Source organism: Streptomyces sp. NPDC003247, from assembly GCF_042888135.1.
Classification (GTDB): Bacteria; Actinomycetota; Actinomycetes; order Streptomycetales; family Streptomycetaceae; genus Streptomyces.
The window spans coordinates 1-112,764 of sequence record NZ_JBIAPF010000010.1; the positions used below are offsets into that span (position 1 = coordinate 1).

Annotated in this window: 93 protein-coding genes and 11 pseudogenes (1 of these 104 only partly in view); 51 read left to right on the forward strand and 53 right to left on the reverse strand. The window is 71.0% G+C overall.

Features of this window, described 5'->3' with window-relative positions:
* Window positions 1-310 precede the first annotated feature (310 nt).
* The 3 genes from ACFYWQ_RS29845 to ACFYWQ_RS29855 are packed head-to-tail and all read left to right on the forward strand — an operon-like array spanning window position 311 to window position 2,740.
* A complete protein-coding gene (locus ACFYWQ_RS29845) occupies window positions 311-1,477 on the forward strand; it encodes a 3-deoxy-7-phosphoheptulonate synthase (protein WP_389520583.1) in 1,167 nt (388 codons plus the stop codon).
* 16 nt (window positions 1,478-1,493) lie between these two features.
* The gene (locus ACFYWQ_RS29850) at window positions 1,494-2,231 is read left to right on the forward strand and encodes a chorismate synthase (protein ID WP_389520585.1); all 738 of its coding nucleotides are present in this window, start codon (window positions 1,494-1,496) and stop codon (window positions 2,229-2,231) included.
* The gene (locus ACFYWQ_RS29855) at window positions 2,228-2,740 is read left to right on the forward strand and encodes a shikimate kinase (RefSeq protein ID WP_389520587.1); all 513 of its coding nucleotides are present in this window, start codon (window positions 2,228-2,230) and stop codon (window positions 2,738-2,740) included. Before ACFYWQ_RS29850 ends, ACFYWQ_RS29855 begins: the two co-directional genes overlap by 4 nt.
* A 1,771-nt stretch (window positions 2,741-4,511) precedes the next feature.
* Here the strand turns inward: ACFYWQ_RS29855 and ACFYWQ_RS29860 are convergent.
* On the reverse strand, window positions 4,512-4,793 hold the full coding sequence (locus tag ACFYWQ_RS29860; RefSeq protein ID WP_389520589.1) for a peptidase inhibitor family I36 protein: 282 nt from the start codon (window positions 4,791-4,793) through the stop codon (window positions 4,512-4,514).
* 46 nt (window positions 4,794-4,839) lie between these two features.
* On the opposite strand from ACFYWQ_RS29860, the gene ACFYWQ_RS29865 reads away from it, so the two are divergent.
* The 6 genes and pseudogenes from ACFYWQ_RS29865 (at window position 4,840) to ACFYWQ_RS29890 (ending at window position 9,272) form a co-directional block, all read left to right on the forward strand.
* On the forward strand, window positions 4,840-5,028 hold the full coding sequence (locus tag ACFYWQ_RS29865) for a hypothetical protein (RefSeq protein WP_389520591.1): 189 nt from the start codon (window positions 4,840-4,842) through the stop codon (window positions 5,026-5,028).
* Entirely contained in the window at window positions 5,025-5,369 is a 345-nt protein-coding gene (locus ACFYWQ_RS29870; RefSeq protein WP_389520593.1) for a PCC domain-containing protein, read from the forward strand. Before ACFYWQ_RS29865 ends, ACFYWQ_RS29870 begins: the two co-directional genes overlap by 4 nt.
* Before the next feature lie 355 nt (window positions 5,370-5,724).
* On the forward strand, window positions 5,725-5,928 hold the full coding sequence (locus tag ACFYWQ_RS29875) for a transposase family protein (protein WP_389521070.1): 204 nt from the start codon (window positions 5,725-5,727) through the stop codon (window positions 5,926-5,928).
* Window positions 5,855-6,073: pseudogene (locus tag ACFYWQ_RS29880) on the forward strand (transposase); the annotation flags it as partial. The gene ACFYWQ_RS29875 and the pseudogene ACFYWQ_RS29880, both read left to right, overlap by 74 nt.
* A gap of 185 nt (window positions 6,074-6,258) precedes the next feature.
* Window positions 6,259-8,310: a TerD family protein gene (locus ACFYWQ_RS29885; RefSeq protein ID WP_389520595.1), complete on the forward strand. Its 2,052-nt coding sequence runs from the start codon at window positions 6,259-6,261 to the stop codon at window positions 8,308-8,310.
* Between the two features lie 233 nt (window positions 8,311-8,543).
* On the forward strand, window positions 8,544-9,272 hold the full coding sequence (locus tag ACFYWQ_RS29890) for a vWA domain-containing protein (protein WP_389521072.1): 729 nt from the start codon (window positions 8,544-8,546) through the stop codon (window positions 9,270-9,272).
* 42 nt (window positions 9,273-9,314) lie between these two features.
* Here the strand turns inward: ACFYWQ_RS29890 and ACFYWQ_RS29895 are convergent, their stop codons facing one another.
* From ACFYWQ_RS29895 to ACFYWQ_RS29925, 7 genes and pseudogenes are all read right to left on the reverse strand, one after another.
* Window positions 9,315-10,208 (reverse strand): DUF721 domain-containing protein, encoded by an 894-nt coding sequence (locus ACFYWQ_RS29895; RefSeq protein WP_389520596.1) that lies wholly within the window; start codon window positions 10,206-10,208, stop codon window positions 9,315-9,317.
* Window positions 10,205-10,417: pseudogene (locus tag ACFYWQ_RS29900) on the reverse strand (hypothetical protein); the annotation flags it as partial. The gene ACFYWQ_RS29895 and the pseudogene ACFYWQ_RS29900, both read right to left, overlap by 4 nt.
* Window positions 10,418-10,660: 243 nt before the next feature.
* Window positions 10,661-11,836, reverse strand: a complete 1,176-nt coding sequence (locus tag ACFYWQ_RS29905; RefSeq protein ID WP_389520597.1) for a zinc-dependent alcohol dehydrogenase — start codon at window positions 11,834-11,836, stop codon at window positions 10,661-10,663.
* Window positions 11,833-12,771 (reverse strand): SRPBCC family protein, encoded by a 939-nt coding sequence (locus ACFYWQ_RS29910; protein WP_389520598.1) that lies wholly within the window; start codon window positions 12,769-12,771, stop codon window positions 11,833-11,835. Before ACFYWQ_RS29910 ends, ACFYWQ_RS29905 begins: the two co-directional genes overlap by 4 nt.
* 363 nt (window positions 12,772-13,134) lie before the next feature.
* Window positions 13,135-14,310, reverse strand: coding sequence for a glutathione-independent formaldehyde dehydrogenase (locus tag ACFYWQ_RS29915; protein ID WP_389520600.1), 1,176 nt, complete (start codon window positions 14,308-14,310; stop codon window positions 13,135-13,137).
* 312 nt (window positions 14,311-14,622) lie between these two features.
* The gene (locus tag ACFYWQ_RS29920) at window positions 14,623-15,741 is read right to left on the reverse strand and encodes a hypothetical protein (RefSeq protein ID WP_389520601.1); all 1,119 of its coding nucleotides are present in this window, start codon (window positions 15,739-15,741) and stop codon (window positions 14,623-14,625) included.
* A gap of 707 nt (window positions 15,742-16,448) precedes the next feature.
* The gene (locus ACFYWQ_RS29925) at window positions 16,449-16,688 is read right to left on the reverse strand and encodes a hypothetical protein (protein WP_389520603.1); all 240 of its coding nucleotides are present in this window, start codon (window positions 16,686-16,688) and stop codon (window positions 16,449-16,451) included.
* A gap of 964 nt (window positions 16,689-17,652) precedes the next feature.
* On the opposite strand from ACFYWQ_RS29925, the gene ACFYWQ_RS29930 reads away from it, so the two are divergent.
* On the forward strand, window positions 17,653-17,955 hold the full coding sequence (locus tag ACFYWQ_RS29930; protein ID WP_389520604.1) for a hypothetical protein: 303 nt from the start codon (window positions 17,653-17,655) through the stop codon (window positions 17,953-17,955).
* A gap of 25 nt (window positions 17,956-17,980) precedes the next feature.
* Window positions 17,981-18,844 carry an aminoglycoside phosphotransferase family protein gene (locus tag ACFYWQ_RS29935; RefSeq protein WP_389520606.1) on the forward strand — a complete coding sequence of 288 codons (864 nt, stop codon included), beginning with the start codon at window positions 17,981-17,983 and terminating at the stop codon, window positions 18,842-18,844.
* 195 nt (window positions 18,845-19,039) lie between these two features.
* Here ACFYWQ_RS29935 and ACFYWQ_RS29940 read toward each other — a convergent pair.
* The 6 genes and pseudogenes from ACFYWQ_RS29940 to ACFYWQ_RS29965 form a co-directional block, all read right to left on the reverse strand.
* Window positions 19,040-19,394 (reverse strand): annotated as a pseudogene (locus ACFYWQ_RS29940) (transposase); the annotation flags it as partial.
* 29 nt (window positions 19,395-19,423) lie between these two features.
* Window positions 19,424-19,528 (reverse strand): annotated as a pseudogene (locus ACFYWQ_RS29945) (RacP protein); the annotation flags it as partial.
* A 7-nt stretch (window positions 19,529-19,535) separates the two neighbouring features.
* Window positions 19,536-20,452: pseudogene (locus ACFYWQ_RS29950) on the reverse strand (DUF6192 family protein); the annotation flags it as partial.
* A gap of 156 nt (window positions 20,453-20,608) precedes the next feature.
* A complete protein-coding gene (dmpG, locus tag ACFYWQ_RS29955) occupies window positions 20,609-21,631 on the reverse strand; it encodes a 4-hydroxy-2-oxovalerate aldolase (RefSeq protein WP_389520608.1) in 1,023 nt (340 codons plus the stop codon).
* Window positions 21,628-22,569 (reverse strand): acetaldehyde dehydrogenase (acetylating), encoded by a 942-nt coding sequence (locus ACFYWQ_RS29960; RefSeq protein WP_389520610.1) that lies wholly within the window; start codon window positions 22,567-22,569, stop codon window positions 21,628-21,630. The genes dmpG and ACFYWQ_RS29960 overlap by 4 nt, the downstream gene beginning before the upstream one ends.
* Complete coding sequence (locus tag ACFYWQ_RS29965) at window positions 22,566-23,384, reverse strand: 2-keto-4-pentenoate hydratase (protein ID WP_389520612.1); 819 nt, start codon at window positions 23,382-23,384, stop codon at window positions 22,566-22,568. The genes ACFYWQ_RS29960 and ACFYWQ_RS29965 overlap by 4 nt, the downstream gene beginning before the upstream one ends.
* 180 nt (window positions 23,385-23,564) lie before the next feature.
* Between ACFYWQ_RS29965 and ACFYWQ_RS29970 the strand changes: the two genes are divergently transcribed.
* Both ACFYWQ_RS29970 and ACFYWQ_RS29975 read left to right on the forward strand, forming a co-directional pair.
* On the forward strand, window positions 23,565-24,311 hold the full coding sequence (locus ACFYWQ_RS29970) for an IclR family transcriptional regulator (RefSeq protein ID WP_389521074.1): 747 nt from the start codon (window positions 23,565-23,567) through the stop codon (window positions 24,309-24,311).
* A gap of 430 nt (window positions 24,312-24,741) precedes the next feature.
* Window positions 24,742-25,890 (forward strand): amidohydrolase family protein, encoded by a 1,149-nt coding sequence (locus ACFYWQ_RS29975; protein WP_389520614.1) that lies wholly within the window; start codon window positions 24,742-24,744, stop codon window positions 25,888-25,890.
* 88 nt (window positions 25,891-25,978) lie between these two features.
* Here ACFYWQ_RS29975 and ACFYWQ_RS29980 read toward each other — a convergent pair whose 3' ends face one another.
* From ACFYWQ_RS29980 to ACFYWQ_RS29990, 3 genes are read right to left on the reverse strand one after another with little or no spacing between them, the layout of a single operon-like run.
* Window positions 25,979-26,995, reverse strand: coding sequence for a VOC family protein (locus ACFYWQ_RS29980; protein ID WP_389520616.1), 1,017 nt, complete (start codon window positions 26,993-26,995; stop codon window positions 25,979-25,981).
* Window positions 26,992-27,867 carry an alpha/beta fold hydrolase gene (locus ACFYWQ_RS29985; protein WP_389520618.1) on the reverse strand — a complete coding sequence of 292 codons (876 nt, stop codon included), beginning with the start codon at window positions 27,865-27,867 and terminating at the stop codon, window positions 26,992-26,994. The genes ACFYWQ_RS29980 and ACFYWQ_RS29985 overlap by 4 nt, the downstream gene beginning before the upstream one ends.
* A 13-nt stretch (window positions 27,868-27,880) precedes the next feature.
* The gene (locus tag ACFYWQ_RS29990; protein WP_389520620.1) at window positions 27,881-29,488 is read right to left on the reverse strand and encodes a bifunctional 3-(3-hydroxy-phenyl)propionate/3-hydroxycinnamic acid hydroxylase; all 1,608 of its coding nucleotides are present in this window, start codon (window positions 29,486-29,488) and stop codon (window positions 27,881-27,883) included.
* 130 nt (window positions 29,489-29,618) lie between these two features.
* Here ACFYWQ_RS29990 and ACFYWQ_RS29995 point away from each other — a divergent pair, with 130 nt between their 5' ends.
* The 3 genes from ACFYWQ_RS29995 to ACFYWQ_RS30005 all read left to right on the forward strand — a co-directional run bounded on the left by ACFYWQ_RS29995 (window position 29,619) and on the right by ACFYWQ_RS30005 (window position 32,644).
* Window positions 29,619-30,251: a TetR family transcriptional regulator gene (locus ACFYWQ_RS29995; protein WP_389520622.1), complete on the forward strand. Its 633-nt coding sequence runs from the start codon at window positions 29,619-29,621 to the stop codon at window positions 30,249-30,251.
* A 791-nt stretch (window positions 30,252-31,042) separates the two neighbouring features.
* Window positions 31,043-32,092, forward strand: coding sequence for an amidohydrolase family protein (locus tag ACFYWQ_RS30000; RefSeq protein WP_389520624.1), 1,050 nt, complete (start codon window positions 31,043-31,045; stop codon window positions 32,090-32,092).
* A 12-nt stretch (window positions 32,093-32,104) separates the two neighbouring features.
* Window positions 32,105-32,644, forward strand: a complete 540-nt coding sequence (locus ACFYWQ_RS30005) for an acyl-CoA dehydrogenase family protein (protein ID WP_389520625.1) — start codon at window positions 32,105-32,107, stop codon at window positions 32,642-32,644.
* A gap of 142 nt (window positions 32,645-32,786) precedes the next feature.
* Here the strand turns inward: ACFYWQ_RS30005 and ACFYWQ_RS30010 are convergent, their stop codons facing one another.
* The 10 genes from ACFYWQ_RS30010 to ACFYWQ_RS30055 form a co-directional block, all read right to left on the reverse strand.
* Window positions 32,787-34,154, reverse strand: a complete 1,368-nt coding sequence (locus ACFYWQ_RS30010) for an MFS transporter (RefSeq protein ID WP_389520627.1) — start codon at window positions 34,152-34,154, stop codon at window positions 32,787-32,789.
* 281 nt (window positions 34,155-34,435) lie between these two features.
* Window positions 34,436-35,308 (reverse strand): alpha/beta fold hydrolase, encoded by an 873-nt coding sequence (locus tag ACFYWQ_RS30015; RefSeq protein ID WP_389520629.1) that lies wholly within the window; start codon window positions 35,306-35,308, stop codon window positions 34,436-34,438.
* A 45-nt stretch (window positions 35,309-35,353) separates the two neighbouring features.
* Window positions 35,354-36,298, reverse strand: coding sequence for a 3-carboxyethylcatechol 2,3-dioxygenase (locus ACFYWQ_RS30020; protein ID WP_389520630.1), 945 nt, complete (start codon window positions 36,296-36,298; stop codon window positions 35,354-35,356).
* Entirely contained in the window at window positions 36,234-37,934 is a 1,701-nt protein-coding gene (locus tag ACFYWQ_RS30025) for a bifunctional 3-(3-hydroxy-phenyl)propionate/3-hydroxycinnamic acid hydroxylase (protein ID WP_389520632.1), read from the reverse strand. The genes ACFYWQ_RS30020 and ACFYWQ_RS30025 overlap by 65 nt, the downstream gene beginning before the upstream one ends.
* 459 nt (window positions 37,935-38,393) lie before the next feature.
* Window positions 38,394-38,528 carry a hypothetical protein gene (locus tag ACFYWQ_RS30030; RefSeq protein WP_389520633.1) on the reverse strand — a complete coding sequence of 45 codons (135 nt, stop codon included), beginning with the start codon at window positions 38,526-38,528 and terminating at the stop codon, window positions 38,394-38,396.
* Window positions 38,529-38,613: 85 nt separating this feature from the next.
* Window positions 38,614-39,294 (reverse strand): IclR family transcriptional regulator, encoded by a 681-nt coding sequence (locus ACFYWQ_RS30035; protein WP_389520635.1) that lies wholly within the window; start codon window positions 39,292-39,294, stop codon window positions 38,614-38,616.
* Window positions 39,295-39,637: 343 nt separating this feature from the next.
* A complete protein-coding gene (dctA, locus tag ACFYWQ_RS30040; protein WP_389520637.1) occupies window positions 39,638-41,014 on the reverse strand; it encodes a C4-dicarboxylate transporter DctA in 1,377 nt (458 codons plus the stop codon).
* Window positions 41,015-41,204: 190 nt separating this feature from the next.
* The gene (locus ACFYWQ_RS30045; protein ID WP_389520638.1) at window positions 41,205-42,263 is read right to left on the reverse strand and encodes a tartrate dehydrogenase; all 1,059 of its coding nucleotides are present in this window, start codon (window positions 42,261-42,263) and stop codon (window positions 41,205-41,207) included.
* A 57-nt stretch (window positions 42,264-42,320) separates the two neighbouring features.
* Window positions 42,321-43,223 (reverse strand): LysR family transcriptional regulator, encoded by a 903-nt coding sequence (locus tag ACFYWQ_RS30050; protein WP_389520640.1) that lies wholly within the window; start codon window positions 43,221-43,223, stop codon window positions 42,321-42,323.
* Between the two features lie 7 nt (window positions 43,224-43,230).
* Window positions 43,231-43,914, reverse strand: coding sequence for a GntR family transcriptional regulator (locus ACFYWQ_RS30055; protein WP_389520642.1), 684 nt, complete (start codon window positions 43,912-43,914; stop codon window positions 43,231-43,233).
* A 647-nt stretch (window positions 43,915-44,561) separates the two neighbouring features.
* Here ACFYWQ_RS30055 and ACFYWQ_RS30060 point away from each other — a divergent pair.
* The 3 genes and pseudogenes from ACFYWQ_RS30060 to ACFYWQ_RS30070 all read left to right on the forward strand — a co-directional run.
* Window positions 44,562-45,187 (forward strand): annotated as a pseudogene (locus tag ACFYWQ_RS30060) (enolase C-terminal domain-like protein).
* 142 nt (window positions 45,188-45,329) lie between these two features.
* Window positions 45,330-46,706 carry a cation:dicarboxylate symporter family transporter gene (locus tag ACFYWQ_RS30065; RefSeq protein WP_389520644.1) on the forward strand — a complete coding sequence of 459 codons (1,377 nt, stop codon included), beginning with the start codon at window positions 45,330-45,332 and terminating at the stop codon, window positions 46,704-46,706.
* A 99-nt stretch (window positions 46,707-46,805) separates the two neighbouring features.
* Window positions 46,806-46,997: pseudogene (locus ACFYWQ_RS30070) on the forward strand (NAD-dependent malic enzyme); the annotation flags it as partial.
* A 540-nt stretch (window positions 46,998-47,537) separates the two neighbouring features.
* Here ACFYWQ_RS30070 and ACFYWQ_RS30075 read toward each other — a convergent pair.
* Window positions 47,538-48,488 (reverse strand): RNA-binding protein, encoded by a 951-nt coding sequence (locus tag ACFYWQ_RS30075; RefSeq protein ID WP_389520646.1) that lies wholly within the window; start codon window positions 48,486-48,488, stop codon window positions 47,538-47,540.
* A 240-nt stretch (window positions 48,489-48,728) separates the two neighbouring features.
* Between ACFYWQ_RS30075 and ACFYWQ_RS30080 the strand changes: the two genes are divergently transcribed.
* Entirely contained in the window at window positions 48,729-49,157 is a 429-nt protein-coding gene (locus tag ACFYWQ_RS30080; protein ID WP_389520647.1) for a transposase, read from the forward strand.
* A gap of 78 nt (window positions 49,158-49,235) precedes the next feature.
* Here the strand turns inward: ACFYWQ_RS30080 and ACFYWQ_RS30085 are convergent, their stop codons facing one another.
* On the reverse strand, window positions 49,236-49,667 hold the full coding sequence (locus tag ACFYWQ_RS30085) for a putative quinol monooxygenase (RefSeq protein ID WP_389520649.1): 432 nt from the start codon (window positions 49,665-49,667) through the stop codon (window positions 49,236-49,238).
* A gap of 132 nt (window positions 49,668-49,799) precedes the next feature.
* Between ACFYWQ_RS30085 and ACFYWQ_RS30090 the strand changes: the two genes are divergently transcribed.
* Window positions 49,800-50,543 (forward strand): hypothetical protein, encoded by a 744-nt coding sequence (locus tag ACFYWQ_RS30090; protein WP_389520651.1) that lies wholly within the window; start codon window positions 49,800-49,802, stop codon window positions 50,541-50,543.
* A gap of 113 nt (window positions 50,544-50,656) precedes the next feature.
* Entirely contained in the window at window positions 50,657-51,787 is a 1,131-nt protein-coding gene (locus ACFYWQ_RS30095) for a glycosyltransferase (RefSeq protein ID WP_389520653.1), read from the forward strand.
* An 87-nt stretch (window positions 51,788-51,874) separates the two neighbouring features.
* Here the strand turns inward: ACFYWQ_RS30095 and ACFYWQ_RS30100 are convergent, their stop codons facing one another.
* The 3 genes from ACFYWQ_RS30100 to sigJ form a co-directional block, all read right to left on the reverse strand.
* Complete coding sequence (locus ACFYWQ_RS30100; protein ID WP_389520654.1) at window positions 51,875-52,540, reverse strand: TetR/AcrR family transcriptional regulator; 666 nt, start codon at window positions 52,538-52,540, stop codon at window positions 51,875-51,877.
* A gap of 116 nt (window positions 52,541-52,656) precedes the next feature.
* On the reverse strand, window positions 52,657-52,854 hold the full coding sequence (locus tag ACFYWQ_RS30105; RefSeq protein WP_389520656.1) for a hypothetical protein: 198 nt from the start codon (window positions 52,852-52,854) through the stop codon (window positions 52,657-52,659).
* 229 nt (window positions 52,855-53,083) lie between these two features.
* Window positions 53,084-54,031, reverse strand: a complete 948-nt coding sequence (gene sigJ, locus ACFYWQ_RS30110; RefSeq protein WP_389520658.1) for an RNA polymerase sigma factor SigJ — start codon at window positions 54,029-54,031, stop codon at window positions 53,084-53,086.
* 168 nt (window positions 54,032-54,199) lie between these two features.
* Between sigJ and ACFYWQ_RS30115 the strand changes: the two genes are divergently transcribed.
* Window positions 54,200-55,198 (forward strand): NAD(P)H-dependent oxidoreductase, encoded by a 999-nt coding sequence (locus tag ACFYWQ_RS30115; RefSeq protein WP_389520659.1) that lies wholly within the window; start codon window positions 54,200-54,202, stop codon window positions 55,196-55,198.
* A gap of 370 nt (window positions 55,199-55,568) precedes the next feature.
* Window positions 55,569-56,270 (forward strand): lysophospholipid acyltransferase family protein, encoded by a 702-nt coding sequence (locus ACFYWQ_RS30120; RefSeq protein WP_389520661.1) that lies wholly within the window; start codon window positions 55,569-55,571, stop codon window positions 56,268-56,270.
* A 39-nt stretch (window positions 56,271-56,309) separates the two neighbouring features.
* On the opposite strand, the gene ACFYWQ_RS30125 is transcribed toward ACFYWQ_RS30120, so the two are convergent.
* From ACFYWQ_RS30125 to ACFYWQ_RS30135, 3 genes are all read right to left on the reverse strand, one after another.
* Window positions 56,310-56,783: an SRPBCC family protein gene (locus tag ACFYWQ_RS30125; RefSeq protein WP_389520663.1), complete on the reverse strand. Its 474-nt coding sequence runs from the start codon at window positions 56,781-56,783 to the stop codon at window positions 56,310-56,312.
* A gap of 189 nt (window positions 56,784-56,972) precedes the next feature.
* Entirely contained in the window at window positions 56,973-59,756 is a 2,784-nt protein-coding gene (locus ACFYWQ_RS30130; protein ID WP_389520665.1) for an AAA family ATPase, read from the reverse strand.
* A 186-nt stretch (window positions 59,757-59,942) separates the two neighbouring features.
* Window positions 59,943-60,116 (reverse strand): hypothetical protein, encoded by a 174-nt coding sequence (locus tag ACFYWQ_RS30135; RefSeq protein ID WP_389520667.1) that lies wholly within the window; start codon window positions 60,114-60,116, stop codon window positions 59,943-59,945.
* Between the two features lie 311 nt (window positions 60,117-60,427).
* Here ACFYWQ_RS30135 and ACFYWQ_RS30140 point away from each other — a divergent pair, with 311 nt between their 5' ends.
* Complete coding sequence (locus ACFYWQ_RS30140) at window positions 60,428-60,790, forward strand: hypothetical protein (RefSeq protein WP_389520669.1); 363 nt, start codon at window positions 60,428-60,430, stop codon at window positions 60,788-60,790.
* Between the two features lie 190 nt (window positions 60,791-60,980).
* On the opposite strand, the gene ACFYWQ_RS30145 is transcribed toward ACFYWQ_RS30140, so the two are convergent.
* The gene (locus tag ACFYWQ_RS30145) at window positions 60,981-62,423 is read right to left on the reverse strand and encodes an aldehyde dehydrogenase (protein ID WP_389520671.1); all 1,443 of its coding nucleotides are present in this window, start codon (window positions 62,421-62,423) and stop codon (window positions 60,981-60,983) included.
* A 333-nt stretch (window positions 62,424-62,756) separates the two neighbouring features.
* On the opposite strand from ACFYWQ_RS30145, the gene ACFYWQ_RS30150 reads away from it, so the two are divergent.
* The 5 genes from ACFYWQ_RS30150 to ACFYWQ_RS30170 all read left to right on the forward strand — a co-directional run bounded on the left by ACFYWQ_RS30150 (window position 62,757) and on the right by ACFYWQ_RS30170 (window position 67,180).
* Window positions 62,757-63,275, forward strand: coding sequence for an ATP-binding protein (locus ACFYWQ_RS30150; RefSeq protein WP_389520673.1), 519 nt, complete (start codon window positions 62,757-62,759; stop codon window positions 63,273-63,275).
* Window positions 63,276-63,668: 393 nt separating this feature from the next.
* Window positions 63,669-64,754 carry an alpha/beta fold hydrolase gene (locus ACFYWQ_RS30155; RefSeq protein WP_389520674.1) on the forward strand — a complete coding sequence of 362 codons (1,086 nt, stop codon included), beginning with the start codon at window positions 63,669-63,671 and terminating at the stop codon, window positions 64,752-64,754.
* A 170-nt stretch (window positions 64,755-64,924) separates the two neighbouring features.
* Window positions 64,925-65,785 carry an alpha/beta fold hydrolase gene (locus tag ACFYWQ_RS30160; RefSeq protein ID WP_389520675.1) on the forward strand — a complete coding sequence of 287 codons (861 nt, stop codon included), beginning with the start codon at window positions 64,925-64,927 and terminating at the stop codon, window positions 65,783-65,785.
* A 109-nt stretch (window positions 65,786-65,894) separates the two neighbouring features.
* Window positions 65,895-66,878 carry a helix-turn-helix domain-containing protein gene (locus ACFYWQ_RS30165; RefSeq protein ID WP_389520676.1) on the forward strand — a complete coding sequence of 328 codons (984 nt, stop codon included), beginning with the start codon at window positions 65,895-65,897 and terminating at the stop codon, window positions 66,876-66,878.
* Window positions 66,875-67,180, forward strand: coding sequence for an alpha/beta fold hydrolase (locus tag ACFYWQ_RS30170; RefSeq protein WP_389520678.1), 306 nt, complete (start codon window positions 66,875-66,877; stop codon window positions 67,178-67,180). The genes ACFYWQ_RS30165 and ACFYWQ_RS30170 overlap by 4 nt, the downstream gene beginning before the upstream one ends.
* Before the next feature lie 181 nt (window positions 67,181-67,361).
* Here the strand turns inward: ACFYWQ_RS30170 and ACFYWQ_RS30175 are convergent, their stop codons facing one another.
* Window positions 67,362-67,844 (reverse strand): hypothetical protein, encoded by a 483-nt coding sequence (locus ACFYWQ_RS30175; RefSeq protein ID WP_389520680.1) that lies wholly within the window; start codon window positions 67,842-67,844, stop codon window positions 67,362-67,364.
* 172 nt (window positions 67,845-68,016) lie between these two features.
* Here ACFYWQ_RS30175 and ACFYWQ_RS30180 point away from each other — a divergent pair, with 172 nt between their 5' ends.
* Window positions 68,017-68,610 carry a TetR/AcrR family transcriptional regulator gene (locus ACFYWQ_RS30180; RefSeq protein WP_389520682.1) on the forward strand — a complete coding sequence of 198 codons (594 nt, stop codon included), beginning with the start codon at window positions 68,017-68,019 and terminating at the stop codon, window positions 68,608-68,610.
* Between the two features lie 95 nt (window positions 68,611-68,705).
* Here the strand turns inward: ACFYWQ_RS30180 and ACFYWQ_RS30185 are convergent, their stop codons facing one another.
* Complete coding sequence (locus ACFYWQ_RS30185; protein WP_389520683.1) at window positions 68,706-70,109, reverse strand: FAD-binding protein; 1,404 nt, start codon at window positions 70,107-70,109, stop codon at window positions 68,706-68,708.
* Between the two features lie 447 nt (window positions 70,110-70,556).
* Here ACFYWQ_RS30185 and ACFYWQ_RS30190 point away from each other — a divergent pair, with 447 nt between their 5' ends.
* Entirely contained in the window at window positions 70,557-73,346 is a 2,790-nt protein-coding gene (locus ACFYWQ_RS30190) for an AAA family ATPase (RefSeq protein WP_389520685.1), read from the forward strand.
* 585 nt (window positions 73,347-73,931) lie between these two features.
* On the opposite strand, the gene ACFYWQ_RS30195 is transcribed toward ACFYWQ_RS30190, so the two are convergent.
* A complete protein-coding gene (locus tag ACFYWQ_RS30195) occupies window positions 73,932-75,362 on the reverse strand; it encodes an MDR family MFS transporter (RefSeq protein ID WP_389521076.1) in 1,431 nt (476 codons plus the stop codon).
* A gap of 340 nt (window positions 75,363-75,702) precedes the next feature.
* On the opposite strand from ACFYWQ_RS30195, the gene ACFYWQ_RS30200 reads away from it, so the two are divergent.
* The gene (locus ACFYWQ_RS30200; protein ID WP_389521078.1) at window positions 75,703-76,191 is read left to right on the forward strand and encodes a TetR/AcrR family transcriptional regulator; all 489 of its coding nucleotides are present in this window, start codon (window positions 75,703-75,705) and stop codon (window positions 76,189-76,191) included.
* A gap of 240 nt (window positions 76,192-76,431) precedes the next feature.
* Here ACFYWQ_RS30200 and ACFYWQ_RS30205 read toward each other — a convergent pair whose 3' ends face one another.
* The 3 genes from ACFYWQ_RS30205 to ACFYWQ_RS30215 all read right to left on the reverse strand — a co-directional run bounded on the left by ACFYWQ_RS30205 (window position 76,432) and on the right by ACFYWQ_RS30215 (window position 79,156).
* The gene (locus ACFYWQ_RS30205) at window positions 76,432-77,349 is read right to left on the reverse strand and encodes a TIGR03619 family F420-dependent LLM class oxidoreductase (protein ID WP_389520687.1); all 918 of its coding nucleotides are present in this window, start codon (window positions 77,347-77,349) and stop codon (window positions 76,432-76,434) included.
* 10 nt (window positions 77,350-77,359) lie between these two features.
* Window positions 77,360-78,010, reverse strand: coding sequence for an HAD-IA family hydrolase (locus ACFYWQ_RS30210; RefSeq protein WP_389521080.1), 651 nt, complete (start codon window positions 78,008-78,010; stop codon window positions 77,360-77,362).
* 162 nt (window positions 78,011-78,172) lie between these two features.
* Window positions 78,173-79,156: an NAD(P)-dependent oxidoreductase gene (locus ACFYWQ_RS30215; RefSeq protein ID WP_389520688.1), complete on the reverse strand. Its 984-nt coding sequence runs from the start codon at window positions 79,154-79,156 to the stop codon at window positions 78,173-78,175.
* A 590-nt stretch (window positions 79,157-79,746) separates the two neighbouring features.
* Between ACFYWQ_RS30215 and ACFYWQ_RS30220 the strand changes: the two genes are divergently transcribed.
* Window positions 79,747-82,491, forward strand: coding sequence for an AAA family ATPase (locus ACFYWQ_RS30220; RefSeq protein ID WP_389521082.1), 2,745 nt, complete (start codon window positions 79,747-79,749; stop codon window positions 82,489-82,491).
* Here the strand turns inward: ACFYWQ_RS30220 and ACFYWQ_RS30225 are convergent.
* Entirely contained in the window at window positions 82,435-83,334 is a 900-nt protein-coding gene (locus ACFYWQ_RS30225) for an alpha/beta hydrolase (RefSeq protein ID WP_389520689.1), read from the reverse strand. The genes ACFYWQ_RS30220 and ACFYWQ_RS30225 overlap by 57 nt on opposite strands.
* 259 nt (window positions 83,335-83,593) lie before the next feature.
* On the opposite strand from ACFYWQ_RS30225, the gene ACFYWQ_RS30230 reads away from it, so the two are divergent.
* The 3 genes from ACFYWQ_RS30230 to ACFYWQ_RS30240 all read left to right on the forward strand — a co-directional run bounded on the left by ACFYWQ_RS30230 (window position 83,594) and on the right by ACFYWQ_RS30240 (window position 86,489).
* On the forward strand, window positions 83,594-84,064 hold the full coding sequence (locus ACFYWQ_RS30230; protein ID WP_389520691.1) for an SsgA family sporulation/cell division regulator: 471 nt from the start codon (window positions 83,594-83,596) through the stop codon (window positions 84,062-84,064).
* A 438-nt stretch (window positions 84,065-84,502) separates the two neighbouring features.
* A complete protein-coding gene (locus tag ACFYWQ_RS30235; RefSeq protein ID WP_389520693.1) occupies window positions 84,503-85,498 on the forward strand; it encodes an RNA polymerase sigma factor in 996 nt (331 codons plus the stop codon).
* Between the two features lie 88 nt (window positions 85,499-85,586).
* Window positions 85,587-86,489, forward strand: a complete 903-nt coding sequence (locus ACFYWQ_RS30240) for an alpha/beta fold hydrolase (protein ID WP_389520694.1) — start codon at window positions 85,587-85,589, stop codon at window positions 86,487-86,489.
* 110 nt (window positions 86,490-86,599) lie between these two features.
* Here ACFYWQ_RS30240 and ACFYWQ_RS30245 read toward each other — a convergent pair whose 3' ends face one another.
* From ACFYWQ_RS30245 to ACFYWQ_RS30255, 3 genes are all read right to left on the reverse strand, one after another.
* The gene (locus tag ACFYWQ_RS30245; protein ID WP_389520695.1) at window positions 86,600-86,983 is read right to left on the reverse strand and encodes a DUF6009 family protein; all 384 of its coding nucleotides are present in this window, start codon (window positions 86,981-86,983) and stop codon (window positions 86,600-86,602) included.
* Window positions 86,984-87,185: 202 nt separating this feature from the next.
* The gene (locus ACFYWQ_RS30250; RefSeq protein ID WP_389520697.1) at window positions 87,186-88,736 is read right to left on the reverse strand and encodes a phage/plasmid primase, P4 family; all 1,551 of its coding nucleotides are present in this window, start codon (window positions 88,734-88,736) and stop codon (window positions 87,186-87,188) included.
* A complete protein-coding gene (locus ACFYWQ_RS30255) occupies window positions 88,733-89,794 on the reverse strand; it encodes a bifunctional DNA primase/polymerase (protein WP_389521084.1) in 1,062 nt (353 codons plus the stop codon). The genes ACFYWQ_RS30250 and ACFYWQ_RS30255 overlap by 4 nt, the downstream gene beginning before the upstream one ends.
* 957 nt (window positions 89,795-90,751) lie before the next feature.
* Here ACFYWQ_RS30255 and ACFYWQ_RS30260 point away from each other — a divergent pair.
* The 3 genes and pseudogenes from ACFYWQ_RS30260 to ACFYWQ_RS30270 all read left to right on the forward strand — a co-directional run.
* Window positions 90,752-91,174: pseudogene (locus ACFYWQ_RS30260) on the forward strand (DUF4158 domain-containing protein); the annotation flags it as partial.
* Between the two features lie 14 nt (window positions 91,175-91,188).
* The gene (locus ACFYWQ_RS30265) at window positions 91,189-91,887 is read left to right on the forward strand and encodes a hypothetical protein (RefSeq protein ID WP_389520698.1); all 699 of its coding nucleotides are present in this window, start codon (window positions 91,189-91,191) and stop codon (window positions 91,885-91,887) included.
* A 778-nt stretch (window positions 91,888-92,665) separates the two neighbouring features.
* Window positions 92,666-93,493 carry a hypothetical protein gene (locus tag ACFYWQ_RS30270; RefSeq protein ID WP_389520700.1) on the forward strand — a complete coding sequence of 276 codons (828 nt, stop codon included), beginning with the start codon at window positions 92,666-92,668 and terminating at the stop codon, window positions 93,491-93,493.
* Window positions 93,494-93,586: 93 nt separating this feature from the next.
* Here ACFYWQ_RS30270 and ACFYWQ_RS30275 read toward each other — a convergent pair.
* A pseudogene (locus ACFYWQ_RS30275) lies at window positions 93,587-93,827 on the reverse strand (transposase); the annotation flags it as partial.
* Between the two features lie 303 nt (window positions 93,828-94,130).
* Here ACFYWQ_RS30275 and ACFYWQ_RS30280 point away from each other — a divergent pair.
* From ACFYWQ_RS30280 to ACFYWQ_RS30295, 4 genes are all read left to right on the forward strand, one after another.
* On the forward strand, window positions 94,131-95,396 hold the full coding sequence (locus ACFYWQ_RS30280) for a ParA family protein (protein WP_389520702.1): 1,266 nt from the start codon (window positions 94,131-94,133) through the stop codon (window positions 95,394-95,396).
* Window positions 95,393-96,631, forward strand: coding sequence for a ParB/RepB/Spo0J family partition protein (locus ACFYWQ_RS30285; protein WP_389520703.1), 1,239 nt, complete (start codon window positions 95,393-95,395; stop codon window positions 96,629-96,631). The genes ACFYWQ_RS30280 and ACFYWQ_RS30285 overlap by 4 nt, the downstream gene beginning before the upstream one ends.
* A gap of 515 nt (window positions 96,632-97,146) precedes the next feature.
* Complete coding sequence (locus tag ACFYWQ_RS30290; RefSeq protein WP_389520704.1) at window positions 97,147-97,575, forward strand: organic hydroperoxide resistance protein; 429 nt, start codon at window positions 97,147-97,149, stop codon at window positions 97,573-97,575.
* A 121-nt stretch (window positions 97,576-97,696) separates the two neighbouring features.
* On the forward strand, window positions 97,697-97,897 hold the full coding sequence (locus ACFYWQ_RS30295) for a hypothetical protein (RefSeq protein WP_389520706.1): 201 nt from the start codon (window positions 97,697-97,699) through the stop codon (window positions 97,895-97,897).
* Between the two features lie 107 nt (window positions 97,898-98,004).
* Here the strand turns inward: ACFYWQ_RS30295 and ACFYWQ_RS30300 are convergent, their stop codons facing one another.
* Window positions 98,005-98,916: an SGNH/GDSL hydrolase family protein gene (locus ACFYWQ_RS30300; protein WP_389520708.1), complete on the reverse strand. Its 912-nt coding sequence runs from the start codon at window positions 98,914-98,916 to the stop codon at window positions 98,005-98,007.
* Window positions 98,917-99,106: 190 nt separating this feature from the next.
* On the opposite strand from ACFYWQ_RS30300, the pseudogene ACFYWQ_RS30305 reads away from it, so the two are divergent.
* A pseudogene (locus tag ACFYWQ_RS30305) lies at window positions 99,107-99,419 on the forward strand (FAD-dependent oxidoreductase); the annotation flags it as partial.
* A gap of 688 nt (window positions 99,420-100,107) precedes the next feature.
* Here ACFYWQ_RS30305 and ACFYWQ_RS30310 read toward each other — a convergent pair.
* Window positions 100,108-100,674, reverse strand: coding sequence for a hypothetical protein (locus ACFYWQ_RS30310; protein ID WP_389520709.1), 567 nt, complete (start codon window positions 100,672-100,674; stop codon window positions 100,108-100,110).
* A 368-nt stretch (window positions 100,675-101,042) separates the two neighbouring features.
* On the opposite strand from ACFYWQ_RS30310, the gene ACFYWQ_RS30315 reads away from it, so the two are divergent.
* On the forward strand, window positions 101,043-101,441 hold the full coding sequence (locus ACFYWQ_RS30315; protein ID WP_389520711.1) for a 6-pyruvoyl tetrahydropterin synthase family protein: 399 nt from the start codon (window positions 101,043-101,045) through the stop codon (window positions 101,439-101,441).
* 444 nt (window positions 101,442-101,885) lie between these two features.
* Window positions 101,886-102,386, forward strand: coding sequence for a sigma-70 family RNA polymerase sigma factor (locus ACFYWQ_RS30320; RefSeq protein ID WP_389520713.1), 501 nt, complete (start codon window positions 101,886-101,888; stop codon window positions 102,384-102,386).
* 10 nt (window positions 102,387-102,396) lie between these two features.
* On the opposite strand, the gene ACFYWQ_RS30325 is transcribed toward ACFYWQ_RS30320, so the two are convergent.
* Entirely contained in the window at window positions 102,397-104,307 is a 1,911-nt protein-coding gene (locus tag ACFYWQ_RS30325) for a BTAD domain-containing putative transcriptional regulator (protein ID WP_389520715.1), read from the reverse strand.
* A gap of 396 nt (window positions 104,308-104,703) precedes the next feature.
* On the opposite strand from ACFYWQ_RS30325, the gene ACFYWQ_RS30330 reads away from it, so the two are divergent.
* Window positions 104,704-105,333 carry a hypothetical protein gene (locus ACFYWQ_RS30330; protein WP_389520717.1) on the forward strand — a complete coding sequence of 210 codons (630 nt, stop codon included), beginning with the start codon at window positions 104,704-104,706 and terminating at the stop codon, window positions 105,331-105,333.
* A 177-nt stretch (window positions 105,334-105,510) separates the two neighbouring features.
* Here ACFYWQ_RS30330 and ACFYWQ_RS30335 read toward each other — a convergent pair whose 3' ends face one another.
* From ACFYWQ_RS30335 to ACFYWQ_RS30345, 3 genes are read right to left on the reverse strand one after another with little or no spacing between them, the layout of a single operon-like run.
* Complete coding sequence (locus tag ACFYWQ_RS30335) at window positions 105,511-106,074, reverse strand: CGNR zinc finger domain-containing protein (protein ID WP_389520719.1); 564 nt, start codon at window positions 106,072-106,074, stop codon at window positions 105,511-105,513.
* Between the two features lie 42 nt (window positions 106,075-106,116).
* Window positions 106,117-107,832 carry an ABC-F family ATP-binding cassette domain-containing protein gene (locus ACFYWQ_RS30340; RefSeq protein WP_389521086.1) on the reverse strand — a complete coding sequence of 572 codons (1,716 nt, stop codon included), beginning with the start codon at window positions 107,830-107,832 and terminating at the stop codon, window positions 106,117-106,119.
* Between the two features lie 35 nt (window positions 107,833-107,867).
* The gene (locus tag ACFYWQ_RS30345) at window positions 107,868-109,502 is read right to left on the reverse strand and encodes an ABC-F family ATP-binding cassette domain-containing protein (RefSeq protein WP_389520721.1); all 1,635 of its coding nucleotides are present in this window, start codon (window positions 109,500-109,502) and stop codon (window positions 107,868-107,870) included.
* Between the two features lie 451 nt (window positions 109,503-109,953).
* Between ACFYWQ_RS30345 and ACFYWQ_RS30350 the strand changes: the two are divergent.
* From ACFYWQ_RS30350 to ACFYWQ_RS30360, 3 genes and pseudogenes are all read left to right on the forward strand, one after another.
* Window positions 109,954-110,622 (forward strand): annotated as a pseudogene (locus ACFYWQ_RS30350) (molybdopterin-dependent oxidoreductase).
* Window positions 110,570-111,262 (forward strand): cytochrome b/b6 domain-containing protein, encoded by a 693-nt coding sequence (locus ACFYWQ_RS30355; RefSeq protein ID WP_389520723.1) that lies wholly within the window; start codon window positions 110,570-110,572, stop codon window positions 111,260-111,262. Before ACFYWQ_RS30350 ends, ACFYWQ_RS30355 begins: the two are co-directional and overlap by 53 nt.
* Window positions 111,263-111,490: 228 nt before the next feature.
* A protein-coding gene (locus ACFYWQ_RS30360) for a tannase/feruloyl esterase family alpha/beta hydrolase (RefSeq protein WP_389520725.1) crosses the window boundary here: on the forward strand, window positions 111,491-112,764 show its 5' portion. The gene runs 328 nt beyond the window's last position; 1,274 of the gene's 1,602 nt are visible here — the first part of the coding sequence; the start codon lies at window positions 111,491-111,493; its stop codon lies beyond the right edge, outside the window.

The window sequence follows — 112,764 nt, forward strand, 5'->3', positions numbered from 1 at the left end:
TTTTTGGGGGCGGGGGTGGTGGGGGTGGAACCCTTTGTGTGGTGTTTGGTCGTGGTACCCGCCCTCGTGGGCGCGGGGGGCGACACCCGCTCACCCCCCCCCCCCAACCCGGGGGCCCGGGCGGGGGGCCCCCGCGCCCGGGACTCCGTGTTTCCAGAAATTCATGAATTACTGTAATTCCGCTCCGCTGGAACCTGACGAAGTAACGATTCCCCCCTTCCCGGTGATCCCATGATTCCGCAGAATCGGTGAAAGCAACTCACGAGTTCAGCCGAAGAAATCCTTCTTCATCTCCGCGAGAGGAATCGAGTTGGACAGCGAGCCCGCTTACATCGAATCGCTGCCCGCTGTCCAGCAGCCAGATTGGCGGGGCCGCCCCGAGACGGAGCGGGCCAGGCGGGAACTGGGCGTGCTGCCGCCGCTCGTCGAGGCCGCCGACGTGGCCCGGCTGCACGATCACCTCAGGACGGTGGCCCAGGGACACGCCCAGGTCATCCAAGCCGGTGACTGTGCCGAGGACTGGACGGAGATCGGCCGCGTGGACGTCGCCCGCAAGGCGGCGGTGCTCGACCTCCTGGCGGGCGTCATGCGCGTCACCACGGGCCGGCCCGTGGTCCGCGTGGGCCGGCTCGCCGGCCAGTATGCCAAGCCGCGCTCCCGGCCCACCGAAACGATCCAGGGCGTCGAACTGCCCGTCTACCGCGGGCACATGGTGAACGACCCGAACCCCGACCCGGTGTTGCGCCGACCCGACCCCCAGCGCCTGCTGACCGGTTACCAGGCTGCGCGCGAGATCATGGAGCACCTTGGCCGCTCCGGCGGCGCCCGGCGCGCCCAAGCCCCCGTGTGGACCAGCCACGAGGCCCTTCTCCTCGACTACGAACTGCCCATGCTGCGCCGGCAGGGCGACGGCGGCCTGCTGCTCACCTCGACGCACTGGCCGTGGATCGGCGAGCGCACCCGGCAGGTGGACGGTGCCCACGTGGCGCTTCTGGCAGCCGTGCGAAACCCGGTGGCCTGCAAGGTGGGACCGAGCATGACGCCGGAGGAACTGCTGCGCCTGTGCGAGCGCCTTGACCCCGAGCGGGTCCCCGGGCGGCTGACGCTCATCGCGCGGATGGGCGCCGGAACGGCACCCGAAAAGCTCCCCGCCCTGGCCGCCGCCGTCCGCGGCGCCGGGCACCCGGTGATCTGGCTGTCCGACCCGATGCACGGCAACACCGAGTCCGGCCCCGACGGCCTGAAGACGCGTTTCGTGAAGACCGTCGTGCGCGAGGTCGAGGAATTCCAGGAATCCTTGACAGCGGCCGGCGGAATTCCCGGTGGCCTTCATCTGGAAACCACTCCGGACCAGGTCACGGAATGCGTGGCCGACCCCATGTTCCTGGATTCGGTCGGAGACAAGTACACGAGCTTCTGTGATCCGCGGCTCAATCCCCGGCAGGCCGTGGAGGTCGCGTCGGTCTGGCGACGCTGAAAAGGAGACTTTTTCAATGCGTGAAAAGATCGCCCTGGTCACAGGAGCCGCAGGCGGAATCGGCGAAGCCGTCGTCCGCACCCTGGGTGAACGCGGGGCCTCGGTGGCCGCCGTGGACAAAGACGCGGACCGGCTGAGCGAGGTGACCGGGAAACTGGCTGCTGCCGGGCTGCGGGTACGGGCGTTCCCCGCCGACATCACCACGAGCGCCGGCGCCGAGCGTCTGGTCGCGGACGTCGAGGACACCCTGGGACCGCTCGACCACGTGGTCAACGGGGCGGGCGTACTGCGTCTGGGAAAGGCCCGGGACCTCACCGACGAGGACTGGGCAGCGACGTTCGCGGTCAACACCACTGGCGTGTTCTACATGTCGCGCGAGCTGGCGCGGGTGCCCGGCTCGCAGGTGCACGACGAGATCGTGAACACCCCTGAGGGCATCCGGCGCGTCTCCGGCCGCTCCGGTGGCACCGAGGGCGGGCTGACCACCGGTGAGCTGCTGCGGGTGCGGGCGGCGATGAAGCCGATCGCGACCGTGTCGCGCGCCCTGCGGACCGTGGACGTCGCCACCGGCGAGGCAGCCCAGGCCCACCACCAGCGCTCCGACGTGTCCGCGGTCCCGGCCGCCGGCATCGTCGCCGAGGCCATGGTCGCCCTGGTCCTCGCGGACGCGGTGGCGGAGAAGTTCGGCGGCGACAGCGTGTCCGAGACCCGCCGCAACGTCCAGTCCTGCCTCGACAACCTGGCCATCCGATGAGCCCTGTGGTCGTCCTCGTCGGTCCGATGGGCGTGGGCAAGTCCACTGTCGGGCAGCTGCTGGCCGAGCGGCTCGGAGTGGGCTACCGGGACACCGACGACGACATCGTCGCCGAGCAGGGCCGGACCATCGCCGAGATCCTCGTGGACGAGGGCGAGTCCGCCTTCCGCGCGATCGAGAAGCAGGCGGTGCACCAGGCCCTCGCCGGGCACGAGGGGGTCCTGGCGCTCGGCGGCGGGGCGGTCCTGGACGCGGACACGCGCGCGCTGCTGGCCGGACTACGCGTCGTCTACCTCTCGATGGACGTCGAGGAGGCGGTCAAGCGTCCCGGCCTCGACGCGCCCCGCCCGCTGCTCGCGGTCAGCCCGCGCAAGCAGTGGCGCGAGCTGATGGAGGCGCACCGGCACCGCTACGAGTCGATCGCCACGGCGGTCGTCGCCACGGGCGGCCGTACACCCGAAGGAGTCACACAAGCGGCTTTGGTGGCTTTGGAGTTGAAGGAAGCGTGAGCGAGGCAGCAACCGGCAGCTGACTTCGGCTATCAAGATCCCCGACAGAATCAAGCTGAGCTTGTCCTCACCGTGCTGGAGGAAAGTTGCGCCCGTCGATCGTCCCGGGCAGGCCCCGACGATGACGACCCTTCTCCGGCCGAGGGCGCCCGGTGCCACCCTCAGGTTCCGGCTGACGTACTTGATGTCGATCGAGATCTGGTGTCCCTGCGGCTGGTCGTAGCCCAGGTCCGCGAGCCGTCGTGTGGTGCGTCCGCCGCGACCTGTCGCGTCGACGCGGAGGTCCGCGGCGAGTTCCCGCTCCGCTCCTCTGTCGCGGTGCACGACGCGGGCGCGGACGACGCGTCGTCCGTCCGGGGCGCTGATGAGCCCGGCCGCCTCGCAGCGGGCGATGATCTCGACGTTCGGTAATGCCCTCAGCCGAGTGCGTACTCGGCCTTCCAGTTGAGACGGCTCGGCTGGTAGCGGGGATGGGGTCCGCATAGCGGCCCTCCTGGCTCAGGAGGTGGCCTCCCGGGGCGAAGTGCATCTTGGTGGGTTCCCGGACCACGGGTACTCCACCCGCTTCGGACTCCTCGCGCAGACCGGGAGACATCTCCTGGAGCCACTTCGTGCCGATCAGCGTCACCTGGTCGAACGTGTCGGACAGCACGCGTGCGGCGAAGAGTCCGCCGATGCTGGCCCCAGTACCACGCAGTGGCCACCCGGCGTCCTCGGCGCCGATCCGCCGGAGCGGCTGCCGCTTCGTAAGCGACGCTCCTCCGGGTCGTGCGGGCGTGCGGTGTCGTCAGGCATGCGATTCCTCCGCTGTGCTTGGGGTACGTGGTGTGGCGTTTGCGAGACGAGTCGGACGCTGATCTCGTGGACGTCCTGACCGGCGCGAGCGCAGTCATGGACCCGCTCGGGGTCCGTGCCGCAGGAGGACTCGGCGGGCGGCACCGACGCGGCGCCGGATGCGGTACGGCTGGTGGAACCGGCAGGAGAGCCGGGGCGGTCGGAGGTATGTCGATGAATGCGGAGGCCCGGTGCTCTCGGTGCTCTGGAGCCCGTCGCGGGGTTCCAGCCGCGGCCCGGCGACGAGGTCGTGGAGTCGGTGGTCCGGCCCGATCTGGAGCGAGTCGCGTACACGACGCTGAACGGCGTCGTCTGCCTCACGCGCGCCGGTGACCTGGTGTGGGGGCATTGGCCTCCGAGCCGCACTCCGACCGGCGCCATGGCCACCGGCCGGGCTGCACCCTGTCCCTGGACGGACGGACCGTGTGGGTCTACCGGCCGGACGCAATGGCGGGACGCCCAAGCGGAGACCCGGATCGCGCACGACGCCAGCAGCGGGACGATCCTCGTTCGCCACGAGCTGGAGGCGGTCGCGCGCGGGCGCGGTGCCGTGCGGCGGTGTTCCGTCGGCGGCCGGTGCAGTCCGGGCCGGGTGGAGGGGGTCACTGCCGGGCAGGGGCGGCTGCCCGGCGGTCGTGCGGCGCTGCACGGCGGCATCGTGTGCGCGGGCGGCAGTTCCGGCCGGGTCGGCTTCCTCGGCCCGGGCACGGGCGCAGGAGGCGCAGGGGGTGCCGGACAGCGGCCGCTCGCCGTTACGCGGCCCCACTGCCAAGTCCCGCCACAGACCTGATGAAATGATCAGTTACAGCCCTCTGCAAGGCCATCTGGCGACCGCCTCCGAATTGCCAACGGTGTCCTACGCGGGACGCCATCCGGCCCAATCCCGCCGTCCTCCCTCGAAGCGCGGGTGGATGGCGGGTTCGGTCAACCAGCCGGCTCAGCCTCCGCAGCCACTGACCGAGATGGAGGACACCGCGTTGTCGTAGAGGAACAGGAGTTCCTGCTTCGCGCCCGCCGGGATGCTGAAGTAGTAGCCGTAGTAGTCGGCATCGGTCCAGATGCAGACTTGACCGCCGCTGAGGTTCCACACCGAGCTGACCCGATCGTTCCACGCCCGGAAGTGGCCGAGCTCGCGGCGACCGATCGCATACACCTCGGCTCCCCGACCTCCTGAAAACCCGGCGTCGTGTGTGTGCTCCCCGGCGGGCCCGGGGAGCACGGGGAGGGTGTGGCCGGGCGGGTGTTCCGGGAGGGACCATCCCCGTGTGTGCGCCGTGGACTGGACGACCGCCCGGCGGATCGCCTCCCAGCCCGCCGCGTATGCCCACCGTGCGGACTTCCTCGCCGCACGCTTCGCGAGAGAGGCCCTCAACCCCGCCGACTCCGGCGCCCGCTGGTGCTCCTCGGTCATGCTGCGGGAGCTGAGCCCCGTGATCGGACGGAGTCCCGCATGATCGTCTTTGAAGTCCCCGCCGGTGAGCTCGTCGACGAGCTGAACCGCCAGGCCGCCGAGGCCGGCGTCACCGACGCCGCGATCGTCTCCCTGATCGGGGCTGCGGACTCCTTCGCCATCTCGACCATGCACGAGGGCGACGCCCTCAAAGACACCATCACCAAGTACGACCTGCCGGGCGAGATGACCGGCACCGGCGAGATCCGCAACGGCTTCGTCCACCTCCACGTCGTCATGGGCGTCGAAGGCGACCGTGCGATCGCCGGGCACCTCCACGAAGCGCATATCGGCACCTATTTCGCCCGCGCCTACGTCATACCGGCCAACCTGACCACGCGTTAGGGTGTCCGCACTCGGCCCGGGCGCCGCCCCTCCCCCGTGGGTCGGCGCCAGGGCCGAAGCGTCCTACAGCCCGGCCGCCGGGTCGTCGGTGGCCACGGTCCGCAGCGGCCGGTGGCCCTTCTCGTCGAGCTGGGCGAGTTGTTCCTGCGTATTGGCCGGGAGTGTCATGAATCAGGCTCTTTCGTAGCTGTTGATCGTCTTCTTCCCTTGGTGGGTGGCCCGTTGGGGCAGGCTGGTGGCGTGTGATGTCGAGTTGACGGCCCTGCTTCCTCACCTGGCTCCGGTGCTGGTCGAGACGGTAGATACAGGCGGCGGCCTGGTCAGGATCACGGTGCGGACCGCTGCCGGGATCTCGGTGGTTTGCCCGGGCTGCGGGCAGGAGTCGACGTGGGAGCACAGCCGGTACGTGCGGCATGTCGCCGACGAGGCGATCGGCGGGAGACCGGTGGTGATCGACGTGTCGGTGCGCCGCCTCTCCTGCGAGAACGCGGACGATCTCCCGTGTCCGCGAGGACGACCCTCCCCACCTGCGCGCCTTCACCCGCGGCTTGGAACGTGACCACGACGCCGTCGCCAACGGGCTCACCCTCCCGTTCCGCAACGGCGGGACCGAAGGCGTCAACACCGAGATGAAACTGATCAAGCGCCAGATGTACGGCCGGGCCGGCTTCCGCCTCCTCCGCCACCGCATCCTTCTCAACTGATCCATCCCGGGCGGCGAGCGATCAACGGCTGCGAAAATCTTGGCAGAGCCTGATTCATGACACTCCCAGCTCGGTGCGTATTACTGTTTTCTCCGCGCGACTCGTCATCTTGTGTCGCGCATGAGACAGATGGGGCGGGATCTTCCGCATGCCCAGGGTGCGCGGTTGGGGGCTTTGTGCAGGAAATGATCATGGGTTCGAATGTGGCCCTGGCGGACCTGAGCGACGACGTCGGTTCGGTGATCGTCAGTCTGGGCTGGGTCAGCCCTACCGGCGAGGGCGACGCGGATGTGTCGGTCCTCCTGCTGGACGCGAACGGCAAGGTGCGCAGCGACGGCGACTTCTACTTCTACAACCATCCGGTGGCCGCTGACGGAAGCGTGCAGCTTCTGGGCAAGACGCCGACGGCGGACGGCAGCGAGGACCGGATCAGCTTCGACCTCACCGCCGTGCCGTCCGCGGTCGACCGGATCGTCGTCGCCGCGAGCAGGTACGGCGAGGCCCGTTTCGGGGAGTTGGAGGATGTGAGGATCACGCTGGCCGATGCGGCCGGTGAGAGCCTTCTGCGGTTCGCCGTCGACGATGCCGGCTCGGTGACGGCGGTCATCTTCGGTGAGCTGTACCGGAGGGGTGAGGGATGGAAGTTCCGTGCCGTCGGGCAGGGCTACGAAACCGGTCTTGCGGGGCTGGCGACGGACTTCGGGGTCGACATCGAGGACGACGCGGCTACGGAAGCCGAAGCGGCGTTCGACGGGGCGGAAGCCGACGAGCAGGCGGATGCGGTGGCTCTGGCGCCGGCCGGGACGCCGGCCGAGGAGCCGGTCCAGCAGGCGCCGCTGGAGGCCATCCCTGCTCCTCGCCGGTCTGAGGGCGAGGCCGGTGAGCCGAGGAAGCCGGCCGCCCGTCCTCGCACCGCGAAGAAGAAGGTCACTCTTCCCAAGACGGTCAAGAAGACCCTGGCGGAGAACGACTCCTGGAGGCAGGCCAGGCTTTTCCCGGTCTCGGTGCTCAAGAGCGACCGGGACCGTGAGATGCGTGCCACCTCGGTGCTGCTGTCGGTGATGGCGCAGGTGCCGGAGTTCAGCAGGAGGCTCACCGCGGGGTTCGGGGCTCCGGCGGGCCGTATGGAGACGTTCACGGAGGTCTCGCTGCCTCATGGGGACAGTCCGCGGCGCCCGGACGGGGTGATCCGGGTGGAGCGGGCCGGCAAGCTGTGGACCGCGCTGGTCGAGACGAAGACCAACGGCAACGCGCTCAAGGCCGAGCAGGTGCAGGCGTACATGGACATCGCCGCGCGCCGCGGCTACGAGGCCGTGATCACGCTGACGAACGACGTCGCGCTGGAGGGTAGCCCGCTCGTCGACGTCAAGATCGACAAGCGGCGCAAGCACAAGGTCGCCCTCTGGCACCTGTCCTGGGCCGAAGTCGCCCACCAGGCGCAGATGCTGATCAGGCACGAGGGAGTGGGCAACGCGGCGCACGCCTGGCTTTTGCAGGAACTGCTGCACTACCTGCAGCACGAGAACTCCGGCTGCCACGGCTTCCAGAACATGGGACCGGCCTGGGTTCCCGTGCGCAACGGGATCAACGACGAAACCCTCTGCCAGGGCGACTCCCGGGCGCTGGAAGTGGTCGAGAACTGGGAGCGGCTCATCCGCCAGGTCTGCCTCAGGCTGGGCGGCGAACTCGGGCAGAAGGTCCTGCCCGTCCAGCGCACCAAGCGCGGAGCGGACCCCAAGGAGCGCCGAAACCACCTGGCCGATCAGCTCTGTCTTGACGGGCGGCTCCAGGCGGAGCTGCGCATCGACGGCACCCCCGGCGTCCTGACCGTCAGCGCCGACCTGCGCAACGGCAAGCTACGCACCGGCATCGACATCCCGGCCCCCGAGCAGGGCTACCCCCTGAGCTGGGCCAAGCGACTTATCCGGCGCCTGGCCGAAGCGCCGGCGGACCTGCACGTCGAGACCCTCGTCGACAGCGAAGCCGCAGGCCCTCGCGGAACCCTGGAGCGGCTGCGCCCCGAACCGGCGGACCTGCTGCCCAAGGACAACGCCAAGATCACCGGGTTCCGCCTGTCGCTGCTCAAGAGCATGGGAAGCGGACGCGGCAACGCCGAGACCGGCTTCATCCGCAGCGTCGACGACGCCGTGCACCGCGCCTACACCACCGTCGTGGTCCACCTGGACACCCCGACAACACGCCGGACACCGTCCAAGGAACGCGCGGCAGCCGAATGACGCCCGGGCGCAGGCGGCGGCAACACCGCCTGCGCCCGCCGCGCAACCGTCCCTTGCACAGGCCCACACGCCACCCGACCCCTGCAAGGGGACGCTCGCACACCCCGATGCCCTACCGCCCGTTACTGCCCGGTCAATCAGTCCGAACCGCACTGTTCGCAGACGAAGAGGCAACCGCAGGCACCTGCTGGGAAGCGGGGCGCCGCCACGGAGGAGTGATCCCGACGAACGGCATGGAGCACGCTGCGGCCATCAGCCTGACCAAGGTGCAGGAAAGGGCACCCGATCTGGTCAGCCTGTACAAGACGGCGGGTGCCAGCGTGCGCAGCCACGGGCTCGAGGACGTGCGGGCTGCGGTGTACCTCGTGCTGGACCGCTCCGGGTCAATGCGGCCCTACTACCAAAACGGCACCATGCAGCACCTGGCCGAGCAGGTTCTGTCACTGTCGGCCCACCTCGATGACGACGGCACCGTTCCGGTGGTGTTCTTCTCCACCGACGTCGACGGAACCACCGACCTGACCCTCGGCAGACACCGCGGCCGCATCAACAAACTGCACGAAAACCTGGGCCACATGGGACGCACCAACTACCACTGGGCCATGGACGAGGTCATCGACCACTACATGGAATCCGGCAGCCACTGCCCCGCCCTGGTCATCTTCCAGACCGACGGCGGCCCCACCAGCAAGACCGCTGCCGAACGCTACTTGTGCAAAGCCGCGCGCCTCCCCCTGTTCTGGCAGTTCATCGGCTTCGGTGACCCCAACGACAACGAATTCACATTCCTGCGCAAGCTGGACACCCTCGCCGTCCCCAACCGCCGGATCGTAGACAACGCAGGCTTCTTCCACGCCGGCCGCACCCCGCAAGCCGTCCCTGACCACCACCTCTTCGACCAGCTCCTGCAGGAATTCCCCGACTGGCTGGCCACCGCCCGCACCACCGGCATCCTGCAGTGAAACGCCCCAACGCTATCCCCTGCACCGCCACACCGACGACCATCAGGCCCCCATCACGTCAAGATCAGGAACGGTCACGTCGCCAACCGGCCGATCTACGTGGCGGCCGTCGCGGTCAGCGCCGACGGCCTCCTGGCATCGGCCCGCACCGTGCAAGTGCCGTTGGGGGACGTCGGCTGTCGGTGCGGCGCCCCGGGCCGCTCGATCGTGCCGTGCCCGGCGCAGGGCGGCAGCCTCGGTGGCCGCAGCCTTACGGCGGCGCTGTTCACGGGGCGCCTCGATCGGAGCCGGCTCGTCCGACTCGGGGAAAGCCTGGAGGCTCAGCGCCCGCATCGCGGCGGTCTGCCGCCTCCGCGATGGCCGGGGTCCACCAGGGACGGCGGCGCCGCCTCCTGGTGCGCGGCGAGCGCGCGGCGGTAGCCGTCCGAGGCGGTCTCCTGGGTACGCGGCGGCCCGGCGGGCACGGCCGCGGGCTCCGGGTCGACGCCGGTCGGCTCGGGCACCTACACCGCGCCGGGCGCCGTGATCCGCAGGGACCGTACGCCCTACCGACGCGCTGGCGGCCGCGATGACCCGGGTCTGCTCCAGCCAGGCCTCCGTCGCCCAGGCCGACGACTCCGGACACACGGTGAGCCGGCCGGAGTCCGGGTCGTAGCCGACCGCGAAGACGTGCCCGGCGAGCTCGGGGGCGATGGCCTCCCACCGCTCGCGCAGCGTGGCGCCGGCGGCCGGGAGCTCCCAGGCCCGCTCGGTCACCAGCGCGCCGATCGCCGCACCGAGCTCCATCGGCTCGCGCCCGTCACTCCGGACCACCGACGTCGTCCACGGCTTCGGCTTCACCGCATGGGTGTTGCTGCCGTTGTTGCGGGCCGCCTCCAGCGCGGCCCGCAGCGCGACCCGGGCCAGGTCGACACCCGACATCTCGCCGCCACTCACGACCGCTCCCAGGACGCCATGCCGGTGAGGCAGATCAGCGCGCCGATGACGTCGAAGCGGTCGGGCCGGTGTCCGTCCGCGACCATGTCCCGGGCGATCGACCCGGCGCCGAAGATGCCGCCGTACGCGGCAAGGATGCCGCCGACATGTGCGTCGCCCCGGAAGGTGGCGCCCACGCCGTACAGGCCGAGGGCGACAGCGCAGCAGCCTGGGGATCCCAAAAGGGCTCAGGCGCAAGCGCGGCATCCGCGCAATGGTTGCTGTCCCGGCGGACCAGCGAAGTCATAAACTGCGTCGCGCCAGCCGAGGTGAGGGACCGGCTTTCGACCGCGAGACCTACAAGGAGCGCAACGCCGTCGAGCCGTGCATCAATCGCCTGTGGCAGTGGCGCGGCATCGCCACCTCGGCTTGTCGGCGTTGGCGAGACATGGTGCCGCAATCCATCGCGGCCCTCACGGCTTGAGGACGACCTTCTCGCAGCGGTCCTTCTTGTTCTTGAAAAGGTCGTAGCCGGTCGGTGCCTCGGTCAGGGGCAGCCGGTGGGTGATGACCCGGGTCGGGTCGATCTTGCCCTGCTCGATCAGGCCCAGCAGCGGTTTCATGTACTTGTGCACGTGGCACTGCCCGGTGCGCAGGGTCAGGGACCTGTTCATCCAGGCACCCGCCGGGAACTTGTCGATCGTCCCGCCGTATACGCCGATGACCGACACCACGCCTCCGCTGCGGCAGGACAGGATGGCCTGGCGCAGGACGTGTGGCCGGTCCGTCTCCGAGCGGACCGCCTGCTTGGCTCGGTCATAGAGGTGGACGTGGGAGGCACCGTGTGTGGCCTCCATACCGACCGCGTCGATGCACTTGTCGGGGCCCCGGCCGCCGGTGAGTTCGAGCAGTGCCGACCGTACGTCCGTGTCCTCGAAGTCGATGGTGGTGTAGCCCTGGGCGGCGGCCATGTCGAGCCGGTAGGTCTCCTTGTCGATCGCGATGACCTTCTCCGCGCCCAGGACCCGGGCGCTGTCCATGGCGAACTGGCCGACCGGCCCGGCGCCCCAGACGGCGACGACGTCACCTTCCTGGATGTCGCACATGTCGGCGCCCATGTACCCGGTCGGCAGGATGTCGGACAGGAACAGCACCTGCTCGTCGGTGAGGTCCGACTCGATTTTGAGGGCGTTGGCGTCGGCGAGCACCACGCGGGCGTACTCGGCCTGGCCGCCGGCGAAGCCGCCGGTGAGGTGGGAGTAGCCGTAGATGCCGGCGGTGGGGTGGCCGAAGAACTTCTCCGAGATGCCGGCGTTGGGGTTGGTGTTCTCGCAGCACGAGTACAGCTCCGCGCGGCAGGACGCGCAGGCACCGCAAGCGATGGGGAAGGGCACGACGACCCGGTCGCCGACGCGCAGTTTGCCATCGCTGATGCCGGGGCCGACCTCGACGACCTCTCCCATGAACTCGTGGCCCAGAATGTCGCCCTTTTCCATGGTGGGGACGTAGCCGTCGACCAGATGGAGGTCGGAGCCGCAGATCGCCGTGGAGGTGATCTTCACGATGGCGTCGCGGCTGTTCAGGATCGACGGTTCGGGAACGTCCTGCACCTCGACCGAGTTGCGTCCCGTCCAGCAGTTCGCCTTCATACCAGGGCCTCCATCAGTTCGTCCTCGGTCAGCGGTCGGGCCGGGTGCTGCGGGAACTCGCCGCGGGCCCGCTTGCCGCCGGGTGCGCCCTCGGAGCGGACGACCTCGCCGGTCTCCGCGATCTGCTTGAAGCGGCGCAGGTCGTCGTCCAGCTGCTGGTGCGGTTCCTCGCCGAAGTAGCGCGCCGCAGCCTTGCCCAGCGCCCCGCCGGGCAGGTCGTAGTGCATGGCCACCCGGATCTCCGTGCCCCGGCCGCCGGGAGCGGGCATGAAGCGGACCTCGCCGGAGTTGTCGATGTCGGCACCGTCCACCGACCGCCAGGCGATCAACTGGCCGGGGACGTCCTGTGTGGTCTCGGCGTCCCATTCGACCGCCTTACCGAACGGCGCGCTGGCCCGCCAGTGACTGGTGCGCGGGCCGGTGACGCGCACCTCCTCCAGGTGCGCCATGAAAGCCGGCAGGCGCTCCAGGTCCCTCCAGAGGGCGTAGACCTCATCCGGGGATGGGGTGACGGTGGTGGCCGCGGTCAGTTCCATGGGGGCGCTCCTACGGGTGCGGGTCACGGCCGCGTAGACGTCCGTGGCCGTGATGGCGGTGACCGCGGCGGTCGCGGCAACGGTGCGGCCCAGGCCGCGGCCGTTGTGGTTCTTCAAGGCCCGGGTCAGCATCGTCAGATCCATGAGGTCGCCGCCGACGCGGCCCCAGAGCCAGGCGGGATGCGGCCGCCCCAGCAATCCGGTCGCCGCCGCCAGCTCCCGCACCCCGACGGCGGTCGTGGCCGAGCGGTGCCGGGAGGTGTCGTCCACGCCCAGGGCCCGGGCGAAGCCGGCCGGGGCGAAGACCTGCGGCACCCCCAGGAGCGCACTGGCCCAGCCCAGGCCACGCACGAGCGGATCGTGTCGTAGGCGGGAGGCGGAACGGGTGTCTGTCTTCATGGGTGCTTCCCTCGTGCGGTGAGGTGAACGGAAGGCAAGCCACTTGAGTGAGAAGGTGAAGGGCGCACAGCGGACAACGGCGGAGTTTCCGCGTGGCCCGCATCCAATCCTCGATCAGCGTCATCGGGATCCGCCGTCCGGCCTACCGAGCCGGGCACGTTGATCGCCGCTGCTGCTCAGGTAGGGCAGGAGCGTTGGCGACGATCGCCCGTCCGGCCCCGGCCGAAGCCGGGGTTGGACGTCGCTCGTCGGTCGGCCCTGTCCTGCGGGGAGCAGGCGGGCGGCGGCCCTGTGCTCCCTTACTGTTTGTGGCCGTTACTGTTTGTGGCCGTTACTGTTTGTGGCCGTTACTGTTTGTGGCCGTTACTGTTTGTGACCGTTGCCGTGTCCGTTGGGATGCAGGACCACCTTGGTCCAGCCCTCGTCACGGGCATCGAAGTGCTCGTAGGCGGTGGGGGCCTCATCCAGGCTGAGCTCGTGGGAGACCACGAAGCTCGGCTTCGCCTTCCCGCCGGCGATCAGGTCCCGCAGCGCCCGGTTGTACTTCTTCACCGGCGCCTGCCCGGTCCCCATGTGCTGGCCCTTGAACCACATCATCCCGAAATCGATCGGGACCTTGCCCTGGGCCTCCAGCTCGCCCTGAGCCTCCGCGCCGCCGGGATCCTGGGGCAGGAACACGCCCACCACGCCGATGTCACCCGTGAACCTGACCGAGTCGATCAGTCCGTTGAGCGTGAGGCTGGCGTCCTCGTGTCCCTGGGGGTCGTGCGCCTGGTAGCCGACGCATTCGCAGCCGTTGTCGGCGCCCAGACCGAGGGTGGCCTCCTTGACGACCTCCGCCGGGTCCTGCTCGGCGGTGTTGATCGGGATGGCCCCGATCTCCTCCGCCTTGCGCAGCCGGTCGGGCTGGTGGTCGGCCGTCCAGACGCGGCCGGCGCCCTTGAGGAGGGCGGAGTAGGTCGCCATCAGCCCGACGGGACCGGCCCCGAAGACGATCGTCTGGTCGCCCGGTTTGACGTGGGCCATCTCGGTGGCGTGATAGCCGGTGGGGAAGATGTCGGCGAGCATCACGTAGTCGGTCTGCCGCTCGGCGGCGTCCTCGCCCAGACGTAGCGCGTTGAAGTCACCGTAGGGCACGCGCAGCAGCTCCGCCTGGCCGCCCTGGTAGGGGCCCATGTCGGCGAATCCGTAGGCGGCTCCCGCGAGGGCCGGTTCCGGCTGCATGGTCAGGCAGTAGTTGGTCAGACCCTGCTCGCACTGCTTGCAGAAGCCGCAGGCGATGTTGAAGGGCAGGACCACGTACTCGCCGACCTGTACCTTGCGGACGGCCGAGCCGACCTCCACCACCTGCCCCATGTTCTCGTGCCCCAGGGTGCGGCCGGACTCGAACGAGGTGCGGCCCTCGTACATGTGCAGGTCCGAACCGCAGATGTTGGTGGAGGTGATCTTGACGATGATGTCGCAGGGATGCTCGATCTTCGCGTCCGGTACGTCCTTCACCGTGACCGTTCGCGGTCCTTCGTATACCGCTGCTTTCATGATGACTTCCCTCGGTGTCACGGCATGACCGCGGCACAGCGATGATGAGACGGCGCAAAGAGCCTGACTCTGGAAGTGCTACGAGGGAGTCCGTGGCTCCGGGACGCCTCTGCGGCCGTTCACCCGGATCAGGTGGAACGGTGGTTTGGTTGGGCCGTCGGCCCACCAGGCGGAGCCTCGGCGCTCCGACGGCGTGCGGTGCGGGTCCCCGTCGGCCTGCGACGCGAAACTACCCTTCACCGATCGATCAGCCGATTTTTTGTTTACCGGACGACTACCGATCAAGGACGCATCTCCAAGTCTGGTCACCAGCTACTCACCGTCGTCCTCGAGCATCCGCCGACGTTCCTGTTCGCGCTTGGAATAAGCGGCTGCCCGGATCGCCTCGTCGCTCTCCAGACCCGATCCCAGCGCGCCGCCCACCGTGGCGATCGAAGCGACGAACCAGGACAGCGTCCAGTATTCCGTGGCGTGCAGCGGGGTTCGTGTCATGGAGGCGAAGACGCGGTCGTTGAGGAGGAAGAGCGCCCACACCAAGTTGATGACCAGCAAACCCGCGTAGCAGACGAGCACTCCGATGCAGACGGTCACGACCGTGGACGCGTTGTAGAGGAGCGCCCTTTTCCTCGCCTCCGGCGAGGCCCCTTCTGATCGGTGCCACAGGTGCGCGTCCACGATCAGCCAGCCGATCATGAGCGCGACGGACCCGACCATGGCGATCACGAGGCGCGGCGTGCTCAGAGCCTCGGACAGACTCCAGAGGGTGGAGTTCACGGTGGCGACCGCTCCCGTGGCGAGTGCGGCCGCCAGGGCTTTCGACAGACCCGGCACCAACCGCCACGGCTGGTTGGCGCGGACCATACCGCCGAGCACCCTCAGGTAACCGCGCGGCCCGCTGACGACGTACCGGAGATCAGCGGTCTCGTCCTCATCGATCGGGCCCGGGTGAATCGGCGCGAGACGACTGGCGAAACGTCCCAGCGACTGACCCCGGGGAGGCTCTTCAGCAGCCCCAGCGGCTCGCGGACTCGCCAAGCTGAGAACGGCCTCTTCCACCGCCCGCAGAGCCCTTCGCTCAAAACGCAGGCCCCCCAGCGACGGAAGCGACAGCAGCGCCAAGCCGTGTTCGTGACTCAGATCCACCACGAGCTTGCGCCCGTGTGAGTGCAGCGGAAGGTCGGTGAGGGCCACGACGATGTCCCAGCTTTCCGCACGCCCGCGGTCCACGATCCGGCGCGTCAACGTGGACAGGTCCTCGGTCCCCGCGGTGAAGGGCTCACTGACCACCTCGACGTCGAACCGCCGCCCCTGTCCTGACTTGCCGGCGAGCCGAGCAGGGAGTACCCGGGCCAAATGCTGCGCGATCTCCGTCGGCGCGTCCGGATCCGCCAGGAGAGCCACGACCGTGACGCCCTGCGACGACTCCCGCATGACCGGACCCTCCTCGTCGGCTGCCCCGGCGCTCACCAGTGCCCAGAATGTCCCCGACATAACGCCGCCGCCCCTCACCGCTGCCCCATCGACGACGGAGCTCCATGTCCTGTTTCGTGCACGAATCGCGCAGCCTTGGGATACTGAATCCTCACCAGTAGGTCCGCGAGACGAGCGAGACGAGTGAGGCGATCGCCGGCGCGGTCACCGGCTCCCTGGCCGCTCCCCGCACGCTGCTGCTCGGCAGGTGCGACACCGAAGGCCGCCTTCAGCACGTCGGCCACACCACCACCCTTGCCCGGGCGGCAGGTGCGGCGGTCGCCGGCCTGCTCGCTCGAGGACGGCGCGGTCATCCGTGGACGGGCTGGTCGTTCTCCGCCGGGTGGGGCAGCCAGGAAAAGCCGGTCGTCACGCTGGTGGAACCCGAGCTGGTGGTGGAAGTCGGCGTCGACGTCGCCCGCGACGCCTCCGGCCAGTGGCGCCATCCCGCGCGGCGGCCCCGGCGACGCGCAATGCCGGTGAGCGCGCCCGACCCCCGGCCGCGTCCGCGCCGCCCATCCCGCCCTCCCACTCCTCAACTCCCGCCAGGGCATGGGCGAAGGGGCGGCGCAACGGGGATGCCAGCAGCCCGACCACGCCAAAACCGGTTACTGACGTGCACAGATGCGAGAGGGGATCGACAGGTCCGGCAACACCTGGCGCAACGCTCAGGCAAGCGTTCGTCCGTCGGGCAGTGTTCCGGCCTTCGACAGGGCGAGGAAGGCCGCGTGGTACGCCTCGGCGGCGGTGTCGAACGAGTAGGGGTCGAATCCGGCCCTGGTCAGGGCCGCTTCAGCGGCGTCGGAGCAGGCGTCATACGTCCACTGGACCCTCTTGTGGTCGGTGCAGTAGAAGATCCCCTCGATCTCCCCTCCGGCGGAGTACCACGTGCTTGCCTCGGCGTCCACGGCGCCGACGGTGCTGGCACGCGGCTCTGCGGCCGTGGTCGCGCGCCCACCTCCAGTTCCATCGAGCCTCCTCCTCCGGGGGTTCGGGGAATATGCAGGTGAGCTGGTTCTTCCAGGCGTACAGGGCGTCCTGGGCTGCCTCGGGTGTCACGCAGGCGTCGCCGCGGCAGGTCGTCGTCGTGTCGACGCCGGTGACGACACCCGAGAGCAGGCGCACCGCCTCATGGGCGTCGGGAGGACGGCGACGGCGTCGCCGATGAGGGCCTCGTAGTGGGCTTCCGGCTGGTGGCTGGACGCCTACCGCGGGCCCGGACCACACACGGTCCGGGCCCTCGCCGTGTTCCCCCGCGCGGCCAGCCCACGACGGCGGCCTCACCCACCTCCAGGCTCAACGTCACCACCCCCCGGGCGGGTGAATCTCTCCCTCGCGTACGCGAGCGGGCATCTAAGCGCATACGCCCAACCTGACCCATTTTTCGGATACTTGACATTGATTCAGAAGCTATGTCATGTTTCACCGCTGTTGGTCGCCGCTAGGCGGCGAGCCGCTGAAGTTCGTGAAGGGAGTGCCGGTGTACGCGAGCGGCAGGGCACCGGCGTACCTGCGGACAAAGGCCCAACTGGGAGCGGTGCGGCGCAAGCCCGCTGCGGGGCAGCGGCCGGTCGCGTACGTCTACGTCCACTGGTACGGGACCCGGATCGCTCTGTGGGACCCGGAGCAGGCGGTGACGATGCGGCCGCTGTCGGCTCTGCAGCGCCGGCAGATGCAGCAGCGGCGCACCTGCACCGACTGCGGCGAGGTGTTCCCCGTCCCAGTGTGGATGTGCGGCGTGTGCGAGGACCGGGAGGCCCGGCGCCGGGAGGACCTGCGTCGCCGGACCTGCCAGGACTGCGGCACCGGACCTGCCAGGACTGCGGCACCGTCTTCCGGACGCCGGCACCGACCAGGAGCTACGGCGACGGGATGTGCCTGGCGTGCGACGAACGCCGTGAGCGCGGCCACCGGGTGGCCCGGTCGTCGGCGGAGCGCTCGTGCCGGCGGTGCCTGGTGCCGTTGTACCCGCTCACGGTGTGGGCGGCGATGAGCGAGCGCGAGCAGGCGATGGCCGACTGGCACTGCACCCCGTACGACCAGGAGATCGAACACGAGCGCGCGGAGGCGCAGCGGCGGGCGGACCGCGCCCGGTGGGACGACCTCGGGCCGACCATCGCGTGGGCACAGAAGATCCTCGCCGACCCGGACACGTGCGCCGGGCCACCGCCGTAGAGTTCTCGCTGTGACAGTTCACCGAATGCCTGCCGCGGAGGTTTCACTCTCAGCCGGTCTGGTGCGCCGTCTACTCGACGAACAGCACCCCGACCTGGCGGATCTGCCGGTCGAGGTGCTGGCGAACGGCTGGGACAACCTTGTGTGCCGACTCGGCGAGGAGTTCCTCGTCCGGTTGCCTCGGCGTGCCATGGCCGCCGAGCTTCTCGCGCACGAGCAGCGGTGGTTGCCGGAGTTGGCCGACCGCCTGCCGTTGCCCGTGCCGACGCCGGTGCGTGTCGGGCAGCCGACAGCTCGGTACCCGTGGTCCTGGAGCGTCGTGCCGTTTTTCGCGGGCCGGATCGCGGCGCGGTCGGAGCCCGACGACCCCTGTTCGGCCGCGGCGACGATCGGCGAGTTCCTGGATGCGCTGCACGCCCCGGCCGCTTCGGAGGCGCCAGTCAACGCGGCTCGCGGGATTCCGCTGGCCGGACGCGCCGAGGGCGTCCTGACCGGGCTGGCACATGTCGCCCCGGACGATCGAGCAATCGCCCTGCAGATCTGGCAGAAGGCCGTCGCGGCGCCCGTCTGGGACGGGCCGCCGGTGTGGCTGCACGGAGACCTGCACCCGGCCAACATCCTGGTCGACGGCGGCCGGATCAGCGCCGTGATCGACTTCGGTGACATTACCTCCGGCGATCCTGCCACCGACCTGTCCGTGGCCTGGATGTTGTTCACCGCGGAGCAGCGCGCCGTTCTTCGACAGGCGTACGGCCGCGCGGACGACGCGACTTGGGAGCGGGCCCGCGGGTGGGCGCTTGCCCTGTCCTTGGTCTTCCTGTCGCACTCGGCGGACAACCCACTGATGCACGGTATCGGCGAGCGGGCATTCCGTGCGGTGCTGGCGTAGCGGACGGCCTTCAGGGTTGGTGCCGGTCCGGGACGCGGGTCGGTCCGGGTGGAGTTGCCGACCGTGAACTTGAGAACGATCAGTCCCGGTTGGCCTCGTGGGAAGCGGGTTGTCCGCTCCGGCGGGAGGACCTGCGGGTGATGCGCCTGGTCATCAGTGTGATCGCGGCCCAGGTGATCAACGACTCCGAGCCTCGGCGGCCTTCACGGACTGGGAGTCGATGACGGTGACGACTGCGCCGGGGGCCCGGCCCCTCTCGCGGCGGATGCGATTGCGTAGCTGGTCGCGGATCTGCCCGACGACACCGGTGGCTGCCCGGCGGGCCATGAAGCTGTAGCAGGTCCGCCAGGGCGGGAAGTCCCTGGGCAGGGCCCGCCGCTTGCATTCGGTGTCGACGTAGCGGATCGCGTCGACGATCTCGCGGCGCGGGTGCTTCTCGGGGCGTCCCCCCTTGGGGGACTCGCAGGCCGGTGGCGGGAGGAGGGGCTCGATGAGGGCCCATTCGTCGTCAGTCGTCATAGGTGTCGGACGGGTAGCAGCGGTGCCGGATCAATTCGACCCCCCTTCCACCTGACCGGGTTGGGGGAAGGTCAGCCCCGCCGGGCGGGCCTCGAAGAGCACGAACCGGACGGTGTCGGCGTGCCGGTGGGAGGCGGCCGATCTGCGCTCGCAGGTGTGTGGCACCGGCTTGTTCGCCTTGCGGGAGCTTGGCCAGTTCGCCGTCGGCGTCGACCTTTCCGGTGTCGACGGCCTTCTCGATCCGGTCCAGGGCGGCCCGCACCCGGGCGACGTTCTCGTGGACCAGGACGCGTCCGTCGTCGCCGCGTTGCCGGTCGCGAGGCCCGGGACGACCCGGCCGGCCGCGGCGACGAACGCGGGGCAGGCGGTGACCAGGTCCAGGAACTCCACCGACCGGTCGATCGCGCGGATCGCCGGGGCGAGCGGGTTGTTCTCCTCGAAGTCCTCGCGGGCCTGCCGGCCGCGTTCGACCCGGGCACGGTTTACCTGGTGGCGGGCGGTGTCGTCGCCCATCGCCTTGAACGCGACGTCCGGGCGGCGCAGCAGACCGGCAGTCACCTCCGCGACGACGCTCTCGTCCCGTGTCAGCTCCTCGACGACCTTCACCTTGTCGGCGGGCGGGACCTTCGCGACGACCGCGGGACGCCGCAGGATGTCCGGGGCGATCGCGGCGGCGACCTCGTCCTCGCGGGACAGCTCCGCCGCCGCCCTCACCTTGTCCTCGGGCCTGACCTGCGCGACCACGGCCGGGCGCCGCAGCAGGTCGCCGGTCACCGTCGCCGCGGCCTTCTCGTCCATCGCGAGCGTGTGGACCGCGCTGACCTTCTCCTGCGGGGTCACGGGCCTGACGACCTGACGGCCCGCCCGCCGGTTCGCCTCGTCCGGCGTCCACCGCGACTTCCCCGCCGGCGGGGTGCCGATCGCCTCGAACCGCTCCTCCTCGTCCGCGATCCCCGCCAGAATCCGGTGGACCGTACAGGAGACGCCCGCGACCCGGCGCTCCTTGGGCCGGCGGGACGCCGTCCACCGGGTCTGGTCGACCATCGAGTACGACACCCCGATGTCCTCGGCCGGCCGGAACAGGGACTCACCTCACAGCCTGGGTTCCTCCCGGTCAGGGGCGGGTGCCCAGGCTGTGTGCACCGGACTGACCTGCGCTGGTCCAGTGCCCTTTCCCGGCCGTGGAGGGGAGCCGCTTTCACCGCCCAGCCTGTCACCCGCCAGTCCGGGCGGGCAACGACGGCGTCAGACGGTGGCTGCGGCCGCCAGGTCGAGGGCGATGTCGGTGATCATGTCCTCCTGGCCGCCGACCATGCCGCGTCGGCCGACTTCTGCCAGGATCGCGCGGGTGTCGACCCCGTGCCGTCGTGCGGCTGCTTCGGCGTGGCGCAGGAAGCTGGAGTAGACGCCCGCGTAGCCGAGGGTGAGCGTCTCACGGTCGACGCGGACCTCGCGGTCTTGCAGCGGACGGACGATGTCGTCGGCGGCGTCCATGAGGGGGAAGAGATCGCAGCCGTGCTCCCAGCTCATCAGGTCAGCGACCGCGATGAACGCCTCCAGGGGGCAGTTGCCCGCGCCGGCACCCTGGCCGGCGAGGGAAGCGTCGACCCGGGTGACGCCGTTCTCCACGGCGACGACGGAGTTGGCGACGCCGAGGCCGAGATTGTGGTGGGCGTGGATGCCGATGCCGGTGGCCGGGTCGAGAGTGTCTCGGTAAGCGCGGACCCGGTCGCGGACGCCGTCCATGGTGAGGCGGCCGCCGGAGTCGGTGACGTACACGCACTGGGCGCCGTAGGACTCCATCAGCTGCGCCTGGCGGGCGAGTTCAGCGGGTTCGGCCATATGAGACATCATCAGGAACCCGGCGACGTCCATGCCCAGTTCGCGGGCGGCGGCGATGTGCTGGGCGGAGATGTCGGCCTCGGTGCAGTGGGTGGCGACGCGAACTGAGCGGATACCGAGCCGGTACGCCTGGCGCAGGTCGTGCAGGGTGCCGATGCCGGGCAGGAGCAGAGTGGTGGGGACGGCGTGGGTGACGGCGCCCACGACGGCCTCGATCCACTCCCAGTCGGTGTGGGAGCCGACGCCGTAGGTGATGGAGGAGCCGGCGAGGCCGTCGCCGTGGGCGATCTCGATCGCGGCCACTCCGGCGGCGTCCAGGGCGGCGGCGATGGTGCGGGCCTGGTCGACGGTGTAGCGGTGGCGGACGGCGTGCATCCCGTCCCGCAGGGTGACGTCCTGGACGTAGAGGGGCGGTACGTTGCTCATGCGGTCACCGTCTTCGCGTGGGCGGCCATGCGCTCGGCGGTGCGCAGCGCGGCCGAGGTCATGATGTCAAGGTTTCCGGCGTAGGCGGGCAGGTAGTGGGCGGCGCCCTCGACCTCGAGGAAGACGGACACCTTCGTCGCTCCGGCCGCATGGCCGCCGACCGGGAGCAGCGAGCGCAGCGGATCATCGGCGGCCACCCGCTCGAACTGCACCTTCTGCTTCAGCCGGTAGCCGGGGACGTACGCTCGCACCCGCTGCGCCATCTCCTCGACGGAGGCCGTGACGGCCTCGTCGTCGCAGTCGCCGACCAGGCAGTGGACCGTGTCCCGCATGATCAGCGGGGGCTCGGCGGGGTTGAGGATGATGATGGCCTTGCCGCGTCCGGCGCCGCCGACCTTCTCGATGGCCGCCGAGGTCGTCTCGGTGAACTCGTCGATGTTGGCGCGTGTGCCGGGACCGGCCGAGCGGGAGGAGATCGACGCGACGATCTCGCCGTAGTGGACGGGGGTGACCGCCGAGATCGCCGCGACCATGGGGATGGTGGCCTGGCCGCCGCAGGTGACCATGTTGACGTTGGAGGCGTCGAGGTGGGCGTCGCCGTTGACCGGCGGCACCACGTACGGGCCCAGGGCGGCCGGGGTGAGGTCGACCACCCGGCGCCCCAGGGCGCGCAGCACCTCGTCGTGGCGGCGGTGTGCTCCGGCGGAGGTGGCGTCGAAGACGATCTCGACGTCGGCGAACTCGTCCATCGCGACCAGGCCGTCGATGCCCTCGTGGGTGGTGGCGACCTTCAGCCGACGAGCGCGGGCCAAACCGTCGGACTCCGGGTCGATGCCGACCAGGGCGGCGATCTCCAGGTCGTCGGAGAGCCGCAGGATCTTGATCATCAGGTCGGTGCCGATGTTGCCGGATCCGATGACGGCGACCTTGGTGGTCATGCCGGGGTTCCTTCCGTGTCCGCGGCGGCGAAGACGGCCGCCACCGTGCCGAGGCCTTCGATGCGGGCGGTGAACTCGTCGCCCTCGGCGGCGACCGCCATCGGGCCCAGCGCACCGGTGAGGATCACGTCGCCGGCCCGCAGCGGGTCGCCGAGGCCGGCGAGGGTCGCGGCAAGCCAGAGAGCCGCGGTGAGCGGGCTGCCCAGGCAGTCGGCGCCGGTACCGGTGGAGACCGTTTCGCCGTTCTTCGTGAGTGTCATGCGGGCGGCGCGCAGGTCGACCCGGTCCAGCGGAACGGGCGTGCCGCCGAGGACGAACAGTCCGCAGGAGGCGTTGTCGGCGACGGTGTCGACGATGGTGATGTCCCAGTCGGCGATCCGGCTGTCGACGATCTCCAGCGCGGGCAGCGCGAACGCGGTGGCCCGCAGCAGGTCGGCGACGGTCGGGTCCCGGTGCGGCAGGTCCGCCGCCAGGACCAGAGCGACCTCGGCCTCGACTTTCGGCTGGAGCAGGCGGCCCGGGGCGATCGGCCGGCCCTCGGGAACCGCCATGTCGGCGAGGATGAACCCGAAGTCGGGCTGGTCGACGCCGAGTTGGCGCTGTACGGCCGGTGAGGTCAGGCCGATCTTGCGGCCGACCGCGCGCCGGCCGTCCGCCAGGGCCCGCTCGAGATGGCGGCGCTGCACCGCGTAGGCGGCTGCGACGTCCCCCTCGGGGAGCAGATTCCGCACGGGCGGACACGGGACGCCTGTGCGGGCGGCTTCCTCCAGGACGGAGGCGGCCTCGGCCACCGCGGCGGAATCGGGGGCGCTCACGGCCGGGTCCCTTCGATGCCAAGGTCGGCGCGTCGGTTGTGGGACATGGAGACACCTCGGGGGAACGGTGGGTGGGGGCCTTTGCCGACGGTGGTGGCCGTCGGCTCAGGACAGATATAGGCGCGCCCGGGAGGGTGCGGCAAAATCTGTTCCATGACACGGAACAGCAGTCAGGGGAACATGCTCGACAAGGCGGTGGTGGTGCTCGATTGCTTCCGGCCCGACGGAGGGAGGTTCCGTTTGACAGAACTCGTCGAGCGGACCGGGCTCAGCAAGACCACCGCGTTCCGGCTGTGCGCGGACCTGGTGCGGCTCGGACTGCTCGAACGGGAGGCTGAGGCGTACCGGCTGGGCGACAAGCTGTTCGAGCTGGGGGCGCTGGTACCGCACCGCCGTGATCTGCGCGAGGCAGCGCTGCCGTTCATGCAGGACCTGTTCGAGGCGACACACGAGACGGTCCATCTGGGGGTACGCGAGGGGCACGAGGTGGTGTACGTGGAACGCATCCACGGTCACGAGGCTCTTCGACTGCCCTCCCGGATCGGCGGACGTCTGCCGCTGTCCTGCACCGGTGTGGGCAAGGCCCTGCTGGCGTTCTCCGAGACGACGCTGGTCGAAGAGGTGCTGGCGGCGCCTCTGCCCCGGCTCACCCCTCACTCGGTCACCGACCCGGAGCGGCTGCGCACCGCCGTCGAACAGGCTCGGCTGGCGGGCCTGGCCTACGAGGAGGAGGAAGCCGCCCCCGGTGTCAGCTGCATCGCCGCGCCCGTCTTCGACGGACCGGTGGCCGTGGCCGCCCTCTCGGTCGCGGTGCCCCGCGCCCGCTTCCACCCGGCGCAGCTCGCGCCCGCTGTACGGACTGCGGCACTCGGCCTGTCCCGAACGCTCCGCGCGGGCCGGCACGTCCGGGGTGCGGCCGGGACCTGAGCCCGGGGGCCGGACTCCCCGCAGACCGCTTCGACTCCCCGCGGACCGCTTCCGCCGGCGGTCGGCGACCGGGCCAGGCGGCCGAGGCCGAAAAGGACAGGCCCGACACACCGCAGGAGAGCACCGACCCGGTCCGCCCCTTCGGCCACGGTCTCGCCTACGGCGGATGACACGGGGCGCCCGGGGCGCGGCCGAACGGGCCGCGCCCCGGGCCCCGCGGCCTGCGCACAGCGTTTTCGTCCGTCGCCTTGACGGCCCCCGACGCCGCTCTTAACGTAGCGCTCACTCCGGCAGCCCCGTAGTGAACGCTACAGAAATGCTCTGACGACAGGTCAGGTGGCCGTCCCTTTCCCTCTCGCGGCTGTCCGTTGTCCCCGTCGGGCACACACCGATGCCCCACGTCCCCTTCGCTCTCACGATGAGGTGTTCCATGGGCGATGACGAACCGAACGACCAGCGCGGAATGCGACGGCGCGGGCTGCTGAGGGCGGCAGTACCCCTGGGCGTCGCGGCGGCGGCCCTGGGAGGAACCCCGGCGGACGCCGCCCCTGCGGTGGCACGCGGGCGGGACCGCATCGACGTGCACTGCCATCTCGTTCCGGACTTCTACCGCCAGTCGCTCACCGAGCACGGGATCACCGAGATCGGCGGGATCCCCGTACCGGCGTGGAGTCCCGGCCTCGCGGTCGACTTCATGAACCGCTATGGCATCCAGACACAGGTGGTCTCGGTGTCCGAGCCCGGCGTCACCCATCTGTCCTCGTCCGAGGAACGGGTGGCGATGGCCCGGCGCCTCAACACGTACATGAGCCAGGACCTCGCGCAGTCGGCGTCCGCGGTGCTGAAGGGGCGCTTCGGCGGGTTCGCCGTGCTGCCCCTGGGCACGAGCCCCAAAGCGTCGGACGTCGCCGCAGCCGCCGTGGAGGCCGAATACGGTCTGCGCGAGCTGAAGCTGGACGGCATCGGCATCTTCAGCAGCTACGGCGGCACCTACCTGGGCGACCCGGTCCTCGAACCGCTGATGAAGACGCTCGACGCCCTCGGCGCCATGGTCTTCATCCACCCGGTGACCCCGCCGGCAACTCCCGCGCTCGGGCTTCCCGCATTCCTCTACGAGTTCACGTTCGACACGACCCGCGCGCTCGTCAACATGCTCTACAAGGGCGTCTACCAGCGCTGTCCGAACATCCGCTGGCTCGCCGCCCACGCGGGCGGCACCCTGCCCTACCTCTCCTGGCGCACCAGCCTGCTGACCCTCACCCCGGCCATCGCACAGCAGGTGGGAATCCCCGGAGCGGACGGCATCAGCAGGCACTTCCGGGACCTCTACTACGACACCGCCCTCTCACCGGTACCGGAGGCCATGGGGCCGGTCCAGGAACTGGCCGGCACCGATCACATCCTGTTCGCCACCGACTGGCCCTTCACCAGCGCCTTGTTCCCCGGCACCGGCGACCCTGCCCCGCAACTGAGCGAGACGTTCACCCCGCGGGAGCGGCTGGCGGTCGAGCGGTCCAACGCGCTGGCGCAGTTCCCCGTGCTGGCGCGGAGGATCGGCACCCGGCGATCGGAAACCTGACGCCCGGAACCGTGTGAGGGACGGCGCGGGCCGCCTGCTTCCGCACCCATGCCGGGAGCGGAAGCAGGCGGCTGTTCCCGCACGGTGGTCACTCGTCGGGGATTCCCGCACCGCTGAGTGCCGGCACGGTGTCCTCGGTACGGGCCAGCGAGCGGACGCCGGCTCGGAACCGGGCGAGCTTGTCCACGATGGTCTGGCCGACCGGGAGATGTCCCCAGATACTGATGCCCTGGTGGGTGGTGGGTTCCCAGGTGTCCTCGTCGATGACGAGAGGGTTCCAGCCGACCTCCCATTCGAAGCCGGAGGGCGTGCGGGCGTAGTAGGACAGCTCCTTGTCGTTGGTGTGCTGACCGACGGAGAGCGCCATGTCGAAGCCGAGTTCGTGGACGCGCTGGTAGCTCTGGGCGATGTCGTCGAGGGTGGCGGCCTGGATGTTGAGGTGCTGGACGCGGGTGCGGATCGGGTCGATCGGCAGGCCCTGGGTCGCGGCGACGGCGATGGAGTGGTGGCGTTCGTTGACGCGCAGGAAGCGGATCTTGAGCTTCACGCCGCTGATGGTCTCGTCGATGCAGTCGGTGAGCCGGGCGTCGAAGACGGTGCTGAAGTAGCCGCGCAACCGGGCGGGTTTGGTGGAGGTGATCGCCACGTGTCCCATGCCGGAGTCACCGGTGACGAATCCGGAGGCGAGCATCCGCAGCGGCTCGGGGGACAGCCGGGGGGTGGTGTAGATCTCCTGGGTGATGCCCTTGGGGCCGGGGAAGCGCAGCAGGCGCTCCACTCCGCGCACGGCCGCCTCCTCCTCGGAGCCCTGGACGACGGGCACGCCGTGGGCCCGGATACGGGCCTCGATCCGCTCGAAGGAGGTGTGGTCGTCGATGTGCCATCCGGTGGCGACGACGTCCTCGGCCGGGCCGCGGCGGAGCAGGAAGCGGCACTCCTGGTCGTCGAGCCGGAAGCGCATGAGGTCGTGAGAGAGGGCGTCGTGGTGCATGCCGATCGCGTCGGTGCCGAAGCGGCGCCAGTCGGCGAAGCGGTCGGTCTCGATGACGACGTAGCCGAGGTGGACGGCCCCGAAGACGGAGGCGGTGGCGGTGGCGGTGGTCATCGGCGGCCTGCCAGGAAGCCGGCGCACAGACGGTTGAAGAGGTCGGCGCGTTCGAACTGCACCCAGTGGCCGGTGTTGGCGACCAGGTAGAGGTCGCAGTCGGGCATCCGGTCGGCCAGCATGGGGCCGCCGGACGGCCGGTTGACCTTGTCGGCCGCGCCCCACAGGACGAGGGTGGGGACGGGCAGCCGGTTCAGTCGCGCGTCGCGGGTGAAGTCCGTCTTCCAGAGGGTGCGCAGCGCACCCGGGCCCGACGGGCGGCGCAGCGGCGGCGAGGCGATGACCTCTGGGTCGATGCTCGCCTCGTAGCGTTCGTCGATGGCGGAGTCCGGCACGTCGGCGGCGTTGAAGACCAGGAAGTGGCGGATGAACCTCTCCAGCTTCGAGCGCGAGGGCCCGTCGCCCGTGTAGTAGTTCAGGAGGCTGGTGAGGCCGGGGGTGGGCAGGGCTCGGGTGGTGCCGATCCCGCCGGGTCCCATCAGCACCATGCGGTCGACTCGTTCGGGGGTGTCCAGGGCGAGGCGCAGTGCGCAGGCGCCGCCGTAGGAGTTGCCCACCAGGTGGGCCTTTGCCAGGTCGAGCGCGTCGAGGAGGCCGCGGATGCCGCCGGCGAGGTCGCCGAACGGGTCGGTGCCGTCGATGCCTTTGGTGCTGCGGCCGTAGCCGGGCAGGTCGGGGACGATGACGCGGTACTCCTTGGCCAGTTCCGCGATGTTGCGGGCGTAGTTGGAGACGCCCGAGGCCCCGGGACCGCCGCCGTGCAGCAGCAGGACCGGCGGGCCGTCGCCGGTCTCCGCGGCGAAGATCTTCCTTCCGCCGATGTCGTACGTCGTCTCCTGCATCGTCGGCAGGCCGGTCGGTGTCGTCGTCATGGTGCCGGTGTCCTCACTGGGCGGTGGACGCGGTCGGGCGGGAGGTCGTGGACGGCGTGAAGCCGCGGGGTGGCGGCGGGAGGGGGGAGCCCTCGGAAGCCGCCGCGTAGACGTAGGCGTCGGGGCGCAGGGCGAGCGTGGCCGCCTTGTGCCTGGTCATCCAGGGCAGCAGGACGCCGTCGCTGTCGACGAGGGTTCCCTCGGCCGGCCGGGAGCCGACGGGTGTGACGGTGAGGGAGGGGACGCCGGGCAGGCTCCAGGCGGGCTGGGGCGTGGCCGTGCGCGCGTGCAGGAGGAGCCAGCGGCCGCCGAGCGCGTCGTCGAGGCGGACGCGGGTGCCGTCGGGGCCGGTGACCCAGGGCTGGGGAACCTGGTGGCCGGTCGCCCTGGTGCGGGGGCGGGCCTGCAGGCCGGCCGCGTAGCGGGCGACGGGAATCCAGTTCGCGTCCTGCATCCGGTCGCCGAAGCCCGGTACGCGGTCCAGGGCGCGCAGCGCGCCGTTGCGGACGCGGGCGACCGGCGGACGGCGTTCGGTGATGATCCGGCCGACGAACACCGCCCGCTTCGTGACCTCCTTGACGTGCGGTTTGCGCTCGGCCTCGTAGCTGTCGAGCACGGTCTCGGGCAGTTCGCCGCGCAGGACGGCGTCGAGTTTCCAGCAGAGGTTGGCCACGTCGCGCACGCCGGCGGCCATGCCCTGCCCGATCCACGGCGGCATGGCGTGGGCTGCGTCACCGGCGAGGAAGACCCGGCCCATGCGGAAACGGGTGGCGAAGCGCACGTGGTGGCTGTAGACGGTGGCGCGCAGGACCTCGACGCTGTCGCGGGAGATGCCGTACCGGGCCACCAGCCGGTACACGGCCTCCTCGGTGGTCAGCTGCTTCTCGTCGTCGCCGGGCAGGATCGGGAACTCCCACCGGTGGTGGCCGAGCGGGGTCGGGCAGTCCACGGCGGGACGGGCCGGATCGCAGTGGAAGCGCAGCTTGTCGTGGTCCGGCCAGGGCTTGAGCATCCTCGTGTCGATGACCACCCAGCGGTCCTCGTACGTCGTGCCCTCGTAGCCGATGTTCAGCTGGGCGCGGGTGAGGCTGGAGCCGCCGTCGGCCGCGATCACGTAGGAGGCGCGCAGCCGGTGGACGGAGTCGTCGGCCGTGCCGACCACCGTCAGTTCCACCCCGTCGGCATCCTGGCGCAGGCGCAGGCACTCGTGGCGCAACAGGACCTGCACGTTCGGGTAGCGGTCCGTGCCGTCGCGCAGGACCTGCTCCAGCGCCGGCTGGTAGATGAACATCTGCGGCGGATGGCCGTGCCCGCGCGGGGTGGGGTGCGCGCTGAGGAACGCGCGGCCGTTCGCGTCGACGAAGTCCACGGGCCGCTCGGTCAGCATGTCCTGCTTGAGCCGCTCGGCCAGGCCGATCCGCTGCCAGATGCGCACGACCTCCTCGTCGGTGGAGATGGCTCGGGCGCGCGTGTAGATCTCGGCGTCCCGCTCCAGGACGACGACGCGCAGGCCCATGGCGCCCAGCAGGTTCGCCGCGGTCACGCCCGTGGGTCCGTAACCGATCACCGCCACGTCGTAGGAACTGTCTTCGGCTCTGGTCCCGGCGCTGATCTCGCCCATCAGGCCACCTCACTGTCGGTCATGCTGTTGATGTAGCGCTCACTCCAATTGGAGCGGGTGCTACGGTAGGCTCGTCGCCGGAGACGGTCAAGTAGCCGGCGCGCAGCGCACACCAGGAGGGGCACCTGCCATGACGAAGCCGCAGACGACCCGCAAGAAGCGCGCGAACGGGGTGGAGTCGCGGCAGCGCATCCTCGACGCCACCGTGGAGATCGCGGGCGAGCGCGGGTACGAGGGCACGTCCATCGCGGCCGTCAGCGCCAAGTGCGGACTGCCCGCCAGCTCGATCTACTGGCACTTCAAGGACAAGGACGACCTGATCGCCGCCGTCATCGAGCGCAGCTTCGACACCTGGCTGGCCGCGGTCGAACTTCCCGGCGCCGAGACGGGCACCCCGCTGGAGCGGGTCACCACCATGGCGGGGAACGTGGCGAAGTCGTTGATCGACGCCCCCGACTTCCTCCGTCTCGGCCTGATGCTCGCGCTGGAACGACGCCCTGCCGAACCCCGCGGCCGGACGGTGTTCCTCCAGGTCCGCGACATCGCGCGCGCGAAGATCGCCGAGATGGCCGAGGCGCTCGTCCCGGGCCTGGACGAAGAGGCCGTCCAGACCCTGACGACCTACGCCATCGCGGGCGGTGACGGACTGTTCGTGCAGCGGGAGATCAACGGTGACGCCGTCGACCTGGTGGCGATGTTCGAACTGCACGCCCAGCTGATCTACGACGCGGCGACGCGCATGGCGGCGAGGAACAAGGCATGAGCCCGGCCGGCCGGCAACGCGAGGAGGCCGACCACCGCACGGCACTGGTCGAACCGCTCCCCACGACCGGGGCCCGGCCTCGGTCCCGCCGACGCCTGCACCGTCCAGCGGGACGGCATCGCCCGCCGCCCGGCCGCCGGAACGACGGTGACCGGCCACAAGGCCGGACTCACCTCCGCCCCGGTGCAGCAGTTCCCCGGCGTGCACGAGCCGGACTTCGGACACCTGCCGGACGACATGGTCCACCGCGGCGCAGGCCCCGTACGCGCCGCCCGCCGCTGCGCCCCGCGCGTCGCACTCCCACGGCGGTCAGGGTGAACCTGCCCGTCGACGGACATCGCGTGGCGACCGGCAGCGGCAAGGAGGTCCTGGGCATCCCGCCGCCGCAGTCGCCCGGCCGGCCGGCGTCCTCGCAGCCTGCGGTATCGGACCGGCTCCCGGGCAGGTGATCCCGCGCGGCACCATGACCCCCGCTTCCTTCACCGGCACCGGCCGGAAGGCGGAGGCCCGATGCGGAGTCCTCGGCCCGGTGCCGGTGTCCTTCATCCGACGACAGGCCGCCCTCCGGTCCGCCTGAGACGTCGAGAAAGCCAGGCTCGCGACTCGCTCTGCCTCCGCTCTCCTCTCCCGGTCTCCCAGGAGGCCTTCCGCCGTCGCCCCGCCGGACTCCTCGGGCGCCCCGCGCGCCGATGCCGAGCCTGCTCGTCGCGTGAGTCGGCAGCGCACGGTCGCCGGCCGGGACGACACGCCTTCCCCCGCCGCACCCCGTAGACCGCATGAAAGGCCGCTTCATGTCCCCTTCGGCACAGCGCATCGACGTCCACCAGCACGTGGTGCCCGGCTTCTACCGCGACGAGCTCGCCCGGGCCGGCATCACCGACGCCGGCGGCCGGGCCCTGCCCGACTGGAGCCCCGAGTCGGCACTGCGACTGATGGACCTGCTCGACACCGCCACGTCGATCGTCTCCGTGTCCACGCCCGGCGCCGGATTCCTCACCGATCCCGAGGAGGCCGCCGGCCTGGCCCGACGCCTCAACGACCACTCCGCCACCCTGACCACCGGGCACCCGGGCCGCTTCGGCTTCTTCGCCACCCTGCCCATGCCCGACGCCGACGCCTCCGCCGTCGAGGCCGCGCGGGCGCTGGACGACCTGCGGGCCGACGGCGTCACCCTGCTCGCCAACAACCGGGGCACCTACCTCGGTGCCGACGGCCAGGACGAACTGTGGCGCACGCTGAACGACCGCGGCGCGGTGGTCTTCGTGCACCCGGCGGAACTGCCCGCTCCCCCGGTCGACGGCATTCCCGCCTTCGCCGCCGACTTCCTGCTGGACACCACCCGCGCCGCCTACCTCCTGGTCCGCAACGGCATCCCGCGGCGCTATCCGAACGTCCGGTTCATCCTCAGCCACGCCGGCGGCTTCGTCCCCTACTCCTCGCACCGCATGGCCATCACCATCGCCGACGACACCGCGCGCAGCCCGCTCGACGTACTGGACGACTTCCGCTCCTTCTACTTCGACACCGCCCTGTCCTCCAGCCCCGCCGCCCTGCCCACCCTCCTCGCCTTCGCCCGCCCCGGACACGTCCTCTTCGGCAGCGACTGGCCCTTCGCCCCCACTCCCGCGGGCCAGTACTTCGCGAGCGGCCTCGACAGCAACGTCCAACCGGACACGCTCAAGGCCGTCAACCGGACCAACGCCGAAGCGCTCTTCCCCCGTCTGGCCGCCACTCCCCCGCCACCGTCCCCAGCCCTCCCGGCCCCGGTGCGCCTGCGCCAGGCGGCCCAGCGCACCGCCGCGCGTCTGGTCTTCAAACTCCTCCAGCCCGGCACCGACTGAGACAGGTCCTTCATGTCCACCCTCCCCCACGACAGGTCCGACGATCGGACCGAGTACGCGATGCCGTTCGGCGTCATGTTCTCGAGCGCGATCAGCGCCGCCACCCTCGGTATCGCCGAGGGCGCGCTCGCCGCTTTCCTGGCCTACACCCGCCGGCGCATCACCATCGTCGGCAGCCGGGCCGCCGAGGACCCGCACCAGCTCTCCAGCCTGGGCGAAGCGGCCGCCGACCTGGATGCCAGCCGTACCCACCTGCTGGCCACCATGGACCGGATGTACGAGGACACCCTCGCGGGCCGGACCATCGCCATCGAGGCCCGGGCCGAGGCCCGCCGCAACCAGGTCCGTGCCTCCCGCCGCGCCACCGACGCCGTCGACGGCCTCTTCCGCCGGGCCGGCGGCGGCTCCCTCCGCCTCGACCAGCCCCTCCAGCGCCACTGGCGCGACGTCCACGCCGCGATGAACCACCTGTGCAACGTCGCCGACGGCATTGACGAAGGCCGGTCCCGCGACCGGTTCGGGCTGCCGACCGGCGTACGCGTCCTGGTCTGACCTGCCTGAGCACTCCTGCCGCGACCTACCGCACCGGTGGCGGCAGGAGCCCCGACACGACCCCGGTCCCACCCCTGGCCGGGGTCGCTGTCGTCTCCCCCACGGCCACGGACACCGCACGCCGCACGGGCCGAAGGCGGCGTCAGGAAACCGGACCGGCCGGGACGGTGTCGGCCGACGTCCGGGCAGCCCCTGGTGTACCGATGTCCGCGCGGTGGGTCTCACGTGTGAGCGCGATCGCCACCGCGCTCACCAGACACACGACCGCGATGAAGAGTGAGACGGTGCCCGTGTTGCGGCCCCCTCCGGCGGCCGTCAGCAGGCTGGTCGCGATCAGCGGCGCGAGTCCCGCGCCGAGCGTCGTGGCGAGCTGGTAGCCGAGCGAGGCGCCGGTGTAGCGGGCTCGGGTGCCGAACATCTCGCTGATGAAGGCCGCCATCGGTCCGTACATGGATGCCTGGAGTATCGGGTTGCCCAGGAGGTAGGCGAGGGTGAGCAGCGTGGCGGAGCCACTGTTGACGAGCCAGAAGAGCGGGAAGGCCGCGAGCGCGGAGGCAAGGGCTCCGCAGATCATGACCGGCTTGCGGCCGATCCGGTCGGACAGCGCGGCGAAGGCCGGGATGGTGACGATGTGCAGCGCCGACGACACGGTCTGCGCGGTCAGCACGGTGGAGCGGTCGTAGCCGATCTGGAGCGCGTAGCTGAGCAGGAAGGTGGCCAGCAGCGACTGGAGGACCAGCGCGCCGCAGCCGCCGAGGGCCGCGAAAGCGATGTTGCGGGGGTGGCGACGCAGGACGGTCAGCAGCGGGGCTTCGGTGGATCCGACGGTGTCCTTCCGGGTGGCGGCCTGTCGGGCCTCCTCGAACAGCGGGCTCTCGGTGACCTTCATGCGGACGAACAGCCCGACGCCGAGCAGGACGACGCTGAGCAGGAACGGCACGCGCCAGCCCCAGGCCAGGAAGTCGTCCTCCGGCAGGGCCGAGAAGGCGGCGAACACGGCGGTGGCCAGGACCGCGCCGGCGGGTCCGCCCATGTTGGCGAAGCTGGCGGCCAGTCCGCGCCGTTCGGTCCGGGCGTGCTCCAGTGCCATCAGTGCGGCACCGCCCCATTCCCCGCCGACGGCGACGCCCTGGAGCAGCCGTGCGGCGATCAGCAGCACCGGTGCCCAGCTGCCGATCTGCTCGTAGGTGGGCAGCACGCCGATGACGAAGCTGGCCACGCCCATCAGCGTCATGGTCAGCACCAGCATGGACTTGCGGCCCACCCGGTCGCCGAAGTGGCCGAACACGATGCCGCCGAGCGGCCGGGCGACGTATCCGGCGGCGAGGGTGCCGAAGGAGGCGATGGTGCCGGCGAGCGGGTCGAGGTCGGTGAAGAACAGCTGGTTGAAGACGAGGGAGGCGGCTGCTCCGTAGAGAAGGAAGTCGTAGAACTCGATGGCGCTGCCGAGGAAGCTGGACAGGGCGACCCGACGGGTCGCGGAACGTTGCGTGACGTCGGCGGTGGACAACTGCGGCTCCTTGAGCGGAAGGCACCGTGCGCGGGCGGGGGCCACTGCGGCACGGGAGGACGACTCCGAGTAGTGCATATTGCGCACTCACTCGTTCTGATATCGCACACACCCTGCGGGGGAGTCATAGCCCTGTCAAGGGTCGGGAAGCAGGCCGTTCACGCCGCCTCCCGGCAGGTGTGCGGGCATGCCGACGGGCGGCGTGGCCGGCCGGTGCCTTCGCAACCGGCAGTCACGCCGCCCGTCGATCCAGTCCGCTCCTCCGCCGCGCCTGGTCCGGGTCAGCCTTCCTCGGCCAGGAAGGACACCACCAGGCCGTTGAAGAACTCGGCCTGCTCCCACTGGGGCCAGTGACCGGCGTTCTCGACCAGAGCGAAGCGCCCGCCGGGCATCTTCTCGGCCATGTCCATACCTGCCGCCGCCGGCCCGGAGGGGTCGTCGGAGCTCCACACCACCAGGGCGGGGGCCTTGACGGCGGCGAGTTCCTCGTCGGTGATCAGATTGCGGCGCCGGATCTCCGGGTCCTGCAAACACAGGATGTGCCGGGCCGAGTCCGCGTAGCCGGGGCGGGAGTAGTGGGCTCGGCGGGTGGCGATCAGCTCCTCGGTGACGGTGGCCGGGTCGGCCATCAGCCATTCCAGGCGGGCCTTGACCCGCTCGTACGACGGGTCGTCCGCAGCGGCCTGGCTGAGGGTGCGGATCTTCTCCATCACCTCGGGGCGGGACATGGTGCCGCCCGGCGTATTGGGGATGATCTTCAATGTGCGGTCGGGGTAGCGGGCGGCGAACTTGATGGCGACCCAGCCGCCGAGCGACTCGCCGGTGAGGTGGGCCTTCTCGATGCCGAGGACGTCCAGCAGACCGAGCAAGTGATCGACGTACTGCGGGAGTTCGAGATCCTCGGTGGCGTGGGTGGTGCCGGCGTGGCCGGGGAAGTCGTAGGCGATCACGCGGTGGCCGGCGTCGGTGAACGCCTTGACGTTGTGCGCGTAGGTCTCCAGGTGGCCTCCGGTGCCGTGCATCAGCACCAGCGCCTCACCGTCGGCCGGCCCGGCGGTCAGCACCCTGGTGCTCCACCGGCCGACCTGGACCTGCTTCAGTGCGAAGGGCGTCTGGGAGAAGCCGAGCCAGACGGACGGGTAGATCGCGGACATGTTCACTCCAGTTGTGCGAGGGGCTCGACGGCGCTGCGGGGGGCTTCAGACGGTGACGGCGGTGGTGACCGCGAAACCCGCGATCCACGCCTCGATGGCTTCGTAGAAACGGCTGGTGACCTGGTAGGGGCCGACCGCGGACAGGGCCGCGTGAGCGGCGATCCAGGTGCGCACTTCGTGCGCGGAGTTGCCGGCCTGCTCGGCGAACCAGGCATTGCTCCACGCGTCGGTCTCGGTGCGCCGGGCCGGGTCGCCGAGGACGTCCAGGACCAGGTTGTCCCAGTCGGGGTTGAGTGGGTGCATGTCCGACTCGCCCTTGGCGAACGCCTCGGCGGCGGCGATGGTGCGGGCTTGGCGCGCGGCCCGGGCCTCGTCACCGGGGTTGCGGTTGTTGATCAGCCGGGCCACCTTCTCCGCGGTGTCCGCCTCGGCCATCCGCGGCACCGGCGGGTCGTGCGAGAGACCGCCCGAGCCGATCACCAGTACCCGCTTGCCCAGCCCCGCGGCGGCCCGGCCGATCGCCTCACCGAGGGCGCGGATGCGGCGGACGGGAACCAGCGGTTCGGCGACGGAATTGATGAACACCGGCACCACCGGCAGCGCGTCGATGCCGCCGAGCAGGAGGTCCAGCGGCTGCGAGAAGCCGTGATCGACGACCATGTCCTCGGACAGGGCGGTGTCGACGCCGTCGGCGAGCGCGGCTTCGGTGATCGCGAGGGCGGCTGCGTGGTCGACGGAGAGCGGGCCCTCGGGGGTCTTGAAGTCGCCGATCGCGTGGGCCCGGCCGCCGATGCAGAAGGGCGGCATCATGTCGTAGAAGAAGCCGTTGTAGTGGTCGGGCGCGAAGATGACGACGAGTTCGGGGTCGAAATCGCGGGTGAACGCCCGAGCTCCGGCGAGAGCGGTGTCGACCCGGGCGCGGACGTCACCCGGTGGTTGCACGTACTCCATCAACGGGGAGTGCGACAGGCAGCACAGGGCGAGTGACATCGGGACCTCCGGGGATCAGGTGGAGCGCGTCGGTGAGGCGGCGGGTGAGTGACGAGGCGTTCTGGGCGAGGGCGGCGCCGGCGACGAAACGGTCGGGGCGCAGGAAGACGACGGATTCCGGGCGCTGGTCGAACCATGACTTCAGGCGACCGTCGAGATCGCCGACGACCGTGGCCCCGGAGTGCTCGCCACCGGTCCAGTGCAACTGGCACATCGGCCGCGCCTCGACGAACCGCGCCCCGAGTCGGCGCCAGATCCCGGCGGCCTCGTCGTCGAGGACCGCCAGGGGATCGTTGTTCCACGCCAGGACGGTGAACCAGGGACCCGTCACGTCGTCCAGCAGCGCCTCGGCGCCGTCCCGGGTGGCGACACGCGGCTGGATGAACAGCCGGCCCACGCACGGGGCGCCCTTCAGAGGCCGCCCCGGGTGGACCACCGCTCCCCGCTCGTAGGACGGCATCGGCTTGAAGCGCATCTGAGCGACGTAGTCCTTCGCGGCCGGGACGACGTTCAGCCCGCGGAAGACGGCGTCGCGAACCCCGGCGACCAGGCGGTTGGTGGGCGAGATGACCTTGCCGGCCTTGTCGGAGAGGTCGACCATCGCCGCGGCGTGGCGGCGCCGCTCGCTGTCGTACGAGTCCAGCAGCCGTTCGCTCGCGGCGCCCCGGACGACGCAGGCGAGTTTCCAGCCCAGGTTCACGGCGTCCCGGATACCGCTGTTGAAGCCCTGCCCCTGCCAGACCGGCATCAGATGGGCTGCGTCACCGGCGACCATCACCCGGCCCTTGCGGAAGGTGCCGGCGACGCGGGAGTTGTGCGTGTAGACGCGGCGGCGGATGACGTCGGCGGTCGAGGGGGCGGGGATCAGCGGAGCCAGCACCGCGTGAAGGTTGGCGTCGTCGTCGGCGAACGCCTGGTCCTCGTGCGGGAAGAGCAGGAACTCGAAGCGGCGGATGCCGTGCGGCAGGCCGATCGACACGTAGGGCCGGGCCGGGTCGCAGCCCATGTAGGCGTTGGGGCTGCCGAGTGGGTCGTTGCGCAGGTCGACGACCAGCCAGCGGGTCGGCTCGGTGGTGCCCTCGAAGGGCAGGCCGAGCGCCTTGCGGGTGAGGCTGCGGCCCCCGTCGGCCCCGACCAGGTATCCGGCGCGCACGGTGAGGGGTACGCCGTCGGGTCCGATGAGATCGATGTCGACGCCGTCACGGACTTCCGTGAAGCGCTCCATGCGGTGGCCGAACCGCACTTCCACGGTCTCGAACCGGCGGGTGCCCGCGAACAACTCGGCGTCCACCAGCGGCTGAACGAAGCCGTTGCGCCGGGGCCAGCCGAACTCGTCGGTCCGCGGATCCAGTTCCGCGAGCAGGGTCCCGCGTCCGTTGACGAACCGCATGATCTGGTGCGGGGTGGTGTGCCGGCGGATCTCCTCGACCAGCCCGATCTGCTGGAAGGCGCGCAGGCTCTCGTCGTCCATGCCGACGCCGCGCGGGTAGTCGATCAGTTTCTCCTCCGCCTCGACGAGCAGGGTGCGCACGCCGAAGAGGCCGAGCTGGTTGGCGAGGGTGAGGCCGGTCGGGCCGGCTCCGACGATCACGACATCGAAGGAGGGCTGGGCATCGGTGAGGGCTGGGTGGGGCATGCGCGGGATCTCCTGACGTAACCGGAACGACCCATGGAGTGCATATAACGCTCTCATGCGTGCGTTATTTAGAAGCGTCAGGGGTGTGGTTGCCGGTTGTCAAGGCCTTGACCATGCCGGATGCGGTGCCGGCCTGCCCGCGGGATCGACAACGGCGGGCCCCGGAGCTTCCGGGACCCGCCGTGTCAGCCGGCGTGCGTCAGCCGCCCGTCACCCTTGGGACAGCCTGGGGAAGAGCGTTTCCGCAGTGCCCCGGTCGACGGCCCGGCGGGTCCGGTCGACGGCCCGGCGGGTCTGTGGGTCCAGGTCGTAGGCGTCCAGGTACTGGGCGAACTGCTTTGATCGCTCGGCGGGCGCGTAGGGCCAGTCACTGCCGGAGGTGATGTGGGACGGGTCGGCGAAGGCGAGCAGGCCGGGCAGCGCGTTGGCGCCGGCGGTCAGCGCCGTGTCGGTCGTCCATCAGGCGATCGCGGCGGCCGCCGACCAGTGAGGGATGGGCAGGCCTCCTGCGCTGATCCCCTTGCCGTCCAGCCAGTCGGCGTAGGCCGGGGGAACGATGTGCTGGTGGGTGTCGATCCGGGCGTGCGAGGGCATGGGCGTTCCTCCGGCCGAAGAACGGCTGACCGGGTCTTCGCCCAGTACACGCAAGGTCGTCAGGGCCCGCCACTCGCGCGGACCGTCAGGCGTCGGCCTCGCCGGTGGCGGCCGCTCGGATCTCCTCGGCGGTCGCCGTCATCCGTGCCACGGCACCGCGCGCCACGTCCTCGCGGGAGGTGATGAGGTTGACGCAGAGCCTGGTCGCCGGGTCGGGGAGGCGGAGCGGTACGGCCACGCCGTACGCGCCCGGTTCCACCTGGCCGTACGTGCTCGCGTAGCCCTGGCGCCGCACTTCGGCCAGCTCGGCCGGGTCCCCCGGCAGGGGCGGGTGCAGGGACGCGAGGGCGAGGCCGGCCGCTCCCACCCCGAGGGGGTTGCGGCTGCCGACGCGGTAGGAGAGGTGGTAGTTGACCGAGCGGGGTTCCACCACGGCCACCGCCACGGCCTCGTCGCCCTCCTCGGCGATCAGGGCGACGGTCGCGCCGAGTTCGTCGGCCGCACGCCGGAGTACGGGAATGGCGGTCTCCCGCAGTCCCGCCGCGTAGCCCCGGGCGAGGGCGACCGTCTCGACACCGACCCGGTAACGCCCGTCGGAGCCGCGTGAAACCAGGTGGAACTCGGTCAGCGTGGTCAGGATGCGGTAGGCGATGGTGCGGTGGACGTCCAGCCGGTCGGCGACCTCCTGGACGGGGAGACCCTGCGGCGAGTCGGCGATGAGCCGCAGCGCCGACAGTCCGCGAGCCAGGGTCTGGGATCCTGCCACCCGGCTCGATTTCCGTTCCGTCCGCTGCTCACTCACCTGGGCATCCTATCGACCGCGCCGATCAACTCGGTCACGGTCGTCAGGTGGCGCCGCCGACCGGTGCGCCTGTGGATTTACCGGTCTCGTCACCCGTGCGCCTGCACTGTGAGGACGCTCGGGGCATCACCGTCGGCCCGGGTGAGGTGGACGTCCGGCTGCCTCTAGGCTGACGGGCGCCGGACTCCGTGTCCGGCTGTCTCTCCGGGCCCGGCGGGAAGACCGCCGGGCCCGGATCCGCATGCGCGTTTGGCGCATGCCCCTCCCGGACCGGCGCGACAGAGGCCCGGGAGACATTCGGTTGCGGTCAGGCCCCCGTGGGCAGCCGGTCCGCCACGTCATCAGGACTCGGGTGCCGTTCCTCCTCGGCCGGCGGTGACTTCTTGCGGGCGTGCAGGACCTTGTTGACGTGCGCGGTGTCGAGGGCCTTCTCCCAGCGGGCGACGACCAGCGTCGCGACACCGTTGCCGGCCAGGTTGGTCAGAGCGCGGCACTCGGACATGAACTTGTCGATACCGAAGATCAGCATGATGCCGGCGGCGGGAACGGTGCCGACGGTGGAGAGCGTGGCGGCCAGCGCGATGAACCCGGCGCCGGTGATACCGCCCGAGCCCTTGGAGGTGAGGATCATGACGGCGAGCAGGCCGAGCTGCTGGCCGATGCTGAGCGGGGTGTCGGTGGCCTGGGCGATGTAGACGGCGGCCAGGGAGAGGTAGAGGGAACTGCCGTCGAGGTTGAAGGAGTACCCGGTGGGGACGGTCAGGCCGACGATGTCGCGGCGGATGCCGAGTCCTTCGAGCTTGGCCATCAGGCGCGGCAGGGCGCTCTCGGAGGACGAGGTGCCCAGCACCAGGACGAACTCTTCGCGCAGGTAGCGCAGCAGCCGGAAGATGTTGATCCGCAGGGCGGCGGTGACGGTGCCCAGGACGACGATCACGAAGAACGCGGACGTGCCGTAGAAGAGTCCGATGAGCCGGCCCAGGCTGGTGAGGGTGGAGATGCCGTACTCGCCGATGGTGTAGGCCATGGCACCGAAGGCTCCCACGGGGGCGGCGAGCATGACGTAGTGCAGGATCTTGAAGACGACGGTGCTGAGGCGTTGGACGGCGTCGACGATCGGTTCGCCGACGGGGCCGACGGCTTGCAGGGCGATGCCGAAGAGGACCGAGAAGAAGATGACCTGGAGGATGTTGCCCTCGGCGAAGGCGCCGACCGCGCTGGTGGGGACGAGGTCGGTGAGGAAGTGCCACCAGTCCTGGTTCTGCCCGTCCTTGACGTACTGGCTCGCGTCGCCCTCCAGGTGGAGGTCGCCCGGGTGGGCGTGGACGCCGGCGCCGGGCTGGAAGAGGTTGACGGCGAGGAGGCCGACCAGCAGGGCGGCCAGGGTGCCGGCCTGGAAGTAGAGCAGGGATTTGAGGCCGACGCGGCCGACCCGGCCGAGGCTGTCGACGCTGCCGATGCCGGCCACGATGGTCAGGAAGACGATCGGCGTGATCAGCATTTTGATGGCGGCGACGAAGGTGGTGCCGACCGGTTCCAGGGCGGTGCCGGCCGAGGGCCACAGCCAGCCGGTGAGGACACCGGTGACGATGGCGGTCAGGACCCAGAAGTACAGCTGCCGGTACCAGGGCTTCTTCGGCTCGTCGGTGGGGGACGGTGGTGCGGGTGTTGCGGGTGCTGCCATGTCGTTTCTCCTCATTGAGGAACGGGCGCAGCCGGGACGCGGGTCGGCTCCCTGAGCGGGAGCGGCGGTGGAGGACGCGCGGCTCGGAGAAGGGTGGGGCGGCGGGCGCCCGGGGCCGCGGCGGCATCGTCCGTGCCACCGCGGCCACCGGTCCGCGGTGGCGGTCAGACCCTGCCGTCGGACCGACGCTCTAGAGCAGTTCGAGCAGTTTGTCGGTGAACTCCGCGGTGGTGGCGGTGCCGCCGAGGTCGCGGGTGCGTACGTCGGTCTTGGCCAGCACGGCGGCGATCGCGTCGGTGATGTCCTTGGCCGCCTGCGGGTGTCCGAGGTGGTCGAGCATCATGGCCGCCGACCAGATCGCGCCCAGCGGGTTGGCGATGCCCTGACCCGCGATGTCGGGCGCGGAGCCGTGCACCGGCTCGAACATGGAGGGGAACTCCCGCTCCGGATTGAGGTTGGCGGCCGGGGCGATGCCGATGGAACCGGCTACGGCGGCGGCGAGGTCGCTGAGGATGTCGCCGAAGAGGTTGGAGCCGACGACGACGTCGAAGCGGGCGGGCTCCAGGACGAACTTGGCCGCGAGGGCGTCGATGTGCTCCTGGTCCCAGGTCACGTCGGGGAAGTGCGCGCCACGTTCGGCGACCAGCTGGTCCCAGAACGGCATGGTGTGCACGATGCCGTTCGACTTGGTGGCGGAGGTCAGGCGGCCCCCGCGCCGGGCGGCGAGGTCGAAGGCGTAGTCCAGGACGCGGGTGACGCCGGCCCGGGTGAAGACGGCCTCCTGTACGGCCATCTCGTCCTCGAAGCCCCGGTTGAGCCGGCCGCCGACCTCGCTGTACTCGCCCTCGACGTTCTCGCGGACCACGACGAAGTCGACGTCGCCCGCCACCGCGCCGCGCACCGGGCTGTCGATGCCCTCGAAGACGCGGATGGGCCGGAGGTTGACGTACTGGCGGAAGCTGCGGCGGATCGGGATGAGCAGGCCCCACAGCGAGACGTGGTCGGGAACTCCGGGGTAGCCCACCGCGCCCAGCAGGATGGCGTCCTTGTCGCGGAGCTGGTCGATGCCGTCCTCCGGCATCATCGCGCCTTCGCGCAGGTACCGCTCGCACGACCAGTCGTCGTAGGAGGTGTAGCTGAGGGTGAAGCCGTGGCGGCGGCCGAGGACGTCGAGGACCTGCTGGGCAGGGGGCAGTACCTCGGCGCCAATGCCGTCGCCGGGAATCAGGGCGATGCGGTGGTTCGTCATGGCGTCGATTGCAGCAACGAGTGACGTACCGCGTCCAAGACGCAGATCGGATCTCGCTTATAAGCCGCGCTTATCAGCGTCTGTCAGGGCTCCGCCCGCCACGGCCAGGAACGCCGCCGCGGCCGGGGACAGCGGACCCCGGCGACTGACCAGGCCGACGTTGAGGGCGGTGGCCGGCTCGATGTCCAGGACGTGGGCGCCCGCCTGCCGGGCCAGCCGGCGCCAGGACTCCGTGACCACCGCGAGGCCGACCCCGGCGAGCACCAGGGGCAGCAGGGCCACCCGGTGCTCGATCTCCGCCGCCACGTCGTAGGCGACACCCCGCTCGCGCAGCGAGTCGACGTAGGCGCGCATCCCCGTCCCGGGCTGGCCCACGATCAGCCGCCGTCCGGACAGCTCCTCGCACGCCACGCTCTCCCGCCCCGCGAGCGGGTCGCCGGGCGGGACGAGGAGCACGAAGCGCTGCTCCCCGAGCGCGACGGTGGCGACCTCCTTCTCCGGCAGCCGCCCCGCCGTGGCCAGCAGACCCAGCTCCACGGCGCCGGTCCGCACCGCGTCGATGACGTCCCGCGTGGTGAAGACCGCCTTCACGGCGACGACCACACCGGGGTGACGGTCGCTGAAGGCGCCGATGAGCGTGGTGAGCGGCTCCACCGCCTGGGACGGCATGGACGCCACGTCCAGGCGGCCGGTGCGCAGTTCGTGGACGGAGGCGACGCTCGCCCGCGCGGTCTCCAGGCTGCGGACGGCGGCCCTGGCCGGTTCGATCAGCGCCCGGCCCGCCTCGGTGAGCACGGCCCGCCGGCCGATCCGGTGGAAGAGCTCGGAGCCCAGGTCGTGCTCCAGCGCCCGCACCGCCTGGGACAGGGACGGCTGCGAGACGTACAGGGCGGCGGCGGCCCGGTTGAAGCCGCCCGAGTCGACGATTGCCAGGAAGTACTCCAGCTGGCGGATGTCCATCGGCGCCTCAGCCCGTGTGGGCGCCTTCGCGGTCCTCCAGGGCGCTGATGGCGGTGGCGGTGAGGCTGTGGGTGATGTGGTCGCGCATCAGCTGAGCGGCCTCGGCGGCCCGGCCGTCCTCGATGAGGTCGACGAGCTGGTGGTGTTCCTGGAGGTCGCGGGTGCGGGGTTCGTCGCCGGGCGGGAGTTCGAGGCCGAGGCGCCGGTAGCGGTCGGACTTGTCCCACAGGTCGTCCAGCAGACGGATGAGGACGTCGTTGTGCGAGGCGCGGTAGAGCGCCTGGTGGAAGGTGCGGTGGGCGGTGAGTGCCTCTTCGCCCCACTGGCGGGTGACGGGCAGCAGCCGCGCGACGGCGGACCGCATGAGGGCGATGTCCTCATCGGTGCGGCGCCGGGCGGCGAGTTCCGCGGCCGTGGGGTCCAGGGACAGGCGTACCTCGAACAGCTGCCGGGCCTCGTCCGAGCTCATGGTGGACACCCGGACGTCGCGGTGGGTCTCGACGGTGACCAGGCCCTCGCTGCTGAGGCGGCGGATGGCCTCGCGCAGCGGCGTGATGCTCATGTTCAGCGACTCCGCGAGGTCGTACTGCGCGAGCCGCGCCCCGGCGGGAAGCGCCCCCGACAGGATCTGTCCGCGCAGTTCCGCGTAGGCGTAGTCACTCTTGCTGACGAAGAGATTCGTGTCGGCCATCGCCCCCCGAAAATCCTTCCCGGGTGCTCGCACCCCTCTTGACAGTTCCCGTGATGTCACCTCAGCCTAACACCGACGCAACTTATAAGATATGAGAAAGGTGCTTCGTGAAGATCACCAACGTGTACGAGGGCGTCGTCCCGATCAGCTCCTCGATCCGCAACGCCTGGATCGACTTCTCCTCCATGGACTGCTCGATCGTGGCGATCGAGAGCGACGTCATCCGCGACGGCAAGCCGGTCGTGGGCTACGGCTTCAACTCCAACGGCCGCTACAGCGCCGGCGAGATCCTGCGCCGCCGGATCCTGCCCCGCCTGACCGCCGCCGAGCCCGGCGGTCTCCTGGACGAACAGGGCCGCTTCGACCACGCCAAGGCGTGGGACGTGATGATGAACAACGAGAAGCCCGGCGGCCACGGCGAGCGCTCGGTCGCCGTCGGCGTCGTCGACATGGCCCTGTTCGACCTCGCCTCCAAGATCGAGGGCAAGCCGCTGTACCGGTACCTGTCCGAGCGCTACGGCGACGGACAGCCCGACGACTCCGTCTTCGTCTACGCCGCCGGCGGCTACTACGCCCCCGGCAAGACCCTCACCGACCTCCAGGACGAGATGCGCCGCTTCCTCGACCTGGGCTACGACGTCGTCAAGATGAAGATCGGCGGCGCCGACCTGGCCGAGGACCTGCGCCGCATCGAGGCCGTCATCGACGTTCTCGGCGGTGACGGCTCCCGCCTCGCCGTCGACGTCAACGGCCGCTTCGACCTCGCCACCGCCCTAAGTACGGCCGGGCCATCGAGCCGTACGGGCTGTTCTGGTACGAGGAGATCGGCGACCCGCTGGACTACCACCTCAACGCCACCGTCGCCGAGCACTACGCCGGTTCCATCGCCACCGGCGAGAACCTCTTCTCCCTCCAGGACGCCCGCAACCTGATCCGCTACGGCGGCCTGCGCCCCGACCGCGACACCCTCCAGTTCGACCCCGCGCTCTCCTACGGCCTGGTGGAGTACCTGCGCATCCAGGACATGCTCAAGCAGCACGGCTGGTCCTCGCGGCGCTGTATCCCGCACGGCGGGCACCAGTTCTCCCTGCACATCGCCGCCGCCCTCAAGCTCGGCGGCAACGAGTCCTACCCGGGCGAGTTCCAGCCCACCGGCGGCTTCGCCGACGACGCCGTCGTGGAGAAGAGCCGCGTCGGCCTGACCGACATCCCCGGCATCGGCTTCGAGGCCAAGGCCGCCTTCCACAAGGTGCTGCGCGACCTGCACAGCTGACCGCTGCCACATCGCACCGTGACGGCGCAGCTCCGCAAGGCGCCGGACACGACCCCGGGGGACGCGAGCCGCTTCGCGTCCCCCGTGCACACCCCCCACGGGACAGGGCCAGACACGATCGTCGTGCAAGGGAGCACCAACGATGACATCCACTACTACTGCCGCCGGCCGCCCGCAGCGGTCACGGCTGAACCGTCTGCTGCGTGAGCTGTGGTTCCAGGTCGTGCTGGCCGCGGTCCTCGGTATCGCCGTCGGCATCCTGGCGCCCGGGTTCGGCGAGGAACTCAAGCCGCTCAACGACTGGTTCATCGCCCTGGTCAAGATGATCGTGGTCCCGGTCGTCTTCTGCGTCGTCACCACCGGCATCGCCTCCATGGACAACCTGCGCAAGGCGGGCCGGATCGGTGTGAAGGCGATCGGCTACTTCCTGGTGCTGTCCCTGGTGTCCATGCTGATCGGCCTGGTGGTCGCCAACATCTTCCAGCCCGGTTCCGGCCTCCAGGTCGACCCTGCCTCGCTCGACGCCGACGACGTCCCCGACACCGCCACCGAACACGCCACCCTCACCGGCTTCGTCTCCTCCCTGATCCCCGCCTCCCTGCTGGGCGCGATCACCGGTGACGCGATCCTGGCCGCGCTGATGGTCTCCATCGTCTTCGGCGTCGCCCTGAACATGGCCGGCGAGGACGGCGCGCCGCTCACCCGGGGCATCAAGGCGCTGTCGGACGTCGTCTTCCGGATCGTGGGCTGGGTGATGCGCCTGGCACCGCTGGGCACCTTCGGCGCCCTGGCCACCGTGGTCGCCACCTACGGCGCCGGGAGCCTCAAGCAGCTCGGCTACCTGATCATCCTGTTCACCGCGACGTGTGTCGTCTACGTCCTGGTCGTGCTCGGCGCGATCATGCGGGCCTGCCGGCTGAGCCTGTTCGGCCTGATGCGCTTCCTCAAGGCGGAACTGCTGGTCGCGCTGAGCACCTGCTCCAGCGAGGCCGTCCTGCCGCAACTCGTGCGCAAGCTGGAGACGCTCGGCATCGGCCGTCCGGTGGTCGGCATCGTCATCCCGTCGGGTTTCTCCTTCAACCTGGACGGCTCCGCGGTCTACCTCACCATGGCCTCCCTGTTCCTGGCCCAGGCCGTGGGCATCGACCTGTCCTGGCAGCAGCAGCTGATCATGGTCGGTGTCATGATGCTCACCAGCAAGGGCACCGCCGGCATCGCGGGCGGCGCGTTCATCGTGCTGGCCAGCACCGTCACCGCTGTCGGGCACATCCCGCTGGCGGCGCTCTCCCTGATCGTCGGCATCGACCGGATCCTCAACGAGGGCCGCGTCTTCATCAACGTGCTCGGCAACGCGGTGGCCACCATCGTGATCGGCAAGTGGGAGAACGACATCGACACGGAGCGGGCCCGCAAGGTCCTGAAGTCCGGCGAGGCCACCCCGCTGCCCGCCGCTGCGGCCGACGACGGGACCGGGGCCGAGGCCGCGGCCGGCACCGCCAAGATGCACGCAGGCAAGTGACCGGGGCCGCCGAGCGCGGGCACCCCCGGACGTCATACCCATGACCTGCGCGGCGGCTCCCCACGCCGCCGCGCATCAGGACAGATGAGGACCCACCCCATGAGCACGCCCAGCGTCTCCTGTTCGATGACCATCCGGCTCGAAGTTCCGGCGGCCGGCAACGCCGTCTCGCGGCTGACAGCCGCCATGGAGGCGCTGGGCGGCTCGGTGACCGCTCTCGACGTCGTATCCTCCGACGCCGACCGTCTCGGTATCGACGTCACCATCGCCGCCGGCTCCGCCGCGCACGCCGTCTTCCCAGTCGACCAGGTCCCACAGCTTGGTCACGTACGTCGACCGCTTCAACCGACTCCTCGACGACGCCCGCACCGAAGCCACCGAAGAGACAGCACGGCTCCAGCCCACCGCCCGCCCCGCAACCCCAGTCCTGGCGGAGCACGCCGCACGCCGGCCGGACACGGCCCCTCACACCGCCCGCCCCACCGGCGCGGACGCCGTCATGAAAACGTTCAGCAAAGTCTTCACCGAAGGCCACGCGGTCGAGGACGGCCGCGCCCGGCTTCTTCGCAAACTCGCCGAACAACAGACCACGCCCCCCCGCACGACGTACAAGCGGAACCCGGCCCCGCCGCTCCCTCACCACAGTCCCGGCGCCGGCACCCGCCCCCGCTCCCGAGCCCAATCCGGACCGGCGCCTGGCACCGATCACCGTGACCCGCCCGTGCACCAGGCCCAGTACACGCCGCTTCGAGCCCCGGTCGGTGGCTATCGTCGGCCTACGTCACCGGCAGCTGGACCACGGTGAAGACCCGGTGGCCGCCGCGAACCGGGTCACCATCGGGCGCGCAGCACGCCGTCGCTGTCCGGCAGGACAGCACAGAGCAGCGGGTGGCGTTCGTCGAGGGACAAGGGCAGGACGCAGGCCGCTCGCGCATCGGCCACTTGGGTGGCGAGCTCCTGGTACTCGGTGTCGTCGACGATCGCGGAACTGATCATCCCGTCTTGCGCCTCCCAGACGAACTCCACGGGTCCCTCCTCGGGCAGCGCGGCACGGACGGCGCCGACGTCCGGGGTCAGGTCAGGCCAGACGGTCAGCAGGGCGCGCGGGCCGAGACCGGCGCGCACTGTGTCGAGACTCTCCGGTGTGAGGCGGTGCCAGCGTGCGGCGTTGCGGACGTAGGTCTCCTCGAGGAGCAACGTCTGCCGCGAGGCAAGCGCGGTGCGCACGCGAGTCCAGAAGTCCTCGTCGGCTGGCTCTATCACTTCCGCTTCGTCGACCTCAGCCGCATAGGGCGAGGCCGTCAGCGGTTCCGGAAAGAGGCCGAGTTCCCGTGTACGGGCCACGGCGTCCACGCAGGGCCGATCGCTGCCCACGTACACATACTGGTCCCACCCGACATGCACGGTGAACACATCTCCCACCTCCAGCCGGCACCAGGCACCCTGGTCGCGGAGCATGGCCCGGACCAGTTCCAGGGCGACCGGAAGGGGGACCTCGGCCCCGTCGTGGTAGCCGGTGAGGTCGGGCGGGAAAAGCCCGCCGAGGCCGTGCCCCTCAACCGGCGGCTGCACACCGAAGTGGACGAAGCCGGTGACCGCAGGTTCGCGGATTTCCAACCGGTCGATGTCCGAGGCCTCCGCAAAGGCGGCGATCGCCGCCAGGTACGCCGCTTCGACAGGCCCGTGGTCGCTGACCGTGTCCTCGACGCCGGTGTAGCGGCCGTGCTCGTCGCGGTCGGCGGGGTCGTACTTGGCAATCCGGTGCACGAAGGACGGCGGCACACTGCTCCTTGGAGGGACGGAAGGGGTGCCAGCGTAGTTTCCAGTTCCGCTTCCGACACGCACAGAGCATCACACGCCAACTACCGTCGACCATCTGCCGACTGTCATCGACCGTCTCAGCGCCGACGAGGCGAGTCCGCTCGGCGTCGGTGCGCGGACTCTGTCCACAGGCCGGCGCGCTGAGGATCACTTCCAAGGCCGCCGCGATCGGCGGGGCCGCCCGTACGTGAGGAGCCGTCCATGTTTATCACCAAACGGACCGGTCTGCCCTTGTCCGTCGTGATCTCGGGGGGCGAACCTGCACGACAGCCAGGCCCTGATTCCTCTGGTGAAAGGCATACCGCCGATCCGCCTCGCCACGGCCGACGACGGCGCAAGCCGGGCAAGCTCCACGCCGACAAGGGATACGACTACAACCACCTGCGGCGATGGTTACGCCAGCGCGGGATCACCCACCGCATCGCCCGCGAGGGAATCGAGTCCTCGCAGCGGCTGAGCCGCCGCCGATGGACCATCGAACGCACCATGTCCTGGCTCGCCGGCTGCCGCCGCCTGCACCGTCATGCGCAACGGTCCGGCCAGGGCGTCGAACCCACAGACATACTCGTCGGGCATCTCCCACCATGCCTCGGCGGACGCTCGGTCCTGGAAGACGTACACGCCAAATGAGAGATGGAGTAATTGTCAGTTCCTGTGGACTGGTTGGTGTCGTTCGGGCACCGAGTCGGGCGATGTGCTGATGGTCACTCAGCGGGTGCTTCCGGGGATCTTGGCTGCGAGGATGTTGGTGTATTCGATCGTCGGCGGCTGCGCGAGCAGCTCGGGGAGTCGGGCCAGGCGGGCGCGGCCGGCTTCCAGGTGTTCCTGGCGGGCCTCCTGGTCGGGGAAGGCGTCGACGACGGCGAAGGTGGTGGGACCGAGGCGGAGTGCGAGCCGAACGGTGGTGCCTGGTTCTTGCTCGACGTCCGTGAGTGCCGCGGTTATCGCGGTCTGAACCTCCTCCTCGTGTCCCGGCCGGGCCTCGATCCGGACGGTGTGGCGGTACAGCTCCGCCACGGCGACCGAGGACGACACCTCGACGCTGAGCCCGTGCGTCGGTGAGCTGGCCGTCGGCGGCCAGGCGGCCTGCCGCCCCGAGCCGCTGATCTTTGGCAACACCGTCAGGCAGACCGTTCCCACGGCGTACACGCTGCGCTGACGGCGGCGGCCGGCCCCAGGACTTCCGGCGGGGTGGGGCGGGCCCAGGGCTCGCCCCACCCGTGTGTGCGATCATCGCCACTCACACGTGTGCGAGCATCCGGGAGGCGTCAGATGATTTCCGAGCCGGAGATGACGGAGGGGTTCGGCTCGCCGGAATCCGGTGACGTCGTGGGTGACCTCGCGACGCAGCGGTCCGGCCGGCGCGAGCCGTCGTCGTGGCCGTGTGCTCTGGGCGGCGCGGTGGCGGCTTCCGCGCTCTGGGCGGTGGGCGTCTTCGCCCTCGGCCCGGGCGACCAGGGCGCCGATCTGCGCGGGTACCGACTCGACCAGGGAGTGTGCAGGCGGGCGGAGCTGGCGTCGCTTCAGGGGGCCATCGCTCCGAAGGACACGGCCGACATCACCGATGACGAGATCCTCAGGCATCCCGCCGTCGACCAGGTCCACTGCTCTGTCGCTCTCCGGAAGGACGAGGAGGAGAAGCCGGGCGGAGGCTGGGCGGTGACCGACACCGTGGGGATATCGGTGGCGCTGCACAGGACGAGCGACCCTCGCGGCGAGTTCGAGGCCGGCAAGCGGGTCACCGACTTCGGTGTCGTCGACGCGATCGACGTGAAGGCCGTGCCCGATCTCGGCGACGAGGCCTTCCTGATCGTGAAGGACGCCGAACACACGGAGCTCCGGGTCCTGGACGGGGCGGCGGTGCTGGGCCTGAGCCTGTCCACCACCAGCTACTACCAGGGAGAGGTCTCCGGTGACGACATCGGGGACCCGCCGGAACTTCCCGACGTGTCGACGTACTGGCCCGACATGATCGACGACATGCGGGGTCTGATGGCCGACTCGAAACACTCGTAGGAGGCGACCCGCCGGGCACCGCCGGGTTCCGCCGGGTACCGCCGAGAGAGACACATGTGTGGTGACAGGTATTCGATGAAGGCACACTTCATCGAATACCCTATGCTCCACGTATGCGTATCCTCTTCTCCAGCACTCCGCAGCACGGACATGTGCTGCCGGAGCTTCCTCTCGCCCGTGCCTTTCGCGACCGCGGCGACGAGGTGGCCGTGATCACGTCGGCTTCCTTCGGGCCGCTGTTCGCCGCAGAGGGCGTCACCCTGCTCCCCGTCGGTCCCGAGATCCCCGAGCTGCTCGCGGAAGCGGCCCGGCTGGCCGGGGTGGACGACCCGACCGTGCCCGACCCCGCCGTCGCCGCGGAGCTGTTCGCCGGTGCCCGGATCGACCTCACCGCGGACGCCGCGATCGCCGCGGCACGCGCGTTCCGTCCGGAGCTGATCGTCGCCGAAGCCACCGACTACGTGGGCCCGCTCGTCGCCGACGTCCTCGAAGTGCCCTACGCCAAGCTCGCGTTCGGCCCGCCGATACCCGCCCAGTTCACCGACGTCTTCGACGCCGTGGCCGAGCGCCGGTACAAGGAACGCGGCCTCGCCGTACCCCGGCCCACCTGGTACCTCGACCCGTGCCCCGAGGCGCTGCGGGGTCCGGAGTGGCAGGAGCCGCAGGGCCGCCTTCCGCTCCGTCCGGAGGCCCACCGCGGCCCCGGTACGCCGGACACGGCCGGCACGGTGTCCGCCGGCGGGGGCGCCCGGCCCAAGGTGTTGCTCTCCTTCGGCACGCACTTCGCCGCGCCCGAGGTGCTGCGTCCGGTCATCGACGCCCTCGCCGAGAAGGCCGACCTGGTGGTGACCCTCGGTCTGGCCGCCACGGCCGCGGACTACGGCGAAGGGTTCGACCATGTCGAGTTCGTCGGGTTCACGCCGCTGGCCGAACTCCTCGACGGTGTCGACCTGGTGGTCACCCACGGCGGTGCGGGCACCACGCTGGGCACGCTCTCGCGTGGCCTGCCCATGGTCGTCGTGCCACAGGGCGCCGACCAGTTCCTCCAGGCGGCTGCCGTCGCGGGCTCGCGCTCCGGTGTCGCCGTCCTGCCGCCCGCCGGGCCGGAGGAGGTCGCGGCGGCGGTGGTCGAGGTGCTCGGCGGCGAGGAGTACCGGGACAACGCGCGACGTGCCGCCGCGCAGATCGCGGCGATGCCCTCGCCGCGTGAGGTCGCCGACAAGCTGGCGGCGCTCGTCGGCTGACGTTCGTCCGCGCCCTCCGCGAGGGTGGATGCCGTCGCCGCCCGTGTCAGCGGTCTTCCGGTTCCGCGATGGCGGACTTTCAGGCCGTCAGCTGTCGTTGTCGTTGTCGTTGTCGTCCGGTTCCGCGATCAGCGCGGCGGCGGCCTGCTGCGCGAGCCAGCGCTCGGTCTCGTCCCAGGACCAGCCACGTTCGGCGACGAACAGACGCCAGGACGGCAGCCCCAGCAGGAACCAGAGCATGTCGGTGGCGCGTTCCCGGCTCAGGCCGGGGCGCAGGGCGCCCAGTTCCGCGAGGCGTTCGGTGAGCACGCCGAGCGCCTGGCGGTAGGCCGTGGCGACCTGGGTGAGCGCTTCCTCGACGTGTCGCTCCACCGCGGCGGCCGTGATCATGACCTGGACGACGTCGAGGTGGCGTTCGTTGTCCAGGCGTACGCCATGGGCCATGGCCGCGACGGCCGCCCGGGCGTCGGGCGCGGTGCGGACGGCGTCCAGTGTCCGTTCGACGACCGGGTCGTCCACCCCGCGGTTCATCAGGACGGTCAGGATCGCGGACTTGCCGCCGGTGCTCGCGTACACGGTGGGTACGGCGGTTCCGGCCTCCCGGGCGATGTCGCCGATGGTGACCTTCGCGTACCCGTGCTCGACGAAGAGCCGCAGGGCGGTGTCGAGAATCGTCGTCCGTGTCACCGCGGCGGCTTGTGCCCGTCTGTCGTTGCGGTACGGCCGCCGCCGCCCGCCGGCCGGTGCGCTCACGCCGTGCTCGCCGGGTACGGGCGGACGCGTTCTCTGCTGTCCATCCGTCCATGATGCCCTGCCGCACGGGCACGGACCGAGGGGGCTGTCTGTCCCCGCGCAGGTCAGGGACGTGATCACAGGCCCAGGTCGAGGGCGAGGCAGGAGTAGGACTTCCAGGATCCCTCGGGGTCGTACGAGGCGTTCGCGCCGCCGCCCGGGACTGCGTCGACCTCTTCGGTCATGTCCTCGAAGCGGATGCGCTCGGGGAGGGTGCCGAAGCGTGAGTGGCGGAGGGCTGCCGCTGCGGCGTCCGTGCTGAGCTGCTGGTTCATGACCGTGCCCCACTTCGTCGATCGTGGCGGCGTGCTGTTCGCGCCGTGGACGGGACCAGCATGCGCCGCTCGATCGTCACCTGTCAAGGCGGTGACGCATGGGAGTGGTGGACCATCTTTCGGCCATTTGTTCGAGCTTCGCAATGAGGAGCCACGCGTCGGCGACCGCGTCGTGCGGGCCGCCGAGCGCCTGGTTGCAGTAGGTGCCGCGCTGTCGAAGGCCAGCCGGTCAGCCCGCCGTCCACGGGCGGAGTTTGTCGGGGTTGCGCACTGCCCAGATGTGCGTGATCCGGTCGTCCTCGACGTCGAACGCGTACACGGCCACGGTGATGCCGTCGTGCTCGATCACCAGACCGGCCCGGCCGTTGACCGTGCGCTCCAGGACCGTCAGGCCGCCGGACGCCCGGACGGCGAGGTCGGTAAGGTAGCGCGCGATCCCTTCGCCGCCCTCGATCGGGTGGAGCGCGGCGGCGACCACGCCGCCGCCGTCCGCCGTGAACGTCGCGCCGGGGGCGAGGAGTCTGACGAGGGCGCTGATGTCCTGCGCGTCCCACGCCTGCTTGAACTCCCTGACGAGGCCCGCCTGGTGGGCTGCCGGGGCCGCAGGGGGCAGGGAGGCGCGGACGCGGCGCCGGGCGGAGGAGGCCAGTTCGCGGCAGGCCGCCGGGGTGCGGCCGGTGATCCCGGCGATCTCGGCGAACGGGTAGCCGAAGACATCGTGCAGGATGAGCGCGACGCGCTGAGCCGGGGTCATGGATTCGAGGGCGACGAGAAACGCCATGCTCACCGACTCGTCGAGTGTGACCCGGTCGGCCGGGTCCGCGGGATCGGTCGCGGCGGTGCCTGGGCGCCCGCTGATCCAGTCGGTCCGCTCGGGCAGCGGCTCCGGGATCCATTCGCCCATGTAACGCTCGCGCCGGACCCGCGCCGAGCCGAGGAGGTCCAGGCACACGCGGGTGGCGACCGTCGTCAGCCAGGCGCCGGGGGACTCGATGGCGTCCTGCCGCTGTCGGGACATGGCGTACCAGCGGGTGTAGGTCTCCTGGACCGCGTCCTCGGCCTCGGCCAGGGAACCGAGGAGCCGGTAGGCGAGACCGATCAGCCGCCGCCGCTCGCTGATGATCGCGTCCAGGCCTGCGTCGGACTCGTCGTGCCGTGACTTCGCGTGATCGGTCATGGTTCCGGTGGCTCCCTATCTCGGATCGTCCCTCGGCGGTCCGACGAGACAGCACGTCCGATTGTCAGGTCTTCGACTCTCCCTGACGTTCCGCGGGGTCGTGTCGTCGTACCGCTCGGAGACGCCACCGGCCCGGAGAACCCGGGTGGGACACCTCAGGAGACAGCGATGACCAGGATCGGAATACTCATCGGCAGCACCCGCCCCGGCCGCAAGGGCGACCAGGTCGCCCGGTGGGTCCACGAGCGGGCGGCCCGCCGCGGCGACGCCGCATTCGAGGTGATCGACCTGCTCGACCACCCGCTGCCGCATCTGGACGAGCCGCTGCCCGCGCTCGCTGGGCGGTACCAGCACGGGCACACCCGGACATGGGCTGACACCATCGCCCGCTTCGACGGATTCGTCATGGTCACCCCCGAGTACAACGCCTCCATCCCCGGCGTGCTCAAGAACGCGATCGACTACCTGTACGCGGAGTGGACCCACAAGGCCGTCGGGTTCGTCTCCTACGGCGCCGGCGGCGGCGTCCATGCGGCCCGGCAGCTGCGGGCACTGTGTGAGCTCCTCCAGATGGGTGCGGTGACCCCGCAGGTCTCGCTGTCCCTGCACACCGACTTCGAGGACCACGCGACACTCAAGCCGGGCGCCCACCACGTCAGCGCCCTCGACACGCTGCTGGACCACGTCGTCGCCCAGAGCACGGAAGGACGGACAGCCACCCCCACACAGCCCACACAGCGCGAGACGGACGAAGCCGCGATCCGCCGCCACATCGACGGGATCGTCGACGCGATCCAGGCCAAGGACCTCGAGGGTCTGAGGCGGCTCTACTCGACGGACGTCGTGTCCTTCGACATCGATCCGCCGCTCCAGCACGTGGGGATCGACGCGAAACTCAAGAACTGGGCGAACGTGTTCACGTTCTTCCAGGAGGTGACCTACGAGGTGTGCGACCTGATGCCCACGGTGGGCGACGACGTGGCGTTCACACACGGCTTCGGTCGCCTCAGCGGCACGCTGCCCGACGGGACGGCGGCGGGCGGCATGTGGGTCCGGGTCACCTTCTGCTTCCGGAAGATCGACGGCGAATGGCTGATCACCCACGATCAGGTCTCCGTGCCGCTGGACATCCTGGGCGGCAAGGGGGTCGTCGACCTCGAACCGTGACGTCAACGGGCCCTGCCCTGCCCTGCCCGGCGGGGCGGGGCGGGGCAGGTGCGCGGCTCCGGTGGGGTCTGTACTCGAGCCTCGAGCGGCCCCATCGCTGGGGCGGGTTCCGTCGGCGGACCGACCGTACGCGCCGCCGACGGGCGGGAACCGCCCACGCGTGCTCCCGTCTCACCGTTCCGCAGGCGACGCCCCTCGGACACACATGTGCGCGCTGCCGCCAGGCGTCGGGTATCCACCTGAACCGGACAAAGAGCCATCGGCACATGTGTCCGGCGGGGCCGGTGCTGTACAAAGGTGCCGGTCCCGCGTCCGGCCGGCTGTCCGGGACGCGAGCCGTCCCAGGAACATGACTCACGTTGGGGAACGTATGGCACGTCGAAGCATCGGAATCGCCTACCGGACGACGGCCGCGATCGCGCGGCCTCTCGTGATGCTGCTGTTCCGGCGGGACTGGACGGGTGCGCACCACATTCCCGCCGAGGGCGGATTCATCGCAGCGGTCAACCACAACTCGTACGTCGACCCGGTGGCGTACGGCTGCTTCCAGTACTCCGCCGGTCGTCCGCCGCGTTTCTTCGCCAAGGAGGGCCTGTTCAAGGGGGCGTTCGGGCGGCTCATGCGGGCCATGAAGCACGTCCCGGTGGCCCGTGGCGGTGCGGGGGCGCTGCGGGCCCTGGACCTGGCGGCCGCCGCGGTACGGGCGGGCGAGGGGGTCGTCTTCTATCCGGAGGGCACCCTCACCCGTGATCCGGACCTGTGGCCCATGGCGGGCCGGACGGGGGTCGCGCGGGTCGCGCTGGAGACCGGGTGTCCGGTGATACCGGTGGCGCAGTGGGGCGCCCACCTGCTGCTGCCGCCGTACGGGCGGATGGGCCGGCTCCTCCCCCGCCGGACCCACCGGGTGCTGGCCGGGCCGCCGGTGGACCTCTCCCGATTCCAGGGCCGGGAGCCGGGGCCCGAGCTGTGGCGGGAGGTGACGGACGTGATCATGGCGGCGGTGACGGCACAGCTGGCGGAGCTGCGGGGTCTGCCCGCACCGACCGCCGCCACCACCACGTACGGGCCGTGAGGCGTCAGGCGTCAGGCGTCAGGCGTCAGGCGTCAGGCGTCAGGCGTCAGGCTGCGAGAGTTTCGCCAGCTGGGTGAGCCACAGCTCGTGCAGGCGCTGGGCCCACGCCTGGGACACGGTGTCGAGGGACTTGGGGGCGCCGGCCCGGACGACGTTCTCGACCACGGCCTCCGTGCCGCCCTCGACCTCCGTGAGCAGCCACGCCTGGTACAGCTGGACGCCGGCGCCGATGCCCAGCCAGCCGATCCGGCGGGGTGGCACGGACTCCCCCACGAAGACCTCGAAGTGATGTCCGGCCCAGTGCACGTCGAAGGTCTGGGTGAGGCTCATCGCGCTCACCTCCCGGCACTCCGGGACCCAGTTCGGCCACTCCGCCACGTCGGTGAGCACCCTGAAGGACCGCTCCGGCGGACCGGGTACGACGGCTTGCGCCCGGTGGAAGCTGTGGGCTTCGGCGGGTGAGAACCCGGACGGCCAGTGGATGTCCGGGTGGCTCTGCGAGGTGTCGTACATGCGCGTTCTCTCTCGGGCTGCTGCTCGGCCCGGGGCGGACCGGGGTCTGGCCGGGGTCTGGCCGGGGTCTGGCCGGGGTCGGCCGGCGAGGGGGTCAAGGGTGTCGAGGGCGCGACCGTCACGGGGCGTTCCCTCACACAGTGTGCGGGTGGGCGGGTGGTCGCGCATACGTCATCTGACCGGTTCCGCTCAGCCGACGTCCTCCAGGTCGAGGGCGGCCAGGGCGTCCCGCAGGGCGGCTCGGGAGTTGATGCCCAGCTTGGGATAGATCTGGTACAGATGGGTACCGATCGTCCGGTGCGACAGGAAGAGGCGCTCGGCGATCTGCTTGTTGGTCAGCCCGGTCGCGGCCAGGGTCGCGATCTCCAGTTCCTGGGCCGTGAGCGCGCCCTTGCGCTGCGCGGTGGCCGCCGCCGTGTGGCCGCTCGCCCGCAGTTCGGCCGCGGCGCGTTCCGCCCAGGGCCTCGCTCCGAGCCTCTCGAACGCCTCGGCCGCCGGGACGAGTTGCTCACGGGCCTCCTTCGTCGCGCGTCGGCGCCTGAGGCGTTCGCCGTAGAAGAGCCGGACCCGTGCGACGTCGAACACCCAGTCCTCGGGGTCGACCTGGGACAGGGCCCGCTCGAACAGGTCCAGGGCGTCGTCGCCGGGTGTCGTCAGGGCCTCGCAGGCCAGGACGAGCATGTGCAGGCGCGGGGAGAGCCGCGCCATCGCGGAGTCGCGCAGGGCCGCCGCGTGGGTGGCCGCCTCGGCGGGGCGGCCTGACCTGACGGCGGCCTCCACCAGGTCCAGGGCGCCGGTCATGGAGTGCGGCCGGAAGGGGGCGAGGGGGGTGAGCGGGTTGATGGCGGTGGCGTGCCGGAAGGCGGTGTCGAAGTCGCCGGTGCCGAGGGCGGCCAGGCACCTGGCGTGGAAGGCGAGGGCGCGGGCGCCGTGGGCGCCGCGGGGCACGGCCCAGCCGACGATCTCCTCGCACAGCGCGTCGCTGGTCTCCGCGTCGCCGCGGGAAGCGGCCACCAGCGCCTGCACGAACTGGAACTTGCAGGCGAAGAAGGGGTAGCCGTAGTCCTCGCACAGGCCGAGTCCCTCGGCGGCGAACTTCACGGACTCGTCCCAGCGGCCCTTGTAGAAGTCGTCGAGGCACAGATGGATCAGGGCGGACAGGTGCCTGCGGACGGGTGCGGTGCCCGCGCGGCCCTGTTCGACCAGGCGCAGGGAGGCCTCCCGTACGTCCGCCAGCCGGTCCGGGTAGACGGCGCAGGTGCTGACCCGGACGGTGTGGGTCGCGTCGCCCATGTCGGCGAGGAGCGTGTCGAGGCGGTCCAGCGCGAGGTACCCGGTGCGGGCGGGGTCGGCGAAGGTGTGCGCGCACACCCACAGCAGGTCGGGGGGTGCGGGGGTCATGCGGTCCAGGGCCCGGAACAGCGGTTCCCACTTCCGTGGGTCGCCGCTGTACCAGCACAGGGTGATCAGGGTGAACAGGGCTTCGACGAGGGAGTCGTCGGAGGCGTCGTAGCCGTGTCCGCCCGCCTCGACCGCGCCGACCAGCAGCCGGTGGGCGGTGTCGACGTCGCCTTCCTCGTTGATCAGCAGGAGGGCGGAGGCGGCCGCCGCGTGCAGGGACTCCTCCCGGGTGGCGGGGTCGGCGCGGCGGGCGCCGACCAGCAGGCTGGAGGCGTCCGCCATGCCACCGCCCGCGTCGGTGCCGATGTAGGCGGCCTCCGCCAGGCGGCGGCTCTCGTCGGCCGGGGACGGGCTGAGTCCGGCGGCACGGGTGAGGGCGGCCATCGCGCCGAGTGCGTCGCCGCGTTCGAGACGCAGGCGGGCGGCCTGTTCCAGGAGTCCGGCGACGTTCTCGTCCGGTCCGGTGGTCGCTTCGCCGAGGTGGTGGGCGCGGCGCTCGGGCTGGTCGGTGAGGACGGCGGCGAGTGCCCGGTGTGCTCTGCGGCGGTCGGCGGCCGACGCCTGGGCCACCACCGCGGCCCCGATCAGGGGGTGCCGGAACGACAGTGTCCGGGAGGTCGCCGAGATCGCCACCAGCCGGTCGCGCTCCGCGGCCTCCAGGGCCTCCACGGCGGTGCCGCCTCCCGCGGCCGCCTCGACGACGGTGAGGTCGCCGAGGCCTTCGAGTGCCGCGATCAGCAGCAGTTCCCGGCCGGCGGCGGGGAGGTCGGCGACGCGGTCGGCGAACAGTGCCTGGAGGCGCTCGCTGAGCGGCAGGACCGAGGGCACCGCCGACGGCGCCGTGCGCTGCTCGCGGTCGAGGGCGGTGGGCAGTTCCACCAGTGCGAGCGGGTTGCCGTGCGCCTCGGCGGTGATACGTCGTCGTATCGCGTGGGACATGCCCGGGTGGGCCTCGGCGAGCAGGGCGGCCGAGGACGCTTCGTCCAGCGGCTTCAGTCGGTGCTCGGTGAGACCGCTGGAGGCGAAGAAGCCGTCGGAGGTGACGCGGGAGGCGGCGAGGAAGCTGATACGGCTGCCGACGAGCCGCCGGGCCACGAAACCGAGGACCGAGCTGGTGGGCCGGTCCAGCCACGGCAGGTCGTCGACGACGATCAGCAGCGGGGTGTCCTGGGCGATGCGGCGCAGCAGCAGCAAGGCCGCGGTGGAGATCAGCAGCCGGTTGGGCGGCGGGCCGCCGCCGATGCCGACCGCGACCTTCAGCGCGTCGCGGTGGCCGGGGTCGAGCAGGTCGAAGGTGTCGAAGAGGGGGACGAGGAGCTGGTTGAGGCCGGCGTAGCTGACGTCGGCCTCGAACTGCACGCCGTTCGCCCGCAGTACGCGGGTGCCCTCCGCCCTGGCCCGTGCCACCACCGCGTCGAGGATCGCGGTCTTGCCGATCCCGGCCTCTCCCGACAGCAGCAGGGCGGCGCCGTGGACGGAGCCGTTGAAGTGGGAGCGTACGAACTCCAGGTCCTCGTCCCGCCCGATCAGCCGCGTCGAGGCGGGTCGGGCCGGGTGGTCCAGGTCGTTCATCGAGCTGCTGTCTCCAAAGCGCCGTGGTGCGAAGGTCCTTTCCGGGCCCTTGTGGGGCCGTGTGCTGTACGCCGATGCCCCCCTGCGTCGATGCTCGGCTTCGCACCCTGTGCATTCGTCCGTCCGGGCACCGTGGCGCCCGCATGCCGGTCTGATCGTCTCAGGATACGACTGGCGCCGGGACGGTCAGGTCATGGCGTCGGCTTCCAGGACCGCCGCGGTGAAGGCCTCGGGCCGTTCCTGGGGCAGGTCGTGGCCCGCGTCCGGGACGACATGGTGGGTCCAGGGTCCGGGTGCATCGGCGCGAGTGTGCCGGAGGGGGCCGAGGCCGTGCGGGGTGGGTCGTCGCCTGCTGGCCATGTCGCTCTCCGGGAGTCGGGGGATGTGCGTATGCGAGGTCGGGGTCACCTCATTTCATCACCGCTCCAACGGGTTACGAGCATCCTGGTGTCGGATGTCGGTGTCAAAGAGCTGCCACGTGTTTCCGGCGCCCGGGTGCGCATACGCATCTGCGGGAAGGGTGTCGCCGTCGTCACATGTGTGCGGTGGCCGGATTTGATCTCCACACATATGGTTGAGCGTGCAAGAGTTTGACGCCTGCCGCATTCGACCGAACAAGTCGCGCCGATGCCCTCCCCCGGCGTCGGCGCGCACAGGAAAGGGCGGGTTGCATGGTCACCTCCAGAGCGGGACTGCGTACCGCGGCGGTTGCCGCCACCATGACGGCGACGCTGATCGGCCTCGGTGCCGGAGCGGCGAACGCCGCCGGCTGGCCTCCGTTGCAGGAAGGCGCGTACCTCTACTCCGGCACCACCGGCACCGGTTCGGTGACGGAGGTCGACCTCGGCGACCTCGGCACGTGTCACACGCTGTCGCAGGCGGCGAAGTCGATCCAGATCGCCGATGGCTCCCGGTCCGTGGAGCTGTACCCCGCGGCGGATTGCTCCGGGGCCACGTCCTGGCGCAGCGGGACCCTGACCCAGACCGACCTTCCGTGGTCGATGCTCAGCTACCGGGTGGTGCAGGCGACGTGACGGAGCCGGGGAGACCTCTCTTCGCGCACGAGTGATCGATCACGGAACTGTTGTTCCAGAACTCGGTCCCTCTGGTCCCTTCGGTCCCTCGATCGGCGCGTGCCGATCCGCACGTGCCGATCCGCACATGTGCCCGCGCCGGACGCTTCCGGCGCGGGCACACTCCTCGCGTCGTGTCCCGTACACCGGGTCAGACGGTGATCGTCTTGTACTCGGTGTACGTCCCGAGGCCGACCGAGCCGTACTCGCGGCCGATGCCGCTGGCCTTGAAGCCGCCGAACGGGCCGTCGAAGGCGACGGAGGCGCCGTTGACGGTGACGGTACCGGTGCGGACGCGGCGGGCGACGGCCAGGGCGTGTTCCTCGTCGGCGGACCAGACCCCGCCGGACAGTCCGTACTCGGAGTCGTTGGCGATGCGGACGGCGTCGTCCTCGTCGTCGTAGGCGATGACGACCAGGACCGGGCCGAAGATCTCCTCCTGGGCGATGCGCATCGAGTTGTCGACGTCGGCGAAGACGGTGGGGGTGACGTAGTTGCCGTTCTCCAGGCCCTCCGGGATCTGCGGGCCGCCGGTGACGAGGCGGGCGCCCTCCTCGATGCCGAGCCGGATGTAGTGGCGCACCCGCTCCTGCTGGTCGGGGCGGATCATCGGGCCGATGAAGGTGTCGGGGTCGTTCGGGTCGCCGACCTTGAGCGACTCGACGAGTTCCTTCAGTGCGGCCACGACCTCCTCGTACCGGCCGCGCGGGGCGAGGATGCGGGTCTGGGCGATGCACGACTCGCCGTTGTTGAGCAGGGAGCCGAACCTCACGCCCGCGACGGCCTTGGCGATGTCGGCGTCGGGCAGGATGATCGCGGCCGACTTGCCGCCCAGTTCCAGGCTGACGCGCTTGAGCTGCTCGCCGGCGATCGCCGCGATACGGCGGCCGGCCCGGGTCGAGCCGGTGAAGGCGATCTTGTCGATCTCCGGGTGCGACACCAGGTGCTCGCTGGTCTCGCGGTCCGCGGGCAGGACGCTGATCACGCCCTTGGGCAGGCCCACTCGTTCCAGCAGTCCGGCCAGGAAGCCCATGCTCAGGGAGTTCTCCGGGGACACCTTGAGGATCACGGAATTGCCCGCGAGCAGGGCGGGGATGATCTTCGAAGTGGCCGAGGAGAAGGGCGAGTTCCACGGGATGACCGCGGCCACGACGCCGACGGCCTCGCGGCGCACCACGCTGCGCACCGGGGCGGCGGGGTCGGAGGGCGTCAGGGTCTCCTCCCAGCCGAACTCCTCCGCCGCCTTCAGGTAGGCGTTCGCCTGCCGGGTCAGGCCGGGCTGTCCGGCACGGGTGAACCAGCCGGCCGAGCCGTTCTCCAACGAGATCAGGTGGGCGATCCGCTCCGCGTTCTGCTCACGCAGGTCGTTGAAGCGGCGCAGGGTCGCGATGCGTTCCTTCGGCGGGGTCAGCCGCCACTCCCCCGCCTCGAAGGAGGCGCGGGCCTCGGCCACCGCGCGGTCGACGTCCGCGGGCTGGGCCTGGGCGGCGCGGCCGACCACGGACCGGTCGTGCGGCGAGGCGATGTCGAGCAGTTCGGGGTTGCTCGGCTCGACCCAGGAACCACCGATGAACAGACGGTCGTAGGTGATCATGTGCTTTCTCTCTTCGGGTTGGGTTCAGGTCTTCGCAGTTTTTGCACGCCTTGCACGCCTTGCAGGCCTTGTGGGTCTTCGAACGCGCCTTCAAAGTGTCGCTTCAATGTAGCACTTGCATTCTCTATCAGCACTCCCTCGCCGCTTTTAGAAAGCGATGGGTCTCATTGCGGGTACTCCCACCGAGGCACGTCGCGCACCGGCAGGCACACCTTGGGCCGGGGCAGGCCAGCGGACCTTTCACCGAGCCGAGAACGAACATGACACCGCACACACATAGGTTCGTGTCCTACACACGTGGGTGTTCCGGGTGGGGAAGAGGAGTGGGACGCCGTGGAGTCTCTCGTGACGATGATCGGACGGGACGACGAACAGGGGCGGCTGGCCGCGTTCCTGGCGGCCCCCGAAGGCCGGGCCCTCGTGCTCAAGGGGAAGACGGGGATGGGCAAGAGCGCCCTCCTCGGCCATGTCGCGCGGCGGGCGGCCGACGCGGGTCACCGGGTGGTCCGGGCCGCCGGGGTCGAGGCGGAGTCCGCGCTGCCGTTCGCCGGCCTGCACCAGGTGCTGCATCCCCTGCTGGCCTCGGTCGAGAGGCTGGATCCGGTGCACCGCACCGTGTTCGACACCGTCTTCGGGCGCAGCGGCGGCAAGCCGCCGTCGGTGATGTCGCTCGGCATCGCCGTCCTGGACCTGCTGTCCCTGTCCTCCTCGACGCGGCCGCTGCTGCTGGTCGTCGACGACGGGCAGTGGCTGGACGCCTCCAGTGTCGCGGCGCTCGGTTTCATGGGGCGTCAGCTGGCCGGGGGTCCGGTGAAGCTCGCGCTGCGACTGCGCTCGGACATCGCAGGGTGACGTGGTCCGGCACGGCGCCGGGCTGGGGGCGCGGGTGGAGGCGGAGTTCCGCGGTGCTCCGGAGATGGAGCCGTGGGAGATCACCCGGCTGTGCGTGGCCGCCTATCACGTGCACCGTACGTCTGATGACGGTGTTCGGGCCCTACCGTCAATCGACTGATGTGTCCGTTTTCATCGCGGACGAGAGTGTGTGCCGCGGCCACGTCCACGGAGCTGAGCGGCTTTGAACGTGCCGCCCGCACGGGCCGGGAATCCCTCTCGTCACCTGTTTGACAGGTGACGAAATCCTGTGTCAAGGTCGTCGCGCCAAGAGCCGCGGTGCCCCGGCGCCGATGCGAGCAGGCGGTCTGCCGGGCGCGGACCGGTCACCGGAAACGCACGAGAGGGTTTGACATGTTCAACAGGCGTACCTTCAGCAAGGCAGTCGGCCTGGGCACCGGAGCAGCCGCTGTCTCGCTGACCGGCCTCCAGACCACCGCGTCCGCCGCGCCGACCGCGCCGACCGCACCCACGGCGGGCAGCGGCTCCGGCTCCGCCACTCCCGTCGTGCCCACCATCACCCCCGGCACCCACACCGGGTTCACGACGCTGAAGCACGTCAAGGCGGGCGCCCTGAACGTCGGATACGCGGAGCTCGGCCCGGCCCACGGCCCGGTCGTCCTGCTGCTGCACGGCTGGCCCTACGACATCCACAGCTTCGTCGACGTCGCCCCGCTCCTCGCCGACCAGGGCTACCGCGTCCTCGTCCCGTACCTGCGCGGACACGGCAGCACCCGCTTCCTGTCCCGGCACACCCCGCGCACCGCCGAGCAGTCCGCCGTCGCGCTGGACATCATCGCGTTCATGGACGCCCTCAAGATCCAGAAGGCGACCCTGGCCGGCTTCGACTGGGGCTCGCGCACCGCCGACATCATCGCCGCCCTGTGGCCCGAGCGGGTCAACTCCCTGGTCTCCACCAGCGGTTACCTCATCACCGACGTCAAGGCCCAGCTGTCGCCCGCCGCTCCGGCCGTCGAGCACAACTGGTGGTACCAGTGGTACTTCGCCACCGACCGCGGCAAGCAGACCATGGAGGACGAGACCAAGCGCATCGCGCTGTGCCGCTACGTGTGGACGCTGGTCTCCCCGAACTGGAACTTCTCCGACGACGTCTTCGACCGCACCGCCGAGGCCTTCAAGAACCCCGACTACGCGGCCATTGTCCTGTTCAACTACCGCTGGCGCATCGGCCTGGTCGAGGGCGAGCGGCGCTACGACCGCTACGAGGAGCAGCTCGCCGCCCAGCCGCCCATCGGGGTGCCCACCGTCACCCTCGACGCCGCCCTCGACCCCTTCACCGCGCCCGGTGACGGCACCGCCTACCGCAGCCACTTCACCGGCGCCTACCTGCACCGCACGATCGCGAACATCGGCCACAACCTGCCGCAGGAGGCACCCACCGCCTTCGCCCAGGCCGTGGTCGACGCCGACCGCCTCTGACCTCCCCCTTCCCGTCAGATTGGTCACCAGTCAGAGCGGTGACGAACATCGGCGAAGCCGGCCCGTCCCGCACGACGAAGAACCGCACATGAAAACCGCACATGAAAACCGCACATGAGAACCGCACAAGAGAACGCACAACAGGGAAAAGGGCTGAGAGGGGTTTTGTCGTGGTGAGCATCAAGGGTGGACGCACGCGGCTGGTGACGGGCGCGGTCGCGACGGCCACAGCGGGGCTCGCGCTCGGCGCCTTCGCCCTCAGCGGCACCGCCAGCGGCGCGACCGGGAGCGCCGAGTCCACCGGCACGGACCGGCACCCGAAGCCGACCGTCGTCCTGGAGCACGGCGCCTTCGCCGACGGCTCCAGCTGGAACGGCGTCATCTCCCGCCTGCGCGCCGACGGCTACCCGGTCGTCGCCGCCGCCGATCCGCTGCGCGGCCCGGCCTCCGACGCCGCAGCCCTGCGCACGGTCCTCGACCACGTCAAGGGCCCGAAGATCCTCGTCGGCCACTCCTACGGCGGCAACGTCATCAGCCAGGCCGCCACCGGCGACCCCGACGTCCAGGCGCTCGTCTACGTCGCGGCGTTCCTGCCCGCCCCCGGCGAGAGCGCCCTGGAACTCACCGGCAGGTTCCCGGGCTCGACCCTCCCCGAGGCCCTCGACCCGGTCACCTACCAGCAGGCCGACGGCTCCACCGCCACCGACCTGTACATCCAGCAGGACAAGTTCCGCCACCAGTTCGCGGCCGACGTGCCCGCCGAGGAGGCCGCCCTGATGGCCGCCGCGCAGCGGCCCATCGCCCAGGCCGCCCTGGAGGAGAAGGCCACCACCGCGGCCTGGAAGTCCAAGCCCAGCTGGGACATCGTCACCACCGAGGACCTCAACATCCCGGCCGCCGCGCAGCGCTTCATGGCCGAGCGGGCCCACGCGCACACCACCGAGGTCGCCGCCTCGCACTCGGTCGCCGTCTCCCACCCCCGTCTGGTGGCCGACGTCATCGAGCGGGCCGCCCGGGCCACCGTCCGCTGACACCTCCCGGAGGACGGCGGGACGCCGCGTCCCGCCGTCCCCGGCGGTACCACCGACCCCCCACCCGGCACACCCCACGCGGGTGCGGTTCGCAGGGAGAATGAACGTCATGGCCGCACACTCCGACCCCCGCAAGCTCGGGGAGTTCCTCAAGGCCCGCCGGGCCCGGCTGGACCCGGGCAAGTGCGGGCTGCCCGGGACGGACTCCGCCCGCCGGGTCACCGGACTGCGCCGCGAGGAGGTCGCCCGGCTCGCCGCGATCAGCGTCGACTACTACACCCGCCTCGAACAGGGCCGTGTCCGCGCCTCCGCCCCCGTGCTCACCACCCTCGCGCGCGCCCTGCGCCTCGACGACGACCAGCAGCGGTACCTGTACGAACTCGCCGGACGCTCGGACGACCTGCCCCGCCGCACCCGCCGTCCCGCCCAGCGGGTACGTCCCGCCATGCGCCGCCTGCTGGACCAGCTGACCGAGACACCCGCACTCGTCCTCGGCCGACGCCTGGACGTGCTGGCCTGGAACCCGGCCGCCGTAGCCCTGTACACCGACTTCGCCGCGATCCCGGCCGACCGCCGCAACTACCTGCGTGTGCTGTTCACCGACCCGTCGGTCCGCGCACTGCACCTGGAGTGGGAACACGACGCCCGGGACGCCGTCGCGGCTCTGCGGATGGAGGCCGGGGCCGACCCCGACGACCCTGAGCTGGCCCGCTTGGTCGGTGACCTGTCCGCTCAGGACGCGGACTTCCGCGGCTGGTGGGGCGAGCACCGGGTCAACAGCGCCACCTACGGCACCAAGCGCTACCGCCACCCCCTGGTGGGCGACCTCACCCTCGACTGCGACACCTGGTCCGCCCCCGACGACTCCGGCCAGCGCCTGATGGTCCTGACCGCACAGACCGGCAGCCCCTCCCACGACGCCCTGCGCATCCTCACCTCCTGGAACACGGAGCGACCGAGCACCGAACGGCCGGACGCGGAGCGACCGGGCACCGAACGGCCGGACGCGGAGCGACCGGGCACCGAACGGCGGGGCACCGAACGGCCGGACGCCCCGGCGCGCGACAGCACCACGCGGCCTCGGAGCGGATGAACCAGCACCCCGTGCTGCTGCCCGGCCTGCCCGGATCTGGGCGCAGCGCGCTGCCCGCGGGCGAACTGCGCACCGACACCGTGGCCGAACAGGTCGTGGAGACGGCACGGGTGGCCGGGCTGCGGGACTTCGTGATCGCGGGGACCTCGCTCGGCGCGGCCGTCGCCGTGACGGTCGCCGCCCGCCGTCCCGACCGCGTCCGCGGCCTGTTCACCCTCGCCGGTTTCGCCCGGCCCGTACCCCGCGGTGGCTCAGGCTGGAGCAAGGGGCCGCGCTGCGCACCCGCGCCGACGACCGGCTGAACGACACCGCCCGCCGGCCCCTCGCCTCGGGCCGCCCCACCGGCGCTGAGACCCGCACCAAGCCGCTACCGGTCACTGCGGGGCCGCACCAAGCCGCTACCGGTCACTGCGGGGCCGCACCAAGCCGCTACCGGTCACTGCGGGGCCGCACCCGTACCAGGCCGGGCGTGGCAACGTTCCCTCAGTCGTCCCGCCGTCGCAGAGCCACGGTCGCGACGCGGAGCGCGGCGTGCAGTTCCGTCACCTCGGTGACGGTCGGGGACACGACGCCGGACCAGTCGCCGCGCAGCCCCGGCCAGACGGCCAGCAGGACCTGGGTGCGCGCGAGGCCCAGGTGAGCGGTGACGTCCATGCGGTCGTCGCCCGCGGACGTCCAGGACAGCCGGACCCGGCCCTGCAGGACCCGGGACGGTCCGCCGACCGGCATCCAGGTGGCCATGAGCCGACCGTGCGCGGGCGTCACCAGGGCACCCAGGACGTCGGCCGGCATGGGCTCGCGGGTCAGGGCGGACAGTTCGACGGGTATCCGCTGGGCCTCGGAGCCCCGTACCAGGGTGAGAACCGGTCGGCCCGCCCGGTCGCCGCGCTGACGCCGCGCGGACGGTGACGGGACGGCTCGGGGGATGCCGCGACACGGCCGGTCGGGCCTGTCGTACCTCGTCATGCGGTCTTCCCTTCATACCGGCGACGCGCCGCCTCCGTCCGGACGACGGGGCGGTGTAGGTTCCCTTCAGAATACGTGTGAACTCGGAGATACGTGTTTCCTGTACCGTCCTGCCGGACGTGGCAGGACGGACGGGCCGGGTGCCATTCACCCTCGAAGGACCGGAGCATCGATGAGATCGGACGCGCGCTCCAACCGTCAGCGCATCCTGGAGGCGGCGGCGGAGGTGCTCGCCGTTCCCGGCGACACCTCGCTCAAGTCCATAGCGCGCAGAGCGGGCGTGGGCCAGGGGACGCTCTACCGCCACTTCCCCACCCGTGAGTCCCTGGTGCTGGAGGTGTACTGGGAGGACGTGGAGGCGCTGGTGGATGCCGTGCCCGGCCTGCTGGCCGCCCTGTGCCCGTCCCTCGCGCTGCGCGCCTGGCTGGAGCGTCTGCTGACCCTGGGCAGGTACGAGCCGGAGTTCGCGGACGCGCTGGCGGGCATGGCCGCCGGTGTGCCGACGGAGCAGTGCCGACAGGCCTGCCGGCCGCTGCTCGACGCCCTGACCGCGCTGGTGGACGCCAACGAGAAGGCCGGGACCATCGCGCCGGGTACGACCGCCGACGACGTACTCCTGCTGCTCGGACCGTTGTGGCGGGTCGGCGCGCAGGAGACGCGACCGGCGCGGTCGGGGCGGCTGCTCGATGTGCTCCTGCGGGGACTGTGCCCCTCGGACGCGACGTCTGCCGCGCCCGTTCCCGAAGGGGCGCGGCACCGGGCGTGAACCGTCTCGCCGGAGGTGCCGGCACCGCGCTCAGCGTGCACGTGCGGACGAACCGCGCGCGTCAGTCACGTGACGGTGGGAGTCAGGGGCGCGGGTCAGGCGGGCCTGATGTTGTGGTTGAAGCGGAAGACGTTGGCCGGGTCGTAGCGCTTCTTCACCGCGGCGAGCCTGTCGTAGCGCTCCGCCCCGTACACCGCCCGGACGCCCTCGGGGTCGCTCGCCTCGTCCGGCGAGAGGAAGTTGACCATGTTGCGCCGGGCCGCCCACGGCTCCAGCCCGTCCATGACGCGTGCCAGTTCGGCCCGGAGCTGCTCGGCGTGGTCCGGGGCGCCCACCGCGAAGCCGAACACGACGTACGGAAGGCCCCTGCTGGGCACCGAGTTGGGGACCTCGGGCTCGCGGTCGAAGGCGCCGCCGAGCGCCCGGATCTCGACGTTGGCCAGGAAGCAGCCGGAGTCCGCGCCGGTGAGGTCCACGAGTGTCTGCGCCGTCTTCTCGGAGAACTCCTCCAGACAGAGGCTGCGGTCGAAGTACGGCATCGGGTCGACGGGGTCCAGGTGGATCTCGCCGATCGCGGTGTACGGCTTCTCCCCCACGAGGTCGATCAGCACCGGCGCGGACGCCCGCAGGGGGGCGATCAGTCCGGCGCCTTCGGTGGCCGGTCCGAGGTAGCCGATCCGCAGGTGCACGACGAAGGCGCCGCGCAGCGGTTCGGGCAGGACGGGGAGGTCGGGCAGGCGCTGGACGGCTAGGGAGGAGGTCATGTCCTCGCCCACGGTGGGCAGCCAGGCCCGCCAGGCCTCCAGGATCCGGGGCAGGTGCTCGCCGGGGAAGTAGATGCCGCCGCCGTAGAAGCGTGTGACCGGGAACGCCTCGAACTCGATCTCGGTGACCACGCCGAAGTTGCCCTTGCCGCCGAGCAGCGCCCAGAACAGGTCCGGTTCGCTGTGCGCGGTCACCCGGCGCAGTTCGCCGTCCGCCGTGACCACGTCGAGCCGTCGCACGTGGTCGGCGGCGTAGCCGAGGGTGCGGCCCAGCAGGGGGCTCTGCCCGCCGCCCAGCGTGTAGCCGACGACGCCGACCCCGGGTGCCGAGCCCACCACCGGGGCCAGGCCGGACTCCGCCGCGAGGGGCAGTACCTCGCTCCAGCGCACGCCCGCTCCGACCCGTACCGTGCGCTGTTCCGCGTCGACGGCGATGTCCTTCATGCGGTGTGTGGTGATGAGCAGCCCGCCCTCGGCGGCGGAGACCACTTGGTGCGCGGCGGACTTCACCGCGACCGGCAGACCGTGGCGGGCGGCGAAGCGGACCGCCGCCACAACGTCCTGCGCGCTCGTCGCGCCGACCACGACGGCCGGCCGAAGTCCGCAGGTCAGGTTGTAGGTGGCGCACTCCGTCCCGTACTCCTGGGACCCCGGCTCCAGCACCGGTCCGGTCACGGTCCGCCGCAGCTCGTCCACTTCCTCCGGCCGCAGTGCCGCCTCAGCCGTACCGGGCACGTCCGCACTCATTCTGATCACTACCTCACTCACACACGCGAAGCGTGTTTGGCATCGACATGCTCATACTCACACATGTGCGGGGTCGGCCGTCCCGTCGTGGTGTGAGAAAGGTGTGCGCGGGACGGGGCGTGTGTGTCGACTGGCCGCGCGGTACGGCCGACGGGGGGCCGGCCAGCATCGCCGTTACGACCGGCAGGGGCGTCGCGACCGACAGGGGCCGTCGCGACCGACGAGGGCCGTCGCGACCGACAGGGGGCGTCGCGACCGACAGGGGGCCGGTGATGGGCGACAGGAGACCGGTGATGAGCGCGGGATCAGGCCAATGGCGAGAACCGGACATCCTCTAGAATGCGGTGATCGCGGGGGCCGCACGGAGCCGGGTGCCGGCTCGGCCGGGTCGGCGCGGCACCGGGCCTGCACACCACGGCCGTCGGAGGCAGTTCGATGAAGGACCGGGACGCGACGATCTGCCCCGCCTCTGCACGGCTGGTCGGACGCGACGGGGACCTCACGTTCATCGAGTCCTTCTTCAGCAACAACGCGGTCCACGGCGCGGCCCTGCTGCTCTCGGGCGAGGCGGGGGTGGGCAAGACCGCCGTGCTCGACGCGGTGGCGACCGGAGCCGCGGCCAACGGCGTCCGGGTGCTGCGCGCGGCCGGTGTGCAGTTCGAGGCGGACATCGGCTACGCCGGTCTCAACCAGCTGCTCGTCCCGCTCTTCGACGACTTCGACATCCTGGACACCGTCCACCGTGACGCCCTGCGGGTCGCGATCGGCATCGGCAGCGGGCCGCCGCCCGACCGGCTGCTGACCTCGACGGCCGCACTGCTGCTGCTCCGGCTGATCTCCGTGCGCACACCGCTGCTGATCGTCGTCGACGACCTGCCGTGGCTGGACCGGGCGACCAACGCCGTGCTGGGCTTCGTGGCCCGGCGGCTCGTCGGCAGCCGTATCGGCTTCCTCGCCGCGTCCCGGGAGGGCTCGGAGAGCTTCTTCGAGTCCAGCGGTCTGACCGAGCACCGGCTGGCGCCGCTGGACGACGCCTCGTCGGCCGAGCTGCTCGCCCTCGCCCACCCCGACGTCGCCCCCGCCGTACGGCGTCGTATCGCGGCCGAGGCGCGGGGCAACCCCCTCGCGCTGGTGGAGCTGCCGACGGCGCTCTCGCCCGAGCAGCGTGCGACGCTCGCCGCGGTGCCCGCCGTACTGCCGCTGAGCGAGCGGTTGCAGGCCCTGTTCGCCTCGCGGGTGGCCGGGCTGCCCGACCGCAGCCGGGAACTGCTGCTGATCGCCGCCCTGGACGGCACCGGTGACCTCGCCGCCGTCGAGGCCGCCGCGTCCGGCCGGGCGGCCGTGGACGATCTCGCCCCCGCGGAACAGAAGCGGCTGGTGACGGTCTCCGGGGACAACCGGCGGCTGTCCTTCAGGCATCCGCTGATCGGCTCCGCGGTGGTGGAGCCGGCGACCGCCGCGGAGCGCAGACGGGCCCATCAGGCCCTCGCCGACGTGCTGCGGGACCAGCCGGAACGCCGCGCCTGGCATCTGGGCGAGGCGGCCGTCGGCCCGGACGAGACGGTCGCGGCGCTGCTGGAGGAGGCCGCGCGCCGCCGGCTGCGGCGCGGGGACGCGCTCGGCGCGGTGGCGGCGCTGACCCGGGCCGCCGGGCTCAGCACCACGGCGGCCGACCAGAGCCGCCGGCTGGCCGAGGCGGCCTATGTCGGGGTGGACTCGGGCGGCGAGCTGGAGGACGCCTCGCGGCTGCTCGCCGGGTCCCGGCTGGTCGATCCCCAGGGGCAGGAGTCGCTGCACGCGGCGGCGGCGTCCGCGTTCCTGCTGATCAACAGGGACGGTGACATCGACACCGCGTACCGGCTGCTGGTCGGTGCGATCGAGTCCGGGCGGCACGGCTACGACGCCTCGGACGCGGGTCTCGTCGAGGCGCTGCATCTGCTGGTGCTGCTGTGCTGGTACGGCGGTGATCCGAAGCTGTGGGAGCCGCTGCTGGCGTTCGTGGACCGGCTGACGCCGGAACCGCCCCTGCTGCTGCGGGTGATCCTGGAGACCTTCGGCGACCCGGCCCGCACCGGTGCCGCGGCGCTGCCCCGGCTGGCGGAGCTGATCGCCGGGGTGGGCGACGACCCCACGCAGGTGGTCCGGGTCGGCACCGCCTCGGTCTTCCCGGACCGGCTCGGGGACTTCCGCTGGGCGACGCGGCGGCTGGTGGAGCAGGGCCGGGCCGGTACCGCGCCCGTGCGGCGGCATCTGGGCGCGCTGATGCACATGGGCCTGGACTACTTCCATCTGGGCCGGTGGGAGGACGCCGCGCAGCTGGCCGCAGAGGGGCTCGCCCTGTGCGAGGACCACGACTACCGGTTCTTCGCCTGGTACTTCCAGTACATCCAGGCGGCCGTGGCGGGGGCGCGGGGCGACGCGCAGACCAGTGCCACGCTGACCGAGGAGATCGTCCGCTGGGCCACCCCACGCGGGACGCACGGAGCGCGGTTCTTCGCCTGTCACGCCCGCGCGCTGGCCGCGCTCGGCAGCGGCGACTTCGAGACCGCCTACCAGCACGCCAGCACGCTCAGCCCGCCCGGGACCGTCGCCCCGTACGTGCCGATCGCCATGTGGGGCACGATGGACCTGGTCGAGGCGGCCGTCCGGACCGGCCGGGAGAAGGAGGCCGCCGCGCACGCGGCCGCGATGCGCGCGTCCTCGATGGCCGCTCTGTCGCCCCGTCTCGAGCTGCTGGTGCGGGCCTGCGAGGCGCTGACCACCCCGGGCGAGGCGGCGCTCGGCGTCTACGAGCGGGCGCTGTCGCTGCCCGGCCCTGAGCGCTGGCCTTTCGATGTCGCGCGGGTGCGGCTCTTCCACGGTGAGCGGCTGCGGCGGCTGCGGGCCACGACGGAGGCCCGGGAGCAGCTGACGCAGGCGCTGGAGGCGTTCCAGCGGCTGGGCGCGAAGCCGTGGGTGGCGCGTGCGGCGGCGGAGCTGCGGGCCGGCGGGCAGTCCGCGCCGACCGCGGCCCGGCCCGGGCCCGTGGCGCTGACCGCGCAGGAGGTGCAGATCGCCACGCTCGCGGCGACCGGGCTGACCAACAAGCAGATCGCCGAGCGGCTGTTCCTGTCGCACCGGACCATCGGCACGCACCTTTACCAGATCTATCCCAAGCTCGGCATCACCTCCCGGGCGGCGCTGCGGGACGCGCTGTCCGGGCTGGAGGCGGACGCGCAGGGCTGACCGCGGCGCGGGCGGAGCCAGGCGACACGGACGCGGAACCACGCCTTCCTCGGCGCTCAGTCCGGTACGGACGCGGAACCACGCTTTCCCCCGCGCTCAGTCCGGTACGGACGCGGAACCACGCCTTCCCCCGCGCTCAGTCAGATGACGTATGCCTGGCCGGTGGTCCCCGCGCACAGTGAACGCGGAGACATCCCCTCTCTCCCGGGGCTGTCGCTCCGGTGGCCGCGTCAGGTGCCACCGCGCACCACGCGAGAGAGGAACGGCATGCCCGACGCCCCGGACGGCCATCCGGACATCCACTGGCCGTCGGGTTTCTCGCCGGATCAGGCGCACGGCTTCTGCCAGGCGCAGGCCGTCGTGCACGCTCCGCCCGGCCGGGCCTTCGCCCTGCTCGCGGACATGGCGCGGTGGCCACAGTGGGTTCCGGGCGTCACCGAGGTCCGGGCCGGGCCGCTCACGCGGGCGTTCGAGGCGAGGTTCCACGGGCACCGGTTCGAGCTGTACGTGGGTGAGCACGTACCGGACAGCCGGCTCGGCTGGTCCGGCATCGGGGCCGGTGTGCAACTGTTCAGGACTGGCTGCTCAAGCCGGTCGAGGCCGCGCCGGCTCGAGGAAGAGGGCGAGGACGGTGCCGACGGCGAGGGTGGGGGCGATCCAGAGGTAGCCCATGGCGGTGGCGTGGGCGAAGGCGTCCAGGGCGGTGTCGCGCAGGGCTGCGGGGAGCCGGCCGATGGTGTCCGGGCGGGCGGCGTCGAAGCCTCCGGCGGTGGGCAGGCCGTGGGTGCGGTCGGCGAAGCCGGTGTTCAGCAGGGTGCCGAAGACGGCGACCCCGAAGGCCGCGCCGATGGAGCGGGAGAAGGTGACGACGGCGCTGGCGGCGCCGAGGTCGGCGGCGGGCACGCTGTTCTGGACGGTGGTCAGCACGACCATGGGGACCATGCCGATGCCCACGCCGGTGATCAGGAAGTAGACGCCCAGCGCGAGGGTGCTGGTGGCGGCGCCGATGGTGCTCAGCAGGAGCAGCCCGGCGAGGTTGGCGAGCAGTCCGGCGAGCAGGACCGGCCGCAGCCGTTCGACGTGTGCGGCCCGGCGTCCGGCGAGGGACTGGCTGACGACGAGCCCGGCGACCAGCGGCAGCATGTGGACGCCGGAGAGGGTCGCCGAGACGCCGTGGACGATCTGGAGGTAGGTCGGCAGGTAGACGAGTACGGCGAACATCGCGGCGTTGGCGAAGAAGCCGATCAGGGAGGAGAGGACCACGGTCCGGGAGCCGAGCATCGCCGGCGGCAGGACCGGGGCGGCGGCGCGGCGCTCGACCGGGACCAGCAGCGCGCCGAGGGCGACGGTGGCGGCGGTCAGGCCGACGATGGCGGGTGAACCCCAGCCCCAGCGCTCGCCGAAGGACGTGATCAGGACCAGGCCGGTGGCGATGGCGGCCAGGAGGGTGGCGCCGAGGCAGTCGATACGTGCCTGGGCGCCTCGGGTGGCGGTGGGCAGGGCGCGGGCGGCGACGGCCAGGGCGACGATGCCGACGGGCAGGTTGATCAGGAAGGCCCAGCGCCAGGAGAGCTGGTCGGTGAAGACGCCGCCCAGCAGGGGGCCGGCGATACTGGCGACGCCGTACACGGAGCCGAACATGCCCTGGTAGCGGCCGCGTCGGCGTGGCGCGACGATATCGCCGACGAGGGCGAAGGTCAGGACGATCATGCCGCCGCCGCCCACGCCCTGGAGCACGCGGGCGCCGATCAGTTCGGGCAGGTTCCCTGCCAGGCCGCAGGCGACCGAGGCGATGAGGAAGACCGAGGTCGACATCAGGTAGAGCCGCTTGCGGCCGAACATGTCGCCGAGCTTGCCCCACAGCGGGGTCACCGCGGTGGAGGCGAGGAGGTAGGCGGCGCTGACCCAGGCGATGTCGTCGAACCCGTCGAGGTCCTGCGCCATGCGGGGCAGCGCGGTCGAGACGATCGTCTGGTCGAGGGCCGCGAGGAGGACGGCGAGGATCAGCGCGCTCATGGCGGCTGCCGCACCGCCCGCCTCGCGTGCCGCGGGCTGCTGTGCCTTCGACTGCGCCTTTGACTGCGCCTGCGATTGTGCCTTCGACACCGAAAGACACCTTTCCGGAAGTGGGCGATGGAGGGTGCGGGGAGGGTGCGCGGACCGGATACCCAGAGAGAGGACTCATCAGATAGGCACTACCCTCTATATTTGTCACTTCAATGTAGCACTTAATTTGGATAGGGCTATGCCAGAGAGGCGTTAGATGCCTCAGGCTTCACACCGCGCCACTAGAATCGGTCCGGTGAGAGCCGACGCAGCACGCAATCTGGAAGCCGTCCTGACCACCGGGGCACGCATGCTCGCCGCCGACCCGGGCGCGAGCATCGCGAGTATCGCCACCGAGGCAGGAGTCGACCGGCGCACCGTCTACCGGCGCTTCGCCTCCCGCGAGGACCTCCTCGCCGCGATCTACCAGTCCCGCCTCGAGGCCATCGAGCACGCCATCACCGACGCACGCCTGCGCGAAGCACCCGTCGCCGTCGCCCTGCACCGCTACGTCGAGAACATCATCGCCGTCAACCGCACCTGGCCCGTCGACCTCACCCGCATGCTCAGCGACGACAGCGTGCACGAACGCCGCGACGCAGCCGTGCGGGAGGTCGACGCCTTCCTGGAGCGCGCCACCGACGAGGGCCTCCTGCGGGCGAACCTGCCGAACGGCTGGGCTAGCGCGCTGCTGCCTCAGCTGATGCACCTGGTGTCACGGCAGCAGCCCGAGCTGACCCCCGGGCAGGCGGCGGACGTGGTCGTCGACACCCTGCTGCACGGTCTCGGAGCGTCCTGACACGCCGACGGCCCTGGGACACACCTGCGTCGAGGTGTCTCCCAGGGCCGTCGGCCCGTACGGCGGCGTACGGGCCTCGTACGCCGCTCGGCTCATTCCAGGGACCTGCCGGGACGGTTCCGGGCGGACGGACACGGCGGGGCCGGGACGGCCGGTTCGCGGAGCCGGGGTGGCCTTCCGGCGAACCACCGGCGGGAGCCGCGCGTTCCGGTACGGGGCCCGGAATCCGCTGACCGCACGTCAGCCGCGGCGGACCCCGTCGAGGAACCGGCCGGCCAGGTCCACGCGCTCGTCGAGGGTGGCGGAGGTCTGTCCGAAGTCCACGAACAGCTCGTGCACACCCGCCTCGGCGGCGGCCCGCGCGTAGTCGACGTACTGGGCGAGGGTGCCCGCCCTCGGCATCCGGTCCGGCTCGGTCCTGACGTCGGTCAACTGAGGATTGACGCGCAACGCCATGTGCAGGGTGTCCGGGTCGCGGTCCGCCTCCGCCGCCGACTTCCGGATGACGTCCCACATGCCCAGCAGATGGGGCAGCGGCATCGCCACGGGCAGCCAGCCGCCGAGCCGCCGCCCGATGCGGCGCAGTCCGACGGGCGTGAAGGCCGCGAGCAGCACGGGCGGCCCGGGCCGCTGGCTCGGCTTGAGGCCGACCACGGTCTCCGGGACGGTGAACAGCGGTCCCTCGTGCGAGAAGACGTCGTCGGACCAGTATCCCTCAAGGACGTCGAGGGTCTCGTCGAGCCGTGCGCCGCGGCCCTTCCAGGGCACGGAGAGCGCGGTGTACTCGTCGGGCATCCAGCCCAGGCCGAGGCCGACGGTCAGCCGCCCCTCGCTGAGGAGGTCGAGTGTGGTGAGCGACCGGGCCAGGAGGAGCGGCGGCAGCCACAGGCCGTTCAGCGTGCTCGTGCCCAGGCGGACCCGCGTGGTGTGGGACGCGACGAACGTCAGCGCCACGAGCGGGTCCATGTGGTTCTCGTAGGCGCGCGGCATACGGCCGTCGGCGCTCGGATAGGGGGCGCTCGGCATGCGGGGGGCGAGGACGCGGTCGCCGGTCCAGAGGGAGTCGTATCCCATGTCCTCCGCGGTACGGCTGATGTGCAGGATGCCGTCCGGGTGGGCGTCGGGACCGAAGGTGGGCAGGGCCAGGCCCAGTTTCATGGGTGTCTCCTCAAGAGGTGACCCGGTGCGGGTCCCTGTCGGTCAGCGGGATGCCGAGAAGGGCCTCCAGGGCGGCGACCGTCCCGGCGGGCTCCACGGCGTGGACGGTGGCGAATCCCAGGTCCGCCGCGGGCCGCAGGTGTTGCTCGGTGTCGTCCACGAACACGCAGTCCTCGGCGCTCAGGCCGAGTCGGTCCAGGACGATCCGGAAGATCTCCGGCTCGGGCTTGCGCGTCCCGTGGTCCTCCGACAGCACCACCGCGTCGTAGCGGCCCTCCAGCTCGTGACCGTCGTAGAGGTTCCAGGGTGCCGGACCGACCGAGTTGGAGAGGATGGCGACCCTGACTCCGGCCCGGCGGGCGGCGGCGGCAGCGGCGATCACCGAGGGCTGGGGGCGCAGGTCGGCGAAGATACGGCCCATCAGGTTGTCCGGCGCGATGCCGAGCAGTTCTCCGGCCGACTCGTTCCACCGGGCCTGGGTGAGCGTCCCGCGCTCCAGGTCCTCGGTGAGGCGGATTCCCTCGGGGGTGAGGTGGAGGGCGGTGAGCAGCGTCCCCTCGGCCAGTCCCTCGCGCCGTTCGAAGGCGAGCGCGGCGGGCAGCAGGGGTGTGGTCAGCACACCACCGAAGTCGAGCACGAGGCCCTTGCGGTGGGGAGTCATGCTCACACCCTAGAGGGTGGGTCACACACGCTCCCCACCGGCACACATGTTCCGGGAGCGTCTGTCACAGAGCCGTCGGTGAAGCGGCCTCGGGCGGGTTCATCACCGGGTACGCGGGTCCTCGGGGCGCGTGGCCTCTCAGGAGGCGCGTGATTCCCGGGCTCATGCGGCCCGCTCGCCGCCGGGTCGCTCGCCGCCGGGTCGCTCGCCGCGTGTGGCCGCCGGCGTGGTGAGGACGACGTTGTGCGGTTCCGCGCCCCGCTGGTAGCGGTGCAGCTGATGCCGCAGGAAGTCGGCCGTGGCGGCGGGCGGCACGTCGGTGAACGTCGCCGTGCGCGGGGTGACCACGGCGTTCACCAGCCCGGTGAGCGGATGGCCGTGCGGCAGCGGTGCGGGGTCCGGGACGTCGAGCCCGGCCCGCAGACGGCCCGCCCGTACCTCCCGCAGCAGCGCACCGGTGTCGAGGAGTCCCTCGCCGGCGACGTCCACCAGCAGCGCCCCGTCCTTGAGCCGCGCCAGGGCGTCCGCGCCGAGCAGGGTGTGCGGCTGGTCGGTGAGCGGCGCGCACAGCACCACGGCGTCGGCGGTGGGCAACAGCGCGGGCAGTTCCTCCGCCCCGTGCAGCCGTCCGGCGGGTGTGGTGCGCGCCGTCCGGGCGACGAGGACCGGCTCGCAGCGCAGCGCTCCGAGCAGGGCGGCGACGGACGCGCCGACCGCGCCGTAGCCGACGACCAGGACGCGTCCGCCGACGAGCGAGAGGCGCGGCCCGGGGCCTGCCCCGGTGCACCGGTCGAGGCCCCGGCACAGGGCCAGCAGCAGGGCGACCGCCAGCTCGGCGGTGGTCCGGCGGTCGGCTCCGCGCCCGTCGGCCAGCCGGGTTCCGGCGGGCAGGTCGGCGAGAAGCGGCGTCGGACGCAGGTCGCCGGAGCCGAGCAGCTGAAGCACCTCCAGGTGCCGCATCCGCGGCAGTACGGGACGCAGGAGGCGCGCGGGATCGGGGATCGGCGGGGCGACGAGGAAACGGACGTCGGCGGGGTCGCCGGGGAGCGGGCCCGAGCCGTCCCAGCAGCGGTAGGAGAGCCCGTCAGGCAGCCCGGGGAGCCGGCTCCGGTGCCAGGGGAGCCAGACGGTCCTGCCGTCCTTCATCACGCATCAGCTTCTTCCGCTCCGGTCGTCGCGCGGGCATCGACACCGATCCGTCCGCCCGCCGGGAAACATACGGTCGTTTCCTCGTATACGAGGACGTACAGGTCACCGGCCGAGGTTCACGTGACCCTCACCACGCGCAGGGACGAACCGGCGCCTCGGGCCGCGCCCCCGGGGCGTCCGCGCGGACTCGCCCACGCCGGCCCCGCTCCCCGACGGCGCACCCCGAGGTCCCCGCCTGTGCCTCCGTGCACATGTGTGCCGGATACGTTTGAGCGTAGCCGACAGGTACCCGGGGGCGTGCGACGGGGTGGCCGCGTGGGGGCAATCCGTGTATCAAGAGCCTTTTCGTCCATACCAGGTGACGAACACCCCCAGGGGCACCTAGTCTGCTCGACAAGGTGTGAGGGCGGGACAACGGGCAGGTCACGGGCGTGACCGGCCGTCGTTCTGTCACACCCGGTCGGCCGCACAGTGACGTACGGCGACACACACTCTCGATCCGGGCGGCGGGGCCGTGGGGAGCGTGCGGACCGGGCCGATCCAGCGGTGAAGGGAGTGGGGGGACTGTGGAGTCGATCGTGGGGGCGATGGTCGGCCGGGAGCGGGAGCAGGAGGTCCTGGCGGCGTTCGTGGCGGACACCGGGGGCCGGGCCCTCGTCCTGCGCGGCGACACGGGGGTGGGCAAGAGCGCGCTGCTGGAGCACGTGGCCGGCCTCGCCGCGAGCCGGGGCCACCGGGTGATCCGGGCGGCCGGGGTGGAAGCCGAGTCGGAGCTGCCGTTCGCCGGACTGCACCAGTTCCTCCATCCGCTGCTGTCCTGCATCGGCCGGCTGGACGAGGTGCACCGCCAGGTCTTCGACGTCGTCTTCGGCAGGAGCCAAGGGGCGCCGCCGTCCGTCATGACGCTGGGCATCGCCGTCCTGGACCTGCTCTCCCTCGCGGCGTCCCAGATGCCGCTGCTGCTGGTGCTGGACGACGGTCAGTGGCTGGACGCCTCCAGCACCGAGGTGTGCGGTTTCGTCGGGCGCCGGCTCACCGGCAGCTCGGTGAAGCTCGTCGTCGTCCTGCGCTCCGACCTGGCGTCGGGCTTCGACACCGCCGCGCTGCCCGAACTGCCGGTGACCACGCTGTCGGAGGAGGCCTCCGAGCAACTGCTGGACAGCCGGCACCCGGAGCTGGACCCCCACATCCGCCGACTGGTCCTGGACGAGGCCCAGGGCAACCCGCTGGCCCTGCTGGAGCTGCCCCCGTACGTACGCGCCGACCGGGCCGGGCGCACCCCCGAGGACCTGCTCGGGTACACCGGCATCCCGCTCCCCCAGCGGCTTCAGCGGGTGTACGGCGCCCGGATCGGGGCCCTCGGCGACACCGTCCGCGCGGAACTGCTGCGCGGTGCCCTGGACGGGGTCGGGGCGGGCGCGGCGGCGGGCCATGTGCGCGGCTCGCGCTACCGCATGGCGGAGGCCGACGAGGCCGCGGACTGCGGTCTGCTGGACATCGACCCCCTCACCGGCGACTTCGTGTTCCGGCATCCCCTGGTGCGTTCGACCGTCGTGCAGACGGCGACCCCCAACGAGCGCCGGGCGGCGCACGCCGTGCTGGCGCGGGTGCACCGGGACGATCTGGAGCGGCGGGCCACGCATCTGGCGGCCTCGACGGTCGACCCGGACGACGAGGTCGCGGCGGTGCTGGAGGCCGCCGCGGACTCCGCCACGGTGCGGGGCGGGGCGGTGGCGGCCGTGGCCTGGCTGACCCGGGCGGCGGAGCTGAGCGAGAGTCACGCGGAGCGGTCCCGTCGGCTGGGCAGCGCGGCGTACATCGCCGGGCACTCCGGCCAGCTGGACCAGGCCCGGCGGCTGATCCGCTCGGGCGGCGGGTCCGGTCCCGACGACTCCCCGGCCTCGGTGATCACCTCGGGCTACGTCGCTCTCTTCGAGGACGGGGACGTGCGGTCCTCGCAGCGGCAGGTCTTCGCGGCGATCGAGACGCTGCGCGACCGCGGGGTGCGGGAGCCGGACGAGGTGCTCACGCGCCTGATCGACCTGCTGCTGGCCATCAGTCAGTACGCGGGTGACGAGGCCGCGTGGGAGCGGGTGCACAAGCTCCTCGACGAGCTGGGCGACCTGGTGACTCCCCGGTCACGTATCTACCAGGACGCCTGGGGCGACGTGGTGCGGCGCGGTGCCGGTGTGCGTGAGCGGGTGGAGCGGACCTTCGTCGGCCTGCACGACCTGGAGCCGTGGGACATCACCCGGCTGTCCGTCGCCGCTTATCACGTGGACACCCTCAGTCAGTACCGGCCGCAGCTGCAACGCACCGTGGACCGCGAGGTGGAGACGGGCGCCCTGGCCGACGCCATGACCATGCTGCATCTGATCATGCTCGACCAGATCGCGGTCGGTGAGTGGGCGGAGGCCGAGCGCACCGGGGAGCGGTGCCTGGAGCTGACGACCAGGCACCGGCACACGCTGTTCACCCATCACACGCGGGCCTATCTGGGTCTGGTGGCGGCGTTGCGGGGTGACGTCGAACGGGCCCGGGAACTGCAGGCCCTGGTCGACTCCTGGGCCCGTCCGCGCGGGGTCGGGTTCCTCACCCAGATCACCGACACCATCGGCACCACCGCCGCCCTCACCGAAGGCGACTACGAAGCCGCCTACCTCCACGCCATCGGCCTCACACCCCCCGGCATCTTCACCCCCTACGCCCACCAAGCCCCCCGCACCCTCCTCGACCTCGTCGAAGCAGCCCTCCACACCGGACGCACCCGACAGGCCCGCGCCCACGCCCTCGCCGCCCACCACGCACACCTGGCCGACATCTCCCCCCGCCTCGCCCTCACCACCCACGCCGCCCTCGCCATGACCACCACCGACCCCACCAAAGCCGACACCCTCTACCACCACGCCGAAAACCACCCCGCCGCCCCCCACTTCCCCTACGAACACGCCCGCGTCCAACTCGCCCACGGCACCCACCTCCGCCACACCCGGGGCAGGAAGGCAGCGCGCGTGCCGCTGACCCTGGCGGCGGAGACCTTCGAGCGGCTGGGCGCGACCGCCTGGGCCGAGCGGGCCCGGGCGGAACTGCGGGCCACGGGTGCGGTCCCGCTCTCCTCCTCGGCCCACCTCGCGGCGCTGACCTGGCAGGAGCGGCGGATCGCGGACCTCGCCGCGAGCGGTCTGACGAACAAGGAGATCGGCGAGCGCATGCACCTCTCACCCCGCACCGTCAGCTCACACCTGTACCGGGTGTTCCCCAAGCTCGGCATCACCTCACGCGCCGCCCTGCGCGACGCACTCGGCAGACTGGCCGGCGATCAGGCGGTGTGACCCGGCCCCGGGCTCTCCGGCCCCCGGGGCGGCCGGTCGGTTGTCGGGGGGAAGGGCTCGGATGCCGTGGTCGTCGAGCCAGCCGAGGACGTAGTCGGCGACGGACCGCCACCCGCTGTCGATGACCAGGGAGTGCGCGCGGTCGGCGAACTGCTTGAGGTCCGTCGCGGCGGTGGAGTCGCCGTAGGCCTTGTACACGGCGCGGGTGGCGGAGTCGGGGACCAGCAGGTCCTCCTGTCCGGAGATCAGCAGCAGCGGACCCCGGTCCGCGTTGTCGACGTCCACCACGGCGTACGGGCTGCGCTCCGTGCCCGCGCAGCCCAGATCGGCGAGGAGCCGTCGAGGGGCGGGCACCACGTACCGTTCGAAGAGGCGGTCGGCCTCCCTCACCTCGACGGTGTTCGCGAAGACCCTGTGGAACTGCTCCGGGGAGAGCGACACCACGTGCCCGGTGCGCTCCTGGCGGCCGGGGGGCCGGAGCGCGGGCGGGGAGTCGTACGGCGGGATGCCGTCGAGGGGGGCGGGGGCGATGGCCACGGCGGCCCGGCCGATGCCGACGCCGATGAGGTGCTGGGCGATGAGCCCGCCGACCGAGTGGCCGACGATCACCGGCGCGACGTCGAACGAGCGGACGATTCCCGCGTAGTGCTCGGTCAGTGCTTCCAGACCGAGGTCACCGAACGCCTCCGGTGACTCGCGCAGCTTCCCCACGACGGCCCCCTCCCCCGGCCAGCCCGGGGTGACGGCGAGGAAACCCCGGCTGGCGAAGCGCTCCGCCCACGACTCCCAGGACAGCGCGTGCAGCCACGTGCCGTGGATGAAGACGACGGGAGTACGGTTCACGGCGGGCCCCTCCGAGCATGACGACCATCAGCCCGGCGCGGGCACGCGGGCGACCCTTTCAGGATCGTCGAGCCGCAGGTCAGGGGCGACAGTCGAATGACTTAATGTCGGCGGCCCGCCAGGTGTCCGCCGGACCCGGCCGGCCCGTTCACCGTCGAAATCGGTGATGCCGGACGGTCAAGTTACTTATGTGCGACGTTCCCGGGGCGGCCAGAGTGGGCCGGGCCAGCTTTTCGCCACAGAGAAGGATCCACTCGTCATGAGCGGCAACCGACCGGATGTACAGGCCCGCCGCACGGGGCCGTCCGACAGCCTTGAGCTGGTCCTGGACATCGAGCGCATGCTGGACGTCTCCGCCAGGCAGGCCGTCAGGGCGGAGTTCCGGTTCGATCCGCGGTCCCCGTTGACCGTGAGTGTCGAGTTCCTCGTCGAGGGCGGCCCCTGCGTGCTGTGGCGGATCGGCCGTGATCTCCTCCACCAGGGGCTGTACTCGGTCAGTGGCCTCGGTGACGTCCGGATCTGGCCGACGCACCCGGAGGACCGCACCACCGCGCGGCTCCAGCTGACCTCCCTGGACATGGCGGCCCTGTTCGAACTGCCCGTGCGGCCGCTGGCGGAGTGGCTGGAGCACACCTACGAACTGGTGCCCGCCGGTCAGGAACTCGCCGAGATCGACTGGGACTCGGCGACCGCGGACCTGCTCCGGGACCGCATGCCGCAGTCCGACTGATCACCGCCCGCCCCTGGTGGAGGAGCGCCGCGTCGGACTGCGCACCCCAGCCCTCGCCCGGTGTACCCGCCCCGTCGGAGGCGGCGGCCGGGACCGCCTGCCGCAACGAGCTGAGCCTCGCCTCCACCGCGCCGCGCGCCGTCGCCGCGCCGATCCGTGCGAGCGAGGGGTGAACGGAAAGGCAGGAAAGTGCAGGAAAGTGCAGGAACCCGCGGGAGGTGACGCGGTGCGCGATTGCCATGCCAGAAAGCGTGAACCTGCCGTGGTCCCTTTCCCGTTGCCCCTAAGAAGACCTCCTGCGGCAGGGCTGTTGACTGGCTGGCCCGGCCGCGGGACGGAGCGGTCGCCCTCGTGCTCTTCCCCGACATGAGGGCGACCGTGGCTACGGCGGCCCGGTCACGCCCGACCGTCACAGGTGTCATCGCCGGGAGGAGAGGTATGAGCGGGATACCGGGGGACGCCGGTCCGCTGGAGGACGCGGCGCTGACCCGGGCCGCGCAGGCGGGCGACGTGTCCGCCCTGGCCCTGCTCCTGGAACGGCACCGGCCCGGGATGCGCGCGGTCGCGCTCAGTGTGCTGGGCCCCGGTCCGGACGTCGACGACGTCGTGCAGGAGGCGGCGCTGGTGGCGCTGCGCCGGATCGTGGACGTCCGTGATCCGGAAGCCGTCGGACCTTGGCTGCGGATGGTCGTACGCAACGGCTGCCGGACCCTGCTGCGGGGCGCGCGCCGGGTCGAACCCCTGGCGGAGGTGCCCCTGCCGCCGGACGGTGAGACGCCTGAACAGGTCCTGCAGAGCCACGCGCTGCGGAACTGGATCTGGGATGCCGTCGACTCGCTGTCCCCGGCGCTGCGGCTCCCGGTGGTCCTGCGCTACTTCTCCTCCGGCATCACCTCGTACCAGCAGATCGCCGACGCCTGCGCGATTCCGGTCGGTACCGTGCGCAGCCGCCTCAGCCAGGCCCGCGCCGTCCTCGCCGCGTCCCTGGGCGCCACTGCGGCCACGGCGCACGAGGACGCGGTGCGCCGTACCGAGAACAGCTGGCTGGAGGCGCACGCGACCCTCGAGGCCGCCGAGCGCGGCGAGTTCGACCGTGTGGTCAGGGACCGCTACTCCCCCGGCGTCTCGCTGTTCACCGGAGGGCAACGGCTCGGCGGAGCGGGCCTTCTGCTGGCCGGGATGGAGGGCGACCTGTCGGCGGGGGTGCGCCAGCGGCCCGTGCACGTGGTGGCGGGGCGGTCCCTGGTGGTCTGGGAGATGGAGCTGATCAGCCCGCGGGACGACCCGGACCACTGTCCGCCCGGCGTCGCGTGGATCATGTCGCTCGACGGCGGCCGCTTCGACCGGGTCTCGCTCCACCACGCACCGCGGACCGTGCCCACCCCCGACACCAACGCCGACGCCGACTCCGGCACCAACGCCGATCCGGCGTGATCCAGTTCACACTCTCCCGATCGAACTTCCCCGCTCCGGGGGCGTCCTGTCGGTGTTCCTGACACCTGCGGACCTGATGGAGATCCCGATGACCACTCCCCTCTCCCCCGGCACCCATTCCTTCCGAACCGGTGGAATCGTCCAGCGGTATCACGTCCACGGCACCGGACCGGTCTGTCTGGCGCACTCCGGCGGGCCGGGCATCCACTGGGAGTACCTGCGCATGCCCGCCCTCGAAGAGCACCTGACGATGGTCTACGTCGAGCCCATCGGCACCGCCGAGGACAGCCGGCTGCCCTCACACCCGCACGGCTACACCCGGGAGCGCTACAGCCTCTTCCTCCAGGTGCTGATCAACCGGCTCGGCGTCCCCCAGGTACACCTGCTGGGGCACTCGCACGGTGCGTTCGTCGCCGCCCATCACGCCCTGCACCGCGCGGAGCAGCTCGCGGGCGTCGTGCTGTACGAGGGCGCGCCCGTCACCGGACCCGAGCACGGCGCCGAGGCGGGCCGGATGGTGGAGGCCTTCGCCGCGCAGCACGCCGGCCATCCCGGACTGCCCGACGTGCTGGCCGCGTTCGGCGCGATGTCCCGCATCTCCAGCGACGAGCAGACCGTGGCGGTCGCCCGCGGCGTACTGCCGTCCTACTTCGCCGACTACTGGGGCGACGAGGAGCGACTGGCCCCGTTCCGGGACGCGGTGACGGCCACCTTCATCTCGGGCCTGGACGAGAACCTGGAACCCGATGTCGTCGACGACCGGACCGCGCTCAAGGGACTGGAGGTACCGGCACTGGTGGTGGTGGGCCGCCATGACGTGATCTGCGGGCCCCGCTGGGCGTTCGAGATGGACGAGCTGATCCCCGACTCGCAGCTGCTGGTGCTGGAGAACAGCGGGCACATGGGGCACATCGAGGAGCCGGAGCTGTTCGCGGACACGGTCCGTGACTTCGTGCTGCGCACCACCGCGTCCCGGGACACGGACGTGTAGCGGACCGTACGGGACTCACCCCGTGCGTCGGCCCGGCGCGGGCCGACGCACGGGAACCCGGCGCGGGGCCGGTTCCGTTCCAGTGGTGAGGGGACCTGGCGCGGACGGCGTCAGGGCGCCGACGCTATGGCCACCGATCCGCCCCACTGCGACCTGGGGGTCTTGGCTCCCGGCTTCTTCGGAGCGATGGTGCGGGGGTCGACGGCTTCTCCCGGGGCGCCCTCGCGGTAGAGGCCGTCGGGAAGGCTGTCCCGGTCGTGCGGAAGGAGGAAGAACACCCGGCGCTTGTACAGGCCGCTGTCCGGGTCGGGAGAGGCGTCCTCGTCCAGCAGCGCATAGCCCACCATGCGGCCGTCGCGCGCGTACGGCGGCTTGGTGTTGCGCCGTCTGGTCTTGTCCAGCGCCTGCCGGACGTAGTCCAGGCTTTCGGGATTCTCCAGCCACACCACCTCGTCCTCGTGGATGAGGTCGCTCTCGGTCAACAGCGAACTCATGGCTGCAGCCCCTCCTTCGTCGGCGTGCTCCCCGGCCATGGGGGCATGGCCGGATCTCTGTCCGTGTCGCTGCGGCCCGCCCGCCGCCACGTGACGGACCACTCGGTGGGGGCCACCACAAGCGCGGCCTGACCACCATCGTAGAGCGCACGACGACAACGGTGTAGGCCACATGGTGGGGATGGCCGACCTGTGACAGCCGTCATGCGTGCTCCAGCAGGGCGATTCCCGGGTAGTACTTCCGCCCGTTGGACTTGATCATGTCGGTCGGCGAGGTCACGCCCACCTCTTGGCGGACACGGTTGGCGAAGGCCCTGGGGGTCGCCGGCCGGATGCCCTCACCGGCGTTGCACCAGGAGCTGTACTCCGTGTAGAGCAGCCCCTGTTCCACCCTGAGGTCCTTGCCCGCGTCGCCGTCCCGGGTGCAGCACTCGGACAGGAAACGGCCGATGTGGTCCTCGGTGGTGGCGTAGGCCGTCGTGGCGATACGGACCCTGTCGGGGCCCTCCAGCGGGTCCCTGGTGCGCAGATAGCGCTGGGCGCCCTCGATGAGCCACTGGAGGATTCCGGGGCCCTCGTCGCGGACCAGCTCGAAGGCGAGGTTGTCGATCCGCCGGTGCGCGGGCACCGTCCGGGTGAAGGGCAGCAGCCGGATGCGCCGCCAGAAGGCGAAACCGCCGGTGGAGACCTCGGGGCGGTGGTTGCCCAGGAGCCACAGATGGTGGGTCGGGGTGAACGAGAAGTAGTCCTGCCGCATACGACGGGCCTTGATCTTGTCACCGCCGGTCAGCAGCCGGACCCGGGCCTCGTCGAACTTGTCGTTGGGCTTCAGCTCGCTGCACACGATGAGCCGTCGCCCGTGCAGTTCGGTCAGCTCGGTGGAGTGCTCTGAGAAGGCGCCCCGGTCCATCAGGAAGCCGGGCGGGGCCGCGTCGGCGTAGTCACCCAGGATCTGGATCATGATGTCGAGCAGGACGGACTTGCCGTTCTTGCCCTCGCCGTGCAGGAACGGCAGGACCTGGGCGCCGACGTCACCGGTGATCGAGTAACCCAGCATGAGATGCAGGAAGTCGATCATCTCCAGGCCCTCTTCGTCGTCCCCGAAGGTGTCGAAGAGGAAGCGGTGCCAGCGCGGGGTCTCCATGGCCTGCGGGGCGACGCTGGTGGCCCTGGAGTGGAAGTCACGGTTCGGATCCGCCTTGCGCAGATGCCCGCTGTGGAGGTCCACCACACCGACGGGGGTGCACAGGGCGTACGGATCGCCGTCCAGCCTGTCGGGGTCCACGGAGATGTCCGGGGAGGCCTTCGCCTGGGTCAGCAGGGCCTTGAGGCCGGTGGTGGACAGCGTGCGCCGCTTGTGTTGCGCCAGTTCACGGTCGCTGAACACTCCGCGCGGGTCGGTGCACGGCATGTCCTCGGCCATCTCCCCGGCGGCCCACAGAGCCGCCTTCTCCCCTCCCCCGCGCTTCCACCGGTAGCCGTCCCACGCGAACCATCCGAGGCCCTCCACATGCCTGAACTGATCCCGGTACTGCTGCACGAACAGCCGCGCGTTCCCTCGGTCGGACAGGGACGGAGGACACAGCGCCGAGGCACCCGCCCCCTGGGCCGGAGGCGGGACGGAAACGCTCACAGAGCCCTGTGCGGGGAGTCGCGCCGCGCCGGGGACCACTTCCGCCGCCTGGAGGTCGAGCATCTGCTGAGCGGCGGCCTGCGGGTCAAAACGCAGTATGCCTTCGGCACTGCTGCTCATGGACGTCCTTTGAGGTGAAGAGGGCGGACGGACCCTACGGCAAGGGCGTCGTCAACGATCTTTTCATTCCGGGACTGCTGCCAAGGGCGGGCGTAGTTGGCGACACGGACAAGTCGGTCACGAATGGCGGCGTGGTCCAGGTGGCCCGCTCCGACCAGGCCACCGGCCGTGTAGGCAGCCCTGTTGAGTTTCTCCGTGAACCCGGTCCCCGCCCGTGCGGCCGCACACTCGGCAACCACTGCGATCAGCGGATCGATGACCTGCTGGGCGGAGCCCGGGCGGCCTGGACGGCGGGCGGCGGAAACCACCGCCGTCGCTCTCTCCCCCGAGGGGGAGGGACCGGACGGTCCGGACGGACCGGAGGGTTCGATGACGTGTCCGGTCCGGCGCAGCTCGCTGCGGAGCCACTCCGGCAGCACGGCGGGATGCCTCTCGGTGCCTTCCGCACGGTAGACACCCTGCGGAGTACGTGTGCCCGGCGCGACGATGTAGCCGCCCTCGGCCCGGACGTCGACCTGCCACGCGAGGGCGGTGTTCCTGCCGGAGCCGGTCGAGCAACGGTAGCGGGTGGCCGGGTCGGGGTTCCGGTACCAGACGTGCAGCCCTCCCGAGGGGGTGCGGACGCGCAGCGTGCTCTCGTCCTGCGCGGGATCCTGCTCGCCCCGGAAAGCCGCGAGCAGGGCCAAGGTGTCGAAGCCGGAGGCCAGTCCGTCGAGCCGGACCTGATCAGGGATCAGGATGCCGGGGAGAAGGTGGGCTCGGTCGGCGACCGGCACCGGGTGGGCATCGATGTCGATGACGACGAGCCCTGCGGGGGCACAGGCGACACCGACCCCGGCGGCAGGGAGGTCGCCCCACCAACGGTCGATCAGTCCCTGGTCCGTGGTGGCCGCGTGGAAGCCGTGACAGGGGCGGCCTGCGGGCAGACAGGGACAGGTCGCGACCTCGTGCCGGCCGCCCCGGGACGACGAGCAGTCAGGACAGTTCCCCACAGGGGTCTTCCGGCCCGGCGACAGAGGATGCACCGGCCAGCCCTGCGCCGCACACCACCGCGCCACGGCGTGCGGGGGCGCGACACCGGCTGCACTGCCCTGGTGCTCACCTTCGCGCGGCACGGGAATCGTCCTCGTCATGTCTGTCTGCCCGATCACTTCACACACCTGACGGGGCAGATGCCACGCCAGGGACCGAAGGGACTCTGATGCGAAAAGAGTGTACGGCCCGCGATCACCAAAAAGGAGGGCGGCTCCACCGGCGTGCCGCCCTCGATCGGACCTCTGGGTCCCTTGGGTCCCTGAACCGTTTCGGCTGCTTCCAACCTAAGGGACTGAAGGCTCCGAAGGCGCGGGAGCCCGGGGCGCCGGGCCAGGGACCAAAGCCCCAGGGACGGAAAGGGACCGGGGGCCACGTCACAGGGCCTGGAAAATCTCCGGTCCCTGACCAGGGACTGGAGATACCTGCAGGTCAGAGGCTTGCCGCCGTCGAGAGGAGGGACTGAAGGGACTTAACTTCGCCATTATGAGCTGCAGTAGACATGTGCTTGTGTATGCGCGCGCGTGTACGAATACATCTCTTCTCTACGTCATAATTGCGCTTTTCAGTCCCTCCAGTCCCTTCTGGAGCCTACGAAACGGCTCTGACCTGCGAAAATGTCAGGGACGGAAGCCCAGGGACCGAAAGTCCCTGGGTCCCTCACTTCGTCCCTCTCTCCGTCCCTTTGACTACCCTGAGCCAAGCTCTGGTCAACTCCAGCGCAGATGCACTGTCCTGAGTCCCCGTCTCTTCAGTCCCTGAGCCTGGCGGCTCCCCAGGGACTGAAGAGCTTGCTAGGCGGAGAAACTGAAGCAGGTACGGGCGTGGGCCCTGCCTCTACGGCCTCGGGGAACATCGGTACAGCGGTTATCGGTGAGAAGGATCATGGCCGTTTAGCACAGTGATCCACTTCGCCGCCGGGGTTCGGTGAAAACGCCTCCGGGCCTGGTCCGGGGCTGGCTACGGTCCGGCTCGTGCCGGCGCGGTACACGGAGCGCCGCCAGACGCTGTACGACCACGCGTGGGACATCCGGGACTCCTATGGCTCCCTCCTACGAGGACGCCGAGTGGGGCCGATGGTTCCGTACGTTCCTGCACGGGCGGGCGTGGATGCACGCCGAGGGCCCGAAGGGGCTGTTTCAACCACGCGTTTGGCTGGTTGCGCCGCAACCGGGTGTTGCTGCTGGGGGTGAGCGTGCTGGCCCGGCAGGTGTCGGAGGTGCGGAAGGTCGCGGAGAAGCGGCTGCACGCCACGGTCGCGGGCGCCCCCTGCCGCGCGGCCCCGGCGCTGCCCGGGGACCTGGTGGCGATGCTGAGGACGCCGGAGGGCTCCCGTTTTCTCGGAGCTGGAGCGGCTGCGCCGGTCGCCGCCCCGGACGACGGGCATGGCGTTCGCCCGCGTGCTGGGATGTTCTGCCTCGTGCGCGGCAACCAGCACATCCTCGACGTGCTCGACGTCCTCCACCGCGACCGTCTCGCCCTGCGCATCCACGACGGCGCGTTCTCCGCCATGGACCTCACCGCCCGCCCCCCGCGCACCGGCGAACTGCTCTCCACTGTGAAATTCATGGTGCAGACCCTCGCCGCCGCCGGCGAACTCCAACGCGACCTCCAGCGCGAGCTGACGTACGACGGACTGCGCGCCGCCGAGGCCAAGGGCGCGAAGGGTGGGCGCCGCCCCGCCGTGGTGGCCACGAAGACCGACGGCGTACGCACCGCGTACCTGGAAGGCCGCTCCATCGCCGCCCTCGCCCGCGACCACCGGGTCAGCCGCGGCGCGATCCGCACCGCCGTCGCCGACCTCCTGCCCGACCACACCGCCAGAGAGGAGGACGCGCCCGCCCCGGAGCTGCCGGTCATCCTCGACATGCCCGGCAAGATCGCCGACTACCTCCGCACCACCGAGCTGAAGCCCGCCGAGCGTGCCCCGCTCGACCGGGGGTTGGTCGTACGGCGCGGCCAGGGCTACACCCTGCGCGTCAGCGCCGCCCCCGCCGTGCACCGCCAGCTCCTCGCCCGCTGCCAGCCGCTCGACGGCGGCCAGGGCGTCCCGGCGGTCCCGGCCCAGCGCAAGGCCCGCCGAGAGTACAAGAACCGCGTCAGCGCCCTCACGCCCTGAACAGGATCCTTCTCACCGATAACCGCTGTACCGATGTTCCCCGAGGCCGGTCCAGGCAGGAGTTGTTGCCCGGCAACGCCGCGGCACGGACTGCGTCCCCGTGCTGCGGGGCGCCAGCCTCTCCCCCGTGTTCGGCGCCCCCTGGGCATCAGGCGCAGACAGGCCCCAGATCCTGTACCTCGGCAGGACGGTCGGCTGATGTGCTCGCCCCGCACCGGTGTGCTGACCCCTGAGAGCAGCAGGCGCTGACTCAGGGCGAGCAGGCAGGCAACCGCGGCTTCGACTCCGAGCCGAGCCAGGCAATGCATGCAGCCACAGCATCGACTCGTCCCCGTGTCCCCACCCACTGAGCGCCGCTCACCGACAGCTCGACGCCCCGACCGGGGATGTCATCACGGTGATATGTGGGCGGAGCTATTACGCCGTAATAGCTCCGGGTGGGCCAGCGGAACGAAACTCCGGGTGGAGGACCCGGCTCACGGAGTCCGGCGGACTCTGGTTCGATGCGTGCCCGCTTGGTGACAGTCATGGTCGGCTGACCCGTTCCGCGAACCAATCCCTTCACAGCACCAGGCGTTCCTGCAGAAGTCCACTCCCCGGCAGCGAGGTCGGCAACGCTATTACGGCGTAATAGCTCCGCGTCTGGCAAAGTGCCGTTTGCCCAGCGGTGGCTGAGCATAGGCCGGCTGCTGGAAGGCCTCGCCCCCTGGCTGTTCCCTGTAGCGCCTCACGCTGTTTCACATTCTGTGAATCGATGTCTGTGCGGCAAGATGCCGGCATGAGGAGACGTGCCCGGGGTTCGGATCACGCGACGAAGCCGCTGGTCAAGGCGCCCCTGCGGATCGGGGCATTGGATGCTGCGGCTGTGGTCGGAGAGCTGCGTCAGATGCATGAGGACGCGGAGGACTCGGATGTGGAGCGCATGCCTGGTGATGACGAGCTGTTCGGCGCGCTCTTGTACCTGGAGAAGCACGCTCATGCTCTGCGTCGGCAGTCGGCCGAGGCCCAGCAGGTAGCAGCGCTCAAGCGCGTCCAGTTGTGGGAGTACGTGCGGGAGCAGACCGAGCTTCATCAGGCACGTGCAGTGGAGGACGCTCGGGCTGCCGGTGTCCAGTGGATTGAGTTGGCTCCGGCGCTGGCGGTGGCCGCACCCAGCGCTGCCTACAACAAGGCGAAGCGGCTGAAGGCCGCCGAGTTGATCGACGAGACTCCCCGAGCTGCCCCTGTGCGCCGGACTCCCGAGGCTGTTCTCAAGGCTCAGCGCCGGCTGGCCCGCGAGCAGGCTGCTGAGCGCCGAGCGCAGGAAGAAGCACAGCGGCGTCATGAACTCCTGGTGCCCGTCGCCACTCGATTGTTGGCAGAACGTGAGGCGCTGCTGCGGGACGACGACGTCGACTACTGGCTGGAGGAGATCGAGGTCGTCCTTCCGCACTGCCGGACACCGCTGCAGATGGTGAGCCTCAAGCGCTATCTCGATGCCGCCCTGCGTGCGCTGGGCAAGCTGGAGCGGCAGACCGCCCGTTCAGTCGCACTGACGGAAGACGCTCGGCTGGCGTTGTCCGCCGCTCTTGAGCTCCAGGGACACAGCGGCGATGTGAGGCTCTGAGCGGTCGCCCCCAGCCCAACCGCGGGCCCTGCCTATTACGGCGTAATAGGCAGGGCAAGAAGAAGGTCGGTAGGACGCCAGGGTCCACGTCCGCTAAAAGCTTGGGGATGGCCAGTTCCCCGGTGCCGGCCCGGGTGTCCCCGCTCGCGCCGACGACAGCCGTTGCGGTGATTGACTCTCTCGTCGCTGACTGCCCGGATTCGGCATTGCAGAGGGCGTCGGCCTCCGCGGACATGAGCGCGTCGGCGAAACGTGCGCGCCGCAGACCGGGACGTGCCGCAGCGAGGTTCTCCTCCGCAAGGACGTGCAAGGGCAGGCTGTCTGGTGCGGTCATCGTGCTGATCTCCTTCGAGCCTTCGACAACTCGAAGACCAGCCGGTGGCCGTACTTCTCTTCGGACGCTCACTCCGACGCCGGGGCGAACGCCCGGATCAGGTGGGAGCCCGTACACCACTCCTCAGGACGCAACCGGACGCCAGTCCATCTCAACAGTGAGCCGCTCCTCGGGGTCACGGCCGCCCTCCGCCTCGCTCCTATTACGCCGTAATAGGAGCCCCAGGTCTCTTCTTCATCACCAAGTCGTACTAGCTAACGTGTCGATGCAGCAGATGATCTACGACGTTAGTAAGGTAGCGCCATGAGTACGCCAGCCACCTCAAGCGACCGAGCCAAGGTCGTCTCCAAACTGCCGGGATGGCTCCGGCAGAACCTCAAGGTCAGAACTGCCCAACTCGGCGTCGAGATTCAGACCGCGGTCGAGCAGGGCATCGCCGTCTGGTGCGACCTCGCCTCGGCCACCGCCACGGTCGACACCGCCGGAGCCGAGTCCTTCTCCACCTTCCTTCCCCCGGGGCAGTGGGAGGAGTTCCGCCGTATCGCGGAGGACCGGCGCGTCTCGCTGATTCAGGGGCTCGCCCAGTCCGTTCAGCTCTGGCTCGACACCAACCCCGCTCCGGATGTCCAGCGTCCGGACATCACCCGCCGCATCGTCGTCTGCAACCAGAAGGGCGGCGTGGGCAAGACCGCCATTACGGCAGGAGTAGGGGAAGCCCTCTCCGAGGACCCCAACCGGCTGTTTCCCGTGCGCGTCGCCAAGGCACTCGCCACCGCACTGCGGGCTGGTGACGCCGATGGAGACTCGGTGGCCGCGGACACCGATCCGCTCGACATAGAGAAGGTTCCCGGACACGGTCTCCGCGTCCTTCTCGTCGACTTCGATCCGCAGTGCCACCTGACGAACCAGCTGGGCGCGTCGCCGGTGGCGATGAACGGTGACAGCCTCACCAACCACATGGCCGGCGACCCCAAGGGCGACCTGCGGGATCTGATCGTCTCCATCGACGAAGAGAACTTCGGAGGCCGACTGCATCTGCTGCCCGCGTGCCACGACGCGTTCCTCCTCGACGTACGGCTCTCCGCGGTGCGTGCGCGTGAGGCCGCGCTGGAGCGTGCGTTGCTGCCGCTGGAGGCCGATTACGACGTCATCATCGTGGACTGCCCGCCCAGCCTCGGCCTCAGCATGGACGCCGCCGCCTACTACGGGCGGCGGCGCGACGCCGAAGGACCGGGCCAGTCCGGGGCACTCATCGTCGTCCAGGCCGAGGACAGCTCGGCCGATGCCTATGACCTGCTGACGAACCAGATAGAGGATCTCCGTAACGACCTCGCCCTCGACATCGACTACTTGGGCATCGTGGTCAACCTCTACGACGGACGGCGCGGATACATCGCGACCTCGTCGCTGCAGGGCTGGATCGACATAAAGGATCCGAAGGTCGTCGGTCTCATCAACGACCTCAAGGAGCAGAAGGAAGCCGTGCGTATGAAGCAGCCCCTGCTGAGTTACGCACCCGCCTCGCAGCAGGCCGTCGCGATGCGCGCACTGGCCCGGGAGATCTCATGAGCAAGGCCGACCAACTGGGTGCCGGACGCTTCGGGGGAGCGGCCCGGCCCGTCAGCGCCCGGCGCGCCGCCATCGGTGCCGCCACCGGTGTGCCGACCGACGGAGTGGCCCCTCCGACCCGACTCCCGGTCATGCGGATCAGCCCCAATCCCGAGAACCCCCGCACCAGTCTGGGGGATCTCACCGAACTCGCGGGCAGCCTCAAGGAGCACGGTCAGAAGCAGGCCATCACGGTCATGAACCGTGACGCCTACATCAAGGCCAACCCTGCCCGCGCGGGCGACCTCGAAGCCGACACCACCCATGTCGTCGTGGACGGAAGCAGCCGACTGGAGGCCGCCCGCGAGGCCGGGCTCACGCACCTGAACGTCATGGTCGACGACGAGCAGGGGAGTGACGGCGACTCCATCCTTGAGTCCGCGCTGATCGCGAACATCCATCGCAATGACCTCGATCCGTTGGACGAGGCACGGGCTCTGCAGCGTCTGCTCGCCATCTACGGGTCACAGGTCAAGCTGGCCAAGCGGTTGAGGAAGTCGCAGGGGTGGGTCTCTCAACGCCTGGCTCTGCTCAACCTGAGTCCCGAGCTTCAGGCGGCGGTGGGGGAGGAGCCCGTCGAGCTGCTGCGTTCCGTGGCCAAGGAGCCGCAGGATCGCCAGGAGGCCGTGCTCCAGCAGCTGAAGGCGGAGCGGGCACGCAAGGAGTCGGAGCGGAAGGCGTCTGTTCCGGTCACGCCTCCTGAGCCGATCACGACGGAGATTCCGGTCCCCGTTCAGGCCGTTGACGTTCCGGCGACCACCGAGGAAGCCACCGAGCCTGGGGCCGACGGTGCAGAGGCTGCCGTCGACGTGTCGATCCCTGAGCCCTCCACGGCCACGGCCGTTCCGTCGACCCGTGTCAACAACCGTGACTCCGGCGGTGGTCCGACCCATGGCAGCAGTGGTGGCCCGGCAAGGGAGGCCACTGCGACGGCGGTTGAAGCTCCGTACCGGAACGGGGATTCGGTCGAGCGAGGGGAGACCGTACCTGACCCTCGGGTGGCCGGCCGTGCGGTCGGCAACTCGGATTCCGCGACGGTGGATGCGGATGTCGCCCGTCGACTCCCTTACGACGATGGAGCGTTCATCGCGATGCACCTCATCCAGAAGATGAGCGACCCCGAGTTCGACAGGATGCTGGGCATCCTGAACAAGCACCAGAGCAAGCGAGTTGGTTCTCGCGCCAGCACATCCTGATCTCCGATGTCCCGCTGTGGCCGGCATGAGCGTCGTCTCGTGCCGGCCACAGGGGTGTCTGGCTATTACGGCGTAATAGGTGCGGAGGGGAGGGGTGTCGGTCGGCCGCCTGGAGTAAACCTGGTGAACTACTCCAAGTGGTGGAAATCCACCTCACATTCGAACTGTTCGATTCTTCTCTCAAAACGATTCTCCTGCGGGACCTTCTTCTGAAGTCCAAGCCGTTTCCGCATCGGAGCGCCCTCTGCGCGGGCAGTTGTGGGTACCGGGGGAGCGCGGAGACCTTGGATCACAGCCAGCCGCGCCTGGCCGCCTGCCAGACGAGTTGCATAAGGGCGCCTGCTCCGGCGCGCGTCATGAGGCGGCGACAGCGGCACCACGGAACTCTTGTCACCTGCTTGACCGGTGACGCGTGTGGCTGTCATGATTCCATCACCACCTCAACCGGTGACACGAGAAGTGGTCCGGTTCAGCGGTGACAGAGAGCCTTTCGATCCAGATGGGGAGCACCAGCCATGGCAGTCAGCTACACCGCCGTTGTCGACGTTGACGGAGAGGGCCGGAACGGCGGTCGCGTCCGCTCCTCCGACGGTCTGCTGGAGACCGGCCTCGCCCTCCCCAAGGAGCTCGGCGGCCCCGGTACCGCGACCAACCCCGAGCAGCTCCTGGCCGCCGGCTGGGCCGCCTGCTTCCTCGGCGCCCTCCGCCGCGCCGCCAGCCAGCGCAAGATACGGCTGACCAGCACCGACATCACGGCCGAGATCACCCTCACGCACGGCGACGACGGGGAGTTCTCCCTCTCCGCGGTCCTCAACCCCGTCCTCGGCGGCGTCGACCAGGCCACCGCCCAGGAACTCGCCGACGCCGCGCACCAGATCTGCCCGTACTCCAAGGCCCTGCGCGGCAACATCCCGGTGACCATCAACGCCGTCGCCGCCGCCTGACCGGGCCTTCCCCTGACCGGGCCTTCCCCTGACCGGGCCTTCCCCTGACTGGCGGGTCCCGTGCCCCCTTCCCCCCGGCACGGGACCCGCCGCCCCGCCGACCGGACAGCGAGAGCAGGACATGTCTTCTCTGAGGAACTCAGCCGTACGGATCGCGTGGCAGCGTCGTCCGACGACCGCCGAACGGGTCTCGGACGAGCGGCCGTCTGCCAGGGAGACCGGCCCCGTGGAGGGCGGCCCGCTCACGGACACGCAGGTGTGGAACTGGACGGAGAGCGTGACGCTGTCCGGGTACGGCCCCGGGGCTTCGAGCTTCCTCTGACCCGTCTGACCCGTCTGATGCGTCTGATGCGTCTGATGCGTCGGTGTGGGACGACCGGCCCGGCAGCGTGGAGCATGCCCGGGCCGGTCACCTGGGGGAGAGGAAGGTCAGTGCTGTCGGCACAGACGTGCGAGGACGTCCTCGACGGCGGTGGCCATCACGCTCTCACCCGTGGCGTTGGGGTGCACGGGCGCGGCCGGTGTCTCCGGGGCGAAGGTCTCGATCCAGCGCTCACCGGCCGGCTTGCACAGGTCGTGCCCGACGGTCGGCGCATACGTGTTCACGTATGTCGCGCCGCCCTTGCGGGCCTCGCGGGCCAGCATCGCGTTGAGCTCCTTCTCCTTGTCGCGGAGCCAGGCGAAGTCGCCCGCGGCCAGCGGCACGGTCCTGCTGGTGCAGCCCACGCCGTCGTCGGGGAAGAGGTCGGGGTAGCCGACCACCAGGACTCGGGCGTGCGGCGCCCGCTGGTGGATGCCGCGCAGCACCTGGGCGACCTTCGGCCCGGTCAGGTCCACCGCCTCCGTGATCCGGTCCGTGCCGGTGGCCGTGAAGTGGCTCTGGCACGGGGTGCCCGCGGGATCACCCGAGGTGAGCTGGGCGCAGGTGCCCAGCACCGTCGAGAAGCCGATGTCGTTGCCGCCGATGGTGAGGGTGACCAGGTCCGTTCCCCGGGTGACGGCGTCGAGCTGCGGCGCGACACCGTCGGTCTGCGAGGCCGTCATGTCGGCGGTGGTGGCCCCCGAGCAGGTGACGTCGGTCAGCGCCGCGGACCGCGACTGCGCCACCAGCGACGGGTAGTTCCGGCTGGAGCGCAGGCAGGTCGCGTCGACCTGGGCGGGCACGAGCGGTGCCGAGGCGTACGAGTCGCCGAGAGCGACGTGGTCCACCGTGCGCCGGCTCTCGGTGGCCGTGCTCGCCGCGGCCGTTCCGGCCGGGACGAGGGCCGCCCCGACGGAGAGCAGCGCGACACCCACCGTGAGAGCGCGTCCGGCGCGGGAGGTGGGAAAGAGTTTCCTCAAGTTCTGTCCTTCCGTGATCGATCGACGGGGCTGCGCACCTCGCTGGGAACGCAGCACCCACCACTCACACGTATCTGAAAGCTTCCGGTGATCACGGTTTCCGTAACGAATCGATCAAACACAGTCATCGCGGGCCGGGACACACCGTCAGGTGACTGATCGCACACATATCTCCGGTCCGACACTGAACATGGAGTGGAACCGTCGAAAGCGAGACCACGACCATGGACATGAAGCTCGAAAGTGCGCGTACGACGTCATCGTGATCGGCGCGGGCCCGGTCGGCGAGAACGTCGCGGACCGCACCGCCGCGGCGGGCCTGAGCACTCTCGTCGTGGAGAAGTGAACCGGCCGGCGGGGAGTGCTCGTACGGGGCCTGCGAGCCCGGCAAGGCACTGCTGCATCCCGTCCTGACCCGCGCCGACGCCCCCCCCCACGTCCCCGGCCTCGATCCGGCCGTCAAGGGCCCGCTGGACGTCGAGGCCGTCCTGGCGCACCGCGACCGCGGCCACGCTGGTGGCCCGGCAGAACGGGCTGCTGCCCAGGCGAGGTGTGGCTGCGCCTGCTGGAGACCAGGAGGGGACGCATGACCACCGCTCACGATCTCGCGCTCATCGCCCCGGGCCTGCCGCCCGACCGGTCGGGCGGCAGGGAGACCTGCCCCCGGCGCTCGCGGGGGCCGAGGCGGTCGATGCGGGCCCACCCGGCCACCCGCCGGGGCGGTCACCTCTTCGGTCGCGGTCCGCGCCGGTCGCCTCGGTCGACTCGCCGACCCGGCGCGCCGCGGAGGAACGCAGACCCTCCGGCGAACCCGTGCCCGCCGCTCTGCCGGCCGCGGCGGGGATGGGGGAGGACCCTTCGGACCTCGGGACCTCTCTGTCGGACCTCGGGACCTCTCCGGGGGACGCGGTCACGACGGTGGTGGCCGCCGTCGGCGACGCGGTGGCGCGGCGAAGGCACTGCGGCTGCGGCGGGGCGTGGAACAGGCAGCGTTCGACAACGTGTGGCGGGCGTAGGACGCCACACGCAAGTGCACGCTTCGGGGTCCACGGAATCTCGGAATCTTCAGACACCTGTGAGCGCGGCGCCCAGGTCCGTGGCTCCCCTCACCCGTCCCGCGTGGCCGGCTGCGGTGCTCGCGGAACGCACCGCGGTCCGGCTGGACCACACCCCGCGGGACGAGCGGAGGTGTCAGGAGGAAACGGCCGGCGCGTCCTGCCGCACCAGGGTGTACATCACGGAGCGCTGCTGCTTGTGCCGGCGGATGCGTCCCTTGGCGACCAGTGACTCCAAGGTGTTGCGCACCACCTGCGGGGTGGGGTTGCGGTCCGGGTGCTTCGTCAGCAGCTCGTCGCGCAACTCCTTGGCCAGACGCGGCTCTTCGTAGGCGCCGAGCAGCTCCGCCAGGAGATCACCGAGCAAGGGCTGGCGCGACTTCCCCTTCGCGCCGGCCTTCGCCGAGGTGGTCTCCGGAGCCGACTTGACCGATGCCGTACGCCGCGACGAGCCCTTGGCGCGGGTCCGCTCGGTCTTCACGGCGACGGGCTCGTCCTGCAACTGCTCGGGCAGACGGGACGCGTCCGCGAAACCCTCGTACCGCTCGGCGAGGTTGATGATGTCCGCCAGGAGGGCCTCCTCCTGTTTCAACACCGTGATCGCCTTCTCCAGCTCCTGCTGTCGTCGGCGGTTCTCCTCCAAGTCCGACGCGGCCTGTTCTACGTACCGCGATCGGAGCGTGGCGGCTGACTGGCTGGTCACAACCGTTCACTCCCTCGATATGGATGACGTTGCGCATGGTACCCACGCCCGCGGTCCCGTGCTGATAAGTGTCGACGCCGGACGGTTCGTCCGGCATGTTCACTCTTCACGATAAGCGCTCATGTGCTCGCCCCCACAGGAAGTGCCGGTCTTTCCCCCGGCCCGCCGAGACCCGAGGACATGAGCCGTACGATGAGGCCACTGAACATACTGCCCGGTAAGTGTCTCGCGGAACCCACGAAACGGGATCCCCGCCGCGCGGCCGACAGCGCCCGGGCAGGTCCTCGTCACACTCACACGTGTGCCGGGTATGCTCCGATGCCGCGCCCGCGGCGGTGACAGCGGGCCGCCCCCACCTGGAGGACCTCTTGTTCAGCATCACCGTTCGGGACCACATGATGGTCGCCCACAGCTTCCGTGGCGAGGTCTTCGGCCCCGCTCAGCGGCTGCACGGGGCGACGTTCGTCGTGGACGCGACCTTCCGGCGCCCGGAGCTGGACGACGACAACATCGTCGTCGACATCGGCCTGGCCACCACCGAACTCAGCAAGGTAATAGCCGAGTTCAACTACCGCAACCTCGACGACGTGGAGCAGTTCCGGCAGATCAACACCTCCACGGAGTACCTGGCCAAGGTCGTGGCCGACCGTCTCGTCGAGGCGATCCACGCCGGAAGGCTCGGGGAGGGGGCCCGGGGCATCCGCCAGGTGGCCGTCACGCTGCACGAGTCGCACGTCGCGTGGGCCGGTTACGAGCGCAGCGTCTGACGGACGCCCCAGGGCCTTCCCTGGTGCCGCTCACCCGCGGGGCGACTCACATGCCACATGTGCTGGAATGCCGGCAAGGCGGCGCGACGCACATGACATACCCCTCACCTGAGGCGGACGTTTGGGCACTGTCAGCGGCGGGTATCTGCTCCCGGGATCTGAAAAATCCCTGGAGATCCTCGGAAATCCCTGGTGAGAAGGGGGGTCTCCGGAGGGGCCCGGTCGGTTCGGGTCCACATGTGTCGTCTGTGCGGTCGACTGCGCGCGAGCACGGCACTTCGGCGGCACAAGCGCGGCATTCTTCTGGCACCTGCCGCTGCCTACAGTGCGGACACGGGGGTTGCCCCCAGCCACCGGCCCCCAGCCCTTGGCTCCGGGTCCCCGGGGCGCCGCACGAAGAGATCCAGGACGGTTCAGCACACCATGGCCACGCCCCTCACGGACATGTCCCGATCCGATCTGCTCGGCACCATCATGAGGGAACACCGGGAAGGGCTCGTCTCGTACGCCGAGAAGATGCTGGGAGACCGCGGACTCGCCGAGGACATCGCCCAGGAGACCGTCATCCGGGCCTGGCGGAACATCGACCGGCTGCTCGAAATGGAGGGGTCGGTCCGCGGCTGGCTCTTCACCGTCGCCCGGCATCTGGTCATCGACTGGGTACGCAAGCCGCACGCGCGCAGGGAACTCGTCGGAGTGACCTACGGCGATCCCGCCTCGGGCTTCGACGGCACCGAGGCGGTGCACGACGCCCTGGTGGCCCGAGCGTTGCTGCGCAGACTCTCTCCCGAGCACCGTGCCGTCCTGGTCCACATATATCTCTGCGACCGCAGCATCCAGGAGACGGCCGGCATCCTCGGAGTCCCCGCCGGCACCGTCAAGAGCCGCCACCACAACGCCCTGCGCAAGCTGCGGGGTGTGTCGTACGGCGTCAGGTCGCGGTGACGGTACGGGGCTAGTAGGGCTTGGTCGCGGCGCCGGCGCTGTGCAGACCGTGCTCGACCATCCGGGACAGCGCCTCGGAGCGTGCGGCCGGTGGGTCGAGGAGCGCGCACAGTTCCCTGGCGTGGGCACGCGGCAGTTCGTGGCAGGTGTACCGGCCGGGGACCAGCTCGGTGAGCAGGTGATGGTGTGTCAGCTCGGCCAGGTCCTGCCTCGTCCGGCGCAGTTCGGTGCCGGCGAGGCTGGCCGCGGCCGGCATGCTGATGTCGCGCGAGGGGTGCAGGCTCAGCAGCCGGAACAGCCGTGCGGCACTGCTGCTCAGCGCCTCGTAGGAGCGGTGGAACGAGCTGCGGGTGCTGGTGCGGGTGTCGGGGCCGGAGAGGGCGTCGAGACAGTCGTCGGCGTCCTGGAGTCCGGCCGCGAACGAGGCCAGCGGGAAGTGCGGCTGCGCCAGGGCCTGGGCGGCGGCGACCGCCAGGGCCAGCGGGAGGCCGCCGCACAGCTCCACGATCTCGACGGCGGCCGCGTGCTCGGCCGTGACGCGGTCGCTGCCCAGCCGCCGGTCGAGCAGTTCGAGCCCCTCCTCACGGGTCATCGGGTCGAGGGTGATGTGCCGGGCGTTGTCCGTGACGGCCAGCCCCTCCAGCCGCCGCCGGCTCGTGACGATCGCGACACACCCTGACGTGGCGGGCAGCAGGGGGCGTACCTGTTCGCAGTCCTCCGCGTCGTCGAGGACCAGCAGCAGCCGGCGACCGCCCAGGGCGCTGCGGTAGGAGGCGGCGAGCGAGGCGGCGCCGGAGTGCGTACGGTCGCTCTCCACGCCCAGCGCGCGGAGCACGTCGGCGATGGCCTCGGCCGGGTCGAGCGGGGCGCGGACGGAGTGGTGGCCCTGGAGGTCAACGTAGATCTGCCCGTCGGGGAAGTGGTCGGCGACCAGGTGGCCCCAGTGCACGGCCAGCGTCGTCTTGCCCACGCCCGCCATGCCGCAGATCGTCGTGGTCAGGGTGGACGGTCCGCTCTCGCCCTGGAGCGGCAGCAGGCGCAGGCACTGGCTCAGGGCTTGCCGGCGGCCGACGAACGAGGCGCAGTCCGCGGGAAGCTGGGCCGGGGCACCGGCCGCCATGGGCGGGGAGGAAGGGCGTGCCGACTCCCGGGGGACGCGGTGCCGGAGCAGGTGCTGCTGGGCGGCGCGCAGCTCGGGGCCCGGTTCGACGCCGAGTTCGTCGGCGAGGGCCTCGCGGATGGTCTCGAACTGCCGGAGGGCTTCGGCCTGTCGGCCGGTGGCGGCCAGGGCGGCGATCACCCGGGAGTGCAGCGCCTCGTCGAAAGGGTGGCCCTCCAACGCCCGTCGCAGCACGGCGAGCACTTCCTCGGTCAGCGCGGGCGCGGCGGTCAGGACGGTGTCGGCCGCTTCCTTCGCCGTGGCCACGAACTCGTGGCCGACGGAGGTGAACACCGGATGCCGGGCCACCGTGGTGCCGGCGGCGACGACGGGACCGCGCCACAGGCGCAGCGCCTCGACGAAGTCCCGCGCGGCCCGGGCCGGGGTGCCGTCCTTGACGGCGAGCTGTGCCCGGGCGCGCAGATCCCGGAAGCGCAGCAGGTCCGAGGTGGAGGTGTCGACCAGGAGGCGGTAGCCGTCGGCGGCGCGGACGAGGTGTGCCGCGTGGGTGCGGCTGCGCAGCTGGGGTTCGAGGGTTCTGCGCAGCGCGCCGATGTGCCGGTGCACCACGTTGACGGCGCTGGCGGGGGGCTCGTCGTCCCACAGGATGTCGATCGCCTCGCTCAGGGTGAGCGGGCCGGGGGCGCGGAGCAGCAGCAGGGCGAGCAGGGCCAGGCGTTTCGGGGGTCCCGGGTCGATGTCGGTGTCTTCCCGGGTCGCTCGCACGGTACCGAGGACCGAGTAGCGCACTGTCGCGTCCATCTCGTGGCTGGCCTCGCCATTTCTCTCAGGTGCTGCCGGTCGCCCGTCCGGCCTGTCGTCACCGCGTCGGGCGGGGAGCCGAGGTGTCTCCTCCCGGGGGAGCTCGTTGCCGAGTCCGCGAAGTGTAGCCATGTCGCGTGACATGTTTGAGTGGCCGGGAGAGACATGTATCCGTCTCGGGTGGGGTGAGGAAGGTCTCGGAATGGTGGATCATCAGGTGTCGACATGTTCGGTCGGCCGCGGGTCGCAGGTGTCTTCGCGCGGAGGTGAGTCCCGGTGGTCTGCCGGAGGTGAGTCCCGGTGGTCTGCCGGAGGTGAACCCCCGGCGGTCCGTCCGCGTTCACTCCCATGACGGGATCTTGCGGGCCGGGCGATTGCCGCGGGAGGAGGAGCCCCATGTACGTCCTGGTCCCTGACGACCCGGTGTTCTTCGCGCGGTTCCAGAGTCTGGAGGAACCGCTGCTGCGGCGGCTGCACCGGCTCCACGTCGCGGGCCGGGAGTCCGATGACGAGCGGGTGATCTGCGACGCCTACGACAGCTGGGTGCAGATCCTGCTGCAGCTGCCGCTGTGGTGCCGCTGGCACGGCACGGACCCCTCCGCCGCCCCACGGACGGCCGAGCTCCCGCGGTACGTCCTGTACGACACCCGCGGCCACCGGCTCACGAGCCTCCACCCCGTCGAGCTGACCGCCGCCGACCTCGGGCATCTGACGGCGTGTCTCGACCTGTTCGTCGAGGCCGAGCGGGCCCGGCGGCCGGGGGCGGACCGGGACGACGGCCTCACCGACGGCCTCACCGACGTCTTCACCGACGTCTTCCGGCGTGTCATGGAGGTGCTGCTGCTGCCGCCCCCGGACGGCCTGCTGGGGACCCTGCGTGACGTCGCGTCCCGGGCGGCCGTCGTCGCGGTGACCCTGCCCGAGGAGCAGGAGACGGAGTACCGGCGCTTCTGCGAGGAGATCGTCACCATCCTCAGTTCCGGCGACACCTTCGCGTACCGGCAGCACCGGGCCATGTATCTCTGAGACACCTGAGGCCCGGTGCCGTACACCAGGCACGAGCCCTTGCGGCACCGGTGCGTATCACCTGTGAACCGGCCCCGGGGGGCCCGCCCCGCCTGTGAACCGGCCCCGGGGGGCCCGCCCCGCCTGTGAACCGGCCCCGAGGGGCCCGCCCGCGCCGGCGCCGTCACCCCGAGTGGGTCAGTGTGCCGCCGCGGCCGGCGCGGTCTTCTTGCGGGCCCGGTACGCGGCGGCCTTGATCTTGTTGCCGCAGGACTCCATGCCGCACCACTGGCGCCGCATGCCCCGGGAGCGGTCGATGTAGACGCGCGTGCACTCGGGGTTGCCGCACTCCTTCATCAGGGGCACGTCCTCGCCGCTGAGCAGCTCGACGGCGAGCCGGGCGACGGTCGCGAGCGCCTGCTCGGGCGTCGCCTCGGTGAGCCGTCCCGCCGGGGTGAGCTGGGGTGTCACGGGCGTCTTGCGCGCGGCGGCGTTGACCAGGCCGAGCGCCTCCGGGTCGAAGTCCGCACCGAGCCGGCGGTCGGTGACGAGCCGGTAGACGGCCTCGCGCACGGCGGTCGCCTCCCGTACGTCGTCCTCGTCGCCGGGGGTGATGGTGTCCACCAGCCCGGACTCCAGGTACCAGGCATTCAGCCGCTCCGGCGTCACGAACATCTCGAACCGGGTCGAGCGCCGGGCCCGGAGCGTGGCCGCGAAGTCGAGGGCCGGGTGGCCGCATACGAACACATGGTCAAGATTCACATCACCATTCTGACAGGTGACTCCTGTCGAACGCAAGAATCGTCACCGTTCAAGGCGGTGCACGCGCGGGGGCTCCCCTCCGTCCGGTCCCGGTGCCAGCCGCACCTCACGGCCCTGCCAGCGGCGGCGCAGCCAGCGGTCGTGGCTCGCCACGACGATCGCGCCCGGTCCGGACGCCAGCGCCGCCTCCAGCTCGTCGCACAGCGCGGGGGAGAGGTGGTTGGTCGGCTCGTCGAGCAGGAGCAGCTGGGGCGGACGGGCCACCAGCAGGGCCAGCGCCAGACGCCGCCGCTGGCCCACGGACAGCTGCCCGACGGGCCGGCCGAGCGCGGCGTCGGGCAGCAGACCGAGGGAACCCAGCGGCACCTTCCCGGCGCGTTCCGCTCCCAGTGCCAGCGCGTAGGTGTCCCGGACCGTGCGTTCGGGCCGGTCGAACACGCTGTCCTGGGTGAGCAGCCCCACCGTCAGCCTCCGCCGTCTGCGCACCTCGCCCTCGGCGGCGTGGCGTCCGGCGAGCACGGCGAGCAGGGTCGACTTGCCCGCCCCGTTGCCGCCCGTGACCAGCAGCCGGTCGGTGGGCGACACCTCCAGTGCGACCGGCGCGAGCCGCCCCGGCACATGGGCGTCGTGCAGCGACACCAGGGGCTGCGGACTCTCCCCGGCGTGTGCGGCGAGTTCCCCGCCGACGAAGCGCAGCAGCGGGGGCGGCTCGGCGACCCGGGTGCGCTCCAGCTCCTCCAGCCGCCGGCCGGCGTTGCGCACCCGACGGGAGATCTGGCTCTGCACCCGGCCCGCCCGGTGCCCGTAGCCCATCTTCTCGTTGTCGGTACGGCCCCGGTCGGGGGCGACCCGGCGCGCGGTCACCCCCGCCGCCTCCCGCAGACCGTCCATCTCCTGCTGTTCCTCGGCGTACCTGCGCTCCCAGCGCTCGCGTTCGGCGTGCTTCTCGGCCAGGTAGGCGCTGTAGCCGCCGCCGTAGCGGACCGGGCCGTCCACCGCCGGGTCGAGGTCGATCAGGTCGGTGCAGACGGCGTCGAGGAAGGCCCGGTCGTGGGCGGCGAGCACCACGGTTCCGGGCAGGGCGCGGACCTGCTCCTCCAGGAAGGCGGCGGCGCCGTCGTCGAGGTGGTTGGTCGGTTCGTCCAGCAGCAGCGCGGAGGGCCGTCGTACGAGCAGGGCGGCCAGGGCGAGCCGGCCGCGCTGGCCGCCGGAGAGGGAGCCGAGTGTGCGGTCGTGCCCGAAGGCGTCGAGGCCCAGTCCGTCGAGGACCAGCGCCGCACGGCGGTCGGCGTCCCAGGACTCCCGGTGCTGGGCCAGCTCCAGGCGCCGGCCGTAGGTGTCGAGGAGGTCCTGGTGGGCGGGGTGGTCCTCGGGCAGGCGGGCGAGTTCCTCGCCGAGCCGGTCCAGTGCGGCGAGGTCCTCCCGGGCCTCGCGCAGCGCCTCGTCCAGCACGTCGGCGAGGGTGGAGGCGGCGTCGTACGGCATCTCCTGGTGGAGGAAGCCCAGGTCGGCGGGGCGGGTGACGGTTCCCGCGTCGGGTTCGTCGACGCCCGCGAGGACGCGCAGCAGGGTGGACTTGCCGACGCCGTTCTCCCCGATGAGGCCGATGCGGCGGCCGGGGGAGGCGGTCAGGGAGACGCCGTCCAGGACGCGTCGGCCGCCGAGGGTGCGGACGAGGTCGTGGGCGAGGAGGGCGGGGGCGGGCTGGGGCACGGGGGAACCTTCCGACGTGATCGGTGGTCGGCCCGCGGGGCACATGGCCTCGGGCGCGGGCCGCTGCACATGTCGGCGGTTCACACCTCGGGGGCTCCCGTCTCCGTCAGGGTGCCGTCGGCCAGTCGCAGCCGGCGGGTCACCCCGATCTCGGCGAGGAAGCGTTCGTCGTGGCTGATCACGATGAAGGCGCCCTGGTAGGAGCCGAGCGCACTCTCCAGCTGGCCCGCGCCGACGAGGTCGAGGTTGTTGGTGGGCTCGTCGAGCAGCAGCAGGTGCGGGGCGGGTTCGGCGCACAGCACGCAGGCGAGGGTGGCGCGCAGCCGTTCGCCTCCGGAGAGCACCCCGACCGGGAGATGGGCTCGGGCGCCCCGGAAGAGGAAGCGGGCGAGGAGGTTCATCCGTTCGGCCTCGGGGCGTCCGGGGGCGAACGCGGCGAAGTTCTCGGCCACGGTGCGGTCGAGGTCCAGCAGGTCCAGGCGCTGGGAGAGGTAGGCGATCCGGCCGTCGTTGCGCCTGATCTCCCCGCTGTACGGGGTGAGTTCGCCGGTGATCAGCCGCATCAGGGTGGTCTTCCCCGAGCCGTTGGGGCCGGTCAGGGCGATGCGCTCGGGGCCGCGGACGCTCAGGTCGACGCCGCCGGGAGCGAACACGTCCCGGTCGCCGAGGCGCACCCGCAGGCCCTCGCCGAGGAAGAGGCCCCGTCCGGCGGGGACCTGGGTGTCGGGCAGTTCCAGGGTGAGGCGCTGCTCGTCGCGCAGGGCGCGGCCGGCCTCGTCGAGGCGGGCCCTGGCCTCGCTGACCCGGGAGGCGTGCAGGGTGCCGGAGCGGCCCGCGGCCTCCTGGGCGCCGCGCTTCATGGTGCCCGCGAAGATCTTGGGCAGACCGGCGTTCTTGAGGTTCTTGGCGGCGTTGCTCGCGCGGCGTTCGGCGCGTTCGCGGGCCTGCTGCATCTCCCGCTTCTCGCGCCTGAGCTCCTGCTCGGCGGTGCGGACGTTCTTCTCCGCGACCTCCCGCTCGGCGCGCACGGCTTCCTCGTACTCGGTGAAGCTGCCACCGTACAGGCGCAGTTCGTCGCTGCCGAGTTCGGCGACGCGGTCCACGCGGTCCAGCAGCGCGCGGTCGTGGCTGACCAGCAGCAGGGTGCCGCCGAAGTCGTCCAGCACGTCGTAGAGCTTGTGCCGGGCGGTCAGGTCGAGGTTGTTGGTGGGTTCGTCGAGGAGGAGGACGTCGGGGCGCCTGAGCAGGTGGGCGGCGAGGCCGAGGGAGACGACCTGGCCGCCGCTGAGGGTGCCCAGGCCGCGGTCCAGGGTGAGGTCGGCGAGGCCCAGACGGTCGAGCTGGGCGCGGGTGCGCTCCTCGATGTCCCAGTCGTCGCCGATGGTGGTGAAGTGCTCCTCGTCGACGTCGCCGGACTCCACGGCGTCGATGGCGCGGACGATCGCGGCGACGCCGAGCACCTCGGAGACGGTGAGGTCACCGGTCAGCGGGAGGCTCTGCGGGAGATGGCCGAGGGTGCCGCCGACGGACACCGAGCCGGTGGCGGGCTTCAGTTCACCGGCGATCAGTTTGAGCAGGGTGCTCTTGCCGGAGCCGTTGGGCGCGACCAGGCCGGTGCGGCCGCTGTGCACGGTGAAGGACAGGTCCTGGAAGACGGGGGTGTCGTCGGGCCAGGCGAAGGACAGGTTCGAGCAGACGACGGACGTGTCGGACATGGAGGGGCGACCTCGGGCGGATCGAGGGCAGACGGAGACCTCTGCCCTGACAGACGGGGGGAAAGGGGCACGACGGGACAGGCCACCTCGGCAGCGCTCCTGAGCGCCGGCCGGTGGCCGTCAGAACCGGGTCTCACCCGGAGATGTCGTCCTCACCCGCCACGGCTGTGACTCCTCGATACACGGTCGACGTCCGTTTCAGCGTAGCAGCCGAAGTCCCGCCGGTGCGGGGTGGCGCGTTCGGGCGTGGGTCACACGTGTGTGTTGGCGGCTGTGCGGCGTTGACGCGAGGGTCGAGCTCATGCCAGTATCGTCACCGGTTAAACCGGTGACGAAGTCGGCCGGTGACGTCTTCGTGGGGGCTCGCACGGCTCACACGTGTCCGAAGGAGCACGCCATGGCGGAAAAGCCGAAGCCGAGGACGGCAGGTGCGCCGGTCGGCCGCCGGGCGATGCTCGGCATGCTCGGCGCGGGCGCGGCGGGGCTGGCCGCCGCCCCGTATCTCCAGCGCGGCTGGGAGGGCTTTCTGGCCTCCGCCTCCCAGCTGGATCCCACGGGTCTGACAGGGCTGCTGCCCGACCCGGGCGGCTTCCGCTACTACAGCGTCGTCGGCTCGGTGCCGCGCAAGGACGCCACGGACTACGCGCTGCGGGTGGGCGGGCTGGTGGAGCGGCCGAGGACCTACACGCTCGACGAGTTGCGCGCGATGCCGCAGACCCGGGTCGTCCACGACGTGGTGTGCACCGACGGCTGGCGCGTGGAGAGGACACCCTTCGACGGGGTGCGGCTGGCCGACCTGCTCGACGACGCCGGGGTGCGCTCCCCGGGCGCCGCGATCCGGTTCACCTGCTTCGACGGCGCCTACAGCGAGAGCCTCACCCTGGAGTAGGCCCGCCGCTCGGACGTCCTGGTGGCCCTGAACATGCGGGACGAGCCCCTCACCCACGCCCACGGCGGCCCCGTCCGGCTCTACGTGGCGCCCATGTACTTCTACAAGTCGGCCAAGTGGCTGTCCGGCATCTCGGTCACCGACAAGGTCGTCCCCGGCTACTGGGAGGAGCGCGGTTATGCGGTCGACGGCTGGCTCGACGACGCCGACCGGCACAGTGACGCGGCCTGAACCCGCCGACCGGGTCCGCCGGTTCACCACCGCCGAGCGCTGGGTCCACCGGACCACCGGCTGTCTGATGCTGGTGTGCCTGGTCAGCGCCGCCTGTCTGTACCTCGGGCCGCTGGCCCAACTCGTCGGACGACGGCACCTGACGGTCACCCTCCACGAGTGGTCCGGCATCTCGCTGCCCCTGCCCTTCCTGCTCGGGCTGTTCTCGCCGGCCTTCCGCGCGGACCTGCGCCGGCTCAACCGCTTCGCGGCGTACGACCGGCAGTGGCTGCGCGCGGTCCGCAGCCGCCGTACCTCCCCCGAGGCGCGTCCGGCGGGCAAGTTCAACGCGGGTCAGAAGCTCTACGCCGGCTGGATCGCCGGTGCCGTGCTGGTGATGACGTTCACCGGCCTTCTGATGTGGCGCACGGGCCTGCTGCCCTTCATCTCCCGCACCAGCGCGATCTTCGTCCACGACCTGCTGGCCTGGGTGATCACCTTCGTCGTCCTCGGACACCTGCGCAAGGCCCTCGAGGACCCCGAGGCACGGCTCGGGATGCGCACCGGATACGTCAGCCGGAGCTGGGCGCGGCGCCACCATGCGCGGTGGCTGGGGGAGGAGCGCCCGGAAGCCGTGCCCGACCGGGCGACCGAGCCGTGACGACACACGTGTGCGCCTCTCGCGCAGGGGAATCCGACACACCGACACACCGACACACCGACACATCCCCTTCCGTCACCGGTTTGACGGGTGATAAGGTCTGGATCAGTCTTCGGCGACGCCCTCAGCGGCGCATCCGCCGGTCTCACCCACCGCCCGTCTCCTTCGACGCGCACATGATGCCGCCACAGACGCGCGCACACCTGTTTCTTCCTGGATGGGAAAGCAATGAAAAGAGTCCTGACCGTTCTCGCCGCCGGTGTGCCGCTGGCCGCGGCGGTGTACCTGCCGACCGCCTCGGCACAGCCGCAGCCCGCCTCCGTCACCACGCCCCCGGCCTGTACCGCCCCGGCCCTGAAGGCCCCCGCCGGTACCGAGGTGGAGTCGGTGAGAGCCGTCCGCCAGGCGGGCGGCACCATCCACGGCACCGGCATCCTCGGCGGCGACGTCTCCGGCGTCCCGGCGTTCTGCCAGGTGACGGTCACCCTCACCCACCCGGGCGACGGCGACCACGCCAAGGTGCAGACCTGGCTCCCCTTGGAAAGGTGGAACGGCCGTTTCCAGGCGATCGGCGGCAGCGCCTACGGCGCCGGTGACAACGGAGTCGGCCTGGGCACCGCCGTCAAGAACGGCTACGCGGCGACCACCACGGACGCCGGTGTCGGCGACGTCCTCGACACCGGCTGGGTGCTCGACGGCGGGGGCAAGGTGAACACCGCGCTGCTGAAGAACTTCGCCTCCCGCTCCCAGCACGAGGCCGCGGTCGTCGGCAAGGCGGTCGTGGACGGTGTCTACGGCAAGCGTGCGGCCTACTCCTACTTCACCGGCTGCTCCACCGGCGGACGCGAGGGCTACATGGAGGCCCAGCGTTACCCGGACGACTACGACGGCATCCTCGCGGACGCGCCCGCCATCAACTGGGACGAGTTCGAGGTCGCCACCCTGTGGCCGCAGGTGGTCATGAACAACGAGAAGACCTATCCGACCACCTGCGAGCTGAACGCCTTCACCGACGCCGCCGTCAAGGCCTGCGACAAGCTCGACGGGGTTCAGGACGCCCTGGTCGACGACGCCTCCCGCTGCGACTACGACCCGCGTCGGCTGATCGGCACCAAGGTCGTCTGCGAGGGCGAGGAACGGACCATCACGGCGGCCGACGCGGCCGTGGTCCGCAAGATCTGGGACGGCCCCCGCACCACCTCGGGCAAGAAGCTGTGGGCCGGCGTCCCGGTCGGTGCCGACCTGACCGGTCTGGCGGCCACCGAGGACGGCAAGGGCGCGCCCTTCCCCGTTCCCGCCCTGTGGGTCCAGCTCTTCTTGGAGAAGGACCCGTCCTTCGACCTCACGAAGATCACCTACAGCGACTTCACCCAGTTGTTCCGGCAGTCCCAGGCCGAGTACGACAAGGTCATCGGCACCGACGACCCCGATCTGTCGGACTTCCGCAGGTCGGGCGGCAAGCTGATCACGTGGCAGGGTGACACCGACGAGTACATCCCCGC

Excerpts from the sequence above, each read along its gene's own strand:
- ACFYWQ_RS29850 (WP_389520585.1), top strand. The coding sequence starts at position 1,494 with ATGCGTGAAAAGATCGCCCTGGTCACAGGAGCCGCAGGCGGAATCGGC.
- ACFYWQ_RS29855 (WP_389520587.1), top strand. The coding sequence starts at position 2,228 with ATGAGCCCTGTGGTCGTCCTCGTCGGTCCGATGGGCGTGGGCAAGTCC.
- ACFYWQ_RS29870 (WP_389520593.1), top strand. The coding sequence starts at position 5,025 with ATGATCGTCTTTGAAGTCCCCGCCGGTGAGCTCGTCGACGAGCTGAAC.
- ACFYWQ_RS29885 (WP_389520595.1), top strand. The coding sequence starts at position 6,259 with ATGATCATGGGTTCGAATGTGGCCCTGGCGGACCTGAGCGACGACGTC.
- ACFYWQ_RS29890 (WP_389521072.1), top strand. The coding sequence starts at position 8,544 with ATGGAGCACGCTGCGGCCATCAGCCTGACCAAGGTGCAGGAAAGGGCA.
- ACFYWQ_RS29905 (WP_389520597.1), bottom strand. The coding sequence starts at position 11,836 with ATGAAGGCGAACTGCTGGACGGGACGCAACTCGGTCGAGGTGCAGGAC.
- ACFYWQ_RS29910 (WP_389520598.1), bottom strand. The coding sequence starts at position 12,771 with ATGAAGACAGACACCCGTTCCGCCTCCCGCCTACGACACGATCCGCTC.
- ACFYWQ_RS29915 (WP_389520600.1), bottom strand. The coding sequence starts at position 14,310 with ATGAAAGCAGCGGTATACGAAGGACCGCGAACGGTCACGGTGAAGGAC.
- ACFYWQ_RS29920 (WP_389520601.1), bottom strand. The coding sequence starts at position 15,741 with ATGCGGGAGTCGTCGCAGGGCGTCACGGTCGTGGCTCTCCTGGCGGAT.
- ACFYWQ_RS29930 (WP_389520604.1), top strand. The coding sequence starts at position 17,653 with ATGTGCCTGGCGTGCGACGAACGCCGTGAGCGCGGCCACCGGGTGGCC.
- ACFYWQ_RS29935 (WP_389520606.1), top strand. The coding sequence starts at position 17,981 with ATGCCTGCCGCGGAGGTTTCACTCTCAGCCGGTCTGGTGCGCCGTCTA.
- dmpG (WP_389520608.1), bottom strand. The coding sequence starts at position 21,631 with ATGAGCAACGTACCGCCCCTCTACGTCCAGGACGTCACCCTGCGGGAC.
- ACFYWQ_RS29960 (WP_389520610.1), bottom strand. The coding sequence starts at position 22,569 with ATGACCACCAAGGTCGCCGTCATCGGATCCGGCAACATCGGCACCGAC.
- ACFYWQ_RS29970 (WP_389521074.1), top strand. The coding sequence starts at position 23,565 with ATGCTCGACAAGGCGGTGGTGGTGCTCGATTGCTTCCGGCCCGACGGA.
- ACFYWQ_RS29975 (WP_389520614.1), top strand. The coding sequence starts at position 24,742 with ATGGGCGATGACGAACCGAACGACCAGCGCGGAATGCGACGGCGCGGG.
- ACFYWQ_RS29980 (WP_389520616.1), bottom strand. The coding sequence starts at position 26,995 with ATGACCACCGCCACCGCCACCGCCTCCGTCTTCGGGGCCGTCCACCTC.
- ACFYWQ_RS29985 (WP_389520618.1), bottom strand. The coding sequence starts at position 27,867 with ATGACGACGACACCGACCGGCCTGCCGACGATGCAGGAGACGACGTAC.
- ACFYWQ_RS29990 (WP_389520620.1), bottom strand. The coding sequence starts at position 29,488 with ATGGGCGAGATCAGCGCCGGGACCAGAGCCGAAGACAGTTCCTACGAC.
- ACFYWQ_RS29995 (WP_389520622.1), top strand. The coding sequence starts at position 29,619 with ATGACGAAGCCGCAGACGACCCGCAAGAAGCGCGCGAACGGGGTGGAG.
- ACFYWQ_RS30000 (WP_389520624.1), top strand. The coding sequence starts at position 31,043 with ATGTCCCCTTCGGCACAGCGCATCGACGTCCACCAGCACGTGGTGCCC.
- ACFYWQ_RS30005 (WP_389520625.1), top strand. The coding sequence starts at position 32,105 with ATGTCCACCCTCCCCCACGACAGGTCCGACGATCGGACCGAGTACGCG.
- ACFYWQ_RS30015 (WP_389520629.1), bottom strand. The coding sequence starts at position 35,308 with ATGTCCGCGATCTACCCGTCCGTCTGGCTCGGCTTCTCCCAGACGCCC.
- ACFYWQ_RS30020 (WP_389520630.1), bottom strand. The coding sequence starts at position 36,298 with ATGTCACTCGCCCTGTGCTGCCTGTCGCACTCCCCGTTGATGGAGTAC.
- ACFYWQ_RS30025 (WP_389520632.1), bottom strand. The coding sequence starts at position 37,934 with ATGCCCCACCCAGCCCTCACCGATGCCCAGCCCTCCTTCGATGTCGTG.
- ACFYWQ_RS30030 (WP_389520633.1), bottom strand. The coding sequence starts at position 38,528 with ATGCCCTCGCACGCCCGGATCGACACCCACCAGCACATCGTTCCCCCG.
- dctA (WP_389520637.1), bottom strand. The coding sequence starts at position 41,014 with ATGGCAGCACCCGCAACACCCGCACCACCGTCCCCCACCGACGAGCCG.
- ACFYWQ_RS30045 (WP_389520638.1), bottom strand. The coding sequence starts at position 42,263 with ATGACGAACCACCGCATCGCCCTGATTCCCGGCGACGGCATTGGCGCC.
- ACFYWQ_RS30050 (WP_389520640.1), bottom strand. The coding sequence starts at position 43,223 with ATGGACATCCGCCAGCTGGAGTACTTCCTGGCAATCGTCGACTCGGGC.
- ACFYWQ_RS30055 (WP_389520642.1), bottom strand. The coding sequence starts at position 43,914 with ATGGCCGACACGAATCTCTTCGTCAGCAAGAGTGACTACGCCTACGCG.
- ACFYWQ_RS30065 (WP_389520644.1), top strand. The coding sequence starts at position 45,330 with ATGACATCCACTACTACTGCCGCCGGCCGCCCGCAGCGGTCACGGCTG.
- ACFYWQ_RS30080 (WP_389520647.1), top strand. The coding sequence starts at position 48,729 with ATGTTTATCACCAAACGGACCGGTCTGCCCTTGTCCGTCGTGATCTCG.
- ACFYWQ_RS30090 (WP_389520651.1), top strand. The coding sequence starts at position 49,800 with ATGATTTCCGAGCCGGAGATGACGGAGGGGTTCGGCTCGCCGGAATCC.
- ACFYWQ_RS30095 (WP_389520653.1), top strand. The coding sequence starts at position 50,657 with ATGCGTATCCTCTTCTCCAGCACTCCGCAGCACGGACATGTGCTGCCG.
- ACFYWQ_RS30105 (WP_389520656.1), bottom strand. The coding sequence starts at position 52,854 with ATGAACCAGCAGCTCAGCACGGACGCCGCAGCGGCAGCCCTCCGCCAC.
- sigJ (WP_389520658.1), bottom strand. The coding sequence starts at position 54,031 with ATGACCGATCACGCGAAGTCACGGCACGACGAGTCCGACGCAGGCCTG.
- ACFYWQ_RS30115 (WP_389520659.1), top strand. The coding sequence starts at position 54,200 with ATGACCAGGATCGGAATACTCATCGGCAGCACCCGCCCCGGCCGCAAG.
- ACFYWQ_RS30120 (WP_389520661.1), top strand. The coding sequence starts at position 55,569 with ATGGCACGTCGAAGCATCGGAATCGCCTACCGGACGACGGCCGCGATC.
- ACFYWQ_RS30125 (WP_389520663.1), bottom strand. The coding sequence starts at position 56,783 with ATGTACGACACCTCGCAGAGCCACCCGGACATCCACTGGCCGTCCGGG.
- ACFYWQ_RS30130 (WP_389520665.1), bottom strand. The coding sequence starts at position 59,756 with ATGAACGACCTGGACCACCCGGCCCGACCCGCCTCGACGCGGCTGATC.
- ACFYWQ_RS30135 (WP_389520667.1), bottom strand. The coding sequence starts at position 60,116 with ATGGCCAGCAGGCGACGACCCACCCCGCACGGCCTCGGCCCCCTCCGG.
- ACFYWQ_RS30140 (WP_389520669.1), top strand. The coding sequence starts at position 60,428 with ATGGTCACCTCCAGAGCGGGACTGCGTACCGCGGCGGTTGCCGCCACC.
- ACFYWQ_RS30145 (WP_389520671.1), bottom strand. The coding sequence starts at position 62,423 with ATGATCACCTACGACCGTCTGTTCATCGGTGGTTCCTGGGTCGAGCCG.
- ACFYWQ_RS30155 (WP_389520674.1), top strand. The coding sequence starts at position 63,669 with ATGTTCAACAGGCGTACCTTCAGCAAGGCAGTCGGCCTGGGCACCGGA.
- ACFYWQ_RS30165 (WP_389520676.1), top strand. The coding sequence starts at position 65,895 with ATGGCCGCACACTCCGACCCCCGCAAGCTCGGGGAGTTCCTCAAGGCC.
- ACFYWQ_RS30170 (WP_389520678.1), top strand. The coding sequence starts at position 66,875 with ATGAACCAGCACCCCGTGCTGCTGCCCGGCCTGCCCGGATCTGGGCGC.
- ACFYWQ_RS30175 (WP_389520680.1), bottom strand. The coding sequence starts at position 67,844 with ATGACGAGGTACGACAGGCCCGACCGGCCGTGTCGCGGCATCCCCCGA.
- ACFYWQ_RS30180 (WP_389520682.1), top strand. The coding sequence starts at position 68,017 with ATGAGATCGGACGCGCGCTCCAACCGTCAGCGCATCCTGGAGGCGGCG.
- ACFYWQ_RS30190 (WP_389520685.1), top strand. The coding sequence starts at position 70,557 with ATGAAGGACCGGGACGCGACGATCTGCCCCGCCTCTGCACGGCTGGTC.
- ACFYWQ_RS30195 (WP_389521076.1), bottom strand. The coding sequence starts at position 75,362 with ATGAGCGCGCTGATCCTCGCCGTCCTCCTCGCGGCCCTCGACCAGACG.
- ACFYWQ_RS30200 (WP_389521078.1), top strand. The coding sequence starts at position 75,703 with ATGCTCGCCGCCGACCCGGGCGCGAGCATCGCGAGTATCGCCACCGAG.
- ACFYWQ_RS30205 (WP_389520687.1), bottom strand. The coding sequence starts at position 77,349 with ATGAAACTGGGCCTGGCCCTGCCCACCTTCGGTCCCGACGCCCACCCG.
- ACFYWQ_RS30210 (WP_389521080.1), bottom strand. The coding sequence starts at position 78,010 with ATGACTCCCCACCGCAAGGGCCTCGTGCTCGACTTCGGTGGTGTGCTG.
- ACFYWQ_RS30215 (WP_389520688.1), bottom strand. The coding sequence starts at position 79,156 with ATGAAGGACGGCAGGACCGTCTGGCTCCCCTGGCACCGGAGCCGGCTC.
- ACFYWQ_RS30220 (WP_389521082.1), top strand. The coding sequence starts at position 79,747 with ATGGTCGGCCGGGAGCGGGAGCAGGAGGTCCTGGCGGCGTTCGTGGCG.
- ACFYWQ_RS30230 (WP_389520691.1), top strand. The coding sequence starts at position 83,594 with ATGAGCGGCAACCGACCGGATGTACAGGCCCGCCGCACGGGGCCGTCC.
- ACFYWQ_RS30235 (WP_389520693.1), top strand. The coding sequence starts at position 84,503 with ATGAGCGGGATACCGGGGGACGCCGGTCCGCTGGAGGACGCGGCGCTG.
- ACFYWQ_RS30240 (WP_389520694.1), top strand. The coding sequence starts at position 85,587 with ATGACCACTCCCCTCTCCCCCGGCACCCATTCCTTCCGAACCGGTGGA.
- ACFYWQ_RS30245 (WP_389520695.1), bottom strand. The coding sequence starts at position 86,983 with ATGAGTTCGCTGTTGACCGAGAGCGACCTCATCCACGAGGACGAGGTG.
- ACFYWQ_RS30250 (WP_389520697.1), bottom strand. The coding sequence starts at position 88,736 with ATGAGCAGCAGTGCCGAAGGCATACTGCGTTTTGACCCGCAGGCCGCC.
- ACFYWQ_RS30270 (WP_389520700.1), top strand. The coding sequence starts at position 92,666 with ATGAGGAGACGTGCCCGGGGTTCGGATCACGCGACGAAGCCGCTGGTC.
- ACFYWQ_RS30280 (WP_389520702.1), top strand. The coding sequence starts at position 94,131 with ATGAGTACGCCAGCCACCTCAAGCGACCGAGCCAAGGTCGTCTCCAAA.
- ACFYWQ_RS30285 (WP_389520703.1), top strand. The coding sequence starts at position 95,393 with ATGAGCAAGGCCGACCAACTGGGTGCCGGACGCTTCGGGGGAGCGGCC.
- ACFYWQ_RS30290 (WP_389520704.1), top strand. The coding sequence starts at position 97,147 with ATGGCAGTCAGCTACACCGCCGTTGTCGACGTTGACGGAGAGGGCCGG.
- ACFYWQ_RS30295 (WP_389520706.1), top strand. The coding sequence starts at position 97,697 with ATGTCTTCTCTGAGGAACTCAGCCGTACGGATCGCGTGGCAGCGTCGT.
- ACFYWQ_RS30320 (WP_389520713.1), top strand. The coding sequence starts at position 101,886 with ATGTCCCGATCCGATCTGCTCGGCACCATCATGAGGGAACACCGGGAA.
- ACFYWQ_RS30325 (WP_389520715.1), bottom strand. The coding sequence starts at position 104,307 with ATGGACGCGACAGTGCGCTACTCGGTCCTCGGTACCGTGCGAGCGACC.
- ACFYWQ_RS30330 (WP_389520717.1), top strand. The coding sequence starts at position 104,704 with ATGTACGTCCTGGTCCCTGACGACCCGGTGTTCTTCGCGCGGTTCCAG.
- ACFYWQ_RS30340 (WP_389521086.1), bottom strand. The coding sequence starts at position 107,832 with ATGTGCCCCGCGGGCCGACCACCGATCACGTCGGAAGGTTCCCCCGTG.
- ACFYWQ_RS30345 (WP_389520721.1), bottom strand. The coding sequence starts at position 109,502 with ATGTCCGACACGTCCGTCGTCTGCTCGAACCTGTCCTTCGCCTGGCCC.
- ACFYWQ_RS30355 (WP_389520723.1), top strand. The coding sequence starts at position 110,570 with ATGCGGTCGACGGCTGGCTCGACGACGCCGACCGGCACAGTGACGCGG.